Origin of the sequence: Mycobacterium sp. OAE908 (genome assembly GCF_017872775.1) — a bacterium.
In the GTDB taxonomy this organism is placed as follows: domain Bacteria; phylum Actinomycetota; class Actinomycetes; order Mycobacteriales; family Mycobacteriaceae; genus Mycobacterium.
This window is the reverse complement of record NZ_JAGGJL010000001.1, coordinates 1,195,898-1,308,507: the sequence shown is the minus strand read 5'-3', so window position 1 is coordinate 1,308,507 and position 112,610 is coordinate 1,195,898. Positions and strand designations below refer to the sequence as shown.

At 65.3% G+C, this 112,610-nt stretch carries 114 protein-coding genes (2 of these 114 running past the window's edge); 50 read left to right on the top strand and 64 right to left on the bottom strand.

What is annotated here, in order from left to right; all coding sequences use genetic code 11:
- Window positions 1-49 carry the final stretch of a carbonic anhydrase gene (locus J3E61_RS06330; RefSeq protein ID WP_192724413.1) on the top strand. It extends 572 nt beyond the left edge of the window, so the window shows 49 of its 621 coding nt (coding positions 573-621); its start codon lies beyond the left edge, outside the window; it ends in the stop codon at window positions 47-49.
- A 59-nt stretch (window positions 50-108) separates the two neighbouring features.
- Complete coding sequence (locus tag J3E61_RS06325; protein WP_210082979.1) at window positions 109-885, top strand: hypothetical protein; 777 nt, start codon at window positions 109-111, stop codon at window positions 883-885.
- Here J3E61_RS06325 and J3E61_RS06320 read toward each other — a convergent pair.
- Complete coding sequence (locus J3E61_RS06320) at window positions 882-1,460, bottom strand: XRE family transcriptional regulator (RefSeq protein WP_192724411.1); 579 nt, start codon at window positions 1,458-1,460, stop codon at window positions 882-884. The two genes, J3E61_RS06325 and J3E61_RS06320, sit on opposite strands and share 4 nt — an antisense overlap.
- A 137-nt stretch (window positions 1,461-1,597) precedes the next feature.
- Here J3E61_RS06320 and J3E61_RS06315 point away from each other — a divergent pair, with 137 nt between their 5' ends.
- Window positions 1,598-2,509 (top strand): hypothetical protein, encoded by a 912-nt coding sequence (locus J3E61_RS06315; protein ID WP_192725210.1) that lies wholly within the window; start codon window positions 1,598-1,600, stop codon window positions 2,507-2,509.
- A gap of 2 nt (window positions 2,510-2,511) precedes the next feature.
- Here J3E61_RS06315 and disA read toward each other — a convergent pair whose 3' ends face one another.
- Genes disA through J3E61_RS06300 form a run of 3 tightly spaced genes read right to left on the bottom strand, consistent with a single transcriptional unit; the run spans window position 2,512 to window position 5,612 of the window.
- Window positions 2,512-3,594: a DNA integrity scanning diadenylate cyclase DisA gene (disA, locus tag J3E61_RS06310; protein ID WP_192725209.1), complete on the bottom strand. Its 1,083-nt coding sequence runs from the start codon at window positions 3,592-3,594 to the stop codon at window positions 2,512-2,514.
- A 44-nt stretch (window positions 3,595-3,638) separates the two neighbouring features.
- On the bottom strand, window positions 3,639-5,024 hold the full coding sequence (gene radA, locus J3E61_RS06305; RefSeq protein ID WP_210082978.1) for a DNA repair protein RadA: 1,386 nt from the start codon (window positions 5,022-5,024) through the stop codon (window positions 3,639-3,641).
- A gap of 33 nt (window positions 5,025-5,057) precedes the next feature.
- Window positions 5,058-5,612: a hypothetical protein gene (locus tag J3E61_RS06300; protein WP_210082977.1), complete on the bottom strand. Its 555-nt coding sequence runs from the start codon at window positions 5,610-5,612 to the stop codon at window positions 5,058-5,060.
- 295 nt (window positions 5,613-5,907) lie between these two features.
- Between J3E61_RS06300 and carD the strand changes: the two genes are divergently transcribed.
- From carD to rlmB, 4 genes are read left to right on the top strand one after another with little or no spacing between them, the layout of a single operon-like run.
- Window positions 5,908-6,396 carry an RNA polymerase-binding transcription factor CarD gene (gene carD / locus J3E61_RS06295; RefSeq protein WP_043400059.1) on the top strand — a complete coding sequence of 163 codons (489 nt, stop codon included), beginning with the start codon at window positions 5,908-5,910 and terminating at the stop codon, window positions 6,394-6,396.
- Between the two features lie 5 nt (window positions 6,397-6,401).
- Window positions 6,402-6,881: a 2-C-methyl-D-erythritol 2,4-cyclodiphosphate synthase gene (locus J3E61_RS06290; protein ID WP_210082976.1), complete on the top strand. Its 480-nt coding sequence runs from the start codon at window positions 6,402-6,404 to the stop codon at window positions 6,879-6,881.
- A 55-nt stretch (window positions 6,882-6,936) separates the two neighbouring features.
- Window positions 6,937-8,340, top strand: a complete 1,404-nt coding sequence (gene cysS / locus J3E61_RS06285; RefSeq protein ID WP_192725208.1) for a cysteine--tRNA ligase — start codon at window positions 6,937-6,939, stop codon at window positions 8,338-8,340.
- Entirely contained in the window at window positions 8,341-9,285 is a 945-nt protein-coding gene (rlmB, locus tag J3E61_RS06280) for a 23S rRNA (guanosine(2251)-2'-O)-methyltransferase RlmB (protein WP_210082975.1), read from the top strand. It begins immediately after the preceding gene.
- A 9-nt stretch (window positions 9,286-9,294) separates the two neighbouring features.
- On the opposite strand, the gene J3E61_RS06275 is transcribed toward rlmB, so the two are convergent.
- The 3 genes from J3E61_RS06275 to J3E61_RS06265 form a co-directional block, all read right to left on the bottom strand.
- Window positions 9,295-10,053, bottom strand: a complete 759-nt coding sequence (locus tag J3E61_RS06275) for an SGNH/GDSL hydrolase family protein (RefSeq protein WP_210082974.1) — start codon at window positions 10,051-10,053, stop codon at window positions 9,295-9,297.
- Between the two features lie 110 nt (window positions 10,054-10,163).
- The gene (locus J3E61_RS06270; protein WP_210082973.1) at window positions 10,164-11,399 is read right to left on the bottom strand and encodes an arsenic transporter; all 1,236 of its coding nucleotides are present in this window, start codon (window positions 11,397-11,399) and stop codon (window positions 10,164-10,166) included.
- Window positions 11,390-12,310 carry an MBL fold metallo-hydrolase gene (locus J3E61_RS06265; RefSeq protein ID WP_210082972.1) on the bottom strand — a complete coding sequence of 307 codons (921 nt, stop codon included), beginning with the start codon at window positions 12,308-12,310 and terminating at the stop codon, window positions 11,390-11,392. Before J3E61_RS06265 ends, J3E61_RS06270 begins: the two co-directional genes overlap by 10 nt.
- Window positions 12,311-12,412: 102 nt before the next feature.
- Here J3E61_RS06265 and J3E61_RS06260 point away from each other — a divergent pair, with 102 nt between their 5' ends.
- On the top strand, window positions 12,413-12,667 hold the full coding sequence (locus J3E61_RS06260; RefSeq protein WP_192724403.1) for a 30S ribosomal protein S18: 255 nt from the start codon (window positions 12,413-12,415) through the stop codon (window positions 12,665-12,667).
- Here J3E61_RS06260 and J3E61_RS06255 read toward each other — a convergent pair.
- The gene (locus J3E61_RS06255) at window positions 12,660-13,418 is read right to left on the bottom strand and encodes a LamB/YcsF family protein (protein WP_210082971.1); all 759 of its coding nucleotides are present in this window, start codon (window positions 13,416-13,418) and stop codon (window positions 12,660-12,662) included. The two genes, J3E61_RS06260 and J3E61_RS06255, sit on opposite strands and share 8 nt — an antisense overlap.
- Window positions 13,419-13,428: 10 nt before the next feature.
- On the bottom strand, window positions 13,429-14,100 hold the full coding sequence (gene bluB, locus J3E61_RS06250) for a 5,6-dimethylbenzimidazole synthase (protein ID WP_210082970.1): 672 nt from the start codon (window positions 14,098-14,100) through the stop codon (window positions 13,429-13,431).
- On the opposite strand from bluB, the gene J3E61_RS06245 reads away from it, so the two are divergent.
- Window positions 14,048-14,926 carry a sulfurtransferase gene (locus J3E61_RS06245; protein WP_210082969.1) on the top strand — a complete coding sequence of 293 codons (879 nt, stop codon included), beginning with the start codon at window positions 14,048-14,050 and terminating at the stop codon, window positions 14,924-14,926. The genes bluB and J3E61_RS06245 overlap by 53 nt on opposite strands.
- Here the strand turns inward: J3E61_RS06245 and J3E61_RS06240 are convergent.
- The 4 genes from J3E61_RS06240 to J3E61_RS06225 are packed head-to-tail and all read right to left on the bottom strand — an operon-like array spanning window position 14,923 to window position 19,171.
- Window positions 14,923-16,539 (bottom strand): AMP-binding protein, encoded by a 1,617-nt coding sequence (locus tag J3E61_RS06240; protein WP_210082968.1) that lies wholly within the window; start codon window positions 16,537-16,539, stop codon window positions 14,923-14,925. The two genes, J3E61_RS06245 and J3E61_RS06240, sit on opposite strands and share 4 nt — an antisense overlap.
- Before the next feature lie 32 nt (window positions 16,540-16,571).
- Window positions 16,572-17,438, bottom strand: a complete 867-nt coding sequence (locus J3E61_RS06235; protein WP_210082967.1) for a metal ABC transporter permease — start codon at window positions 17,436-17,438, stop codon at window positions 16,572-16,574.
- Window positions 17,431-18,246: a metal ABC transporter ATP-binding protein gene (locus J3E61_RS06230; RefSeq protein ID WP_210082966.1), complete on the bottom strand. Its 816-nt coding sequence runs from the start codon at window positions 18,244-18,246 to the stop codon at window positions 17,431-17,433. Before J3E61_RS06230 ends, J3E61_RS06235 begins: the two co-directional genes overlap by 8 nt.
- A 10-nt stretch (window positions 18,247-18,256) precedes the next feature.
- Complete coding sequence (locus tag J3E61_RS06225; RefSeq protein ID WP_210082965.1) at window positions 18,257-19,171, bottom strand: zinc ABC transporter substrate-binding protein; 915 nt, start codon at window positions 19,169-19,171, stop codon at window positions 18,257-18,259.
- A 91-nt stretch (window positions 19,172-19,262) separates the two neighbouring features.
- Here J3E61_RS06225 and J3E61_RS06220 point away from each other — a divergent pair, with 91 nt between their 5' ends.
- Window positions 19,263-20,363: a LacI family DNA-binding transcriptional regulator gene (locus tag J3E61_RS06220; RefSeq protein ID WP_210082964.1), complete on the top strand. Its 1,101-nt coding sequence runs from the start codon at window positions 19,263-19,265 to the stop codon at window positions 20,361-20,363.
- 71 nt (window positions 20,364-20,434) lie between these two features.
- Here the strand turns inward: J3E61_RS06220 and otsB are convergent, their stop codons facing one another.
- Together otsB and kstR are read right to left on the bottom strand one after the other, a co-directional pair.
- Window positions 20,435-22,954 (bottom strand): trehalose-phosphatase, encoded by a 2,520-nt coding sequence (gene otsB, locus J3E61_RS06215; RefSeq protein ID WP_210085455.1) that lies wholly within the window; start codon window positions 22,952-22,954, stop codon window positions 20,435-20,437.
- A 21-nt stretch (window positions 22,955-22,975) separates the two neighbouring features.
- Window positions 22,976-23,581, bottom strand: coding sequence for a cholesterol catabolism transcriptional regulator KstR (gene kstR, locus J3E61_RS06210; RefSeq protein ID WP_192724394.1), 606 nt, complete (start codon window positions 23,579-23,581; stop codon window positions 22,976-22,978).
- A 263-nt stretch (window positions 23,582-23,844) separates the two neighbouring features.
- On the opposite strand from kstR, the gene J3E61_RS06205 reads away from it, so the two are divergent.
- Complete coding sequence (locus J3E61_RS06205; RefSeq protein WP_210082963.1) at window positions 23,845-25,956, top strand: acyl-CoA dehydrogenase family protein; 2,112 nt, start codon at window positions 23,845-23,847, stop codon at window positions 25,954-25,956.
- Window positions 25,957-26,006: 50 nt separating this feature from the next.
- Here J3E61_RS06205 and J3E61_RS06200 read toward each other — a convergent pair whose 3' ends face one another.
- Window positions 26,007-26,507, bottom strand: a complete 501-nt coding sequence (locus J3E61_RS06200) for a hypothetical protein (RefSeq protein ID WP_192725206.1) — start codon at window positions 26,505-26,507, stop codon at window positions 26,007-26,009.
- Window positions 26,508-26,590: 83 nt separating this feature from the next.
- Window positions 26,591-27,649: a 2Fe-2S iron-sulfur cluster binding domain-containing protein gene (locus J3E61_RS06195; protein ID WP_192724391.1), complete on the bottom strand. Its 1,059-nt coding sequence runs from the start codon at window positions 27,647-27,649 to the stop codon at window positions 26,591-26,593.
- Window positions 27,650-27,805: 156 nt separating this feature from the next.
- On the opposite strand from J3E61_RS06195, the gene J3E61_RS06190 reads away from it, so the two are divergent.
- From J3E61_RS06190 to J3E61_RS06175, 4 genes are read left to right on the top strand one after another with little or no spacing between them, the layout of a single operon-like run.
- Window positions 27,806-28,990 carry an acyl-CoA dehydrogenase family protein gene (locus tag J3E61_RS06190; protein WP_192724390.1) on the top strand — a complete coding sequence of 395 codons (1,185 nt, stop codon included), beginning with the start codon at window positions 27,806-27,808 and terminating at the stop codon, window positions 28,988-28,990.
- Window positions 28,990-29,880 (top strand): alpha/beta fold hydrolase, encoded by an 891-nt coding sequence (locus tag J3E61_RS06185; protein ID WP_210082962.1) that lies wholly within the window; start codon window positions 28,990-28,992, stop codon window positions 29,878-29,880. Before J3E61_RS06190 ends, J3E61_RS06185 begins: the two co-directional genes overlap by 1 nt.
- Window positions 29,877-30,779 (top strand): VOC family protein, encoded by a 903-nt coding sequence (locus J3E61_RS06180; RefSeq protein ID WP_192724388.1) that lies wholly within the window; start codon window positions 29,877-29,879, stop codon window positions 30,777-30,779. The genes J3E61_RS06185 and J3E61_RS06180 overlap by 4 nt, the downstream gene beginning before the upstream one ends.
- Window positions 30,779-31,345, top strand: a complete 567-nt coding sequence (locus tag J3E61_RS06175; RefSeq protein ID WP_210082961.1) for a flavin reductase — start codon at window positions 30,779-30,781, stop codon at window positions 31,343-31,345. Before J3E61_RS06180 ends, J3E61_RS06175 begins: the two co-directional genes overlap by 1 nt.
- Here J3E61_RS06175 and J3E61_RS06170 read toward each other — a convergent pair.
- Together J3E61_RS06170 and J3E61_RS06165 are read right to left on the bottom strand one after the other, a co-directional pair.
- Window positions 31,342-31,590, bottom strand: a complete 249-nt coding sequence (locus tag J3E61_RS06170; RefSeq protein WP_210082960.1) for a fibronectin-binding protein — start codon at window positions 31,588-31,590, stop codon at window positions 31,342-31,344. The genes J3E61_RS06175 and J3E61_RS06170 overlap by 4 nt on opposite strands.
- A complete protein-coding gene (locus J3E61_RS06165; RefSeq protein ID WP_210082959.1) occupies window positions 31,584-32,069 on the bottom strand; it encodes a hypothetical protein in 486 nt (161 codons plus the stop codon). Before J3E61_RS06165 ends, J3E61_RS06170 begins: the two co-directional genes overlap by 7 nt.
- A 43-nt stretch (window positions 32,070-32,112) precedes the next feature.
- On the opposite strand from J3E61_RS06165, the gene J3E61_RS06160 reads away from it, so the two are divergent.
- Complete coding sequence (locus J3E61_RS06160) at window positions 32,113-32,382, top strand: hypothetical protein (RefSeq protein ID WP_210082958.1); 270 nt, start codon at window positions 32,113-32,115, stop codon at window positions 32,380-32,382.
- A 15-nt stretch (window positions 32,383-32,397) separates the two neighbouring features.
- On the opposite strand, the gene J3E61_RS06155 is transcribed toward J3E61_RS06160, so the two are convergent.
- From J3E61_RS06155 to J3E61_RS06125, 7 genes are all read right to left on the bottom strand, one after another.
- Window positions 32,398-32,832 (bottom strand): DUF350 domain-containing protein, encoded by a 435-nt coding sequence (locus tag J3E61_RS06155; protein ID WP_210085454.1) that lies wholly within the window; start codon window positions 32,830-32,832, stop codon window positions 32,398-32,400.
- A 23-nt stretch (window positions 32,833-32,855) separates the two neighbouring features.
- Entirely contained in the window at window positions 32,856-34,031 is a 1,176-nt protein-coding gene (locus tag J3E61_RS06150) for a glutathionylspermidine synthase family protein (RefSeq protein ID WP_192724382.1), read from the bottom strand.
- 10 nt (window positions 34,032-34,041) lie between these two features.
- A complete protein-coding gene (locus J3E61_RS06145) occupies window positions 34,042-34,539 on the bottom strand; it encodes a hypothetical protein (RefSeq protein WP_210085453.1) in 498 nt (165 codons plus the stop codon).
- 212 nt (window positions 34,540-34,751) lie between these two features.
- The gene (locus tag J3E61_RS06140) at window positions 34,752-35,531 is read right to left on the bottom strand and encodes an alpha/beta fold hydrolase (protein ID WP_210082957.1); all 780 of its coding nucleotides are present in this window, start codon (window positions 35,529-35,531) and stop codon (window positions 34,752-34,754) included.
- 69 nt (window positions 35,532-35,600) lie between these two features.
- Entirely contained in the window at window positions 35,601-36,035 is a 435-nt protein-coding gene (locus tag J3E61_RS06135) for a PIN domain-containing protein (protein ID WP_192724379.1), read from the bottom strand.
- On the bottom strand, window positions 36,022-36,270 hold the full coding sequence (locus tag J3E61_RS06130; RefSeq protein WP_192725281.1) for a type II toxin-antitoxin system VapB family antitoxin: 249 nt from the start codon (window positions 36,268-36,270) through the stop codon (window positions 36,022-36,024). The genes J3E61_RS06135 and J3E61_RS06130 overlap by 14 nt, the downstream gene beginning before the upstream one ends.
- A gap of 206 nt (window positions 36,271-36,476) precedes the next feature.
- Window positions 36,477-37,391 carry a LysR family transcriptional regulator gene (locus tag J3E61_RS06125; RefSeq protein WP_210082956.1) on the bottom strand — a complete coding sequence of 305 codons (915 nt, stop codon included), beginning with the start codon at window positions 37,389-37,391 and terminating at the stop codon, window positions 36,477-36,479.
- Between the two features lie 161 nt (window positions 37,392-37,552).
- On the opposite strand from J3E61_RS06125, the gene J3E61_RS06120 reads away from it, so the two are divergent.
- Genes J3E61_RS06120 through J3E61_RS06110 form a run of 3 tightly spaced genes read left to right on the top strand, consistent with a single transcriptional unit; the run spans window position 37,553 to window position 41,543 of the window.
- Window positions 37,553-38,881 (top strand): MHS family MFS transporter, encoded by a 1,329-nt coding sequence (locus tag J3E61_RS06120; protein ID WP_210085452.1) that lies wholly within the window; start codon window positions 37,553-37,555, stop codon window positions 38,879-38,881.
- Complete coding sequence (locus tag J3E61_RS06115) at window positions 38,878-39,624, top strand: 3-hydroxybutyrate dehydrogenase (RefSeq protein WP_210082955.1); 747 nt, start codon at window positions 38,878-38,880, stop codon at window positions 39,622-39,624. The genes J3E61_RS06120 and J3E61_RS06115 overlap by 4 nt, the downstream gene beginning before the upstream one ends.
- Complete coding sequence (locus J3E61_RS06110; RefSeq protein WP_210082954.1) at window positions 39,621-41,543, top strand: acetoacetate--CoA ligase; 1,923 nt, start codon at window positions 39,621-39,623, stop codon at window positions 41,541-41,543. The genes J3E61_RS06115 and J3E61_RS06110 overlap by 4 nt, the downstream gene beginning before the upstream one ends.
- Before the next feature lie 53 nt (window positions 41,544-41,596).
- Here J3E61_RS06110 and J3E61_RS06105 read toward each other — a convergent pair whose 3' ends face one another.
- Complete coding sequence (locus J3E61_RS06105) at window positions 41,597-42,748, bottom strand: pyridoxal phosphate-dependent aminotransferase (RefSeq protein ID WP_210082953.1); 1,152 nt, start codon at window positions 42,746-42,748, stop codon at window positions 41,597-41,599.
- A 41-nt stretch (window positions 42,749-42,789) separates the two neighbouring features.
- Here J3E61_RS06105 and J3E61_RS06100 point away from each other — a divergent pair, with 41 nt between their 5' ends.
- The gene (locus J3E61_RS06100) at window positions 42,790-43,608 is read left to right on the top strand and encodes a class I SAM-dependent methyltransferase (protein ID WP_210082952.1); all 819 of its coding nucleotides are present in this window, start codon (window positions 42,790-42,792) and stop codon (window positions 43,606-43,608) included.
- On the opposite strand, the gene J3E61_RS06095 is transcribed toward J3E61_RS06100, so the two are convergent.
- Genes J3E61_RS06095 through fadD3 form a run of 4 tightly spaced genes read right to left on the bottom strand, consistent with a single transcriptional unit; the run spans window position 43,605 to window position 48,143 of the window.
- Complete coding sequence (locus J3E61_RS06095) at window positions 43,605-44,546, bottom strand: acyl-CoA dehydrogenase family protein (protein WP_210082951.1); 942 nt, start codon at window positions 44,544-44,546, stop codon at window positions 43,605-43,607. The two genes, J3E61_RS06100 and J3E61_RS06095, sit on opposite strands and share 4 nt — an antisense overlap.
- Window positions 44,543-45,496: an acyl-CoA/acyl-ACP dehydrogenase gene (locus J3E61_RS06090; RefSeq protein ID WP_210082950.1), complete on the bottom strand. Its 954-nt coding sequence runs from the start codon at window positions 45,494-45,496 to the stop codon at window positions 44,543-44,545. The genes J3E61_RS06095 and J3E61_RS06090 overlap by 4 nt, the downstream gene beginning before the upstream one ends.
- A gap of 2 nt (window positions 45,497-45,498) precedes the next feature.
- A complete protein-coding gene (locus J3E61_RS06085) occupies window positions 45,499-46,623 on the bottom strand; it encodes an acyl-CoA dehydrogenase family protein (RefSeq protein WP_192724370.1) in 1,125 nt (374 codons plus the stop codon).
- A complete protein-coding gene (gene fadD3 / locus J3E61_RS06080) occupies window positions 46,623-48,143 on the bottom strand; it encodes a 3-((3aS,4S,7aS)-7a-methyl-1,5-dioxo-octahydro-1H-inden-4-yl)propanoate--CoA ligase FadD3 (protein WP_210082949.1) in 1,521 nt (506 codons plus the stop codon). The genes J3E61_RS06085 and fadD3 overlap by 1 nt, the downstream gene beginning before the upstream one ends.
- A 47-nt stretch (window positions 48,144-48,190) precedes the next feature.
- On the opposite strand from fadD3, the gene J3E61_RS06075 reads away from it, so the two are divergent.
- From J3E61_RS06075 to J3E61_RS06060, 4 genes are all read left to right on the top strand, one after another.
- A complete protein-coding gene (locus J3E61_RS06075) occupies window positions 48,191-49,339 on the top strand; it encodes an acyl-CoA dehydrogenase family protein (protein WP_210082948.1) in 1,149 nt (382 codons plus the stop codon).
- A complete protein-coding gene (locus J3E61_RS06070) occupies window positions 49,339-50,127 on the top strand; it encodes an SDR family oxidoreductase (protein WP_192724367.1) in 789 nt (262 codons plus the stop codon). The genes J3E61_RS06075 and J3E61_RS06070 overlap by 1 nt, the downstream gene beginning before the upstream one ends.
- A gap of 81 nt (window positions 50,128-50,208) precedes the next feature.
- Entirely contained in the window at window positions 50,209-50,811 is a 603-nt protein-coding gene (gene kstR2 / locus J3E61_RS06065) for a TetR family transcriptional regulator KstR2 (protein WP_210082947.1), read from the top strand.
- A complete protein-coding gene (locus J3E61_RS06060; RefSeq protein WP_210082946.1) occupies window positions 50,804-51,952 on the top strand; it encodes an acetyl-CoA C-acetyltransferase in 1,149 nt (382 codons plus the stop codon). Before kstR2 ends, J3E61_RS06060 begins: the two co-directional genes overlap by 8 nt.
- A gap of 86 nt (window positions 51,953-52,038) precedes the next feature.
- Here the strand turns inward: J3E61_RS06060 and J3E61_RS06055 are convergent, their stop codons facing one another.
- From J3E61_RS06055 to J3E61_RS06035, 5 genes are read right to left on the bottom strand one after another with little or no spacing between them, the layout of a single operon-like run.
- Window positions 52,039-53,154, bottom strand: a complete 1,116-nt coding sequence (locus tag J3E61_RS06055) for an NDMA-dependent alcohol dehydrogenase (protein WP_192724363.1) — start codon at window positions 53,152-53,154, stop codon at window positions 52,039-52,041.
- 36 nt (window positions 53,155-53,190) lie between these two features.
- Window positions 53,191-54,252 carry a nitronate monooxygenase gene (locus tag J3E61_RS06050; RefSeq protein ID WP_210082945.1) on the bottom strand — a complete coding sequence of 354 codons (1,062 nt, stop codon included), beginning with the start codon at window positions 54,250-54,252 and terminating at the stop codon, window positions 53,191-53,193.
- Window positions 54,249-54,992: a CoA-transferase gene (locus J3E61_RS06045; RefSeq protein ID WP_192724361.1), complete on the bottom strand. Its 744-nt coding sequence runs from the start codon at window positions 54,990-54,992 to the stop codon at window positions 54,249-54,251. Before J3E61_RS06045 ends, J3E61_RS06050 begins: the two co-directional genes overlap by 4 nt.
- On the bottom strand, window positions 54,992-55,867 hold the full coding sequence (locus J3E61_RS06040; RefSeq protein ID WP_210082944.1) for a CoA transferase subunit A: 876 nt from the start codon (window positions 55,865-55,867) through the stop codon (window positions 54,992-54,994). The genes J3E61_RS06045 and J3E61_RS06040 overlap by 1 nt, the downstream gene beginning before the upstream one ends.
- Window positions 55,864-56,622 (bottom strand): enoyl-CoA hydratase family protein, encoded by a 759-nt coding sequence (locus J3E61_RS06035; protein ID WP_192724359.1) that lies wholly within the window; start codon window positions 56,620-56,622, stop codon window positions 55,864-55,866. The genes J3E61_RS06040 and J3E61_RS06035 overlap by 4 nt, the downstream gene beginning before the upstream one ends.
- A gap of 54 nt (window positions 56,623-56,676) precedes the next feature.
- On the opposite strand from J3E61_RS06035, the gene J3E61_RS06030 reads away from it, so the two are divergent.
- Both J3E61_RS06030 and J3E61_RS06025 read left to right on the top strand, forming a co-directional pair.
- Window positions 56,677-57,447 (top strand): SDR family oxidoreductase, encoded by a 771-nt coding sequence (locus J3E61_RS06030; RefSeq protein ID WP_210082943.1) that lies wholly within the window; start codon window positions 56,677-56,679, stop codon window positions 57,445-57,447.
- A gap of 13 nt (window positions 57,448-57,460) precedes the next feature.
- A complete protein-coding gene (locus tag J3E61_RS06025; RefSeq protein WP_210082942.1) occupies window positions 57,461-58,366 on the top strand; it encodes an SDR family oxidoreductase in 906 nt (301 codons plus the stop codon).
- A gap of 152 nt (window positions 58,367-58,518) precedes the next feature.
- Here J3E61_RS06025 and J3E61_RS06020 read toward each other — a convergent pair whose 3' ends face one another.
- Genes J3E61_RS06020 through J3E61_RS06005 form a run of 4 tightly spaced genes read right to left on the bottom strand, consistent with a single transcriptional unit; the run spans window position 58,519 to window position 61,243 of the window.
- Window positions 58,519-59,247: a hypothetical protein gene (locus J3E61_RS06020; RefSeq protein WP_210082941.1), complete on the bottom strand. Its 729-nt coding sequence runs from the start codon at window positions 59,245-59,247 to the stop codon at window positions 58,519-58,521.
- The gene (locus tag J3E61_RS06015; protein WP_210082940.1) at window positions 59,244-59,696 is read right to left on the bottom strand and encodes a nitroreductase family deazaflavin-dependent oxidoreductase; all 453 of its coding nucleotides are present in this window, start codon (window positions 59,694-59,696) and stop codon (window positions 59,244-59,246) included. Before J3E61_RS06015 ends, J3E61_RS06020 begins: the two co-directional genes overlap by 4 nt.
- Before the next feature lie 9 nt (window positions 59,697-59,705).
- The gene (locus tag J3E61_RS06010) at window positions 59,706-60,080 is read right to left on the bottom strand and encodes a hypothetical protein (RefSeq protein ID WP_192724354.1); all 375 of its coding nucleotides are present in this window, start codon (window positions 60,078-60,080) and stop codon (window positions 59,706-59,708) included.
- Window positions 60,080-61,243: a steroid 3-ketoacyl-CoA thiolase gene (locus J3E61_RS06005; RefSeq protein WP_192724353.1), complete on the bottom strand. Its 1,164-nt coding sequence runs from the start codon at window positions 61,241-61,243 to the stop codon at window positions 60,080-60,082. The genes J3E61_RS06010 and J3E61_RS06005 overlap by 1 nt, the downstream gene beginning before the upstream one ends.
- A gap of 120 nt (window positions 61,244-61,363) precedes the next feature.
- On the opposite strand from J3E61_RS06005, the gene J3E61_RS06000 reads away from it, so the two are divergent.
- Genes J3E61_RS06000 through J3E61_RS05970 form a run of 7 tightly spaced genes read left to right on the top strand, consistent with a single transcriptional unit; the run spans window position 61,364 to window position 68,154 of the window.
- Window positions 61,364-62,611, top strand: coding sequence for a cytochrome P450 (locus J3E61_RS06000; protein ID WP_192724352.1), 1,248 nt, complete (start codon window positions 61,364-61,366; stop codon window positions 62,609-62,611).
- A gap of 27 nt (window positions 62,612-62,638) precedes the next feature.
- Window positions 62,639-63,637, top strand: a complete 999-nt coding sequence (locus J3E61_RS05995; RefSeq protein WP_210082939.1) for an acyl-CoA/acyl-ACP dehydrogenase — start codon at window positions 62,639-62,641, stop codon at window positions 63,635-63,637.
- Complete coding sequence (locus J3E61_RS05990) at window positions 63,637-64,800, top strand: acyl-CoA dehydrogenase family protein (RefSeq protein WP_210082938.1); 1,164 nt, start codon at window positions 63,637-63,639, stop codon at window positions 64,798-64,800. The genes J3E61_RS05995 and J3E61_RS05990 overlap by 1 nt, the downstream gene beginning before the upstream one ends.
- Window positions 64,797-65,765, top strand: coding sequence for an OB-fold domain-containing protein (locus J3E61_RS05985; protein WP_192724349.1), 969 nt, complete (start codon window positions 64,797-64,799; stop codon window positions 65,763-65,765). The genes J3E61_RS05990 and J3E61_RS05985 overlap by 4 nt, the downstream gene beginning before the upstream one ends.
- On the top strand, window positions 65,762-66,163 hold the full coding sequence (locus J3E61_RS05980) for a MaoC family dehydratase (RefSeq protein WP_192724348.1): 402 nt from the start codon (window positions 65,762-65,764) through the stop codon (window positions 66,161-66,163). Before J3E61_RS05985 ends, J3E61_RS05980 begins: the two co-directional genes overlap by 4 nt.
- On the top strand, window positions 66,163-67,329 hold the full coding sequence (locus J3E61_RS05975; protein ID WP_210082937.1) for a lipid-transfer protein: 1,167 nt from the start codon (window positions 66,163-66,165) through the stop codon (window positions 67,327-67,329). The genes J3E61_RS05980 and J3E61_RS05975 overlap by 1 nt, the downstream gene beginning before the upstream one ends.
- 54 nt (window positions 67,330-67,383) lie before the next feature.
- Window positions 67,384-68,154, top strand: a complete 771-nt coding sequence (locus tag J3E61_RS05970; protein WP_210082936.1) for a hypothetical protein — start codon at window positions 67,384-67,386, stop codon at window positions 68,152-68,154.
- A 781-nt stretch (window positions 68,155-68,935) separates the two neighbouring features.
- Here J3E61_RS05970 and J3E61_RS05965 read toward each other — a convergent pair.
- From J3E61_RS05965 to J3E61_RS05945, 5 genes are all read right to left on the bottom strand, one after another.
- On the bottom strand, window positions 68,936-69,766 hold the full coding sequence (locus tag J3E61_RS05965; RefSeq protein WP_210082935.1) for an MPT63 family protein: 831 nt from the start codon (window positions 69,764-69,766) through the stop codon (window positions 68,936-68,938).
- A 293-nt stretch (window positions 69,767-70,059) separates the two neighbouring features.
- On the bottom strand, window positions 70,060-71,820 hold the full coding sequence (locus J3E61_RS05960; RefSeq protein ID WP_210082934.1) for a DUF4012 domain-containing protein: 1,761 nt from the start codon (window positions 71,818-71,820) through the stop codon (window positions 70,060-70,062).
- Between the two features lie 266 nt (window positions 71,821-72,086).
- Window positions 72,087-72,485 carry a hypothetical protein gene (locus tag J3E61_RS05955; RefSeq protein WP_192724343.1) on the bottom strand — a complete coding sequence of 133 codons (399 nt, stop codon included), beginning with the start codon at window positions 72,483-72,485 and terminating at the stop codon, window positions 72,087-72,089.
- Window positions 72,486-72,804: 319 nt separating this feature from the next.
- On the bottom strand, window positions 72,805-73,665 hold the full coding sequence (locus J3E61_RS05950; RefSeq protein WP_192724342.1) for a MaoC family dehydratase N-terminal domain-containing protein: 861 nt from the start codon (window positions 73,663-73,665) through the stop codon (window positions 72,805-72,807).
- Window positions 73,665-75,347, bottom strand: coding sequence for a 3-oxosteroid 1-dehydrogenase (locus tag J3E61_RS05945; protein ID WP_192724341.1), 1,683 nt, complete (start codon window positions 75,345-75,347; stop codon window positions 73,665-73,667). Before J3E61_RS05945 ends, J3E61_RS05950 begins: the two co-directional genes overlap by 1 nt.
- 73 nt (window positions 75,348-75,420) lie before the next feature.
- Between J3E61_RS05945 and J3E61_RS05940 the strand changes: the two genes are divergently transcribed.
- The 8 genes from J3E61_RS05940 to J3E61_RS05905 all read left to right on the top strand — a co-directional run bounded on the left by J3E61_RS05940 (window position 75,421) and on the right by J3E61_RS05905 (window position 82,975).
- On the top strand, window positions 75,421-76,206 hold the full coding sequence (locus J3E61_RS05940; protein ID WP_210082933.1) for a 2-keto-4-pentenoate hydratase: 786 nt from the start codon (window positions 75,421-75,423) through the stop codon (window positions 76,204-76,206).
- 22 nt (window positions 76,207-76,228) lie between these two features.
- Window positions 76,229-77,146, top strand: coding sequence for an acetaldehyde dehydrogenase (acetylating) (locus tag J3E61_RS05935; RefSeq protein WP_192724339.1), 918 nt, complete (start codon window positions 76,229-76,231; stop codon window positions 77,144-77,146).
- Window positions 77,143-78,195 (top strand): 4-hydroxy-2-oxovalerate aldolase, encoded by a 1,053-nt coding sequence (gene dmpG / locus J3E61_RS05930; RefSeq protein WP_192724338.1) that lies wholly within the window; start codon window positions 77,143-77,145, stop codon window positions 78,193-78,195. Before J3E61_RS05935 ends, dmpG begins: the two co-directional genes overlap by 4 nt.
- A gap of 58 nt (window positions 78,196-78,253) precedes the next feature.
- A complete protein-coding gene (locus tag J3E61_RS05925; protein ID WP_210082932.1) occupies window positions 78,254-78,643 on the top strand; it encodes a heme-binding protein in 390 nt (129 codons plus the stop codon).
- A gap of 82 nt (window positions 78,644-78,725) precedes the next feature.
- Window positions 78,726-79,115 carry a hemophore-related protein gene (locus tag J3E61_RS05920; protein ID WP_192724336.1) on the top strand — a complete coding sequence of 130 codons (390 nt, stop codon included), beginning with the start codon at window positions 78,726-78,728 and terminating at the stop codon, window positions 79,113-79,115.
- A gap of 26 nt (window positions 79,116-79,141) precedes the next feature.
- Entirely contained in the window at window positions 79,142-80,128 is a 987-nt protein-coding gene (locus J3E61_RS05915) for a permease (RefSeq protein ID WP_210082931.1), read from the top strand.
- Entirely contained in the window at window positions 80,125-80,835 is a 711-nt protein-coding gene (locus J3E61_RS05910; RefSeq protein WP_210082930.1) for a TIGR03943 family protein, read from the top strand. The genes J3E61_RS05915 and J3E61_RS05910 overlap by 4 nt, the downstream gene beginning before the upstream one ends.
- Window positions 80,836-80,887: 52 nt before the next feature.
- The gene (locus J3E61_RS05905) at window positions 80,888-82,975 is read left to right on the top strand and encodes a RecQ family ATP-dependent DNA helicase (protein WP_210085451.1); all 2,088 of its coding nucleotides are present in this window, start codon (window positions 80,888-80,890) and stop codon (window positions 82,973-82,975) included.
- On the opposite strand, the gene J3E61_RS05900 is transcribed toward J3E61_RS05905, so the two are convergent.
- Complete coding sequence (locus J3E61_RS05900; protein WP_210082929.1) at window positions 82,972-83,892, bottom strand: helix-turn-helix domain-containing protein; 921 nt, start codon at window positions 83,890-83,892, stop codon at window positions 82,972-82,974. The genes J3E61_RS05905 and J3E61_RS05900 overlap by 4 nt on opposite strands.
- Window positions 83,893-83,963: 71 nt before the next feature.
- Here J3E61_RS05900 and J3E61_RS05895 point away from each other — a divergent pair, with 71 nt between their 5' ends.
- Genes J3E61_RS05895 through J3E61_RS05885 form a run of 3 tightly spaced genes read left to right on the top strand, consistent with a single transcriptional unit; the run spans window position 83,964 to window position 87,019 of the window.
- Window positions 83,964-85,091 (top strand): hypothetical protein, encoded by a 1,128-nt coding sequence (locus J3E61_RS05895; protein ID WP_210082928.1) that lies wholly within the window; start codon window positions 83,964-83,966, stop codon window positions 85,089-85,091.
- 3 nt (window positions 85,092-85,094) lie between these two features.
- Complete coding sequence (locus J3E61_RS05890) at window positions 85,095-85,877, top strand: SDR family oxidoreductase (protein ID WP_192724331.1); 783 nt, start codon at window positions 85,095-85,097, stop codon at window positions 85,875-85,877.
- Complete coding sequence (locus J3E61_RS05885) at window positions 85,874-87,019, top strand: sulfotransferase (RefSeq protein ID WP_210082927.1); 1,146 nt, start codon at window positions 85,874-85,876, stop codon at window positions 87,017-87,019. The genes J3E61_RS05890 and J3E61_RS05885 overlap by 4 nt, the downstream gene beginning before the upstream one ends.
- 153 nt (window positions 87,020-87,172) lie before the next feature.
- Here the strand turns inward: J3E61_RS05885 and J3E61_RS05880 are convergent, their stop codons facing one another.
- The 3 genes from J3E61_RS05880 to J3E61_RS05870 are packed head-to-tail and all read right to left on the bottom strand — an operon-like array spanning window position 87,173 to window position 89,415.
- Window positions 87,173-87,784: a sensor domain-containing protein gene (locus J3E61_RS05880; RefSeq protein WP_210085450.1), complete on the bottom strand. Its 612-nt coding sequence runs from the start codon at window positions 87,782-87,784 to the stop codon at window positions 87,173-87,175.
- Window positions 87,785-87,791: 7 nt separating this feature from the next.
- On the bottom strand, window positions 87,792-88,265 hold the full coding sequence (locus J3E61_RS05875) for a hypothetical protein (protein ID WP_210082926.1): 474 nt from the start codon (window positions 88,263-88,265) through the stop codon (window positions 87,792-87,794).
- A gap of 1 nt (window position 88,266) precedes the next feature.
- Window positions 88,267-89,415, bottom strand: coding sequence for a Rieske 2Fe-2S domain-containing protein (locus J3E61_RS05870; protein WP_192724327.1), 1,149 nt, complete (start codon window positions 89,413-89,415; stop codon window positions 88,267-88,269).
- A gap of 99 nt (window positions 89,416-89,514) precedes the next feature.
- On the opposite strand from J3E61_RS05870, the gene J3E61_RS05865 reads away from it, so the two are divergent.
- Both J3E61_RS05865 and J3E61_RS05860 read left to right on the top strand, forming a co-directional pair.
- Window positions 89,515-90,042 carry a gamma carbonic anhydrase family protein gene (locus tag J3E61_RS05865; protein ID WP_192724326.1) on the top strand — a complete coding sequence of 176 codons (528 nt, stop codon included), beginning with the start codon at window positions 89,515-89,517 and terminating at the stop codon, window positions 90,040-90,042.
- Window positions 90,043-90,064: 22 nt separating this feature from the next.
- Window positions 90,065-91,051, top strand: coding sequence for an MOSC domain-containing protein (locus J3E61_RS05860; protein WP_210082925.1), 987 nt, complete (start codon window positions 90,065-90,067; stop codon window positions 91,049-91,051).
- 244 nt (window positions 91,052-91,295) lie between these two features.
- Here the strand turns inward: J3E61_RS05860 and araA are convergent, their stop codons facing one another.
- The 8 genes from araA to J3E61_RS05820 all read right to left on the bottom strand — a co-directional run bounded on the left by araA (window position 91,296) and on the right by J3E61_RS05820 (window position 100,862).
- Window positions 91,296-92,792: an L-arabinose isomerase gene (gene araA / locus J3E61_RS05855; protein ID WP_210085449.1), complete on the bottom strand. Its 1,497-nt coding sequence runs from the start codon at window positions 92,790-92,792 to the stop codon at window positions 91,296-91,298.
- Between the two features lie 11 nt (window positions 92,793-92,803).
- Window positions 92,804-93,508 carry an L-ribulose-5-phosphate 4-epimerase gene (locus J3E61_RS05850; protein WP_210082924.1) on the bottom strand — a complete coding sequence of 235 codons (705 nt, stop codon included), beginning with the start codon at window positions 93,506-93,508 and terminating at the stop codon, window positions 92,804-92,806.
- Entirely contained in the window at window positions 93,505-95,172 is a 1,668-nt protein-coding gene (araB, locus tag J3E61_RS05845) for a ribulokinase (RefSeq protein ID WP_210082923.1), read from the bottom strand. The genes J3E61_RS05850 and araB overlap by 4 nt, the downstream gene beginning before the upstream one ends.
- 8 nt (window positions 95,173-95,180) lie before the next feature.
- A complete protein-coding gene (locus J3E61_RS05840) occupies window positions 95,181-96,197 on the bottom strand; it encodes a substrate-binding domain-containing protein (protein ID WP_192724322.1) in 1,017 nt (338 codons plus the stop codon).
- Entirely contained in the window at window positions 96,194-97,195 is a 1,002-nt protein-coding gene (locus tag J3E61_RS05835; RefSeq protein WP_210082922.1) for a sugar ABC transporter permease YjfF, read from the bottom strand. Before J3E61_RS05835 ends, J3E61_RS05840 begins: the two co-directional genes overlap by 4 nt.
- Window positions 97,192-98,265 carry an ABC transporter permease gene (locus tag J3E61_RS05830; protein ID WP_210082921.1) on the bottom strand — a complete coding sequence of 358 codons (1,074 nt, stop codon included), beginning with the start codon at window positions 98,263-98,265 and terminating at the stop codon, window positions 97,192-97,194. Before J3E61_RS05830 ends, J3E61_RS05835 begins: the two co-directional genes overlap by 4 nt.
- Window positions 98,262-99,752 (bottom strand): sugar ABC transporter ATP-binding protein, encoded by a 1,491-nt coding sequence (locus J3E61_RS05825; RefSeq protein ID WP_210085448.1) that lies wholly within the window; start codon window positions 99,750-99,752, stop codon window positions 98,262-98,264. The genes J3E61_RS05830 and J3E61_RS05825 overlap by 4 nt, the downstream gene beginning before the upstream one ends.
- A gap of 138 nt (window positions 99,753-99,890) precedes the next feature.
- Window positions 99,891-100,862 carry an ABC transporter substrate-binding protein gene (locus tag J3E61_RS05820; RefSeq protein WP_210082920.1) on the bottom strand — a complete coding sequence of 324 codons (972 nt, stop codon included), beginning with the start codon at window positions 100,860-100,862 and terminating at the stop codon, window positions 99,891-99,893.
- A 443-nt stretch (window positions 100,863-101,305) separates the two neighbouring features.
- On the opposite strand from J3E61_RS05820, the gene J3E61_RS05815 reads away from it, so the two are divergent.
- The 3 genes from J3E61_RS05815 (at window position 101,306) to J3E61_RS05805 (ending at window position 105,042) form a co-directional block, all read left to right on the top strand.
- Window positions 101,306-102,271 (top strand): substrate-binding domain-containing protein, encoded by a 966-nt coding sequence (locus tag J3E61_RS05815; protein WP_192725199.1) that lies wholly within the window; start codon window positions 101,306-101,308, stop codon window positions 102,269-102,271.
- Window positions 102,268-103,797, top strand: a complete 1,530-nt coding sequence (locus tag J3E61_RS05810) for an ATP-binding cassette domain-containing protein (RefSeq protein ID WP_210082919.1) — start codon at window positions 102,268-102,270, stop codon at window positions 103,795-103,797. The genes J3E61_RS05815 and J3E61_RS05810 overlap by 4 nt, the downstream gene beginning before the upstream one ends.
- A gap of 126 nt (window positions 103,798-103,923) precedes the next feature.
- Window positions 103,924-105,042, top strand: coding sequence for a sugar ABC transporter permease (locus J3E61_RS05805; protein WP_210085447.1), 1,119 nt, complete (start codon window positions 103,924-103,926; stop codon window positions 105,040-105,042).
- A gap of 4 nt (window positions 105,043-105,046) precedes the next feature.
- On the opposite strand, the gene J3E61_RS05800 is transcribed toward J3E61_RS05805, so the two are convergent.
- On the bottom strand, window positions 105,047-106,036 hold the full coding sequence (locus J3E61_RS05800; protein WP_192725197.1) for a substrate-binding domain-containing protein: 990 nt from the start codon (window positions 106,034-106,036) through the stop codon (window positions 105,047-105,049).
- A gap of 137 nt (window positions 106,037-106,173) precedes the next feature.
- Here J3E61_RS05800 and J3E61_RS05795 point away from each other — a divergent pair, with 137 nt between their 5' ends.
- Entirely contained in the window at window positions 106,174-107,154 is a 981-nt protein-coding gene (locus J3E61_RS05795; RefSeq protein ID WP_210085446.1) for a zinc-binding dehydrogenase, read from the top strand.
- On the opposite strand, the gene J3E61_RS05790 is transcribed toward J3E61_RS05795, so the two are convergent.
- The 6 genes in view from J3E61_RS05790 to J3E61_RS05765 are tightly spaced (at most 35 nt apart) and all read right to left on the bottom strand, a layout consistent with a single transcriptional unit that may run on beyond the window.
- Window positions 107,141-108,088: an aldose 1-epimerase family protein gene (locus J3E61_RS05790; protein ID WP_210082918.1), complete on the bottom strand. Its 948-nt coding sequence runs from the start codon at window positions 108,086-108,088 to the stop codon at window positions 107,141-107,143. The two genes, J3E61_RS05795 and J3E61_RS05790, sit on opposite strands and share 14 nt — an antisense overlap.
- 35 nt (window positions 108,089-108,123) lie before the next feature.
- On the bottom strand, window positions 108,124-108,525 hold the full coding sequence (locus J3E61_RS05785; protein WP_192724315.1) for a nuclear transport factor 2 family protein: 402 nt from the start codon (window positions 108,523-108,525) through the stop codon (window positions 108,124-108,126).
- Window positions 108,522-109,400, bottom strand: coding sequence for a TIGR03619 family F420-dependent LLM class oxidoreductase (locus J3E61_RS05780; protein WP_210082917.1), 879 nt, complete (start codon window positions 109,398-109,400; stop codon window positions 108,522-108,524). Before J3E61_RS05780 ends, J3E61_RS05785 begins: the two co-directional genes overlap by 4 nt.
- Window positions 109,397-110,566: a thiolase domain-containing protein gene (locus J3E61_RS05775; RefSeq protein WP_210082916.1), complete on the bottom strand. Its 1,170-nt coding sequence runs from the start codon at window positions 110,564-110,566 to the stop codon at window positions 109,397-109,399. The genes J3E61_RS05780 and J3E61_RS05775 overlap by 4 nt, the downstream gene beginning before the upstream one ends.
- Window positions 110,567-110,568: 2 nt before the next feature.
- Window positions 110,569-111,624, bottom strand: a complete 1,056-nt coding sequence (locus J3E61_RS05770; protein WP_210082915.1) for a thiolase domain-containing protein — start codon at window positions 111,622-111,624, stop codon at window positions 110,569-110,571.
- A gap of 12 nt (window positions 111,625-111,636) precedes the next feature.
- Window positions 111,637-112,610 carry the 3' portion of an OB-fold domain-containing protein gene (locus tag J3E61_RS05765; RefSeq protein WP_210082914.1) on the bottom strand. The gene runs 16 nt beyond the window's last position, so only the last 974 of its 990 coding nucleotides appear in the window; its start codon lies beyond the right edge, outside the window — the gene reads right to left on this strand; its stop codon occupies window positions 111,637-111,639.

Here is a 112,610-nt window from a genome sequence, read left to right as displayed (position 1 = left end):
CGGTCGGGTGGTGTTGCGGGATCATCTGGGCGACATCGGCGAAGGCTAACCGCCGACACGCCGAGTCACCTCGGACGGGGCGGCATGACCTGCCCTTACCGTGAAGATGTGCTGGATCTAGAACCGCATGGCCCGCTACCGAGGCAGATCTACTGGCGTCGGAGGGCACTCGCGCTCGGTATAGCGGTCCTCGTCATCGGCGTCATCGCCGCAGTGGTGGTGATGGTCGTCATGAACAGCACGAGCCGCCCTGCAGAGCCCGCCGAGAAGCCGGCGCCCACCCAGGCGGCCGCGCCGACCCCGCTTCCCGGGGAGAACCCCGAGGTCAAGACGCCGGTGATGCCGCCGGCACAGCAGGCCCCTGCGCCGACCCCAACGCCGACCGCTGCCGTCGTACCGCCGCCGGTGCTCAAGGAAGGTGACGACTGCCCGGACTCCACGCTCGCGGTCAAGGGCATCACCAACCAGCCGCAGTACGTCGTCGGCGATCAGCCGAAGTTCACCATGGTCGTCACCAACATCGGCCTGGTCGCGTGCCAGCGAGACGTTGGCGCCGCGGTGTTGGCCGCCTATGTGTACTCGCTGGACAACCAGCGGCTGTGGTCGAACCTCGACTGCGCGCCGTCGAACGAGACACTGGTCAAGACGTTCCAGCCCGGCGAGCAGGTGACGACCGAGGTGACCTGGACAGGTATGGGCTCAGCACCCCAGTGCCCGCTGCCGCGTCAGCCGATCGGGCCCGGCACGTACAACCTCGTCGTGCAGCTGGGCAATCTGAGATCGGCAACGGTGCCGTTCATCCTCGCGCCTGCTGCGGCAGCACCCCCACCGGGTGAGCAGCTTCCGCAGGCCGGGCCCGCGCCTGCGCCGCCGCAGGGTGGCTAACCGGCGTTCTCGACCAGTTCCCCGTCCCAGCCGTTGACGTGTGACTCCTCGGCCACTTCCGCGGCCGGCTCAGGCTCCGGTTCGGCAACGTGGGGCCGGAGGTGCTCGGTACCCGGGACCCCGCCGAGAGCCGCGATCGCTTCGGTGATCTTTTCGGCTTCCTCGGCGGTGGGGGTGGCGCCTGCTTCGAGCTCGTCGAGCAGACCGGTGCGAAGTCCCGCGCCGTTTTCCACTTCCGTCGCAGAGAGCTTGGCGTGGACGCGGGTGGCGTACATCTGCAGGCCAAGGCTGGACCCCGGCGCCGCCGCGGCGTGCTCTACCAGCGACTCGTAGCGGCGCCGAACATTGCTCAGCGCGACGATGACCGCGGACGACGGCCTGCTGGTGCTTGCTGCCTCCGTCAGCGCGGCGCGCAACTTTCGCAGACCTGACAGGACCACGTCCGCGCGAGCATGAAACTTTCGGTCCTCTTGGAACGGCAACGCGTCGATCGCCGCCGTGTACATGTGCATCGCCGCCTCGGAGAGGTCGACGATGATCCCCGAATCACCTTCCTGTGACGCGGATAGTGCCATGGGCCCTCAATTCTCTAGCGGGTCAATCCGATAGCGGTGATTACTGGTCGACCCTAGCGGTCTGAGGCAGACGGCTCGACTGGTGCGGCCTAGTCTGAACCAGCATGGCCGCAGGCTCGGGCGAAGGGGAGACCACGATGACCGGATTGGTGCAATCCACCAGGGCCACCGAGGATTCGGCGCTTTCAGAGGTGCACGCACCCCCAGCCCCCGCGGCACCAGTTAGCCCTGAACCCAGTCGGCAGGGCTGGCACCCGGTCGGATGGTTTGCTTGCGGCATCGCGGGCCTTCTCGCGATTGCGTGGTTCATCTTCTTCAGCCGCGGCGAGCTCGGGTCGAAGGCCGAGTGGTTCTTCGGTGCGGCCGTGTTCTGCGTTGTGCTGGTGACCATGTGGCAGACGCTGACCGTCCAGCGCCAGGCCAATCGGCACGCGGCGGCGGCCGCCGAACGGCTGCGCGTCGAGCTGGTGGCCGCCGAGGAACGCACCGCGCGCGAGATCGCGATGACACAGGCGTTGCACAGAGTCGAGATGGAAGCACGCGAGAAGGTGTTCCGCGCGGAGGTCGAGGCGCAGCGCGAGCTGGCTCGCATCGAGCGCATGCATCTGCTCAACCAGCTGCAAAAGCAAGCGATGGTCGAGGTGTCGCGCGCCGTCAACGGGCACACCCAGATGCTCGCCACGCTGTGGAACGAGGGTGCCCGCATCCTGCGCATCGAGGACCGCGATGAGCGCGAGCAGGCGATGAACCCCATCTTCGAGCAGATCAGCCGGGTGGTGAACGACTTTTCCGTCGAGATCAGCAACGCCAACGTGCTGATCGAAGACGATCGCCTGCACCGCTCGCTGAACCAGGTCAACGAGGCTGCCGTGATGGCGATCCGGGTGGCCGAGGATGTACACGACGCGGTCGTCGACGGCCGCACGCCGAAGGCGGATTCAATCAGAACCGTGCAGCGGATCATGCAGACCAGAGCCGCAGAAGCCCGCAGCCTGGCGTGGGAGTTGCTCCGCAACGGGCTCGACAACTCAAGTGCGGCAAGGGAATAGGCCTAGGCCAGTCGGTCGGCGATGGTCGACTCGGCCAATTGAGACAGGCCTTCCCGGATGTGGCGGGCCCACATCGAGCCGATGCCTTCCACCGACTGCAGGTCGTCGGACGTCGCGGCGAGCAGTCCCTGCAGTGAGCCGAATGACCGCACCAGCAAGTCGACGTGAGCGAATTGCAGGCGCGGAATGCCCGCCATCGCGCGGTAGCCACGCGAGCTCATCGCCGAATCCTGCGCTTCCGCAGTCGACGGATAGCCGAAAACCCTTGCCAGCGTGGTGAAGTCGAGAAGTTCGTTATCCGAAAGGGAGTCGAGCTCCTCGAGCGTGGCACTGACTTGAGCGGCGGTCGGCGGATCGGGGTTGGCGTGGTAGTCCCGCACGATCAGCTCGCGGGCAGTGTCGTTGTCGCCGACAAGCTCTTCCAGCTGCAGCTTGAGCTGGCGTCCGTCGGTGCCGAGTTCGACGACGTCGGAGTCGATTTCGAGGCTGATGCGGCGAACCATCTCCAACCGCTGCACGACGGTCATCACGTCCCGCAGCGTCACGAAGTCCTCGATCTCGGCGGTCGAGAGCTGACGGCTGACTTCGTCGAGGCGGGTCTTGTAGCGCTCCAGCGTGTCGATGGTCTGGTTGGCCCGCGACAGGATCGCGGCCGAATCCGGGATGACGTGGCGCTCGCCTGCGACATACACCGTGACGATGCTCATCGAGTGGCTCACCGAGATGACCGGATAACCCGTCTGGATCGCGGTGCGCTCGGCGGAACGGTGCCTGGTGCCTGATTCTTCGGTTGGAATCGACGGGTCGGGCACCAGCTGCACATTCGCCCGCACGATGCGGCCGCCGTCGGTGGAGAGGATGACCGCGCCGTCCATCTTCGACAACTCCCGCAACCGGGTCGGCGCGTAACGGACGTCGAGCTCGAAACCGCCGTCGCAGATGCCCTCGACGCTGTCGTCATAGCCGATCACGATCAGCGCGCCGGTGCGGCCGCGCAGGATGCGCTCCAGCCCGTCGCGCAGCGCGGTACCCGGCGCCAGTCGCGCGATCGTTTCCCGCAGGGTCGGGCGTGCCAACTGCACCACGTTGCGACTCGACCTGCCGCTCGCCTTGACGGCCATGCCTCCTCCTAGGGTCGGCCGGCGTCAGTCTGACTGATTTCCCGTAACACCCGCAACGCGGTCTGGATGTTGTCGGCGGGAAGAGCCCGCAAACCTGCAGGGGCCGCGGTGACACCGGCGGGCACGACGGCGCAGCCGAAGCCCAGCCGCGCCGCCTCCGAGAGCCTGCGGTCCATGCCACTGACCCGGCGCAGATCGCCTGCCAGGCCTACCTCGCCGATGGCCACCGCGTTGGCGGGCATCGGGAGGTCGGTGTAGGCGGAGGCGATCGCAAGCGCCACCGCGAGATCCGACGACGGGTCGGTCAGCCGCATGCCGCCGACCGTCGACAGGTAGATGTCGTTGGTGCCGACGGGCAACCTGGCGCGCTTCTCGAGCACGGCGGTGATCATCGCGGCGCGCGACGAGTCGATGCCGCTGACCGCTCGGCGCGGCGATCCGCTGGCGGGTGACCCGATGAGTGCCTGCACTTCACCGATCAGCGGCCGCTTACCGTCGAGCGTGACGGTCACCGCGGTGCCCGATACCGGTTTCGGCCGCTGGTCGAGGAACAGTCCCGACGGGTCGGCCACACATTCGATCCCGTTGTCGTGCAACAGGAAACAGCCAACCTCGTCGGCCGCGCCGAACCGGTTCTTCACGCCGCGCACCATCCGCAGCGCCGACGCCCGGTCGCCCTCGAAGTGCAGCACCACGTCGACGAGATGCTCGAGGGAACGCGGCCCGGCGATTGCGCCGTCCTTGGTGACGTGGCCGACCAGAAGCATTGCCACACCGGACGTCTTGGCGGTCATGGTCAACGCGGTCGTCACTGCCCGCACCTGGGTGACGCCGCCGGTGACGCCGTCGACTTCGGTAGTCGACATGGTCTGCACCGAGTCGACGACGACAAGGCTCGGCTTCACCTCGTCGATGTGGCCGAGCGCCATCTGCAGATCCGACTCGGCGGCCAGGTAGACCTCATCGTGGCTGCAGCCGGTGCGCTCGGCCCGCAGCCGGATCTGGCCGGCGGACTCCTCACCGGACAGATACAGCGCCCGCCTGCCCGTCTGCGCCCAGCGGTGGGCGACCTCGAGCAGCAGTGTCGACTTGCCGACGCCCGGGTCACCCGCGAGCAGGGTCACGGAGCCGGGGACCAGACCTCCGCCGAGCACGCGGTCCAATTCGCTTACGCCAGTGTGGAAGTGGCGGGTAGTGCCGGGGTCGATCGAGCTGATCGGCACAGCCGGCGAAGTCGGCGCGACGGCGCGGCGCGTGGCCGAACCATTGACCGCGGCCAGCACCGCGACTTCATCGACGGTGCCCCAGGTGCCGCAATCGGGACAGCGGCCGACCCATTTCGGGGTCACGTGGTGGCATTCCGAGCAGCGGTACTGCGAACGCGCTTTAGCCACGCCGTGACCGTAACCGGTCGGACCGACAGATCCTTACTGGTGACCGCCCGTGTCGCCTGCTTCCGCGGCGGCTTCACGCCGCGGTTGCTCACCGGCCGAGATCGGCACCTGCACCGAGGTCTCGCCCGCCTTTTCGAAGGTGAACGTGAGCTTGTAGGTCAGCCCATTGGTGATCGGCTTCGACAGCGCGACTGTTGCCTTGACGGCCTCGGCCTTTTCGGCGGCCTCCAGCGGCGCGATCTGGCCGTCGGGCTCGCCGACCACCAGCACGCCGTTGGCTGGCACCGAGGTGTCGCCGGACAGGCTGACCGTGCCGATGTCGGTGGTCACCGAGAGCAATTTGTCGTTGACGTCCGGCGAGTTGTTGGCGGCGACGAACAACAGCTCGGCGTCGCTGCCCGGCTGGACGTAATCGGTGCTCTGCGCGGCGCGCAGATGGATGTTGCGCAGCGCGATCGGCCCGACGGTGGCGAGCGTGCCGTTCACAGCGGGCTCCTGCGTCGCGGTCTGGGACACCTGGCCTGCGCCGCAACCGGAAAGGGCGACGGCGGCGGCAACCCCGCACGCGGCCAATATGAAGCGGTTCACGCGCAACCTCCTGCTCGGCCGACTACGCGACCGTGGCGCGGCCGCTCTCGATTCGACTATGCACAGTAGTAGGTGGCGGTTGGCGGCGGTAGCTGAGGGCGCGAGGGTGCTTCGCAGCTACCTCGACAGGGTCGCCGCGCCGCAAGAAATGCCGCGTCAACCAGCCCTGGTGTTGCACGGTTTCGTCACCCTGTCAACCCCTGGTCTTCACCTGCGGTGCCCCTGACCTGCATAGTTGATCGGCACCTGTCTGAGCCCCGTGTTAGCATTGAGGGGTGAAAGGGGCTCGAATCTGATGATTTTTAAGGTCGGAGACACCGTTGTCTATCCACACCACGGTGCTGCATTGATCGAGGCGATCGAAACCCGAACCATCAAAGGCGAACAAAAGGAATACCTCGTCTTGAAGGTTGCCCAGGGAGATCTCACCGTTCGAGTGCCCGCAGAGAATGCCGAGTATGTCGGGGTTCGCGATGTCGTCGGGCAGGAGGGCTTGGACAAGGTTTTCCAGGTGCTTCGTGCCCCGCACACCGAAGAGCCGACGAACTGGTCTAGGCGGTACAAGGCCAATCTCGAGAAGTTGGCCTCGGGCGACGTGAACAAGGTCGCCGAGGTGGTCCGTGACCTGTGGCGTCGTGATCAGGAGCGCGGGTTGTCTGCCGGCGAGAAGCGGATGCTGGCCAAGGCGCGTCAGATCCTGGTCGGCGAGCTCGCGCTTGCCGAGAACACGGATGACGCCAAGGCGTCGACCATCCTCGACGAGGTTCTGGCCGCCGCCTCCTGAAGGCCATGAGCGGCCTGCCCAGGATCGGGGTCGGCACCGACGTACACCCAATCGAAGCCGGTCGGCCGTGTTGGCTGCTGTGCCTGTTGTTCGACGACGCCGACGGTTGCGCCGGCCATTCCGACGGTGACGTCGCGTCGCACGCGTTATGCGATGCGTTGTTGTCCGCGGCGGGCCTGGGTGACCTCGGCGAAGTCTTCGGCACAGGGTGCCCGCAGTGGCGCAATGCCAGCGGCTCCGACATGCTCCGGCATGTCCGTGAGCTGTTGACCGCAGAGGGCTATCGGATCGGCAATGCCGCGGTTCAGGTGATCGGGAATCGGCCCAAAGTGGGGCCGCGACGCACCGAGGCGCAAAAAGTTCTTTCCGAACTGCTGGACGCCCCGGTATCGGTGGCTGCGACGACCACCGACGGCCTCGGGCTTACTGGCCGTGGCGAAGGTTTGGCTGCCATCGCGACCGCTCTGGTAATTCGCGCCGAATAGTGCCGGTAAGCTGGCCCGTCGTGAGCGGAGCGAACGGCAAGTCGGGGTGACCGAGTTGCGGCTTTACGACACCATGACCGGTGCCGTGCGCGATTTCGTGCCGCTACGGCCCGGCCACGCGTCGATCTATCTGTGTGGCGCCACTGTGCAGGGGTTGCCGCACATCGGACATGTCCGAAGCGGCGTCGCATTCGATGTGCTGCGCCGCTGGCTGATGGCCAAGGGCTACGACGTCGCTTTCATCCGCAACGTGACCGACATCGACGACAAGATCCTCAACAAGGCGGCCGACGCCGGTAGGCCGTGGTGGGAATGGGCAGCAACATACGAGCGGGCGTTTTCGGCCGCTTACGACGCGCTGGGGGTGCTTCCGCCCTCGGCTGAGCCCCGCGCCACCGGCCACATCACACAGATGGTCGAGTTGATCGAGCGGCTGATCGAGCGGGGACACGCCTACGCAGGCTCCGGTGACGGGGCAGGCGACGTCTACTTCGACGTGTTGAGCCTGCCCGACTACGGCAAGCTCTCCGGCCACAAGATCGACGACGTGCACCAAGGCGAGGGTCTGGCCAGGGGCAAACGCGACGAACGCGACTTCACGCTGTGGAAGGGCGCCAAGCCCGGTGAGCCGTCCTGGCCGACGCCGTGGGGCCCCGGCAGGCCGGGCTGGCACACCGAGTGTGTGGCGATGTGCGAGGCGTACCTCGGCCCAGAATTCGATATCCACGCCGGCGGCATGGATCTGGTGTTCCCCCACCACGAAAACGAGATCGCCCAGGCCGAGGCGGCCGGCGACCCGTTCGCCCGATTCTGGCTGCACAACGGCTGGGTCACCATGGGTGGCGAGAAGATGAGTAAGTCGCTTGGCAACGTGCTGGCGATTCCCGCTGTGCTGCAACGGGTTCGGGCCGCCGAGTTGCGCTACTACCTTGGCAGCGCGCATTACCGGTCGATGCTCGAGTTCTCCGAGAATGCGCTGCAGGATGCGGCCAAGGCCTACGCCGGGATCGAGGACTTCCTGCACCGTGTCCGCAACCGCGTCGGCGCGGTGGTGCCTTCAGAGTGGACGCCGAAGTTCGCGGCGGCTCTGGACGACGACCTGGCGGTGCCGATCGCACTGGCCGAGGTGCACGCCGCCCGCGCCGAGGGCAACCGCGCCTTGGACGCAGGCGATCACGACACGGCGCTGGCGCAAGCGATGTCGATCCGCGCGATGATGGGCATCCTCGGCGCCGACCCCCTCGACGAGCGCTGGGAATCCCACGACGAGACGTCCGCAGCGCTGGCCGCGGTCGACGTCCTGGTGCAGGCCGAGGTGCAGCGTCGCGAGGACGCCAGGGCGCGGCGGGACTGGGCCGAGGCCGACGCGATCCGCGACCGGCTCAAGGAAGCCGGCATCGAGGTCACCGACACCGCTGACGGGCCTCAGTGGGCGCTGCTCGACGGATACACGAAATAGATGGCCGGTAATTCACGGCGTCGGGGCGCGATTCGCAAACCCGGTACCAAGAAGGGGCCGACCGTCGGATCCGGTGGCGTGCGCCGTCGCGGGCTCGAGGGCCGCGGCGCCACCCCGCCCGCGCACATGCGGCCGGGCCACCCGGCGGCCAAACGAGCGTCGAAGGCACAGAAGCAACAGCAGGGACGGTCCGGTCGCAAGACCGACGACACCGAGATCGTGCTCGGCCGTAATCCGGTGCTCGAGTGCCTGCGGGCCGCAGTGCCCGCCACTGCGCTGTACGTCGCACTCGGCGCCGAGGCCGACGAACGACTCACCGAATCGGTGAAATTGGCTGCCGATTCCGGTATCTCGATTCTGGAGGTGCCGCGACACGACCTCGATCGCATCGCCGCCAACGGCCTGCATCAGGGAATCGCGCTGCAGGTGCCGCCGTACCAGTACGCGCACCCCGACGACCTCCTGACCGAAGCGACGAAGGACAGCGCTCCGGCGCTGATGGTGGCGCTGGACAACATCTCCGACCCGCGCAATCTCGGGGCGATCGTGCGTTCGGTTGCAGCGTTCGGCGGCCACGGCGTCGTGATCCCGCAGCGGCGTTCGGCGTCCGTAACCGCGGTGGCCTGGCGCACCAGCGCTGGTGCTGCCGCGAGGTTGCCGGTGGCCAGGGCAACGAATCTCAATCGGACACTGAAGGATTGGGCCGATGCCGGGCTGCAGGTGGTCGGCCTCGACGCGGGCGGCGACACCACGATCGACGAACTCGACTGCACCGGGCCGATGGTCGTGGTGGTCGGCTCCGAGGGCAAGGGCCTGTCGCGACTGGTGCGCGAGAACTGTGATGCCGTGGTGTCCATCCCGATGGCGGGGCCAACGGAGTCGCTCAACGCGTCGGTGGCCGCAGGCGTGGTGCTGGCCGAAATCGCCCGCCAGCGGCGGGGTTAGCTTCTCGGGCTAGAGAATCGGCGTCAGTGTCGGATACTTCGGCTCGACGCCTCTGCCCGGCGTCGCGCGGCGCAGCCGTTTGGCCACCCAAGGCGCAGCGAACGCCAATGTCCACTGCAGGTTGGCCCAGAAGCTGCGCACGGGAGGATCGGATGACAGCAACGCGGCCGAGCGTGTCGGCAGGGTGTGGGAAACAGTCAGTGCGTCAAGGACTTTCGCGGCCATCCGTTCGTGGCCGAGGGGTGAGAGGTGGATACGGTCGCCTGCCCACAGCCGCGGATCGCGGAACTCGGTGAATCGCCAGAAGTCGACCAACTGAAGGCCGAGATCGTCGGCGATGCCGCGCAATAGTTCGTTGTAGACGGCGGCACGTCCACGCAACCGCCGAAACAGCGGCACCGTGCCCAGATCACCGGCGGTGAATGCCAGCACATGGGCGCCGGTCTGCTGCAGCGTCTTCAGTGCGTCGGCGTATCTGGCCATCATCGCGTCGATGTCGTTGCGAACCAACAGCAGGTCGTTCATGCCCGCGTAGATGATGACTAGGTCGGGTTCGAGCATGACGGCGGTCTGGAGCTGATCTGCGAGGATCTCGTTCATTCTGCGGCCACGCACCGCGAGGTTCGCGTAGCGAAGCCCAGGGTTGACCTGGGCCAGCGCGACTGCGACATGATCCGCCCAGCCACGCAAGCCGTTGGGGCTATTGGGATGTGGGTCGCCGACACCCTCGGTGAACGAGTCGCCGAGCGCCACGTACCTGGTGAACACGACACCAATTTTCCCGATGCTACGGCGATTTGCTCGCCCGCAGCGCGGCAGGTCGGCGAATCGACGTCAGCTGGTCCTTCGTTGTTCGCGTCGTCGTAACCGTCGCTTCGTCAGACGCCGAAGATCCGAAGCCCCACCCACAGGCCGAACACCGCTACCACAAGCGTGACCGGCGTGGTGAGCACGCCGACCCGGGTGAACTCGACGAAACCGACCTTGATGTCGCGGCGTACCACACTGCGCCACAGCAGGTTCGCCAGTGACCCGACATAAGTCAGGTTCGGTCCGATGTTGACGCCGATCAGCACCGCCAGCACGGCGGCCGGGCCCGATACCAACGGCAGAAGTACGAGCACCGCGGGCAGGTTGTTGACGACGTTGGACAGCAGCGCTGCGATCGCGGCGATACCCAGCAGCGCAAGCAGCCCGTGCCCGGCGGGCAGCACGTCGCGCATCGCGTCGTCGAGACCGTTCAGCATGACCGCTGCCACGACGACGCCAAGGCACAACACGAACGCCAGGAACGGCACGTCGAGCGCGGCAACGATTCCGGAGACGGTGCTGCGGCGACGGGCCACACCATGCACGCCGAGCACGACGGCACCGGCAAGCGCGGCCCACGCTGGCGACCAACCGAACAGCGATGTCACCGCGAACCCGACGAGCGTCAACGCGACCACCACGAGTGCGAACACCGGTGTCTGCACCTCTTCGGGGACACCGTCGTGTGTCGGCGTCACCGCCAGATCGCGGCGGAAAAGCCAACGCAGCAGCACGAATTCGACGCCGATCGCCGCCAGCCACGGCAGCGTCATGACGGCGGTGAAGTGGACGAACGACAGGCCCGCCGCACCGAACGCCAGCAGGTTGGTCAGATTGGAAACGGGTAGCAGCAGTGAGGCACTGTTCGCCAGATGCGCCGTGGCGTAGGCATGTGGCCTCGCCGGCACACGGAGAGCACGGGCCGTCGCGAGCACCACGGGCGTGAGCAGGACCACGGTCGCGTCCAGGCTCAGGATCGCCGTCGTGGCCGCCGCTATCGCGAAAACCGTTGCCAGCAAGCCTCGTTGACTGCCTGAATTGGACCGCGCCATGGCCGCACCCGCGGCACGGAACAGCCCTTCGTCGTCGCAGAGCCTGGCCAGCACGAGCACCGCTGCGAGAAAGCCGACCACCGGCAGCAGCCTGCTCACCTCCGCCGCGGCGTCGTGCCAGGAGATCACCCCGAATCCGATCAGCAGGCCTGCGGCAGGCACCGCGACGACGGCCTCCGGCCACCGGTGCGGCCGGACCATCGCGAATCCGAGCACCACAGCCAGCGCCACCAGCGCCAGCGTCAACTCCACGGGTCGCTGCGCTGCCAGAGCGTCGGCAGGTGTAACGGGACGCCGTCCTCTTCGGCCAGCCGGGACAACACCCGCATCGACACGTCGAGGTCGTCGCCTGCGTACGGCAGCGCACGCAGCGGCTTGTGCAGTGGCCGGAAGAAGTCGTCCCAGTGGATCAGCACGACCCGACGGGCGCCGACGGTGCGGACGGTCTCGGTCCAGTAGTCGACGATGTACTCGTCAGGTTGCAGCCCGAGTTGCCCGACGCCGAGGTACACCACAGCGGCGTGCTGCCCGACGAGTGCGCCGCGCAGGAACCCTGCGCTGCCGACGATCAGCATCGTTTTCTCGGATGGGCGGTGATGTATCAGCGTCGACCAGGCTTCGCCGCACTTGTAGGCAGAGACCTTGACCGGCGGCACGACGGGTTCGCGGATGATTCCCGGAAACCGGTCGGGCGGGCAGTGTTCAGCCTCGATGAGCGTGACGTCATAGGCGCCCAGTGTCACCGTCTCGCCCGGTGTGACGGTTGTCAGGCGGTCGCCTGGCAGGCCTGCGCCGCGGCCGACCTGAACCGCCGACGCTCCGCCGACCACGCGTGCGCCCGTTTTCTCGGCGACGACCGCCGAATCCATCGCATGGTCGAAGTGCGTGTGCACCGGCAGCACCGCCTCCAACCGGTGTGCGCCCAGCCGGGCCAGGCAGCCGTCGATGCGCGGTGTCGACGGCTCGAGTCGCCTCAGCCCGACCTCGAGCAGGCTGGGCCTGGAGAAGAAGCCGTCCGTCATCAGCGCCGAGTCGCCGTCGTCGATCAACAACGTGGTGACGCCGGCCCACGTCACCGTCAATGGTGCGTTCGGCCCGGCAGCGGGCGCGTCGAACGCGCTGACGTAGTCCCGCAGGTCGGGGCGGCCGAGCTTGAGGCGCATACCGCCACCTTAGAGGCTGCCCGGCGTCGGATAATTGACGGATTCCTGCCGAAATCCGTCATATCCCACACTCTCGACGTCCAGATTGAGGACACTGCTCTGATGGCCAAGAAGTCCCGGATGCGCCGGCCGCCACTGCCAGAGCTCAAGCGGCAGAAGAAGAATCCGCTCAAGGCGCTCGGCGTCACGGCCATCGATTACAAGGACACCCACCTGCTGCGCACGTTCATTTCCGAGCGGGGCAAGATCCGGTCCCGGCGCGTGACAGGGCTGACTCCGCAGCAACAGCGTCAGGTCGCGATCGCGATCAAGAATGCCCGCGAGATGGCGTTGCTGCCGTTCGTCGAGATCAAGTAAACGCCTTCAACTCCACGCCCTCGGCGACGAGCCGATCCCGTACGGCGTTCGCGATTTGCACCGCGCCGGGCGAATCGCCGTGCACGCAAACGGATTCCACGGTGATCGGGATTGTCGAGCCATCTACGGCGGCCACGCGGCCTGCGGTGACCATTGACGTCACCCGCTCGGCGATCTCTGCAACGTTGTGCAGGACGGCATTGGCCAGCTTCCGCGAAACCAGTTGTCCATCAGAGCGATACGCGCGATCGGCGAACGCCTCGGGCACCGTTCGCAGCCCGAGTTCCTGGGCCTCGGCGAAGAACACCGATCCCGAAAGCCCGAGCACAGCGAGACCGGGGTCGACGGCGTGCACTGCCTGTGCGACGGCGCGGGCCTGCCCGTGGTTGTTGACGATCGCGTTGTACAGCGCGCCATGAGGTTTGACGTAGCTGACCGACGAGCCCGCGGTGTGGGCGAGCGCCTGCAGCGCACCGATCTGATAGATGACGTCGGCCGTGAGTTCCTCGGGTGACATGTCGATGAAGCGACGGCCGAACCCCGCCAGGTCGCGATAGCTGACCTGCGCGCCGATCCGCACGCCGCGTTCAGCGGCTGCCCGACAGGTCCGCGCGAGCGTCGCGGCGTCGCCTGCGTGAAACCCGCACGCCACGTTGGCGCTGGTGACCACGTCGAGCATCGCGTCGTCGTCGCCGAGCCGCCAAACCCCGAAGCTCTCGCCAAGATCCGCGTTGAGATCCACTGTCCCCACGGCCGCCAGCCTATGCCGGTGCCGGCGCGGTCCAGCCGTTCTCCGAAACGAATTCACGAAGCGGACGACCGAACCTCCAGTGGTCGATCTCCAGCTGTGGCCTCGGCGGAAAGTCGGGCACCGGTCCAAGGCACAGGATCGCCACCGGCTCCGCCCCATCGGGCATCCCCAGCAGCGCGCCGAGCCGGGCGGGATCGAAGATCGACACCCAGCCCATGCCGAGGCCTTCGGCGCGCGCGGCCAGCCAGAGATTCTGGATCGCGCACGACACGGACGCCAGGTCCATCTGCGGCAGGGTGCGCCTGCCGAACACATGAGCCGCTCGGTCATCGGCGAGCGCCACCACCAGCAGTTCGGCGCATTCGAGAATGCCTTCGACCTTCAGCGAGAGGAACTCGTCGCCCCGGGGGCCCAGCGCCTCGGCGGTGCGCAGCCGCTCCTCATCGACAAGGGCGTGGATTCGCGCGCGCAATCCCGCCTCGGTGATCCTGATGAACCGCCACGGCTGCATCAGCCCGACACTGGGCGCAGCGTGTGCGGCCTGCAGCAGTCGCGCGAGCACGTCCTCTGGCACCGCGGCATCCGGCACGAATCGGCGCATATCGCGTCGCTCGGCGATGGCGCGGTAGATGGCCCGGCGCTCCGTTGCGCTGAAGGCGTGGTCGGTCACGCGCCACAGCATAGGTGGCACCATCGATGCGGTGAGCCGCGACGACGTGTTGATCACCGCAACCGAATTGGCTCAGCGGATGGCCGCCGTTGAGCCGTTGACGATTCTGGATGTCCGCTGGCAGTTGACTGAGCCCGACGGCAGGCCCGCCTACGAGCGGGGCCACCTCCGAGGGGCGGTGTATGTGTCCCTCGAAGACGAGCTGAGCGATCACAGCGTGACCGGGCGCGGACGCCATCCGCTGCCTTCGGGGCGCAGCATCGAGGCCGCGGCCCGGCGGTGGGGCGTGCGCGACGGTGTTCCGGTCGTCGTCTACGACGATTGGAATCGGGCAGGCTCGGCGCGGGCCTGGTGGGTGTTGACCGCCGCGGGCATTGCCGGCGTCCGCATCCTCGACGGCGGCCTGAGCGCATGGACCGGCCCTCTCGAAAGCGGGGCCGTCACACCGGAACCTGGCGACGTGACGGTGGCGCACGACGACCTGTATGCCGGCGCACTGCCAACACTGACCGCGGAGCAGGCCGGCGCTGCCGACGTCTTGCTCGATGCGCGCGCACCCGAGCGATTCCGCGGTGAGGTCGAACCTGTCGATCCGGTCGCAGGCCACATTCCCGGAGCGAGGAACGTGCCGAGCACAGGGTTGTTGAAACCCGACGGCACCTTCGCCCTTGACCGGCTGCCTGTGGTCGATGGAGCAGTCGGAGCCTATTGCGGATCGGGGGTCACCGCATCGGTCGTGGTTGCCGCACTGACCGCCAACGGCACCACTGCGGCGCTCTACCCCGGGTCGTGGTCCGAATGGTGTTCAGACGCAACACATCCGATCGAAACGGGTTAGTCGCGAAGTTCCTGGCCCTCGTAGGCGCCCTTTTCCCATGCCTCGCGGATGGCGAACTTCTGGATCTTGCCGGAGCCGGTGAGCGGGAAGCCGTCGACGGCATACCACTTCGTCGGAGTCTTCTGCGGCGAGATGTGCGCCCGCATGTGCGAACGCAAGTCGGTGATCGTCGGTGCCCGATCATGTGGCCGGATGAATGCGCCGACGACCTCCCCCCAATGGTCGTCGGGAAGACCGACAACGGTCGCCTCCGCGACAGCGGGATGACGGTAGAGGACGTCTTCTATCTCGGCGGGGAAGAGATTCTCGCCGCCGCGAATGATCATGTCCTTGCACCGCCCGACGATTCGGCAGTAGCCGCGCTCGTCCATCACCGCCAGGTCGCCGGTGCGTACCCAGCCGTCAGAGGTCACGGTCTTGGCAGTTGCCTCGGGCATGTTGAAATAGCCGAGCATCGTGAAGTACCCGCGGGCCAAGAGTTCTCCAGGGGAGCCAATAGGCACCGTTTCCATCGATGTGGGGTCGGCAATGCGAATCTCGGTGTGAGGCAGAGGTTTTCCGACCGTCGTACCTTTGTCTTCGGTGCTGTCCGAGGGGAAGGTGTTGGTCAGCACCGGAGAGCACTCGGTCTGGCCGTAGATGATGGTGAAGTCGACACCCAACGCCTCTTCGACGCGGCGCACCAGGGCCTCGGGCACCTGCGTGCCGCCGGCCACCGCTGATTTCCACGACGACAGATCGCGGCGCGACACGCCGGGGTGCTCCATGGCTGCGATGAACATGGTCGGCACGCCGCCCGCGAACCAGGGCCGTTCCCGCTCGATCAGCTCCAGGTAAGTGCCGGGGTCGAACATCGGCATCGGCATGAATCTCGCGCCTCGATCGAGTGCTCCCAGCACGCCCATCACGCATCCAGCCGTGTGAAACAACGGCATTGGCATCAGCATGCCAACACCGTCGGGGATCCCGACCCGATCGACCCACAGCCGGGCGTTGTTGACGATGCTGCTGTGGCGCAGCATGACGCCCTTGGGAAAGCCGGTGGTACCGCTCGTGTACTGAATCTGGGCGGGGTCGTCCGCGCCGACGGTCGGCAGGGTTTTAACGGCCGCGTCGGCCGTTAGTACCTGTAGTTGGTCGAGCCGCAAGACATGGCGTAGCCGCGGCAGGTCGGGTCGGATCGCGTCCATGTGCGCGATCAGCGGATTGCCTCTCACTTCGGGCACCAGTAACACCCCGGCGGCCTTCGACTGGCCGAGTATGTATTTCACCTCCTCGGGCTGGAGGCTGGGATTCACGGTCACCAGAGTCAATCCGGCGAGCGCGGCGCCGTACTCGACGATCACCCACTCCGGCAGGTTGTGCGCCCACACCGCGACGTGCTCACCCGGTTCGAAGTGCTGCAGGAGCCAGTACGCACAGCGTTGCGCGTCGGCGAGCAACTCGGCGTATGTCCACTGCCGTCGATCAGGGGTCGGCAACCCCTCGACCAGGGCGACGCGATCGGGCACTTCGGCGGCGATCTCGCGGAGCCGGCCCCCGACAGTCGCGCCGTCCAACAACGGCAGGCCGCTGCCGTCGGGAATCCAATGCGAGGTGGTCAAAGCACTCATCTGTCGCCCCCCGGTGCCAGGTGAGCAACAGCTTAGCCGGACGCCGACGACCGACCACGACTTCCGATCGCCCAGCACACCAAGAAGATTGCAAACGAAATCGTCGTGACGAACACCGAAACCGGGACGCCGGGGGCAAGAGAGAGCACGATACCGCCGACGGCGGCGATCTCCGCGAAGACCACCGACGCGACGATCGTCGCGATAGGTGAAACGAACACCCGAACCGCAGCCGCGGCGGGCGTGATCAACAGAGACATCACCAGCAGCGCGCCGACGATCTGGACGCCCTGTGCCGCGGTCACTCCGACGAGCGCTGCGAACACAATGCCCAACGCCCGCACCGGAACTCCGCGCCCTGCGGCCACCTCGGGGTCGACGGTCGCGAACAACAACGGGCGGTAGGAGACCGCGAGCACCGCGACGACGAGCACCACGATGACGCTCAACAGTGCCAGGCCGGAGTATCCGACGCCGACGATCTGACCGGTCAGCAATGCGAAACTGGTGCCGGTGCGGCCCGGATACAGATGGATGAACAACACCGCAAGACCGAGTCCGAAGGCGAGCACGACACCGATCGCTGAATCCCGTTCGCGGGCGCGCTGTCCCAAAATTCCGAACAACACGGCAGCCAGCCCGCACCCGATCAGGGCGCCGAGCCCGACATTGAAGCCGGCCAGAAGCGCGAAAGATGCTCCGGTAAGCGATAATTCACTCGATCCATGCACCGCGAAGGACATCTGCCGCATCACGATGAACGGCCCGATCAAACCCGAAACCAATGCAAGCAGGGCTGCGGCCAGAATCGCCTGCTGGACGAAATCGCGGCCAAGCAGGTCTGCAGTGACGTCGAACGAGAACAGCTTCGACAACATGTCCGTGAGTCGTTCAGTCATGGGTGTGTCCGCTCGCATGACCAGAGTGGTCCTCCTGGCCGACCACCACGTAACGGCCGCCGACCTTGACCACCTGGATGTCGGCGCGGTACAGCTCCGACAGCGTGGCCGACGTCATCACCTCCTCGACTGCGCCGACGCGGAACCGGCCGTCGACCAGATACAGCACCCGATCCACATACGGCAGAACGGGATTCACCTCGTGCGTGACGAACAGCACCGCGGTGCCCGCCTCGCGGCGGCGCTGGTCGATCAAGGCGGACACCAACCGGGCGTTGGCCGGGTCGAGGTTGAGCAGCGGTTCGTCGCACAGCAGCAGCACCGGATCGCTCGCCAGCGCCTGCGCGATGCGGATCCGTTGTAGCTCACCGCCGGACATCACGCCGACCGGTACGCCCGCCAGATGCACGCCGTTGACCTGCTTGAGCGCACGCTGCACGGCGGCGTGTTTGGCGCTGCGGTCACCGGGCCGCATACTCGCGACGCCCCACCGGTGGCCGTCGTAACCCAGCCCCACGAGGTCCTGCCCGCGCATCGACAGCCCCCGCTCCACTGAGCGGTGCTGCGGGACGTATCCGATGCGTTCGCTGCCCGCACGCACCGGCTGCTGTTCGACGGTTACGGTGCCCGCGGTCAGCGACATTTGACCGAGCAACACCTTGAGCAGCGAGGTCTTGCCGGTTCCGTTGGGGCCGAGGACGGCGACGAACTCGCCGGCGGCCACGGTCAGGTCGAGATGGTCCCACAGCACGCGGTCGCCGAATGCCAGTCGGGCGCCGGTCAGTTCGGCGACGACGTCAGCAGACACAGACAGAAACCTATCGGCTCGCCTGCGGCGCCTTGTCGAGCTGGTTCGCCATCTGGTCCACCGTCTGCCGCTGCCAGGTCAGGTAGTCGACGCCCGCGGGCAGTGTCTCGGTCACCGAGATGACGGGCACCGATGCTTGATTGGCCGCGTTCTCGAGTTGCTTCGTGACGTCGGTCTGGGTCTGGGTGTTGTACACCAGCGCCGACACCTGGCGCGTCTTGATCAGATCCAGCACGGCGGCCAGGTCGGCGGGCGACGGGTCGCTGTCGCCTTCGATCGCCTTGGTGAACCCCTGCGGCGTCTTGTCGGTGATGCCGGAGTTGGTCAACAGATAGTGCGCGACGGGCTCGGTCGCGACCACGGTCGCTCCTGGATGCGCAGCGCCGATCGCGCGCTCGGCGGTGGCGATGGTGTCGGCCTGGTCGGCGAACTTGGCGGCGTTGGCCTTGTAGTCGTCGGCGTGGACCGCGTCGGCCTGCGAGAGCTTGTCGGCGATCTGATTGGCGACGGACTTGACGGTTTCCAGGTCATAGAACACGTGCTCGTTCGCCGGCTGCGGCCCGGCGGCAGGCAGCAGCGAGTAGGCGTCCACTGCCGCCACGCCCTGATGGCCGGCCAGCACATCGTCGACCCAATGGTCGTAGCCGCCGCCGTTGTAGACGACCAGCGTCGCGTCCGCGATGGCGGCGGCGTCCGACGGCGTGGCCTCGAAGGAGTGCGGATCCTGTGCTGGGTTGGAGATGATCGACTTGACCGATGCGTGATCACCGGCGATGGCGCTGGCCACGCTGCCCCAGACATTGGTCGAGGCCACCACCGACGCCGTGTGGTCGGAGGGGGCTTTGTTGTCCTGGCTGCAGCCGACCGCACCGGCGATCAGGCCGGTGCTCAACGCCAAACCGACCGCTGCCCTGATCGCGCGCATGCTTGCTCCTAATACAAATGAAAACCGTTTCCAATTACTCTACCGCACGGCAACCGAGGTTTATCAACTTGATCGGCTAACCTCGTGGAGCATGTCGAGGAGTTCCACGCCCAGACGGCGTGCGACCCTGGCTTCGTTGGCCGCCGAGCTCAAGGTTTCGCGGACCACCATCTCGAATGCGTACAACCGGCCGGACCAGTTGTCGGCCGACCTGCGCGAGCGCGTACTGGCCACCGCCAAGCGGTTGGGGTACCCGGGTCCCGATCCGGTAGCCCGGTCGCTGCGCACCCGTAAGGCCGGCGCGGTCGGCCTGATGATCACCGAGCCGCTGAACTATTCGTTCTCCGACCCTGCCGCGCTGGATTTCGTTGCCGGACTTGCTGAATCGTGCGAAGAGGCGGGACAAGGCCTGCTACTGGTGGCGGTCGGGCCGAACCGCAGTGTCAGCGAAGGCACCGCGGCCGTGCTCGCCGCGGGTGTCGACGGCTTTGTCGTGTACTCGGCCTCTGATGACGACCCGTATCTGTCCGTCGTGCAGCAGCGGCATCTGCCGGTGGTGGTCGTCGATCAGCCCAAGGACGTACCTGGCACCTCGCGGGTCAGCATCGACGATCGCGCAGCGATGCGAAAGTTGGCGGAATACGTTGTGGGACTGGGCCATCGGGAGATCGGTCTGCTCACCATGCGGCTCGGCCGCGACTGGCCGCACGGTGGGCCCCGACCCGCGGTGGCCGACCCCGAACGCATGCAGACGCCGCACTTTCACGTGCAGCGGGAGCGCATCCACGGCGTCTACGACGCGATGCGGGGAGCCGGGCTGGATCCCAAGTCGCTGACCGTGGTGGAGAGCTACGAACACCTTCCGACGTCGGGCGGGGCGGCGGCCGACGTGGCGCTCGACGCGAATCCGCGCATCACCGCGTTGATGTGTACGGCCGACGTGCTCGCCCTGTCGGCGATGGACCACTTGCGCGCACGCGGGATCTACGTGCCGGGCCAGATGACGGTCACCGGATTCGACGGCATCCCGGAGGCGGTGCGGCGCGGCCTGACGACGGTCGTGCAGTCCAGTATGGAGAAGGGCAGGCGCGCCGGACGGCTGCTGCACAACCCGCCGCGCGACGGCCTGCCGGTAATGGATGTGCTCCCAACAGAAGTGGTGCGCGGCCGCACTGCAGGCCCCCCCGCCTAACTACGCCGAGCGTGCGTGTCTGCACATCGACACGCCGCAAATCGCGTACATTTCGCGCACGCTCGCGGCGCTCAAGCGTCGAGTAACTGCGCGCAGCGCAGCAGCCCGATATGGCTGTAGGCCTGCGGGTGGTTGCCCAGTGCGCGCTCAGCGACCGGGTCGTACTCTTCGGACAACAAACCCGTCGGCCCCGCAGCCGCGACCAACCGGTCGAACAGCGCCTCAGCCTGCGAGCGCTGATCCGTCAGCAGATATGCCTCGAGCAGCCACGCCGCGCACAGATGGAAGCCGCCCTCGGTGCCCGGCAACCCGTCGTCGCGGTGGTATCGGTAAACGGTTGCACCGCTGCGCAATTCGGCTTCGGTGGCGACGACGGTCGCGGCGAACCGCTCGTCGGACGGGTCGATCAGCCCCGACAGCCCGATGTGCAGCGTGGCGGCGTCGAGGTCGGTGCCGTCATATGCGGCGGTGAACGAACGCACCTCGTCGTTCCAGCCACGTTCGCGCACCTGCGCTGAGATCGCATCGCGTAGCGTCGCCCAACCGGGTGGGGCTTCGCGACCGAACTCCTTGGCCAGCTTCAGCGCGCGGTCCACCGTCAACCAGCACATCACCTTCGAGTAGACGTGATGCCGCGGATTGCCGCGGATCTCCCAGATACCGTGATCTGGCTCCACCCAACGACTTTCGACAGCGAACACCATCTCGCTGACCAGATTCCAGTCGGCATCGGTCAGCGCCTCCGCCACTCCGTCGGCCACCCTCCGATGACTCAGATCGCAGATCAGCTGCACCACAGGGCCGAACACGTCGAGTTGCACCTGAACGTTGGCGGCGTTGCCGACCCGCACAGGCCGCGAACCCGCGTAGCCGGGCAGCGAGTCGATGACCGCCTCGGGGCCGAGGATCGCTCCGGACAACGCATACAGCGGATGCAGGCGCTCGGGGCCGTGCATCGTCTCGATCACCCCGTGCAGCCAGTTCAAGTAGCCCTCGGCCTCGACGATCGAGCCCAGCGACACCAGCGCCGAGGCGGTCATCGCCGCATCGCGGATCCAGCAGTAGCGGTAATCCCAGTTGCGAACGCCACCGATCTCCTCGGGCAGCGATGTGGTGGCCGCCGCCATGATCGCGCCGGTGTCGGCATGCACCAAGCCCCGAAGCGTCAGGGCTGAGCGCTTCATCAGCTCCGGTTTCAGCGACGGCAGCGAAAGCCCCGAAACCCAGTCGCTCCAATAGCTTTCCGCGCGTGCGCGCCGTGACGCGTCGTCGACCGGGCTTTCAGCCAAATCCTCAGTACCGCAGCGCAGTTCCAGCACAATCGGCCCCTGGGACGGGTCGATGACCGCCCGCGCGGTCTGGTGTATACCGTCGGGGACGATCTCCCACGCAACGCCCGGCGAGCGCAGCACCATCGGGTCGTTGGTCGCGAACACCCGCAGGCCGCCTTCGTCGACGCGCAGATGCACGGGCGCCTGGGCGAACTCGGGCCGCGGCGCGAACTCGACCACCGCCGCCGCCTGGCCGCTGATCACCCGGATCAGGTCGGTCCGGCCTGCACCGACGTCGTGTGACAGGTAGTCGGTGACAAGCAAGCTGGCCCAACGGGTTTCGACGGTCATTGTGCCGGTCACGTAGCGTTGCGACAGCGGAAGCGCCTCGCGTTGCGGGCCGATCGAGAAGTGCCCCGCGGTCGCATCGCCGAGCAGTCGGGAGAACACGGCGGCCGAATCGGCCTGCGGATGGCACATCCACACCACGTCGGCGTCGGGCGTCAGCAGGGCGACTGTGCGGGAGTTGGACAGCATCGTCAGCCGCTCGATCGGCGTGCTGTGCCCGCCGAGCAACCAGGTTCGACGCGCGTCGAGCAGGCATTCCAGCACGGTCGCAACATCTTCCGGCGATTCGATGCGATAGCCCGCCAAGGTGTCACCGTCGCCGACCTTGATGCCGACGTCGGGTCCGTGCAACCGGCGAAACGCTTTCTCGTCGGTGACGTCGTCGCCGACGAACACCGCGGCCGACGCGCCGTTCTGGTGCCGCAGGATGTCGAGCGCCTGGCCCTTGTCCGTCTGGATGACCGCGAACTCGGCAACGGCCTTGCCCTCGGTGATCTGCGCATCCCAATGCTTCGAGGCGGCGTGCGCCTTCTTCAGCGCCTCATCGGCGTCGGCGGAATCGGCATTGCGCACGTGCAGCGCGACACTGGCCGGCTTGATTTCGACAGCGACGCCCGGATACTCCGCCGCGATCGCGCTCAACGCGTCCTTGATCTTGCCCAGCAGCGCCTTGGCGGCATCGTCGATCGCGTGCACGAAGCCGGTGTCGAACTCAGATCCGTGCGAGCCGACGAGATGGACCTCGGCGGGCATCCGCGACAGTGTCGCCAGATCGCGCAGTGCACGACCGGAGATCAGTGCAGCCGTCGTCGACGGCAACGCCGCAAGCGAGCGCAGCGCCGCCGCTGATTCCATCAGGGGACGCGCATCGTCGGGGTTCGCGACGATCGGCGCCATGGTGCCGTCGTAGTCGCAGGCCACCAAGAGCCGCGGTACCCGGGCGGCTGTGGTGAGCGCGCGTTGCAGGTCGATTGGTAGCGGTGAAGCCACCCGCTAAATCTTAGGGTGCTCGCCGTCGCCGATGAGTAGTCGTACGGCAAGATCCAGCCGCTTGCTGACGTCGGTTGCCGATGCGCGCCGGGTCAGCCAGGCGAGCAGATTGGACAACCAGACGTCGGAGATCACGCGCGCAATGTGGTACTGGTCCTCGGTCGGCTCGCCGTCGCTCATCGCGCGGGCGAACATCGAGTCCATCAGCTTGCCGACGTGATCAACCTCACCGGCGGCCGACGCGTCGGCGAACACGAATGCCCGCGTCATGGCCTCGGTCAACAGCGGATTGCGCTGCATCGCGCGGTTGAGCTTGCCGACCATCAGGTTCAGCCGCTGATACGGCGTGCCGCCCGACAGCGCCGCGCGATCGGTCTTGGCGTCGATGCGCTCGAACTCCCTGCCCAGCGCTGACACCAGCAGGTGCACCTTGGAAGGGAAGTAGCGGTACAGCGTGCCGACCGCCACGTCGGCGCGTTCGGCGACAGCGCGCATCTGAACCGCCTCGTAGCCGCCCTTGGATGCGATGGCCAGGGTGGCGTCCAGGATGCGCTTGCGGCGCTCGCGTTGGGCTTCGGAACCGAGCTCGGACTCTGCCAATACCGCCACATTCATCACCTGGCGCGGCCGAGAATCCGACCCTGAACCCGAATTGGGCTGTGCTGGTGACGACATGTGGTCGGCTGCTCCTTCATCGTGCGTACTCGCCGAAAACGATACGCATGCGCGGCTCCATTTTCTCACCCCGGCGCCGCTGCGGCATCGACGTGTCCTGCTCTAATGGCGGTCGACTTGACGGTCGAACGCTGGCACTATTAGAACACGTTCTAGTGAGAAGCACGCTCTTCTCACCCAAACGCTAGGAGTTTACGGTGTCGGCCACGATCACTGATGAGCAGTTTGCCGCGCGCGAACTGATCCGTAGCTGGGCATCCAGCTCGGGCGCGGTTGCGGCCGCGCGCGCCGTCGAGCGCGGCGACGCCGGCGCCTGGCGTACCGCGTACCAGGGCGTGGCTGAACTGGGGCTTTTCGGCGTCGCGCTGCCCGAGGAGCATGGTGGCGCGGACGGCACCGCCGAGGATCTGTTGGCGATGGTCGACGAGGCGGCTGCCGCGATGGTGCCAGGTCCCGTTGCCACGACGGCCCTGGCCACGCTCGTCCTCGGCGGCTCACACGTCGAGTTACTCGAAGCCCTGGCATCGGGGGAGCGCACCGCCGGTGTCGCGCTGGCGGGCGACGTTCGATACGCCGACGGCAGGGCCAGCGGGACGGCCGACGGGGTCCTCGGGGCCGACCCGGGTGGCGTGCTGCTGCTGCCCGCCGGTGACACGTGGCTGCTCGTCGACGCGGCGGCCGACGGCGTGACGCTGGAGTCTTTGAAGGCCACCGACTTCTCACGCCCGCTGGCGCGGGTGGTGCTCGACTCCGCTCCCGCGGAAGCGTTGGACGTTTCCGCCCAGCGTGTCGAGGACCTGGCAGCGACGGTGTTGGCCGCCGAGGCGGCGGGCGTGGCCCGCTGGACACTGCAGACGGCCACCGAGTATGCGAAGGTGCGCGAGCAGTTCGGCAAGCCGATCGGCAGTTTCCAGGCCATCAAGCACATGTGCGCCGAGATGCTGCTGCGGTCTGAACAGATTTCGGTGGCGGCCAGCGACGCGGCCGTCGCTGTCGCCAATCCCGACGAGCGCCAACTCTCTGTCGCTGCAGCCGTAGCCGCGGCTACCGCCATCGAAGCCGCGAAGGCCAACGCCAAGGACTGCATCCAGGTGCTCGGCGGAATCGGCATCACCTTCGAACACGACGCGCATCTGTATCTGCGTCGCGCATACGGGATTTCGCAGTTCCTCGGCGGCCTGTCGCGGTGGCTGCGACGGGTCGCCGCGCTGACGGCTGACGGTGTCCGCCGCGAACTGCACATCGATCTGGACTCGGTGGCCGATCTACAGCCCGAAATCGCTTCTGCCGTGGCGCAAGTCGCTGCACAGCCAGTCGAGAAGCAGCGCGTTGCCCTGGCCGAGGCCGGACTGCTGGCGCCGCACTGGCCGCGACCGTACGGCCGGGAAGCGAGCCCGGCCGAACAACTGCTGATCGATCAGGAGATGGCCAAGGCAGGCGTGACCCGTCCCGATCTGGTGATCGGATGGTGGGCCGCGCCGACGATCCTCGAACACGGCAGCCCCGAGCAGATCGAGCGCTTCGTTCCGCCCACTCTGACGGGCGAGCTGTTCTGGTGCCAGCTGTTCAGCGAGCCGGGCGCGGGCTCCGACCTCGCGTCGCTGCGAATGAAAGCCGTTCGCGCCGAAGGCGGTTGGAAGCTCACAGGACAGAAAGTCTGGACGTCGCGGGCGGATTGGGCGCAGTTCGGGGTGTGCCTTGCGCGCACCGATCCCGATGCTCCGAAGCACAAGGGCATCACGTACTTCCTGATCGACATGAAGTCGCCGGGTATCGACATCAGGCCGCTGCGCGAGATCACCGGCGACAACCTCTTCAATGAGGTGTTCTTCGACGAGGTGTTCGTGCCCGACGAGATGGTCGTCGGTCAGGTCAACGATGGCTGGCGACTGGCCCGCACGACGCTGGCCAACGAACGCGTCGCGATGGCACACGGCACCGCGCTCGGTAACCCGATGGAGGAACTGCTCCGCACGGTTTCCGAACTCGACCTCGATCCCGCCGTCGCCGATCAGATGGGCGAGCTGATTCGGTCGGCGCAGGTCGGTTCGCTACTGGATCAAAAGATTGCGCAGTTGATCCTCGGCGGTCAGGACCCCGGCCCACAGGCAAGCGCGCGCAAGCTGATTGGCGTGCGGTACCGGCAGGCGCTCTCCGAGTTCCGGATGGAGCTCTCCGCAGGAGCAGGCATTGTGGAGAACACTGAAGTGCACGACTTCCTCAACACCCGCTGCCTGACCATCGCGGGCGGCACCGAGCAGATCCTGCTCACAATGGCCGGAGAGCGACTACTGGGACTGCCGCGCTAGCCCGACGTTCGAAACGGTCCGTCCTCCAAGAGGATTCGACGACCGTCGATCTAGCTGAACGTGGTCTGCGCGCACGCATCCGGCGAAGTGATGTTCACGCCGGCATAGACGACCTGGATATGGGCGCAGACGATCACGTCGGCGGTCAGCATCGGCTGGCCGGTGTGCCAGTCGGTGGGTTGGATCTGGCCGCTGATGAAGTACTTCTCAGGCGGGCCGCCGCCGAAGTAGATCGTGGTGACCTCGCGGGTGCCGCCTGCCTTGAAGACCCGGGTGTTCTCGGCGACGACCTGGGTCTCCAAATAGTTGTACTTGTTCATCGAGCGCATCGTGGTCGTCTGCCGTGCCCAGAGGTCCCCTGGAAACCCTTCGACCCCGTCGCCATCGCGGCGTTGCGCCTGCGTCGTGAAGTAGCACTGCTTGTCGGGCAGTGGACAGTTCAGCGTGGTGTGCATCTCCAAAGTGGTGCCGTCGGGCAGCGGGATGGAGGAGTCCCCATTGTTGGTCGCGGCCGACGAAACAGCCGGCATCCAAAGCGCGGCGGCCATCATCACACCCGCACACAACGGCCCGACAAGACTGCTCAACCGCTTCACGGTTCGCTCCCTTCGGTGCGGCGAATGGTAGCCCGCGCTCACTCGTCGTAGGTGACTTCGACGGAATCCGACCGCGGATGGGCCTGGCAGCCAAGGATCAGTCCCTCGTCGAGATCCTGTTGCTCGAGCACATCGTTGACCTCCATCTCGACGTCGCCGCTTTTCTTCAGCACCGCGCATGCGCCGCAGTGGCCTTCGCGGCAGGAGAACGGCGCGTCGAGACCTTTGTCGAGCAGGACGTCGAGCAGCTTCGCGTTGCGCGGCCACCGCACCTCGTGGCGTTGGCCGTCGAGCGTGACGATCGCTGTTGCCGGACCCTCGTCGCTGTCGTCTTCCTCGATGACGACCGCCGCGAACGGGTCGGACTCCAGCGACTTGAACACCTCGATGTGGATCTTGTCGGCGGGCGCACCGGAGTTCTTCAATGCCTCCTCGGCCGCCGCCATGAACGGCCCAGGCCCGCAGATGTAGGCGTCGCGGCCGATATACGGCGCGGCCAGGCCGGCCAGTGCCGCCGCATTCGGCAGCCCCTGCACACTCTCCAGCCAGTGCACCACGCTCAGACGGTCGGGATACTTCGCCGCCAGATCGCGCAGCACGCCACCGAAAATCACCGACTGCTCGTCGCGGTTGGCGTAGATCAACACCACCTTGCCGCTGCCCTCGGCGAGCGCGGACTTGCAGATCGCCATCATCGGGGTGATGCCGCTACCGGCCGCCAGCAGCAGGAAGTCTTGGTCCAGCGTCTTGGGTACGAACGTGCCCGACGGGGCGAGCACATGGATTTTCATGCCGGGGTGCGCGTGGTCGCACAACCAGTTCGACGCATACCCGTCCACCGTGCGTTTGACGGTGACGGTCATCGGGTCACCGGTGAACGGCGAACTGCATAGCGAGTAGCAGCGGGCCACCGAACCAGTGCGGTCGCTTGGCACCCGCAGCGTCAAGAACTGCCCAGGCGAGTACCGCAGCCGATCGGCGGGGATGTCGACACCGTCAGGCACGGCGAACACCAGCGACCGTGCATCGTCGGTCTCCTCGACGACATCGGCCACTTGCAGCTCGAGCACGTGGCTACCAAGCGGCTCGTCGGTCACTAGCGGCGCCCTTCCTAGTCAAAGATGCGGTGATAACTAGAACAGGTTACAGAAATGCATGTGTCCAGGTCCAGCCGCCGCAGATACACCCTGCTCGACACAAATCGTAACGTGTTCTAATCTTCTTTCAGGTCCGTTCTCTCGGGAGGCAAAGCAGTGACGTCCATTGAACAGGGTGACGTGCAGTCGGTCCTAGCCGGCATCGACGACCTGTTACCTCTGATCGCCAAGCGAGCCCAGGCGACCGAAGATCTGCGTCGGCTGCCCGACGAAACCGTCGCCGAGCTCGTTGAGGTCGGCTTCTTCAAGCTGCTCCAGCCCGAGCAGTGGGGCGGCCTGCAGTGCGACCCGACGGTGTTCTACGAAGCCGTGCGCCGCATCGCGACGGCATGCGGTTCCACCGGGTGGGTCAGCTCGATCATCGGTGTGCACAACTGGCACCTCGCGCTGTTCGACCAGCAGGCCCAGGAAGAGGTGTGGGGCGACGACCCGTCGGTGCGCATCTCCTCGTCCTACGCGCCGATGGGTGCGGGCACGGTCGTCGACGGCGGCTACTTGGTCAGCGGTTCGTGGAACTGGTCCTCGGGCTGCGATCACGCCACGTGGGCGTTCCTCGGCGGTCCCGTCATCAAGGATGGCCGACCGGTCGACTTCGGCAGCTTCTTGATCCCGCGCACCGAATACCGCATCGATGACGTCTGGCACGTGGTGGGTCTGCGCGGCACCGGCAGCAACACCGTCGTCGTCAAGGACGTCTTCGTGCCACGGCACCGCTTCCTGTCGTACAAGGCGATGAACGACCGCACCGCGGGCGGCCTGCAGACGAACACCGCGCCGGTTTACAAGATGCCTTGGGGCACAGTGCATCCGACGACCATCTCAGCGCCGATCGTTGGCATGGCGTATGGCGCCTATGACGCCCACGTCGAGCATCAGGGCAAGCGCGTGCGCGCCGCGTTCGCGGGCGAGAAGGCCAAGGATGACCCGTTCGCCAAGGTGCGTATCGCCGAGGCGGCCAGCGACATCGACGCCGCTTGGCGTCAGCTGATCGGCAACGTCGGCGACGAGTACGCACTGCTCAAGGCGGACAAGGAAATTCCGTTCGAACTGCGTGCCCGCGCCCGGCGTGATCAGGTGCGCGCCACCGGCCGCGCCATCTCGTCGATCGACCGGCTGTTCGAGGCGTCTGGTGCCACCGCGCTGAACAACGACGCTCCGGTGCAGCGGTTCTGGCGCGATGCGCACGCGGGTCGGGTGCACGCGGCCAACGACCCCGAACGCGCGTACCTGATCTTCGGCAACAACGAGTTTGGACTGCCGCCGCAGGACACGATGGTCTGATGACGTCCTTCGCCGCCGAAACCGCACAGCAGCAAGAGATCACGTTCGAATCGACCTCGCGCTACGCGCAGGTTCGCGACGACATGCGGCTGCACTACCACGAGGCCGGCGTCGGCAACGACAAGACGGTCGTGCTGCTGCACGGGGGTGGACCTGGTGCCTCGAGCTGGTCCAACTTCGGGCGCAACATCAGCGTGCTGGCACAGCATTTCCACGTGCTCGCCGTCGATCAGCCCGGCTACGGCCACTCCGACAAGCACACCGAGCACGAGCAGTACAACCGCTACAGCGCCACGGCCCTGCTGAACTTGTTCGATCACCTCGGCATCGAAAGTGCTGACCTGATTGGCAATTCACTCGGCGGCGGCACCGCGGTACGGTTCGCGTTGGACAACGGAAGACGTGCGGGCAGGCTGGTCTTGATGGGTCCTGGCGGACTGTCGGTGAACCTGTTCGCGCCAGACCCGACCGAGGGTGTCAAGCTGCTTGGCAAGTTCTCCGCCGAGCCCACCCGCGAGAACCTCGAGGCGTTCCTGCGAATCATGGTGTACGACCAGAAGCTGATCACGCCCGAGCTGGTCGACGAACGCTTTGCGATCGCCGGCACACCGGAATCGCTGGCGGCCACGCGCGCGATGGGAAAGTCGTTCGCCGGCCCCGACTTCGAACTCGGCATGATGTGGCGCGAGGTGTACAAGCTGCGCCAGCGGGTACTGCTGATCTGGGGTCGAGAGGACCGGGTGAATCCGCTCGACGGTGCGCTTGTTGCCCTCAAGCAGATCCCGAAGGTCCAGTTGCACGTCTTCGGGCAATGCGGGCACTGGGCGCAGCTGGAGAAGTTCGACGAGTTCAACAAGCTCACGGTTGACTTTCTGGGAGGCGGGTCATGAGCATCCGGTCACTTGGTTACCTGCGGATCGAGTCGACGGACGTGGCGGCGTGGCGCGAGTACGGCCTCAAGGTGCTCGGCATGGTCGAAGGCAAGGGGCAGACCGAAGGCGCGCTCTACTTGCGGATGGACGAGTTTCCGGCGCGGCTGGTGATCGTGCCTGGCGAGAGCGACCGCCTGCTGGAGTCCGGTTGGGAATGCGCCAATGCTGAAGGGCTGCAAGAGATCCGCAATCGCCTCGACGTGGAGGGCACGCCGTACAAGGAGGCCACCGCCGCAGAGCTTGCCGACCGTCGGGTCGACGAACTGATCCGCTTCCAAGACCCGTCCGGCAACTGCTTGGAGGTCTTTCACGGCGCCGCGCTGGAACACCGCCGGGTAGTGAGTCCCTACGGACACAAGTTCGTCACCGAGGAGCAAGGTCTGGGGCACGTCGTGCTCACCACGCGGGATGACATGGAGTCGTTGCACTTCTACCGCGACGTGTTGGGCTTCAGGCTGCGCGATTCGATGCGGCTGCCACCGCAGCTGGTCGGCAGGCCCGCAGACGGCCCGCCCGCGTGGCTGAGGTTCTTCGGAGTCAACCCGCGCCACCACAGCCTCGCGTTCATGCCGGGTGAGACACCAAGCGGCATTGTGCATTTGATGGTCGAGGTGGAGAACGCTGACGACGTCGGGCTGTGCCTGGATCGCGCGCTGCGACGCAAGGTGCCGATGTCGGCGACACTCGGCAGACACGTCAACGACAAGATGCTGTCGTTCTACATGAAGACTCCCGGCGGTTTCGACGTCGAATTCGGTTGCGAAGGGCTCGAAGTCGAGGACACCGATTGGGTGGCCCGCGAAAGCACGGCCGTCAGTCTGTGGGGCCACGACTTCAGCGTCGGCTTCAAGAGCTAGTGACCAAGGAACCGCTGGACCCGCGCACATTCCGAAATGTGCTGGGGCAGTTCTGCACCGGCATCACCGTGATCACCACCATGCACGACGGGGCGCCGGTTGGGTTCGCGTGTCAGTCGTTCGCGGCACTCTCGTTGGATCCGCCGCTGGTGTTGTTCTGCCCGACGAAAGTGTCGCGGTCGTGGCAGGCGATCGAGTCCAGCGGACAGTTCTGCGTGAACGTGTTGCACGAGAAGCAGAAGGACGTCTCGGCGCGGTTCGGCTCCAAGGAGCCTGACAAGTTCGCCGGGTTGGATTGGCATCCTTCCAAACTCGGGTCGCCGATCATCGACGGGACGCTGGCCCACATCGACTGCACAGTGCACTCCGTGCATGACGGCGGCGATCACTACGTCGTGTTCGGCGCGGTGCACTCGTTGTCAGATGTGCCGCACAAGAAGCCGCGGCCGCTGCTGTTCTACCGCGGCGAGTACACCGGAATCGAGCCCGACAAGAACAGCCCCGCGCAGTGGCGTGATGACCTCGAGGCGTTCCTCACTGCCACCACCGACGACACCTGGCTCTAGATACATCCCGTCGCGCACGGGTTGATCAATGGAAGTGACTCCGGTGGCGGCGCATTGGGGTCGACCGGCTGCTGTTGGGTGAGATCGAGGTCATGGTCGAGGTCGGGCGCGATCGGGACGAACTTGCAGAAGTAGCTGATCGCCAATTCGCAGGGGCCGTCGTTGGGGTCGGCATTCGCCGGGCTCGCCGCGAGTATCCCCGCAGCCAGCGCTGCGGCCGCCGCGACGGCTGTCCTCTTCAGCATCGGCTCACCTTACTCTGGATCGCTTCTACCCGGGCTGCGTCTATACCCCACGGTGCCTCGACACCGACCCGAGCATCCAGATCCCACAACACGCACGCTTCGCCGGGTTCGGCGACCAGCGACCACGCGACGACGGTCCTGCCAATTTGCGTGCCTGTCGGGTCTGCGTCGAGACCTGCGGGAGCGCCACCGTCGGGGTGGTGATGAAGGAACTCGCCGTATGCCTTCGTGCAGAACGCCGAATACCTTGCGGTGCAGAGGATCAGGCCGTGCCACGCCTCGTCGACCGCGCGCGACGGCATCCCGATCACTTGGTTGTCCCATAACGCGGGTGCGCAGCAGCGCAGCCACTGCCGCAAACCCGTTTCGATGAGCTCGCGTGGCTGCCACGGGCACGTCTTGAACACGGCTGGCGGTAAGTCGAGTTCGGCCACCGCTGTGGATACGCGGTCGAGCCGATTGACGCGCCTGAGCTTCACGTTTTCACTCTAAGCGGGGAGTTAGGCCCCGTAGCCTTTTGCCGTGGACACCGTCATGCTGATCATCATCGGCTCGTTTGTGGTGGAGGCGCTTGCCGTCGCATTTTTCGTGTGGTGGCGGCTTTTCCGCAGGCCCAAACGCCAGCAATTCGGCGCGTGGTCGGCCGGCGGATTCGTGATCGGTGACGGGGGAGGCGACCACGGCAGCGGGACCTCGCACCACGGGGGCTGTGGCGGCGGATCGGACCACGGAGGCAGTTGCGGAGGCGGGAGCAGTTGCGGAGGCGGCGGATGCGGCGGCGGGGGCGACTGACCTACCACCGACTTCTCAAAGAATGGCGACCGCGACGACCAGGCCGAGCGCGAACTGCGCGGCCGCAACCATCAGCGTGGGGTAACGGAACTCCTCGGACTCCAAACAGCCGGCCATGTTGACGCCCAGCACGATCGTCGCAACCCGCATCATGATCACCTGCGCCACGATGCCGACGAAACCGAATATCGCCGTCGAGGTCAGTCCCTCGGCCAACCTGCCACCGGATCCGTAGATCGCCAACACCACGATGAGCGCCATGCTGATGATGCCCGCCGCGGAGATGACGACAGCATTCGGCTTGCCCTGTTTGACCATTTGGCGCAGCGGGCCCGGCGTCGTCAGATCGATCGCATAGAACCCGATCACCATCAGCACCAGCCCCACAGCGGCATACAGCCACATGGCGCCGACGCCCCGGCCGATCGTGCTCCAGAATTCTGCATTCAGCGCCATCACGTTGGTCGTCATCATCAACTTTCTTCGGTCAACGGAATTCGGTGTGGGACAAAGGCTGCGCGATCATCGGTCACCAGTCCGCCTGCCTCGCGGATGCCCAGACCCGCGGACGAATCGCCGACCACCCACGCGCCCAGCGAGGGCCGCATGTCGTCGAAAAGCGGTAGGGGGTCGAAAAGCTGGTAGACGTAACCTTCTTCGCCATAGATCCCGCCGGTGGCCAACTCTATGCCGGGCCCGACGATGGTGATGTTTCCTCCCTCGCGCCCGAGCTTGGGTTTACGGACGTACTCGGTGAGTTCGTGCGGATCATCGAGATAGGCCGGGAGCAGGTTCGGGTGGCCGGGATACATTTCCCACAGGATCGCCAGTATCGCCTTGTTCGACAGCAGCGTCTTCCATAGCGGCTCGATCCACATGGTCTGTGGCAGGCTCGACACGACGCGCTGGCCGAACTCGTCGTCCAATACCCACTCCCAGGGGTAGAGCTTGAACATCGCGGCTATCGGCGCCTCTTCCAGATCGACGAAACGCTCCAGCGCGGTGTCCCATCCGACATCCTCGATTTCCAGCGCGATCGTCTCGAACCCGGCCTCGGCTGCAGTCTCCTGCATGTAGGTGGTCGTGATCTGATCTTCGCCGGTCTGCTCGGCACCCGACCAGGAGAAGTGAATATCATTGCTGGGCAACGACTCCCGCACGGCCTTCCAGCGATCGACGAGCTGCTCGTGCAGTGAGTTCCATTGGTCGAAACCCGGGAACATGTCTTGCAGCCAGTGCCACTGCAGAACCGACGACTCGAGCAACGTGGTCGGGGTATCGGCGTTGTACTCCAGCAACTTGGCGGGGGAGCCGCCGTCGTAGCGCAGGTCGAAGCGACCGTAGACATGCGGATCGGACCGGCGCCAGGACTGGGCGATTGGCTGCCAACTCCATTCCGGCAGACCGAAGTCCGCGTACCGCTCCAACGTCACGACCTGCTCGACGGCGTTCAGGCACATGGAGTGCAGCAGTTCGACGTCGGCCTCTAGAGCCAGCACTTCGTCCATCTCGAATTCGTAGTACACCGACTCGTCCCAGTACACGCGGTCGGCGCCCGACGCATCGACTGCCGGTGTGCCGAAGACCAGCCCCTGTGTTTCCACGATCGACTGCCAGTCCGGCCGTCGGTGTGTTCTGACGCGTTTCACGTGTCGCTGCTCAGCCGCCGCCGCTGCCCGAGAACCTGGTGCCCAGACCGCCGCGTTGAATGGTTGTACCCGACGACGTCTTGACGGTCGTGTCCTTCGGCATCACTGTGGTGCCGCCCGCCGGCCTCGCCCCAACAGTGCCGCTGCTGCCGTAGTAATAACGGTACTGGTGGCCGCTGTAGATGAAGAAACCGCCGGGGCCACTGCTGTGGCCGGTGCAGTAGGTGTCAGGCACGATGATCGGCCCACCCGTACCGTCCTCCTGGACGCACTGCGCGTTGACCGTTCTCGGCGACAACGCCCAATAACCCAGCGCCGCAACAACACCCACGACACCGACGACGGCGGCACCACCCTTGAGGCGCCGGTTGCGGTGATACCGCTTGACGTTCGCCTCGAAGCGCGCCCGCTCGGCCGCCTTGCGCTCGCGCTCGGCTTTCTCCCTGGCACGCGCCTCGCCAAGGGTTGGCGGGCGCGGACGCGTAGTCGCGGGGTCCTGGAACCGCATGCTGCCACGAGATGCGGTCTCTGGATCCTCAGGTCGGTTCCCGGGTTGCGAAGAGCCCTTTCCGGCGTTGTCGCCAGGATCACCATGGTCGTCCCCCGACGGACGGCTGCCCGGGGGCGGATCTTCCTGCGGCCCCACTCATCGCTCCTTGTCGTCACCGCGGTCTCGGACCTCGCAGGCAGTCTGGCACAGCAAACGCCAAGGTTCCACGACTATTCGGATAGACCCGCAAATTTTTCGATGAAGTCGATGATGGCCGCCGCAACCTCACGGTGCACGGTCTCGTTGAGAATGTCGTGGTGCGCGCCGGGAAACTCGTGCAGTTGCAGCGGCGCTATCTGTTCGGCGTACGCGCGCACCGGCTCGATGGGCGCGATCGGATCGTTGACGCCGTGCACCGCAAGGGTCGGGACCGCCAGCCTCGGCAGCTCGGCGCCAAACCGGTCCCAGGCCCTGTCGAGTTCACGCGCCAGTGGCTTGCCGTCTGCGTCGACGAATGCCAGCGGGTCATTCTCCAGCGAGTCGAGATAGAACGGGTCGCCCGATAACCAGCCGGGGTCCAAGTCGAAAGACGTGTCAGAGTCCAGCATTTCAGGGATGGGAACCAGCGGAGCCCCGGAGATCACGCCCGCGCGGTAGCGCTCGGGTTGATCGAGTAGCCGGAACAGAGTGACTACCGAACCGAACGAATGTCCCTGTGCGATCAGCGGCAGGCCGGGACTTTCACGTTCGGCCAGGTCGGTCAATGCGTCGCCCAGTGCGGAACTGTCCTCGATCGACCCGAAGTCGCCGCGGTTGCCTGGGCTGAGGCCATGGCCGAACTGATCGACGGCCCATAGGTCGATGCCTGCGGCGTTGAGCGTGAACCCGTAGCGGTGATATACGCCGGTGTGCTCGCCGAAGCCATGCAGGAAGACGACAGCGGCGCGCGGCTCTGCCGCCGCCCAGTGACGGTAATAGGCGCGACCCTGCGGGTGATCGATGAACGGCATGCCACGACTGCAGCAAGTCGCGCGTCGAACCGCAAGCGTTCGGATCACGCTGTGAGCGAAGCGGGCTCGTCAGGCCCGCCCCAAAGGCAGTTCCCAGCGCAGGCCAGGGAATCGTGCGAAAGATCTGTCGGTGGTGATCCACGTTGCGCCGTTTTCGATGGCGAGTGCCGCATGGTAGGCATCTGGAATCGTGTTGGCCCTCGCGCCGACCTCAGTGCAAAGCGATTCGAAGATCCCCCAGTGTCGTGGCCCGGGCCGTAACGGGACCGCGGCTGGCGCCGATCGAAGCGAATTGCATGCGTCGAGCGCCTCGCTGGTCGTGCTGGGTTCTCGAAAAACTCGGTGATTCGTCAGAAGCCGCATGACGCCCGAGAGCACGAGTTCGCTTATACCGATGGGCTCCTCGCCGGTGAGGACGCTGCCGACCCATCTCTGGTATGCCTCGTGATCGACGGTGTCCTCACGAATGGCGTATATGCAGACGTTTACATCAAGGAGCAGCATTGTCGCCAACTAGCTCGGCGAGGGCTTCCTTATCGTTCAGGTCAACGCCCGCTTGTAGGCCTCCGCTGCCGTGCGTCGCCAGACGGAATTCGCCGTGACCGCGTTCATCGGCATCGCGCCGGAGCATCGCACGTAACGCATCCTCAACCACCGAGCCCAGGGATCTAGAAGTTCGCGCTGCGAGGATCTTGGCTTCGGCCAGAAGGTGGTCGTCGATGTTGACGGTCGTCCGCATTGGAGCATCATAACATCACTACTAGTCATCATGATGCGATCATCTCGCACAGATATGTCAGGGCTGGTCGCTATTGTCGCAATACAGGAGAATTACCGGCGTGGCCTGCGCGCCGCCACGGGTTCGGCGCCCACACCGTCCACCCCGCGCGTGGCCCTCGGCTCGCCCCGCCGCCGACGACGAAAGGCGCGAAAACGGCGCCGGCGCTAGTTCCGGCCGAGCAGCACGTCGCGCTGCTCGCTCACGCGGTCGCGGATCGCGGCCACGACGGCGGCGACCTCGGGCCTGCGTAGCGTTTCGGCGCGGGTGACCAACCAGTACGTCAACTGGATGGCGACCTCGCGAGGCAGCACGCGAATCAGGTCGTCGTGGCGGTCGGCCATGAAGCACGGCAGCAGGCCGATGCCTGCGTCCGCGCGGGTCGCTTCGACGTGCACGAAAACGTTGGTGGACGTGACTGATTCGCGCATCGCGGGGGCGAAACTGGTCGCAATGTCGAGGTCATCGACCTGCAGCATCGAGTCGATGAAGTACACCAGCGGATACCGCGCGAGGTCCGCGATGCTCGTGGGCGTGCCGTGCTGCGCGAGGTAGGTGCGGGATCCGTAGAGCCCGAGGCAGTAGTCGCCAAGCCGAATCGCCTTGGCGCGATGGACCTTTGGTTCTCCGACGACGATCTCGACATCGAGTCCGGAGCGCTGCTGGGTGGCCCGCCGGGTCGCGGCCACGATCTCGACCGCCACCTTCGGGTGGCTGCGCTGCACCGCAGCTGCTGCCGGCGCGGCGATATACGCGCTGAACCCGTCGGTGGCCGAGATGCGCACCACGCCCTCCAAGGTGCGCACACCACCTGTGTCGACAGTCAGTGAGCGGACCGCAGATTCGACCGCCTCTGCGGCGGCCAATGCCTCGCGGCCGAGGTCCGTGAGCTCCCAGCCGCCACCGACGCGCGCGAGAACACGGCCGCCGATCGACTGTTCCAGTGCGGCGATGCGCCGCGAGATCGTGGTGTGGTTGAGACCCAACTCCTCGGCCGCCGTGTTGTAGCGCCCGGATCGGCCGACGGCCAGCAGCACCAGCAGGTCATCGGCGCTGGGCCGGCGGCCGGGCGACTCGGACATATCTGCATTTTTGCAGATATGTCCTGCAGATTTGACCATTGCACCGGCCGTTATCTGCATGAATACTCACCAGAGATCTGTGTCCGCCATCATATCTGAGGCAGGAGTGTGCGATGAGTGTCCGCGACGACACACCGCAAGTAAGCGACCAACCAGCCACGATCACGACGGGACTGAAGCGCGTGGTGGCGGCCTCGATGGCCGGCACCGTCGTCGAGTGGTACGAGTTTTTCCTCTACGGCACCGCCGCCACCCTGGTGTTCAGCAAGGTGTTCTTCGCCAAGGGCGACAGCGACCTCGATGCGATCCTCGCGGCGTTTCTCACCTATGCGGTCGGCTTCGCCGCGCGACCAATCGGTGGCGTGGTCTTCGGCCACTTCGGTGACAAGTACGGCCGCAAGAAACTCCTGCAGTTCAGCCTGCTGCTGGTCGGTGCCGTCACCTTCCTGATGGGCTGTCTGCCCACATACGGCCAGGTCGGCTACCTGGCGCCGGCGCTGCTCGTCGTGCTGCGATTCCTGCAGGGCTTCGCCGTCGGCGGCGAATGGGGCGGTGCGGTGCTGCTGGTGGCCGAACACAGCCCGAGCAAGAGCCGCGCGTTCTGGGCCAGCTGGCCGCAAGCCGCTGTGCCCGTTGGCAACATGCTGGCCACCGTCGTGCTGCTGGTGCTCACCACGACGCTCACCGATGACGCGTTCCTGTCCTGGGGCTGGCGCGTCGCGTTCTGGCTGTCGGCCGTCGTCGTACTGATCGGCTACTACATCCGCACCAAGGTCACCGATGCGCCGATCTTCGTCGCGGCCCAGCAGGAAGCTGAACGCGTCAAGGCCGTCTCGTACGGCGTCTTCGAGGTGCTGAAGCGTTACCCCCGTGGTGTTTTCACCGCGATGGGCCTGCGCTTCGCCGAGAACATCATGTACTACCTGGTGGTCACCTTCTCGATCACCTACCTCAAGGTTCAGGTTCACGCCGACACCAGCGACATCCTGTGGTGGCTGCTGGCCGCCCACGCGGTCCATTTCGCCGTAATTCCATTGGTGGGCAGGCTTTCTGATCGAATCGGCCGTCGCCCGGTGTACTTCGTCGGTGCGCTGGCCGCCGGGACGTGGGGCTTCTTCGCGTTTCCGATGATGAACAGCGCCAACTATCTCGTCATCATGAGTGCGATCATCATCGGGCTGATCATCCATGCGATCATGTACGCCCCACAGCCGGCGATCATGGCCGAGATGTTCCCCACCCGCATGCGGTATTCCGGTGTCTCCCTTGGCTATCAGGTCACGTCGATCGTCGCAGGCTCGCTAGCACCGATCATCGCGGTCAAACTGCTCGAGGTGTACGACTCGTCGTTGCCGATCGCGCTCTACCTGGCCGGTGCTGCAGCCATCACGCTCGTTGCGGTCTACTTCACCCGCGAAACCAACGGCATTGACCTAGCCGCGCTGGATCGCGCCGATCGTGAGGATCTCGCGAAAGCGGGTGTCGCATGACCGATCTCGACGGCCGCACCGCGTTGGTCACCGGGGGTGCGAGCGGGATCGGGGCGGCGTGCGCCAGGGAACTCGCCGCGCGCGGCGCTACGGTCACCGTCGCCGACGTCGACGAAGCCGGTGCCAGGGAACTGGCCAGCGACATCGGCGGACGAGCGTGGGCAGTCGACCTGCTCGACGTCTCATCGCTGGAGAAGCTTCAGCTGGAGACCGACATCCTGGTGAACAACGCCGGCGTGCAGAGCATCAACGCGATCGAAGAGTTTCCGCCCGACAAATTCCGGATGATGCTCGCTCTGATGGTAGAGGCACCATTTCTGTTGATCCGGGCAGCGCTTCCGCACATGTACCGGCAGAAGTTCGGCCGCGTCATTAACATCTCATCGGTGCACGGCATTCGCGCTTCTGAGTACAAGGTCGCCTACGTCACCGCCAAACACGCGCTCGAAGGACTGTCCAAGGTGACCGCACTCGAGGGCGGTCCGCACGACGTGACAAGCAACTGTGTGAACCCCGGATATGTCCGCACACCCCTAGTGACCAAGCAGATCGCCGACCAGGCTCGCACCCACAATATCCCCGAGGATCAAGTGGTGGCCGACATCCTGCTGAAGGAGAGCGCGATCAAGCGACTGGTCGAACCGGAAGAGGTTGCCGCCCTTGTCGGTTGGCTTGCCTCGCCGAGCGCAGGCATGGTGACCGGTGCGTCGTACACGATGGACGGTGGGTGGAGCGCCCGATGACACATGCTGTCGATATTCCGCAGTGGGAGCCGACGGAAAGCGATATCGCGAACGCGCGCGTCACCGACTTCGCCAAGTTCGTGCAAAACCGCATCGGTGCGACGCTGCCCGATTACCAGTCATTGTGGCAGTGGTCGGTTGACGACCCGGCCGCGTTTTGGGGCGCGCTGTGGGAGTACTTCGGCCTCGGCGATCCGCCCGATCGCATACTCGACAGCGCCGACATGCCGGGGGCCCGCTGGTTCCCCGGCGTTCGGCTCAACTATGTCGACCAGATCGTGCGCAATGCACGCACCGACCGGCCCGCCATCCTGCACGTCAGTGAGGACGGAGGGGTCCGCGAGCTGTCTTGGCGCGAATTGCTCGGGCGCGTAGCAGCATTCGCACGGACCTTGCGGTCACACGGAGTCCAGGCAGGCGATCGTGTTGTCGGCTATCTGCCCAACATCCCCGAGGCGATTATCGCGTTCCTCGCTACAGCGAGCCTCGGAGCCGTCTGGAGTGCCTGCGGCCAGGACTACTCCGCGAAAGCGGCGCTGGACCGGCTCGGCCAGCTGGAGCCCGTCGTCCTCGTCACCGCCGATGGGTATCGGTACGGTGGCAAGGACCACGACAAGCGCGACGACGTCGCCGCACTGCAGGCGGGACTGCCGACGCTGCGTGCCACCGTGCTGGCATCCGAGTTGACCGCTCAGACCCACACCGAACTGGAGACGGTTCCCGTCGATTTCGACCATCCGCTGTGGATCCTCTTCTCGTCGGGCACGACGGGCCTGCCGAAGGGAATCATGCACGGGCATGGCGGCGTGGTGCTCGAGCACCTGAAAGCCCTTGCACTGCAATCGGATATCGGGTCCAACGACACTTTCTTCTGGTACACCAGCCCTAGCTGGATGATGTGGAACTTCCAGGTTGCAGGGCTCCTGGTCGGTGCGACGATCGTCTGCTACGAAGGCAGTCCGAACCACCCGAAACCGGATGCATTGTGGAACATCGCCGCCCGCGTCGGTGCCACGGTGCTGGGCACCAGCCCCGGCTACGTATTGGGGTGCGCCAAGGCAGGAGCGTTGCCGCGCACCGAACACGACCTGTCGGCATTGCGGACAGTCGGAATCACCGGGTCTTCGCTACCGCCGTCGTCGTCGCTGTGGCTCCGTGACAACGTCGGTGACCGAGTGCAGGTGGCCTCGATCAGCGGCGGCACCGACGTCGTGTCGGCGTTCATCGGCGGTGTGCGCACTGTTCCTGTGTGGCCTGGCGAGTTGTCTGCCCCGTACCTAGGCGTGGCGCTCGACGCGTGGGATGAATCGGGCAAGCCCGTGCGCGGCGAGGTCGGTGAACTCGTGATCACCAAGCCGATGCCGTCGATGCCGATTTCGTTCTGGAATGACCCGGACGGATCCCGTTATCGCAGTGCGTATTTCGAGATGTTCCCAGGAGTCTGGCGGCACGGCGACTGGATCACCATCACCGATCACGGCAGCATCATCGTGCACGGACGGTCCGACTCGACGCTGAATCGCCACGGCATCCGCATGGGAAGCGCAGATATCTACCAAGCCGTGGAGCGGCTACCGGAGATCGCCGAGGCGTTGGTCATCGGTGCCGAACAACCCGACGGCGGCTATTGGATGCCGTTGTTCGTGGTCCTCGTCGATGACGCCGAACTGACCGACGAGCTACGCGACCGCATCAAGGGCACCATCCGCGAAGAAGTGTCGCCGCGGCACGTGCCCGACGAAATCATCGTCGCCCCGGGCGTTCCGCACACGCGCACGGGCAAGAAGCTCGAGGTGCCGATCAAGAAATTGTTTCAGGGCGCCGACGCGTCGCGCGTCGTCGAGAAGAGCGCCGTCGACGACCCCGCCTTGCTCGACTGGTACGCCAGCTACCGCCGCTCGACGAGCTCAGACTTGTGACACGCTAGACGCCGGTTTTGTGTACCGGAACCTTATTTCGGCGTAATCGGGGACTAGAGCCAGGACCCGATGCGGCGCAGCGCTTCTTCGACGTCGGATGACGGACCCGCGAAGGACAACCTGACGAACGAACCACCGCGCACGGTGTCGAAATCGATGCCCGGCGCGATCGCAACGCCGGTGTCGTTCAACAGCTTCGAGCAGAACGACAGCGAGTCCGTAGTCAGGTGCGAGACGTCGGCGTAGACGTAGAAGGCACCATCGGTGGGAGCGAGCCGATCGATGCCGGTCGAGCGCAACCCGTTGAGCAGCAGTTGGCGATTGGCCGCGTAGTGATGCAGCAGCGCGTCGGCCTCGGCGATCGATTCGGGCGTGAACGCCGCGACGGCGGCGTACTGCGGTAGCACGGGGGGACAGATGGTGAAGTTTCCCGTCAGACAGTCCACCGCCCGCTGCAGTTCCTTCGGCACCAGCAGCCAGCCCAGCCGCCATCCCGTCATCGCGAAGTACTTCGAAAAACTGTTGACCACCACGGCATCTCGCGACGTCTGCCATGCGCAACTGGTGGCGGGTGCGCCCTCATAGACCAGCCCGTGGTAGACCTCATCGCTGATCAGACGAACACTCGACCGATCACACCACGACGCAATCGCCGCCAGTTCTTCGGGTGGGATGACGGTGCCGGTCGGATTGGCCGGGCTCGCCACGATCACCCCCTGCACCGGCGGGTCCAGCTCGGCAAGCATCTGCGCGGTCGGCTGGAACCGCGTCTCGGGTCCGCACGGTAGCTCGACGACCTCGCAGCCCAGCGCGGAGAGGATGTTGCGATAGCACGGGTAGCCGGGACTGGCGATGGCCACCCGATCGCCGACGTCGAAGCATGCGAGAAACGCCAGCAGGAAGCCACCGCTGGAACCAGTGGTGATCACGACATCGTCGGGGTCGACGTCGAGACCGTGCCGGTCCGTATACGAGCTCGCGATCGCGGTACGCAACTCGGGGATGCCCAAAGCGACCGAGTAACCCAGCGGGCCGCTGTCCAGCGCCTGCTTGGCGGTCTCCCGCACCGCCTTGGGCGCCCCCGCGCTGGGTTGGCCTGCCGACAAATTGACCAGGTCGCCATGGGTGCGTTGGCGCTCCGCGGCGGCCAACCACACGTCCATCACATAGAACGGCGGAATCCCTGCTCGCGACGCAACGCTCATCTGAGTCAGGTTAACAACGGCGGTATGGAAGGGTTTGGCGCATGGCGGACGACCACTACGCGATCAACCGAGCCTGGTGGGACGAACGCGCGCCAGCCCACGCCGGTTCGCCGGACTACGCCGTGCAAGCACTCATCGCCGACCCGACGCGCCTTTCCGACGTGGTCCGATTCGACGTGCCCCGCCTTGGTGACATCAAGGGGCAGCGGGGAATCCATCTGCAATGTCACATCGGGACCGACACCATCTCACTGCATCGCCTCGGTGCCGCGATGACAGGCCTTGACTTCTCGGGCGAATCGATCGCCATCGCCCGACGCATAGCCGCTGACGCCCGCGCCGATGTCACCTTCGTCGAAGCCGACGTCTACGACGCGCCCGCCGTCGTGGGCGGCGGTTTCGATTTCGTCTTCACCGGCATCGGTGCACTGTGCTGGCTACCCGATGTCGGGCGATGGGCAAGGACCGTCGCAGAACTACTGCGCCCCGGCGGCAGGCTGTTCTTGCGCGAGCTCCATCCGATGATGCTGGCCTTCGATGAACAGCGAACGGACGAATGGGTACTGCGCTACTCGTATTTCGAGCAGCCAGAACCGGGCCTCTTCGACGCCCCGGGAACATACGTCCACACCGAAGCCGAGTTCGGCCACAAGCAGGTCAGCGACTGGAGTCACGGGATCGGCGACGTCATCACCGCGATCCTTCAGGCGGACTTGGAGCTCACCATGTTCGTCGAGCACGACTCCGCGCCGAACGAGACGCTTCCGGGGCGCATGCATCGAGACGACGGCGAATGGCGCCTCATCGAGCACCCTGAGCGGCTACCGCTGAGCTACACGCTGCAAGCCGTCAAACGTTAGAACACTTCGGTTTCGAGCCGCCGCAGATGTTCGCGCGGCGGGCCGAGCAGCTGTGCGCTGCCGTGGGCGCGCTTGAAGTACAGCTGGATGTCGTGCTCCCAGGTGATCGCGATCCCGCCGTGCATCTGGACGGCTTCGGCGGCCACCTTGGTGAAGGCCTCACTGGCCGTCACTCGCGCCAGCGCGGCCGACGTGGCCGATGGCGCGGCGATCGCGTCGTTGACGACGGCCCGCGCGGACTGCACCGCCACGTACAGGTCGGCCATCCGGTGTTTGAGTGCCTGGAAGCTGCCGATCGGTCTGCCGAACTGAACGCGGTCCTTGGTGTATTCGACGGTCAGGTCCAGACACTTGGCGGCCGCGCCGACCTGCTCGGCGGCCAACAGGATCGCGGCGGTGTCGGCGAGCCCGGGGTCGGTGCCGATGTCGGCGGTGTCCGTGGGTTCGACACGGGCGAGTCGGCGCGTCTGATCCATGGCGTCGACGCGGTGCGCGGCGAAGGTCGTCCATCGGCTCAGCGTTGTCCCGTCCGCCGCGATCACGATGTCCGCGACATCGCCATTGATCACAAACTCGGGGTCGAAGACGACCGTGCCGATCGACGTGCCCTCGGCCAACCGTTCCAACGCGTCCGCATCGGGCGCGTCAGACGCCAACAGGGCGAGTTCGGCAAGCGTGGTCCCCAGCAACGGAGTCGGCACCAGCGCCTTGCCCAGTTCCTCGAGCACCACCGCGGCATCGGCGAGCTCGCCGCCGGCGCCGCCCAACTCCTCGGGCACCACGAGTGCGGCCGCTCCGACCTGCTCGCACAACAACTTCCACAGCGACTCGTCGTAACCGCGTTCGGACGCCATCGCCTCGCGCACCGCGGCCGGCGACGCGTGCCTGTCGACCAGCGTCGCGACGGTCTCGCGCAGCAGTTCCCGTTCTTCTGTCACAAAGCCTCCAAAAGTCGACGCCGATGCGCGGTCGGGTCGCCCCACGCCGAGCGCAGTGCCTGCACCCGCAGCAGCAACAGCGACATGTCGTGTTCCTGCGTGAAGCCGATGGCGCCGTGGGTCTGCAGCGCAGACCGTGCCGCAAGCAACGCGGCATCGGAAGCGGCGGCCTTGGCGGCGCTCACGTCGCGTGCGGTGTCTTCCGAGGTGTCCGCCAGCGACAGCGCCGCGCCGTACACCAACGGCCGCGCCAACTCGAGCGCGATGTGCACGTCGGCCAGCTTGTGCTTGATCGCCTGGTAGGTGCCGATCACTTTGCCGAACTGGCTGCGCTGCTTGGCGTATTCGACCGACGCGTCGAGCAGCGCCTGGCCCGCACCGACCAGCTGTGCAGCCGTCGTCAGTGCCCCGAAGTCGTAGGCCCGCGCCACATCGGCCGACTGCGGTTCACCGGAGGCGTTGACTTCGAACAGCTTTCGGCTCGGATCGACGGATTCGTGTTGCTCCCCGCGAGCGCCGTCACGCACCTGGCCATCGGCGGCCACCAAGACGATGCCTGCGACATCCGCATCAACGGCCCGCGGCACCTGCGGCGGCAGCGCGACGGTCGCGATCAGTTCACCGGACGCCAGCGCAGCCGACCGCTCGTCATCGGCGAGCAAAACCGGTGCCACCGCGATGGATTCAACTACCGGCCCCGGCACGCACCAGCGGCCCAAGCGCTCGACGGCGACCACGAGATCGACAGGGTGTGCCTCGATGCCGTCGTATTTCTCCGGCACAGCCAGTGCCGTCACACCGAGGTCGGCCAGCTGCGCCCACACTTTGCGGCCCGGCGCGGTGTCGCCTGCGGCCCAGGCGCGCACCGCGGCCGGCAGGTCGGCAGCGCCCAACGCAGCGTCGATGCTGGCGGCGAAGTCGCGCTGCTGTTCGTCAAGACTGAATTTCATGATTACTTCCGCGGTAGGCCCAGCAGGCGCTCGGCGATGATATTGCGCTGAATTTCGTTGGTACCCGCGTAGATCGGGCCGCCGAGCGCGAACAGCAGGCCATCGGTCCAGGAATCGACCAGCTCACCATCGGCGGCCTGCATGTCCAGCGCGGTCTGGTGCAGGGCAACATCGAGCTCGGACCAGAACACCTTGGTCACCGACGACTCGGCGCCGAGCTCGCCGCCCGCGGCCACACGCGTGACCGTCCCGAAGGTGTGTAGCCGGTACGCCTGCGCCTTGATCCACGCATCGGCGACACGGTCGGCGAACACCGGATCGGGATTGGCTTTCCATTGCTCGACAAGTCGTTCGGCCGGTGCAAGGAAGCGGGCCGGGCTGCGCAGCGACATGCCACGCTCATTGCTCGATGTGCTCATCGCCGCGCGCCAGCCGTCGTGCACGTCGCCGATCACGTCGTTGTCGGGCACGAACACGTCGTCGAGGAAGATCTCACCGAAGCCGGTGTCCCCGCCCAGCTGCGCAATCGGCCTGACGGTGATGCCGTCGGCCTTCAGGTCGAACATGAAATACGTCAGACCGCGGTGGCGCTCGGCAGCTGGATCCGAACGGAACAACCCGAATGCGCGCTCCCCGAACGGAGCCCGTGAACTCCAGATCTTCTGACCGTTCAGCAGCCAGCCGCCGTCGGTCTTTGTCGCGGTCGAACGCAGCGATGCCAGGTCGCTGCCCGACTCCGGCTCAGACCACGCCTGCGCCCAGATCTCCTCGCCGCTGGCCATTTTCGGCAGCACCCGATCGAGCTGTTCTTCGGTGCCGTGGGCGAATAGCGTCGGTGCGAGCATTGAGGTGCCGTTGGCGCTGGCCCGTCCCGGTGCGCCTGCGCGGAAGTACTCCTCTTCGTAGACCACCCATTGCAGAAGCGTGGCGTCACGACCGCCGTACTTCTCGGGCCACGTGATCACCGACAGTCCTGCATCGAAAAGCACCTTGTCCCAACGCCGATGCTGTTGAAAGCCCTCGGCGGTGTCGTACGACTTGGTGGGGAACGAGTCCCTGTTCGAGGCGAGGAATTCACGTACCTCGTTCTGGAACGCCAGTGTGGCGTCGTCAAAGTTCAGGTCCATCAGGCTCTTTCCCTTAACAGTGGTTTGACCACCTTGCCGCCCGGGTTCCTCGGCAGAACATCGAGGAATTCCACAGACTGCGGCGTCTTGAACTTCGCCAAATGCTCACGCGTGTAGGCGATTACCGTCTCTTCATCCAGCGATACACCCGGCTTGACCACGACGAACGCCTTACCAACCTCACCGAGGCGCTCATCCGGCACGCCGATGACCGCGGACTCGACGACGCCGTCCAACCTTGCCAGCACCTGCTCGACCTCGGCGGGGTACACGTTGAATCCACCGCTGATGTACATGTCCTTGAGGCGGTCGGTGATGCTGAGATTGCCTGCAGCGTCCAGCTTTCCGACGTCGCCGGTATGCAACCAGCCGTCGGCGTCGATCGCTGCGGCGGTCGCTTCGGGGTCGTCGAGGTAGCCCAACATGACGTTCGGGCCGCGCAGCAGCACCTCGTCGTGTTCGCCAATCCGGAGTTCGAAGTCCGCAATCGGTCGGCCGCACGTGGTGGCGACGGTGACGGGGTCGTCGCCGGCGCTGCACATGGTGCCGAACCCGTTGGCCTCGGTCAGCCCGTATGCAGTGAGCACGATGTCGAAGTCCAACTCCTTCTGCATGCGCTCGATCAGCACGACCGGCACCACCGCGGCGCCGGTGACCGCGAACCTCAGCGAGGACAGGTCGTAGTCGCCGCGCTTGGGATGGTCGAGAAGCACTTGGTAGATCGTCGGCGGCCCGGGCAGCACGGTGATCCGGTGTTCCTGCACCGACCGCATCGCGCCCTCGGGGTCGAATGTCAGCTGCGGAATCAGGGTGGCCCCGGTCTGCAGGCACGCGAGGATGCCGGCCTTGTATCCGAAGTTGTGGAAGAACGGGTTGATGCAGAGGTAGCGGTCATCGCTGGTGATCTGGCCGCACTGCGCCCACGCCGCCGAGCCGGCCAGCGATTGCCGGTGCGCACACAGCGCGCCCTTGCTGCGCCCGGTGGTGCCGGAGGTGAACAAGATGTCGGAGACGTCGTCGGGTGTCACGGCGGATGCCCTGGCATCGGCCGCCGGTAAGTCGGTGCCGCGGGCCATGAACTCATCCCAGGTCCCGTCGGCCTTCTCGACCGGGATTCGAACGATGTGGCGCAACGCGGGCAGCGCGGAGCGGTCCAGTGACGCGGCCTTGTCGGCGCCAAGGAACTCGCCGGACGCGAACAACAGCGGCGCCTCGGTTCGCGCCAGGATGTCGGTGGCCTCGCTGGCGGTGTAACGGGTGTTCAGCGGCACGAGGACTCCGCCGGCGTAGGTGGTGGCCAGGCATGCCACCACCCAATGCCAGGTGTTCGGCGACCAGATCGCGACCCGATCTCCGGCGCTGACGCCGAGGTCGACCATTGCCGCGGCGGCCCGGCGGACCTCGTCGCGCAGCTCGGCGTAGGTCAGCCGCCGATCTGGAGTGACCAGCGCGTCATGCTCGGAGAATTGGTCGGCAATCCGGTCCAGGACCTGCGGAATGGTCCTACGGTCGCTCCCCATGGATGCTCCTCTAACAAAGCAAGTGCTTGGTAGGTTAGCCTACAGGGGTGATAGAGGTCGAGGAGTTCAGGGCCGAGGTCCGTGACTGGCTCGCCGAGAACCTCGTCGGCGATTTCGCCGCGCTCAAGGGCCTAGGGGCGCCTGGCCGCGAGGACGAGGCGTTCGAGGAGCGACGCGCCTGGAACCAGCATCTGGCGGCCGCGGGCCTGACCTGCCTGGGCTGGCCGGTCGAGCACGGTGGCCGCGGCTTATCGGTCGCTCACCGCGTCGCTTTTTACGAGGAGTACGCCCGCGCGGACGCGCCCCACAAGGTCAATCACTTCGGTGAGGAACTGCTTGGCCCGACGCTGATCGCGTTCGGCACCGAGGAGCAGAAGAAGCGGTTCCTACCGAAGATCCTCGACGTCACCGAGCTGTGGTGCCAGGGCTACTCGGAACCCGGCGCGGGCAGTGACCTCGCCAACGTCTCGACGACAGCCGAGCTCGACGGCGATCAGTGGGTGATCAACGGCCAGAAGGTGTGGACGTCGATGGCGCACTTGTCGCAGTGGTGCTTCGTGGTGGCCAGAACCGAAAAGGGCTCGAAGCGACACGCCGGCTTGTCGTATCTGCTTGTGCCGCTTGATCAACCCGGTGTCGAGATCCGGCCGATCGTGCAGCTGACCGGCACCGCCGACTTCAACGAGGTGTTCTTCGACGACGCCCGCACCGACGCCGATCTGGTGGTCGGCGAGCCCGGCGACGGCTGGCGGGTCGCGATGGGGACGCTGACGTTCGAGCGTGGCGTGTCGACGCTTGGTCAGCAGATCCGTTATGCGCGTGAGCTTTCCAACTTGGTCGAGGAGGCCAAGCGCACCGGCGCCGATGAGGACCCGCTGATCCGGGAACGGCTGACACGATCGTGGGTGGGCCTGCAGACAATGCGGTCGTATGCGCTTGCGACCATGGATGTCGAGCAGCCGGGTCAAGACAACGTGTCGAAGCTGCTGTGGGCCAACTGGCATCGCGATCTCGGCGAGCTGGCGATGGACATCGTCGGCAAGGCCGGTCTGGTGGCCAAGGACGGCGAGTTCGACGTCTGGCAGCACCTGTACCTGTTCACCCGCGCGGACACCATCTACGGCGGGTCGAACGAGATCCAGCGCAACATCATCGCCGAGCGGGTGCTCGGCCTACCGCGTGAGGTGAAGGGCTAGTGACACTGGCGGAACCGCCGAAAGAGATTGAGGGACACGGACTTCTGACAGGCAAGGTGGTCGTCGTGACGGCCGCCGCAGGCACCGGCATCGGCTCGGCCGTCGCTCGCCGTGCACTGGCCGAAGGCGCCGACGTCGTCGTCTCCGACCACCACGAACGCCGGCTGGGGGATACGCGCGACCAGTTGACCGAGCTCGGGCTGGGCCGTGTTGAAAGCGTCGTCTGCGACGTGACATCAACGGCTCAGGTCGACGCATTGATCTCGTCGACCACCGCGCGAATGGGCCGCCTCGACGTCTTGGTCAACAACGCGGGCCTCGGCGGCACCACGCCCGTCGTCGACATGACCGACGAGGAATGGGACCGGGTGCTCAACGTGACCCTCACGTCGACGATGCGGGCCACCCGTGCGGCGCTGCGGTATTTCCGCGACGCCGATCACGGCGGCGTTATCGTCAACAACGCCAGCGTGCTCGGCTGGCGGGCGCAGCACTCGCAGTCGCACTATGCCGCGGCGAAGGCGGGTGTGATGGCGTTGACCCGATGCAGCGCAATCGAAGCCGTCGACTACGGCGTGCGCATCAACGCGGTATCGCCGAGCATCGCCAGGCATAAGTTCCTCGAGAAGACCAGCTCTGCAGATCTGCTCGACCGGCTCTCGGAGGGGGAGGCGTTCGGCCGCGCGGCGGAGCCGTGGGAGATCGCGGCCACCATCGCATTCCTGGCCAGCGATTACTCCAGTTATCTGACTGGCGAGGTCATCTCGGTGTCGAGTCAGCGGGCCTGACGCAGCGCTTTCTCCACGGGCATGCCGGGCTCAGGCTGCCCCGGTCTTACCTAGCAAGCGCTTGGTTGCTATCCTGTCGGAGTGGATAAGGCGCTTCCGAGCCGCCGCGACGAGCTCTTAGACCTCGCGGCGACGATGTTCGCCGAGCGGGGGTTGCGCGCGACCACCGTGCGCGACATCGCCGACTCGGCGGGCATCCTTTCCGGCAGCCTGTATCACCACTTCAAGTCCAAGGAGCAGATGGTTGAGGAGGTCCTGCGGGACTTTCTGGACTGGCTGTTCGACCGGTACGCCGAGATCGTCGCACGCGAAACCGATCCGCTGGAGCGCGTGAAGGGCCTCTTCATGACCTCGTTCGAGGCGATCGAACACCGGCATGCGCAGGTCGTCATCTATCAGGACGAGGCCAAACGACTGTCCTCGCTTCCGCAGTTCGAGTTTGTCGAGACCCGCAATCGCGAGCAGCGCAGGATGTGGGTGGATGTGCTCAAGCAGGGCGTCGCCGAGGGCCGCTTCCGGCCCGACATCGACGTCGACCTGGTCTATCGATTCATCCGCGACACGACGTGGGTTTCGGTCCGCTGGTATCAACCCGGCGGATCACTGACGGCCGAACAAGTCGGCCAGCAGTATCTGAGCATCGTGCTTGGCGGCATTACCAAAGAAGGAGCTCCAAATGGCTGAGGCGTACGTCATCGAAGCTGTGCGCACCGCGGTCGGCAAGCGCAATGGCTCGCTCGCCGGTGTGCATCCCGTCGACCTCGGCGCGGCCGGGTGGCGCGGACTCTTCGACCGGGTGGACGTCGATCCCGCCGCGGTCGACGACGTGATCGCCGGCTGCGTCGACGCGATCGGCGCGCAGGCGGGCAACATCGCGCGGCTGTCGTGGCTGGCGGCCGGGTACCCGGAGGAGGTGCCTGGCGTCACCGTGGACCGGCAATGTGGTTCCAGCCAGCAGGCAGTGTCCTTCGGTGCGCAGGCCATCATGTCGGGCACTGCCGACTTGATCGTCGCCGGCGGTATGCAGAACATGAGCCAGATCCCGATCAGCTCCGCGATGATCGTCGGCGAGCAGTTCGGATTCACTTCTCCCACAAACGAATCCAAGAGCTGGCTGCACCGCTACGGGGATCAGGAGATCTCGCAGTTTCGTGGTGCGGAGCTGATCGCCGAGAAGTGGGAGATCTCTCGCGAGGAGATGGAGGAGTTCTCGCTGGCCAGCCACCAGCGCGCGCAGGAGGCGATCCGGTCCGGCTACTTCGAGAACGAGATCATCCCGGTCGACGGTTTTGTCACTGACGAAGGCCCGCGCGACACCTCACTGGAGAAGATGGCGGGGCTGAAGACGTTGGTCGACGGCGGCCGCCTGACCGCCGCGATGGCCAGCCAGATTTCCGACGGCGCCAGCGCGGTGTTGCTCGCATCCGAGCAGGCCGTCAAGGACCACGGGTTGAAGCCACGCGCCCGCATCCACCACATCAGTGCCCGCGGCGCGGACCCCGTGTTCATGCTGACGGGGCCGATTCCCGCGACGCGCTACGCATTGGAGAAGACGGGCCTGTCGATGGACGACATCGACACCGTCGAGATCAACGAGGCGTTCGCCCCCGTCGTCATGGCGTGGATGAAGGAGCTCAAGGTCGACCACGCGAAGGTCAACCCCAGCGGCGGCGCCATCGCGCTCGGCCACCCGCTGGGTGCCACCGGCGCCAAGCTGTTCGCCACCATGCTGAATACGTTGGAGCGCACCGGCGGTCGCTACGGCTTGCAGACGATGTGCGAGGGCGGCGGCACCGCCAACGTCACCATCATCGAGCGGCTGTAGTCACTACGCCGAGCGACCGTGTCTGTGCACGACACGCCGCACTTTTGTGTACAAATGCGGTCGCTCGCGCGGAGTCGAGCACCCGCTCAGTGGTCGTGGAGGACCACGCCACGGATGTTGCGGCCGGCGAGCATGTCGTCATATCCGTCGTTGATGTCGGCGAGTTTGTACTCGGCCGTCACCGTCTCGTCCAGCAGTAGCTTGCCGTCCCGGTAGAGGTTGAGCAGCCGCGGGATATCGGCGCGCGGGTTGGCCTCGCCGTAGAGGCTGCCGAGCAGTCGCTTCTGGAACAGCGTCACGAACGTCATCGGCAACGTCGGCGTGACGTCGGCCATTGAGGCGATCGCCGTCATCACGACGGCACCGCCCTTGCGGATGATGTTGAACGCGTCGTTGAGCATCGCGCCCTCCAACACGCCCATGGTGAGCAGCGCTGAGTCCGCCATCACGCCGCGCGTCAGGTCGGTCACCAGTTCGGTCGCCTCGACGACAGAGGTGACGAAGTGTGTTGCGCCGAACTGAAAGGCCTTGTCCCGCTTGGTATCAACGATGTCGACCACCACGATGTGCTCGGCACCCGCGAGTCGAGCGCCCTGGATGGCGCCGCTGCCGATTCCGCCGCAACCAATCACCACGACGGTGTCGCCGGGACTGACCCCAGCACTGTTCACGGCAGACCCCCAGCCGGTCATCACGCCGCACCCCAACAAGCAGGCCCTGGCCAACGGCAGGTCGTCGTCGATCTTCACGACGGACGCCTCCGAGAGCGTGCCGTACTGCGAGAAGCTCCCGACGCCCGATAAAACTCCGACGTCCTGTCCCCGCACCTTGCGCCGGAATGTGCCGTCGGCCTGCACCCCGACCATGATCAGTGCGCCGAGGTCGCACAGGTTCTGGTGCCCGCTGGCGCACCAGCGACAGCGTCCGCATGCCGGCAGGAATGACGTCACCACGTGATCGCCCACCTTGAGGTCGCGCACGCCAGGGCCGACCTCCTGCACAATTCCTGCGCCCTCGTGTCCACCGATGATCGGCAGAGGGACGCCGGCGAAGTCGCCGGTGACCACGTGGTGATCTGAATGGCACAGGCCGGTCGCCTCGAATGAGATCAGGACTTCGCCCTCTTTCGGCCCATCAAGCTCGACCTCTTCGACGCTCCACTTCTCGTTGAGCCCCCACAACACAGCCGCGTTCGTCTTCATGGGCCGAGTGTAAGAAAAACCCAGACCCGATACGGGCTACTCGACGAAGGCGGCCGCGGCCTGTAGGTGTTTGACGGCGTCACTGACGATCGTGTCGACCAGTTCGGCACACGACGGCAGGTCGTCGAGAATGCCTGCGACCTGACCCGATGCCAGCACACCCGCGGTCGTATTGCCTTCGACAAGGCCGGCCTTCAGTAGCATCGGGGTGTTGGCCGCCATGACCACCTGCGCCCAGCTCAGTTCCTTGCCGTGGCGCATCTCCAGACCATCGCTGATCATCGACCGCCACGTCATGCCCGACATCTTCTTGAACTTCTGCGCGTTGCGCACCGCAGCCGTGAAACCCCTTACCCGCGAGCCACTCTCGAGCTTCTCGACCAGTCCGGTGCGAAGCACACGGTGCGGCATGCCGTCGACGCGCGTCGACACCACGGTGCCGTCCAGGCCTGCCTCGAGATACCGCTGCTTGACGGCGTCGGGCACGGTGGAGTCGGAGGTCAACAGGAAGCGCGTGCCCATCGCAACGCCCGCGGCGCCGTAGGACAGCGCCGCCGCCAAACCGCGGCCGTCGAAGAACCCGCCCGCCGCGACGACGGGAATGTCGACGGCGTCGAGCACCGACGGAAGTAGCAGCGTGGTCGCGATCGGACCGGTGTGCCCACCGCCCTCGCCGCCCTGGACGATGACCGCGTCGGCACCCCAGCCTGCGACCTTCTTCGCATGCTTGGCCAGGCCGACAGACGGAATCACCACCACGCCAGCCTCTTTGAGCTTCGCGATCAGGTCAGGCTTGGGCGCCAGCGCGAAAGACGCGACCTTCACGCCCTCGCGGATCAGCAGATCTATGCGATCACCCGCATCGCCCGCGTCGGCGCGGATGTTGATACCGAACGGCTTGTCCGTCGTGGCCTTGACCTTGGTGACCGCCGTCTGCAGTTCCTCGAGGGTCATCGTCGCCGAGGCGAGGATGCCGAGGCCGCCTGCATTGGACGTCGCCGACACCAACCGCGCACCCGCCACCCAGCCCATCCCGGTCTGCACCACCGGATGCTCGATGCCGATCAGCTCGGTCAGTGGCGTGCGCAGCTTGCTCATCGTACTTCCTTGTCCCGCACCGACTTCGGATCGATCACATCGCGGATCAGCTTCAGCTCATCAGCGGTGGGGAGTCTTGTCGCCTCGGCCTTGTCCAGGTCGTGTACCTCGAACGAGGTGTTCTCGGCGACCTGATCGGCTTCCACACCCGGATGCAGCGACACCGCTCGCATCTGGTGATCCGGCCCGTTGAAGTCGAACACGCCGAGGTTGGTCACCACCCGGTAGACGTTGACGAAGCGGTACGCCGGATTGTCCGGGTCCACCTTGTCCCAGCCGATGCCGGAGACCACGTCGACGGAGTCGCCGAACACCCGCTTGGAATGGTTGCCGACCCAATAGCTGGTCGCGTGGTTGATCGTGTTGCCCGGGGCGCCACGCACCCCGAACATCTGCCGGGTCGGGTGCTGCAGCGGGCCGAACGCTGACAGATTCTGGTTGCCGTAACGGTCAATCTGGTTGGCGCCCATGACAACATGGCGACGACCCCAGGCCAGCGTCTCGAATACGCGGCCGAACGGCATCCAGCCTTCGATCGCTCCGACCACACCAATCGCGGGCGTGTCGGCGAGCAGTCGGGCCTCACCGTCGGTGAGCAGGATGTCGGGGGAGAACGTCAGCCGGGCCAACCGGGCGCCGATCGACACCATGTTCGCCATCGGGCTGACCATGATCTCGCCGGCATCGCGGAACAGTTCGGCGCATGCGACGGCACAGACCTCGGCTCGGGTCGTCGACATCACTTCGTCTCTCCAAACTTCCGTACGGCCGCCTGGTAATCGGCCTCGCTGCCAGACAGATATGTCGCCACGAATTCTTGCCACGTCTCGTCGGACCCAGCCGCCTCGGCGTAGTGGCGCTGGAACTTCTCGTCACGCCGATAATCCGGTTCGGCGGTGGTGAAGTGGGCTCCGTTGGGCGCCTCGACTACGCAATCCACCATCATCCGGTTGATCAACAGCGCCTGCGGCGGTACGCCTTTGACCAATTCCTCGGTGGGCACCACCTTTTCCACCGACAGGTACCGCCGGTCGGCGGCCATCAGGTACAGGTCGTCGAAGTACGGGTCGATGCCGGTGTAGGCGGCGTTGCCTTGCGCGTCACCGAGATTCATGTGCACGAACGCGGCATCGAGCCGCAGCGCAGGCATCGCGACGAGCTCCTCGAAACCGCCATCGGTGGGGTATGGCGACTTGACCGTCTTCAGTTCGTCACCCCAGAAGGCGCGCACATCGCTGCCGAGGCCGGCGCGGATGGGCAGGAACGGCAACCGCTGCGCGGCGGCCTGCAGCCCGCACCGCAACATGCCCTCGTCCATCTCGCGCGACTCGATCGCACCGCTGGTACGGGCCTTGGAGAACCACGGGTCGTAGAACGGCGGTGAATCCAGCGATACAAAACCGTAGTAGACGCGCTTCACCTTGCCGGCCGAGCACAGCAGCCCGAGGTCGGGTCCGCCGTACGTGACAACGGTCAAGTCCTTCACTGAAGTACGCAGCAGCGCGCGTACGAACGCCATCGGCTTGCGACGTGAACCCCAGCCGCCGATGCCGATCGTCATACCGCTTTCGACCGAGGCGACGGCCTCGTCCAATGTGGTCCGCTTGTCGCTCACGCCTTCTTGCCCTTCGCCGTCCCTGCGAAGGCGTCGCGGTGTTCGTCCGCCACGCCAGCCAGATTCAATTCGAACGTAAAGCCTTGTTCCATGCGGTAACTGGAGTTGACCTTCTGCACATCGATCAGGTTCAGCGCTTCCTTGGCGGCGCGGATCACCCGGGTGTCCTTGGCCGCGATGTCGCGTGCGACCCGCAGGGCGGCCTCGTCCAACTCCGCGCGAGGCACCACTTCGTGCACCGATCCGAAGTGATGCAGCGTCGCTGCGTCGACGGTGGCTGCGGTGAAGAACAGCCTGCGCATCATGTGCTGGGGTACCAGGCGCGACAGGTGGGTGGCCGCGCCCAAAGCGCCCCGTTCCACCTCGGGCAGGCCGAACTTCGCGTCGTCGGAGGCGACGATCACGTCGGCGTTGCCGACAAGGCCGATGCCGCCGCCGACGCAGAAGCCGTTGACGGCGGCGACCACCGGAACCGCGCATTCATAGACCGCGCGGAACGCCGCATAGCATCCGCGGTTGGCGTCGATGAGCGCGGTGAAGCCCTCGGTGTTCTGCATTTCCTTGATGTCGACGCCGGCGTTGAAGCCCCGTCCCTCGGCGCGGAGGATCACGACGTGGGTCGTGGGGTCCGCCCCCGCCTTGGTGATGACGTCGCCGAGTTCGAACCAGCCCTGCGACGGGATCGCGTTGACCGGCGGGTAGTCGACGGTGACCGAGACGATGCCCGGCTCAGTGGTCGTGGAGGTGATTGGCATTGCACTTCCTGGGGGTCGGTACCTAAGCAAGCACTTGCTTGGTACGCTAGCACAGTGACCGACGCCGCTGACATCAACCTCGGGCTCAAGGACAGGGTGGTCCTGGTGACCGGAGGGGTCCGCGGCGTCGGCGCCGGCATCAGCGCCGTTTTCGCCGATCAGGGCGCCACGGTGGTGACCTGCGCACGCCGCGCGGTCGAGGGGCTGCCGTATGAGTTCCACTCCTGCGACGTGCGCGACGACGATGCCGTCGCCGCAATGATCGGCGCCATCGCCGAGCGCCACGGGCGACTCGACGTCGTCATCAACAACGCGGGCGGCTCGCCGTACGTGCTCACGGCGGACGCCAGTGCGAAGTTCAGCCGAAAGATCATCGAGCTCAACCTGCTGGGTCCGCTCTCGGTGTCACAGCACGCGAACGCTGTGATGCAGACGCAGGAGCGTGGCGGGTCGATCGTGAACGTCGCCAGCGTCAGCGGACGTCGGCCGACGCCAGGGACGGCGCCGTACGGTGCCGCCAAGGCCGGTGTCGAAAGCCTCACCAGCACACTGGCTGTCGAGTGGGCACCGAAGGTCAGGGTCAACTCCGTGGTCGTCGGCATGGTCGAGACCGAACAATCCGAATTGTTCTACGGCGACGAAGAGTCCATCGCGGCCATCTCGAAGAATGTGCCGCTCGGCAGGCTCGCCAAGCCTGCCGATGTCGGTTGGGCCGCAGCGTTTCTCGCGTCGGACGCCGCGTCTTACATCAGTGGTGCGAGCCTCGAGGTACACGGCGGCGGTGAGCCGCCGCCCTACCTGGCCACAACGAACGCAATCAGTTAAGGAGACATCGGATATGGGTTTGCTCGACGGCCGGGTGGTCATCGTGACAGGTGCCGGTGGCGGCATCGGGCGCGCGCACGCGCTGGCGTTCGCCGCGGAGGGCGCACGCGTTGTGGTCAACGACATCGGCGTTGGCTTGGACGGTTCACCCGCTGGCGGCGGCAGCGCTGCACAGGGTGTCGTCGACGAGATCACCGCCGCCGGAGGCGAAGCCGTCACCAGTGGGGCGAACGTCGCCGACTGGGCGCAAGCCGAAGGCCTGATCCAGACGGCGGTCGACAGCTTCGGTGGCCTGGACGTTCTGGTCAACAACGCCGGGATCGTTCGCGACAGAATGTTCGCGAACACCAGCGAGGAAGAATTCGACGCGGTCATCGCCGTACATCTCAAGGGCCACTTCGCGACCATGCGCCATGCCGCGGCCTATTGGCGTGCACAGTCGAAGGCGGGCAACGCCGTCGATGCACGCATCATCAACACCAGCTCCGGCGCGGGCCTGCAAGGCAGTGTGGGACAAGCGAATTACAGCGCGGCGAAGGCTGGCATCGCGGCGATGACGCTGGTGGCAGCCGCCGAGATGGGGCGCTACGGCGTCACCGTCAATGCGATCGCGCCGTCGGCGCGCACCCGCATGACCGAGACGGTGTTCGCCGAGATGATGTCGACGCAGGACAACGACTTCGATGCGATGGGGCCGGAAAACATTTCACCGCTTGTGGTTTGGCTGGGCAGCGTCGAGTCGAGGGACGTCACTGGCAGGATGTTCGAGGTCGAGGGTGGCATTGTCCGGGTCGCCGAGGGTTGGGCGCACGGACCACAGATCGACAAGGGCGCCCGGTGGGACCCCGCCGAACTCGGCCCGGTGGTCAAGGATCTGCTGGCCAAGGCTCGTCCGCCGGTTCCGGTCTACGGCGCCTAGGCCTCGAGATTGCAGTTCTCGCGTTGGCTTCTCGCACTCTCGCCCGACAACTGCGGTTTCGACGCGGACCGATACTAGGACCCATTGGTCCGCTGGTAGACCCAGATGTGAGCGCGCACGAAGTATTTCAGCAGCAGCTCTGCCATGTCGACCTACTTCTTGAGCCGACGGCTGCCGCCGTGCCAATCCTCTTGTTTCCCAACCGAATCGGTATCGACGCCGAAGCTCGCCAGCTGGGGCCGCTCACGCAGACTGCGCTTCATCTCGGCGAACCCGGGGAAGCTCGCCAGCGCGATGACATGGTCCCACAGTTCACCGGCGTCATCGGCCGACGGCAGCCTGCTGATCACCGGTCCGAAGAACGCCGTGCCGTCGGGAGGTTGGAAGTGCAGGATCGGGGTGCCGACATCGCGTCCCGTCAGTGCGAGCGCCTCGTCCGTCTCCGCGCGGATCTGCTCGTCCAGCGAGGTATCCTCAAGCGCGTCAACGAATTCGGCGGATAGGCCGACCTGCTGCAGCAACGGCTCCAGCATTTGGCGCGAACCTTGACCCGATGCCGACAACGGATCGACCTCGCGTGACGTGTCGAAGATCCTGGTGCCCATCGCCTCGTAGAGGGGCCCGACCGCGTCGCGTCCCTGCTCTGCACGCACGCGTGCGGCGACCCGCAACAGCCGCAATCCGGCGGTGTGTCCCTCCTCGTACTCAGGAGGGAAGTGCGTCGCATAGTCGATGTGTGCGTTGAGTATCCGCAATGAGATGAAGCGCCAATCCACCGTGTAGTCGCGCTGGGCGGCAACGGTGCGCACCCACTTGCTGGTCATCCAGGCAAACGGGCAGACCGGATCGAAGTAGAAGTGGAGGTCGTAACCTGTTGTCACGGTTCGCAAACCACGAGCGGAATTACCCGGTCGGTCCAGGACTTGTAATCCTCAATCGTCGGATATACCTGGGCCAGTTCCTGCCAATAGCGTTCGCGCTCTTGCTCGTTGGCGTCGCGGGCGGTCAGGTGAAACGTATCCTTCTTGATCTGAACCTGCACCTTCGGGTTGGCCTTCAGATTGAGGTACCACATCGGGTGTTTGTCGCTGCCGCCCCTTGACGCCGGCACGATGACCTTGTCCCCGTCGCGGATATACAGCAGCGGCGCTACCCGGGGCTGACCCGTCTTTCGGCCGATCGTTGTCAGCAGTGCGACGGGTGCCTTCTGAACGGTGCCGCCGAGCCTGCCGCCGGTCACCTTGTAGATCCACGTGTTACCGCGTGACATCCACTTGATGAACGAGTCGGCGAACGGTGAGTTCAGGTTACGTGGCGGCGGCTTTGGCATGGCTCGATCCTAGGACGTCAGGAAGGGCCGAACGACCGCCGTGATGTGATGGATTGCGCCGTCGGAGGCAGGTATGAGGAAGGTTTCGTCGATGTGTGCGCCGACCCGTCGGCCGGCGATTGACGGCTTGGTCACCAGATCGAATTTGGCGCGCACGACGTCGCCCTCGATCGTGAACTCGGGCACCGACGTGTCTCGAATGATTCGATACTGCGGTCCGCCGTTCAGGCTGCGGCGCAAGTGATCTCCCGAGAATCCGGTCTTGACGCCGAACTCGATGCGGGTGCATCCGGGCGCGAACGGAACCTTGTCGGCGTCGTGGCTGACCAGCGCGTCGATGTACGCCTGCGCCGCGGCGATCCGTTCGTCGTCGGAAGCCGGCATCAGATTCGCTCGATGATCGTTCCGGTGGACAGCGCGCCGCCGGCGCACATCGTGATCAGCGCCGTGGTCTTGTCGGTGCGCTCCAGCTCGTGCAGCGCGGTGGTGATCAGCCTGCTGCCGGTGCTGCCGACGGGGTGACCGAGCGCGATCGCGCCGCCGTTGACGTTCACCTTGTCCATGTCGGGGTTGTGGACGCGCGCCCACGACAGCACGACGGACGCGAACGCCTCGTTGATCTCCGTGATGTCGATGTCACCCATCTTCATCCCGGCCTTCTCCAGCACCTTCGCCGTCGACTGCACCGGACCGTCGAGGTGGTAGTAGGGCTCCGCTCCGACCAGCGCCTGGCTGATGATCCGGGCCCGCGGCCGCAGGCCGAGCGCCTTGGCCTTGTCCTCGTCCATCCACAGCACCGCAGCGGCGCCGTCGGAGATCTGCGACGACGTCCCCGCCGTATGGATGCCGTCCTCGATGACCGGCTTCAACGATGCCAAGCCCTCCAGCGTGGTGTCCCGCAGGCCCTGATCGCGCGTGACGACGTGGCGCTCCGAGGTCGGCTGCTTGTTCTCGTCGAGCACCGGGGCCTCGATGCCGCTGATCTCGCGGTCGAACCGGCCCTCGGCCCAAGCCTCCTTGGCCTTGCGCTGCGAGTCGAAACCGAACTGGTCGATGTCCTCGCGGGTGATGCCGCGGCGCTTGGCGATCCGCTCGGCGGCGGTGAACTGGTCGGGCAGGTCGATGTCCCACGAAGCCGGCCGCAGGATGCCACGGTCCGGACCCGCGTTGGCGCCGAGGCCGACGCGGCTCATCGCCTCGATGCCGCAGGCGATGCCGATGTCGATGGCGCCCGCAGCGATCAGCCCGGCGACCAAGCCGTTGGCCTGCTGGCCGCTGCCGCACTGGCAGTCCACCGTCATCGCACCCACGTGCTCCGGCAGCCCGGCGACCAGCCAGCTGACCCGGGTGATGTTGTTGGACTGCTCACCGAACTGCGTGACGCAGCCGCCGATGACCTGCTCCACGTCGCCGGCATCGATGCCGGCCTTCTCGACCAGTGCCCTCTGCGTGGCGCCCAGCAACTCGGTGGCGTGCAGGCCTGACAGCCATCCGTTCCGCTTGCCGATGGGGCTGCGGGTGGCTTCAACGATGACAGGGTTACCCATTCCGTCAGGCTAGAACACGTTTCATTACTCTGACAAGCGAGGATGGTGACCTGCCTTTTATCTGCGCAGAAGCCATGTTTTACTGGCACTAGAACACGTTGCAATTGAGGAGAGCTTTATATGCCCTGCCCCATCTCAGCCGACTTCGATTTCCTCGACGCCGAGCTCAATCGAGCGGGTCTGCCCGTCGCCGAACTCGCCGAGCTGCGCAAGTCCGAGCCGGTCCACTGGGTCGATGTTCCCGGTGGCACTGGTGGGTTCGGAGACAAAGGGTACTGGCTGGTTACCAAGCACGCCGACGTCAAGGAGGTCTCGAAACGCAACGAGATCTTCGGTAGCTCGCCCGATGGCGCCATCCCCGTCTGGCCCCAGGAGATGACGCGCGACGCCATCGACTTGCAGCGCAGCGTGCTGCTCAACATGGATGCACCGCAGCACACCCGGCTGCGCAAGATCATTTCCCGTGGCTTCACGCCCCGCGCTGTGGGGCGGCTGGAGGATGAGCTGCGGATCCGCGCTCAGAAGATCGCCGAGACGGCCGCCTCGCAAGAATCCGGCGACTTCGTCGAGCAGGTGTCGTGCGAGCTGCCGCTGCAGGCCATCGCCGGGCTGCTCGGCGTGCCGCAGGACGACCGCGACAAGCTGTTCCGCTGGTCGAATGAGATGACTGCCGGCGAGGACCCGGAGTACGCGCACATCGACCCGGCGATGTCGTCGATCGAGCTCATTCAGTACGCGATGCAGATGGCCGCGGAGCGCGCGAAGAATCCGACCGAGGACATCGTCACGCAACTGATCGAGGCCGACATCGAGGGCGAGAAGCTTTCCGACGACGAGTTCGGTTTCTTCGTGGTCATGCTGGCCGTGGCAGGCAACGAGACGACCCGCAACTCCATCACCCACGGCATGATCGGCTTCTCGCAAAACCCGGATCAGTGGGAGCTCTACAAGAAGGAGCGCCCGGAGACAGCGGCCGACGAGATCGTCCGGTGGGCCACCCCGGTTTCGGCGTTCCAGCGCACCGCGCTCGAGGACACCGAATTGGGTGGTGTGCAGATCAAGAAGGGGCAACGAGTGGTGATGTCCTACCGCTCGGCCAACTTCGACGAAGACGTGTTCGAGGAGCCGCACAAGTTCAACGTGCTGCGTAATCCCAATCCGCACGTCGGCTTCGGCGGCACGGGTGCGCACTACTGCATCGGCGCTAATCTCGCCAAGATGACCATCAACCTGATCTTCAATGCGATTGCAGATCACATGCCCGATCTCAAACCGATCGGTGAGCCCGAGCGGCTGAAATCAGGTTGGCTGAACGGCATCAAGCACTGGCAGGTGGATTACACCGGTAAGTGCCCGGTCTCTCACTAGAAACCACGCAACTCAAGGAGGAGTCGGGTGGATTTCACACCGAACCCGGAGCAGCAGGCTGTCGCCGACGTGGTGACGTCGGTGCTCGAACGCGACAACAGCTGGGATGCTCTGGTCGCAGGAGGCGTGACGGCGCTGGCCGTGCCGGAGCGGCTCGGCGGAGACGGCCTCGGTCTGTCGGAGGTCGCTACGGCCCTGACCGAGATCGGCAGGCACGGCACGACAGGCCCGGCGCTGGCGACCCTCGGCCTCGGTCTGGTGCCGTTGATCGACCTGGCTTCGCACGAGCAGCAGGATCGATACCTCGCAGGCGTCGCCAAGGGTGGTGTCGTCACGGCCGCGCTGAATGAGCCGGGTGCACCGCTGCCGGATCGGCCTGCGACGACGTTTTCGAACGGCAGACTCAACGGCACTAAAGTCGCGGTCGGCTATGCGGAGCAAGCGGATTGGATTCTGGTGACCGCCGACAACGCGGTGGTGGTGATCTCACCGAAGGCCGACGGCGTTGCGCTGGCGAAGTCGCCGACCTCCAACCACGGCGACGAGTACACCGTGACGTTCGCTGATGCCGAGGCCGACGGTGTGCTCGAGGGTGCGACCGTGCATCGCGTAAACCAGTTGGCGCTGGCGGCAATTGGTGCGTTCGCCTCCGGTGTGGTGGCGGGTGCGTTGCGGCTGACCGCCGACTATGTGGCCAACCGTCATCAGTTCGGCAAACCGCTGTCCACATTCCAGACTGTCGCCGCTCAGCTGGCCGAGGTGTACATCGCTTCGCGCACATTGACGTTGGCGGCGACGTCGGTCGTCTGGCGGCTGTCGGAAGGGCGCGACGCCGACGACGATCTGGACGTCCTCGGCTACTGGCTGGCCTCCCAGGCGCCGCCGGTGATGCAGATCTGTCATCACCTGCACGGCGGCATGGGCATGGACATCGACTACCCGATGGACCGCTACTACTCCACCATCAAGGACTTGACCAGGTTGGTTGGCGGCCCGTCGCATCGTCTCGATCTGGTGGGAGCGTAATGTTCATCGAACTGACGCCTGAGCAGCGGCAGCTGCAAGCCGAACTGCGGCAATACTTTTCGAACCTCATCTCCTCAGAGGAATACAAGGAGATGGAGGCCGACCGCCACGGCAAGGCCTATCGTGCCGTGATCAAGCGCATGGGTTCCGACGGCAAACTCGGTGTCGGCTGGCCCAAGGAGTTCGGCGGGTTGGGTTACGGACCGATCGAGCAGTCGATCTTCGTCAACGAAGCCCACCGCGCCGATGTGCCCCTGCCGGCCGTCACCCTGCAAACCGTGGGACCGACGCTGCAGGTGTTCGGCACCGAGGCGCAGAAGAAGAAGTTCCTGCCGGCCATCCTCTCCGGTGATGTGCACTTCGCGATCGGCTATACCGAGCCTGAGGCGGGCACCGACCTTGCGTCGTTGCGCACCAGCGCGGTTCGGCAAGGCGACGAGTACATCGTCAACGGGCAGAAGGTCTTCACCACCGGTGGGCATGACGCCGACTACATCTGGCTTGCGTGCCGCACAGATCCGGAAGCGGTCAAGCACAAGGGGATTTCGATTCTCATCGTGGACACGAAGGATCCCGGCTACTCGTGGACGCCGATGATCCTGTCCGACGGCGCGCACCACACCAATGCCACGTACTACAGCGACGTGCGGGTGCCCGCCGACATGCTCGTCGGTGAGGAGAACGGCGGCTGGCGGCTGATCACCACCCAGCTCAACAACGAACGCGTGATGCTGGGCCCCGCCGGCCGGTTCGCCGCGCTCTACGACCGAATCCATGCGTGGGCATCCAAGCCGGGCGGCAACGGCGACATCCCGCTCGACCACGACGACGTCAAACGCTCGCTGGGTGAACTAAAGGCCATGTGGCGGATCAACGAACTGCTCAACTGGCAGGTCGCTGCATCGGGCGAAACCATCGACATCGCCGATGCGGCAGCGACCAAAGTGTTTGGCACCGAACGCATCCAGTACGCGGGCCGGCTGGCCGAGGAGATCGTCGGAAAGTACGGCAACCCGGCAGAACCGGATACCGCCGAACTTCTGAAGTGGCTCGACAGCCAGACCAAGCGGAATCTGGTGATCACATTCGGCGGCGGAGTGAACGAGGTGATGCGCGAGATGATTGCGGCGTCGGGTCTGAAGGTACCGAGGGTTCCGAGATGAGTGCGGTCGAAGACATTCAGGCAGCCGCCGAAAAGGTCAAGGCGGAGGGCAAGAGCAAGCCGCGCGTCGGGCGCCATCCGGTCAACCAGCCGATGGTTGACCACTGGCTCGATGCGATGGGCGACAAGAACCCGATCTACGTCGACGACGATGCGGCCAGGGCCGCAGGCCATCCCGGCATCGTCGCGCCACCGGCGATGATCCAGGTGTGGACGATGGGTGGCCTCGGCGGCGGTCGTGCCGCCGATGACCCTCTGAGCAAGATCATGGATCTGTTCGACAACGCAGGTTACGTCGGCGTGGTCGCGACCAATTGCGAACAGACCTACCACCGCTATCTGCGGCCGGGCGAGGAAGTCAGCGTTTTGGCGGAGCTGACCGACGTGGTGGGCCCGAAGCGGACCGCACTTGGTGAAGGCTTCTTCATCACGCAGAAGATCACCTGGCAGGTCGGCGACGAGGACGTCGCCGAAATGATGTGGCGCATCATGAAATTCAGACCCGCCGAAAACGACTCGGCCGACAAGGCCGCAACTGTCCCCGATGACCTCGATGCCGCCTCGATGATGCGACCGGCATCATCGCGCGACACGAAGTTCTTCTGGGACGGCGTCAACGCCCACGAGTTGCGCATCCAAAAGAGGGCCGACGGCAGCCTGCAACACCCACCGGTACCTGCGATCTGGCAGGACAAGTCGGCTCCCATCGAATATCAGGTGGCCAGCGGCAAGGGCACGGTGTTCAGTTACGTCGTGCACCACGCCCCGAAGGTGCCCGGTCGCACGCTGCCCTTCGTCATCGCGCTCGTCGAACTCGAAGAAGGAGTGCGGATGCTCGGCGAGCTCCGCAACATAGACCCCGCGAAGGTGAAGATCGGATTGCCCGTTCGCGCAACATATATCGACTTCCCAGAGGGAGATGCGGGGCCCGCGTGGACGCTGTATGCATGGGAGCCCGACGCATGAGTTCACCAACAATCGAAGTCGGCACGAAGCTGCCCGAGCTGTCCCTCTACGGCGACCCGACGTTCATCGTGTCGACGGCGATCGCGACCCGCGATTACCAGGACGTGCACCACGACCGCGACAAGGCACAGGCCAAGGGGTCGAAGGACATCTTCGTCAACATCCTGACCGACACCGGGCTGGTGCAGCGTTACGTCACCGACTGGGCTGGGCCGAGTGCGGTCATCAAGTCGATATCGCTGCGACTCGGTGTGCCGTGGTACGCCTACGACACCGTGACCTTCAGGGGCGAGGTCACCGCGATCGACGGTGACCTGATAACGCTGAAAGTCGTTGGCAGCAACAGTCTCGGCGACCACGTGATCGCAACTTCGACACTGACGATTGGAGCTGCCTGATGCCGGGCCAGCTGTCCGGGAGGGCGGCGATCGTCGGCATCGGCGCCACCGACTTCTCGAAGAACTCCGGCCGCAGTGAGCTTCGGCTGGCGGCCGAGGCGGTGCTCGACGCATTGGACGACGCCGGGCTGACACCGTCTGACGTCGACGGCATGGTGACGTTCACGATGGACTCCAATACCGAGGTCGCCGTCTCGCGCGCGACAGGTATCGGGGAGCTGAAGTTCTTCTCCAAGATCCACCACGGTGGCGGCGCAGCCTGCGCGACGATTCAGCAGGCCGCGATCGCGGTGGCCACCGGCGTCGCGGATTGCGTTGTCGCATACCGTGCTTTCAACGAACGCTCGGGAACGCGGTTCGGTCAGGTGCAGATGCGGTTGGTGGAGAACGCCGACTCCACTGGCGTCGACAACTCGTTCTCGTATCCGCACGGCCTGTCCACCCCGGCGGCGCAGGTGGCGATGATCGCCCAGCGCTACATGCACCTGTCCGGCGCGACCAGCAGGGACTTCGGCGCGGTTTCGGTTGCCGACCGCAAACACGCGGCGAACAACCCGAAGGCCTACTTCTACGAGAAGCCGATCACCATTGAGGAACACCAGAATTCGCGGTGGATCGCCGAGCCGCTGCGCCTACTCGACTGCTGCCAGGAGACCGACGGTGCCGTCGCCATCGTCGTCACATCACCTGAGCGGGCGAAGGATCTCAAACACCGGCCGGTGATCATCGAGGCCGCGTCGCAGGGAGCGAGCCCCGACCAGTACTCGATGGTCAGCTACTACCGCCCGGAGCTAGGGCTGCCGGAAATGGGTCTCGTCGGCCGGCAGCTGTGGCAGCAGTCGGGCCTCAAGCCGACCGATATCCAGACCGCGATTCTCTATGACCACTTCACTCCGTTCACGCTGATTCAGTTGGAGGAGTTGGGATTCTGCGGTCAAGGTGAGGCCAAGGACTACATCGCCGACGGCGCGATCGAGATCGGCGGCAGGCTGCCGATCAACACTCACGGCGGCCAGTTGGGTGAGGCGTACATCCACGGGATGAACGGCATCGCCGAAGGGGTTCGCCAGCTTCGCGGTACATCCGTCAATCAGGTCGACGACGTCGAACACGTGTTGGTCACCGCGGGCACCGGCGTGCCGACCTCGGGGTTGATTCTGGGCTGATCCGGCGCCGCCGGTCTACTACCCTCAGTACCGCTGGACTCGCCGAAGCGATTCATGGGGGTTGTGCAAGTGCACCCGACAGAAGGCTCGTCGCCCGACGAACCCGACCCGGACGACGCGGACACCGGCCCACTGCAGGTGTCGAAGTCGGCGCAGGCCGACGACGACTGGAGGCCCACACCTGATACCTGGGCGGCCCGCTTCGACGCACCGTTGACGGTGAACCCACGGCAAGTGCAAGACAATCGCAAGCCGATTGTCTTCTTCAGCATCGTCGCGGTGGTGGTCATCGCCGTCGTGGGCGGTGTGATCTACTGGCTCGTGCGTCCCTCGTCTGACAATGCAGAGTCGTCGACCGCGAATCAGCAGACACCCAGCGCGCCCCCCTCAGACGAGCCAGACGCGCAAACGCAGGCGCTGATGCGGCTACTTCCGACCGGCTACCCGGCAGGCTCATGCACACCGGCCACCGCGCCCAAAAGTGTGCTCGCACAGGTGAAATGCGATACCAACTCCGACTTCGGCGGCCCGGCTACCGCGACCTACAGCCTGGTCAAGGACAGGGCCTCACTCGAGGCCACCTTCAACGACGTCATCCGAGCGTCGACCAGAGTCAACTGCCCCGGCAATATCCAGTCACCCGGGCCGTGGCGACGCAACGCGACCCCGGACAAAACCAGCGGGACCCTGTTCTGTGGTCTGGAAGGCGATCGTCCGACGATCGCGTGGACCGATGACGCTCGACTCGTGATGAGCTCGGTCCATGCGGGTCCCCGGGCCCCAACGTTCGACGAGTTGTACGCCTGGTGGTCTTCCCACTCCTGACTGCTCAGCGCGGCAGGCAATTGCACTAGCAATCAATCCATGTTGACGGCAGTGGGTAGCTCCAGCTTGAGTAACGTAGCCGTCAATCACGACGACATAGCCGAAATACCAGGTAATTGGTGGTTATTGCCCTGCTGGTGGTCAGCCGGATCGAGTCACCGCCGACACGGTTTCGCGTCGCTTGACCTCGTTTCTGGCAAACTATAGGGTGGTGTGATACACGCCACAAGCGGACACCAGGCCCGCGGGCGGAGGGAGCGACCGCAATGGCCGCTGGGCGATTGCAGTGCCAGTAGGCACTGGGGGGATTCAGTTGTGGGACGGTGAATTGACGTAATGGAGGATTCGGGGGGCGGCAAAGGCGTCGTCGTAGCTACGCAACCTAGGCATCGGGCTCAGGCGATGTGCTCGTGCGGATGGGTTGGCAGATCACGTCTGATGTTGTCGGCGGCGAAAGTGGACGCGTTCGTTCACGCATCGCGCCATGGGTGTGAACCGGGCATTCCGCTGGTTCAGTCGGAGGCCATCAATGTTGTCAAGCCGCCGGGCATTTTGACGGTCGAGTGCCCCGCGGGCTGCGGGGTCAGTTTGTCGGTCCCGGTAACGTTGGTCGACATTCCGTCGGTCAGCGACTCGGGGGACCTAGATGTTCGGTTCGTGGCCGAGGCACCAAAACTGCACGACTACATCTACACGCACTTGCAGACGTGCCCGGCGCCGCGGCCACGATCGGCCGACGTTGCGCTGCACAAGGCGGCGGGTTAGCCAGAGCGGCCGTCGCTCAGGCGGCGGGTGCCGGGGGAACCGTGGTCACCGGCGTTGCCGGCGCCGCCGGAGGGGTAGCCGGAGCGCTCTGGCTGCCGGCGGGCAGCGGCGTGCCTTGAGATCCGGCTGGTAGCGGTGTGCCCTGCGCGCCGGCAGGAAGCGGCGTGCCCTGGCTCCCCGCCGGAAGAGGTGCTCCTGGACTGGCTTCCGCCGATGCGGGCAGCGGAGTTCCGGGCGCAGCGGTCGGGGTGGGCGTGGTTCCCGGAGCGGCGGCCGGTGCGGGAGTCGCCGGTGTAGCGGCCGGGGCAGGCGAGGTCTGGCTACGAGCAGGTGGCGACCATTGGGTGCCGGTCTGGCGCGGCGCAGGCGGCGCTTGTACCCACGCCAGCAGGTCTTGCCCGCCGGCGCTGTAAACGACGGCGTCGGGTGAATCACCGGTCACATCGAAATACACTTTGCCCGTTGTCTTTTCACCTTGACCGAGGGTGGCCGGGTTGACGCCCTGCGGGGTCGCGACGCCGAACAGAACCCGGTACGTCTGGCCGCTGCGGGCGCGGGCGTTCAGATTCGACACGATCGGCGTCGCCGCACCCTGGATGGCTTCGTCGGTGGCGGTCGCCTCCCACAGCGTGCCGGCGACGGGATAAGGGATCACATCTGAACTCGGTCGCAGATCGGTGATGGTCAAGCCCTGCACGACATTGCCGTCGACGAGCTTGCCCTGAGTGCCGATAGAGGTCGTCGTCACGTCCTCGGCCGCTGAGATCGGCGCTGCGACGATGCCGAGTGCGCTCGCGGCGGTGGCCGCTGCCGCGGTCAATACGGTGGCAGGCGTGGTGATCTTCACTGTGGTGTGCTCCTGAGTCGTCCGACCGGCCCGTAACGGGCTCGTGCACTTGTTTGCAAAGGAAGTTATCAGGTTGTGTCGGGGTTGTGGGCCGCGCACGGCTCACCCTCTGACGCAACGCAATTCGACGGTCGGCGGATATCGCGAAGTCAGCACACGGCGAAGCAACGTCGCCACATTTTGCTCAACAGGAGTCCTACGCAAAGTTGCTGAAGTCTTCAGCCCCCACCGTCGCTAGGTCGCGATTGCCTAGCCCCCGGCAGCAAGGACCGAGCGACCTGGCGCGGCCAGGTTCACTTGGTGCACTCGGGAACCGATACCTTCGGAGCGACTTCGTCCCGCAACGGTTGTATCGGTACGCGAACTTCACCGGGCGCCGTCGGCTCGCTGAGTTCCCACCTGATCACGACGGGCTGTTCGCGCTGCAGACCCACCTGTACTTCGAAGGTGGGATGACCGCGCTCCATGCCACCGAATACCGACGGCACCTTCAGGCCGTTGACGAAGGCCCCCGTCAGCTTCGCCCCCTTGGTAGCGAGAAGCGTGACGGACGTCGGGTTGGTTCCCGGCGGCAAATCAACCTGCCTGCCGGTGAAACCACCGTATCCGGCGACGTACTCGGGTAACGGCGTGTCGGGAACATGGTTGATCAGCCGCACGGTGACTGCGGTCTTGCGCGTGTCGGAATCGCAAGCGCTGCCGTTGTATTCGATCTCTCGCGACAGGTAGTAATCCAGCTTGTTTCCGCCGATGTTGTTGATGATCACCGAGGCATACGGCGCTGCATCGTCTGGCACGATATGCGCCAGCTGGGTCTTCTCGAGTAGCTTTTGTTGTTCCGGCGAGCTACTCCACACCGCGATCCGGCCCTCGCCGACTGCCTTACCGAGCGCATCGAGAAGTTGGCGCGGCGAGTCCAGGTGCCCCGTCATCTTCCGCACGACCGCGGCGGCGACGTCCTGCAGATACGCCTTGCGCGCGGCGTTGTCGTCAGCGAACCGGATGTAGGCCGTCGATTCGGTCAGCTCGACCACATTATCGGCGGTGATCGTTTCCCCGTCCGCCATGTTGACTGGACCGACGGCGGCCAGGATGTAGCTCAGTGCGATGGGGTCGATCGAGATGGCACCGTCCACACTCTCTCCGGATTGCTGCTGCCACATGGATTTCCAGATCTGGGCGGCATACGGAAAATGGGGACTCCAGTTGCTGTTCCGCCAATCGGTGGAGGGGTTGTTGTACCCGTATTGCTTGGCGAAGTCTGGACCGAGATCGAGCGGCGAGAACTCCTTGTTCAGATCGGCGTTCTGTCCTAGCGTATCCACCCTTGCGGTGCCGTCGGTGAAGCGCAAAATGCCGAATCCGCCCATCAGACCGCCGGTGCCACGAGCCTCAGCGTTCGTCTGGAACCCCATGAAGTACGCGCGGGGACCCTCGGCACCCATCATTGGCGCCGCGAGACGCCCCGCCAGGGCGGTGTTCGCGAGCAGTCCGGCGAGTTCTGACGTCTGCGTCTGAAGCGCGGACCGCGCGTCTCCGATGGCAGACAGGTACGCGGGTTCGGTGATCGCTTTGGCTTGGGCGTCCAGTTTGGTGGCAGCAGCCGACAGCTCGTCCAGTTTCGGCGCGTTGCTGCTGAGCAGCTGGACATCGACCCGGCCCTCCCCGCTGAGCAAGTGATCCGGTGAGAGGGCTTGTGCGACGTCGACCGACGGTTTCAGCACCTGCGAAGCCAGATCGGCTACGACGTCGGATATCTGCTGGCCGCTCTTGAACGGGCTACCGAGCCACGGCACCGCAGCGACGATGTTCCACGGCAGTGAATGGGTCGCGTCGTGTGCCTGCTGGGCATGCCCTTGCGCGGCGTCAGCCCATTTCGTTGCTTCACTGACGTTCGCATTCGAGATCGCATCTCTGGCCTGTTGGGCGTCACTGCGCGCCTGCTCGAGATATGACTTCGCATGTGTCGCCTGGAAACCGAGCCAGCCGGCAAACGCCACGGCTAGAAGCAACAGCAGCCCAGGTACTACCGCCCGCCGCACGCCTCGAGGCATCGACTGCCATCGAGACCCCCGCTCTACTGGAGCGACGCCGCGCTCTTCCTGCGGGCCGTCCTCCGCTGGCGAATCTTGATCTTTATCCCCCGTGTTTGCCACTCGGACAGTATCCCCCGCACATTGCCGTCAATACGCAAATCAGACAACATTCTTCGAGAATCAACAAAGTTGCCAGCTCGACGAATGCGTTACGTCAGCAATGCAAAATCGACCGCCCGACGAGTGTCGAGCGGTCGATTCTGCTTACTTACAGTCGGAGGTGGCTAGCAGCCCAGGCCGACACGGATGCTGAACCCGCCGTACGCGCCGAACTGGATGCTGGCGCCGCCGAGGCAGAGTTCCTTACCGTTCAGGCCGAGCACGGCCCACAGCGGATCAAGGATCCGTGAGACCGGCCCGAGAAGCGGGAAGGCGGGGCTGAACAAGGTGACCCCTGGCGGCTGCGACGCGGGCGTCGGACCGAAGAAGAAGAAGCTGAATTCGGGGATGCTCGCGGCACCCACACCGACACTCGATGCCACCCGGTCGATCACCTGCGTGATCGGCGCTGTGGGCGCCGAGATCTCGGGTGCTGCTTGCGCCGCTACCGGAACTAAGGTCGCCGCCGCCGCTACCGCAATCGCCGCTGTCCCGACTTTGAGCCTTGTAGCAATCGTATTCATGGATCCCCCTGCCTTTCCTCCGTGGAAGTCTCTGCTAGCGTCTCAGACTCGCATGCAGCCTGTCAACCACTAGATTCGATGAAATAAGGGCTTTGCCAGCAACCGTTGTCGGCCATTCGGACTATTTAATTCAACGGTAGCGTCAGCGAACTTCGACGCCTGATTCGACGATTGCGACAGCGAACTTAACCGGAAGTGATGCATGTCACAGCGCTGCGACGGCCCGACGAGGTACGACGCGCTTATTTTCCTGCCGGTTGCAAGTTTGCTGCAATTTGATCTTGCAACTAAACGCCCTGGTGGTGCTTGGGCGACGCATTCAGGCCGGAATCAACTCCACGCCGGCCAACGCCACCGCATCGTCCCTTTCAGGCGCGGTGACGACGGCCTGGAAGCCATCGCCGTCCTTCCAAATGCTGGCCTTCAGCGTTTCACCGGGGAACACGACGCCCGCGAACCGGGCGCCGTAGCTGCCGACCCGTGCGGTGTCGCCGTCGAGCAGATGGTCGACCATGGCTTTGCATGTCATGCCGTAGGTGCAGAGCCCGTGCAGGATGGGGCGGGGGAACCCGGCCGCCGCGGCGAAATCGGGATCCGAGTGCAGCGGGTTGCGGTCTCCGCACATCCGGTACAGCAGCGCCTGCTGCGGCGACACCGGGATTGAGAGTTCGAAATCTGGCGCCCGCTCTGGCGGTTGCGATGAAGTCGAGGGGCCGCGCTCACCGCCGAAGCCGCCTTCGCCGCGGGCGAAGATGGAGCGCTTCTGAGTCCACAGCACCGTGCCGTCGGGAGCCTTCACCGTGGTCTCCGACCAGATGACAGCGGCCTTGCCCTTGTCCCAGATGTCGGTGAAGCGTGTCACCGCGATACCGGTCCCCGCCGGCGGAATGGGGCCAGGTGCCGACACCGCCTCGCTGGCGTGCAGCACCTTGCTCAATTCGATGTCGATGCCGGGAAACTGCACTGTCGGTGGCTTCGTCATATGGAAGCTCTGCGCGACGTTGCCGAACGTGGGCAGCACCTGCGGGGTCTCGTCGGTGAGGTAGCGCAGCTCGCGCTTGTCCATCGGGTCGCTGCCAGCCCCGAGGCCGAGGTGGTAAAGCTGAATATCGCTACTGGTCCAAGAGAATTCAGCGGGTTCGAGCTCCGCGCCCAGTGCGACGTCCAGATTGATCGGCATTAGCTCTTCCCCGCCAGGTGTAGCGCTGCAAGATATCCGAAAGTCATAGCAGGGCCGATCGTCCCGCCCGGTCCCGGGTACGTGTGGCCCATCACCGGCGCGCTGACGTTGCCGGCCGCGTACAGCCCGTCGATCACCGAACCGTCGTCGCGCAGCGCGCGGGCGTACACATCGGTGCGGATGCCGCCCTTGGTACCGAGGTCGCCAGGCACCATCTTGGCCGCGTAGAACGGCGCATGGGTGATCTCGCCGAGGTTGGGGTTCGGCTTGTTCGTCGGGTCACCGTAGTACCGGTCGTAGGCGCTCTCGCCGCGGTGAAAATCCTCGTCTGTGCCCGACCGGGCGAACCCGTTGAACCGCTCGACCGTCACCTTCAAATCCTCACCGGGCAGGCCTGCCTTGGCCGCCAGCTCCTCGAGAGTGTCGGCCTTGACGATGACGCCGGACTCCAGCCACTTGTTCGGAATGCGCTGTCCCGGTTGAAGTCCCGCGAAAATGTAGCGGTCGCGGTACTGCTGGTCGAACACCAGCCAAGCGGGGATGTTTTCGCCGGGCCCTGGCCCCTGGCCATACTGTCCGCCGTACATGTGGTGGCACGCCTCGACGTAGGGCATCGACTCGTTCATGAATCGCTTGCCCGACATGTTCACGATGATCGAGCCAGGGGAGTTACGTTCGGACAATGCGAACCACGGCGCACCCACCAGTGGCACCGTCGGACCCCACCAAGCGTCTTCCATGACATCCAGCGCGGCGCCCAGTTTCTCGGCGGCCAGAATGCCGTCGCCCGTGTTCGCCTTGGCGCCGACAGTCCACTCGGTGGTGATCGGCGCGCGCTGGTACTTCACCCGCATCTGCTCGTTGTGCTCAAAACCGCCGGCACCGAGGATCACCCCGCGCCGGGCCCGGATAAGTTCGGGCTCAGCCGATTCCGGAGCGCCTGCGTCGCGGACGTAGATTCCCCGGACGACGCCGTCCTCGACGTAGAGGTCGGTGAGCGCGGTGTTCAATCGCACTGGGACGCCGGCCTTTTGCAGGCCGATCCGAAGAGGGGCGATCAAAGCACGTCCCATGCCGACGAGGTTCTTACCTGTCGCCTTCGCCCACATCGTGCGCCCGCCGACCTTGAGGCTGCGCAGCACGCCACGCGGATGACGCTTCAGCTGGTTGAGCCGGACGTAATCCTGTTGCATCACAACGACATTGAGCGGCACCTTGCCGTAAGGCGGTTCCAGGCCGGACTCGTCTGCTCCGAGCTTGCGCGCGTTGAACGGCTTCGGCTCGATCGACCGGCCCGCGGGGCGACCGCCGGGCGTCTCCGGGTAGTAGTCCGAGTAGCCGGGCACCCAGCACATCTTCAGCGGTGAGTGCTTCAGAACGAAGGACAGCATCTCGGGACCGCGCTCGAGGTAGGTGTCGATACGCTCCGGTTCGACCACGTCGCCGATGATCGTGTGCAGATATGTACGCGCTGCCTCGGGGGTGTCCGTGACGCCTGCGCGCTTGAGGACCTCGTTGTTCGGAATCCACACGCCACCGCCTGACCGCGCAGTGGAACCGCCATAGTGTGGCGCCTTCTCGACGACTACTGTGGATAGTCCCTGGTGGGCCGCGGTGAGGGCGGCGACCATGCCGGCCGCGCCACTGCCCACCACGACGACGTCGTACTCCTGACCCGTCATGTAGAACACGTTATAGAATTGCCCGGCCGACCCACAACTGCGCCGGTGGAAGAGACGAGGGGAATTCGCGGACATGCTCAGTGTCGAGGTGCGTGAACAGCTGGCGGCCGACCTGGCCGAGGCCGAGCGCAGCCGCGTCCCGATTTCGCCGTTGACCGACGGAAACCCCGACATCGACGTGGTCGACGCCTATGAGATTCAGCTGATCAACATCCGGCAGCGGGTCGCAGAGGGTGCCCGCGTAGTGGGACACAAGGTTGGCCTGTCGTCCGAGGCCATGCAGAAGATGATGAACGTGGACGAACCGGATTACGGGCACCTGCTCGACGAGATGGCTGTGTTTGAAGACCGGCCGGTGAAGTCGGCGAAGTATCTGTATCCGCGCGTCGAGGTCGAGGTCGGTTTCGTGCTCGCCGACGACTTACCCGGCGCGGGCTGCACCGAGGACGACGTGCTGGCTGCGACGGCGGCATTCGCGCCCTCGATCGAGTTGATCGACACCCGCATCACCGACTGGAAGATCAAGCTGTGCGACACCATCGCCGACAACGCGTCGTCGGCCGGGTGGGTGCTCGGAGAGGCGCGGGTGTCGCCGAAGGACATCGACATCCGCAGCATCGACGCGGTGCTCACCAACAACGGTGAGGTGGTCGCCAAAGGCCGCAGCGATGCGGTGCTGGGAAACCCGGTGACCGCGGTGGCGTGGTTGGCGCGCAAGGTCGAGAGTTTTGGCGTCCGACTGAAGGCCGGAGACATCGTGTTGCCCGGCTCGTGCACGCGTGCGATAGATGCACCGCCGGGCAGCAATTTCGTTGCGGACTTCGCCGGGTTAGGTTCTGTACGACTGAGTTTCGAGTAGCTCCAATAGCAAGGAATTGCATATGCCTTCCAAAGCCTCGGTGGCGATTGTCGGTTCGGGCAACATCAGCACCGACCTGCTGTACAAGTTGTTGCGCTCGGAGTGGCTCGAGCCGCGCTGGATGATCGGCATCGACCCGCAGTCCGAAGGGCTGGCCCGCGCGCGCAAGCTCGGGTTGGAGACGTCGCACGAAGGTGTGGACTGGCTGCTCGCTCAAAGCGACAAGCCGGATCTGGTGTTCGAGGCGACAAGCGCCTACGTGCACCGTGACGCGGCGCCGAAGTACGCCGAGGCCGGCATCCGCGCTGTCGACCTGACCCCTGCCGCCGTCGGGCCTGGCGTGATTCCGCCGGCGAACCTGCGCGAGCATTTGGACGCGCCGAACGTCAACATGGTGACCTGCGGTGGGCAGGCCACCATCCCGATCGTCTACGCGGTCAGTCGTGTCGTCGACGTGCCCTACGGCGAGATCGTCGCGTCGGTGTCGTCGGCGTCGGCCGGACCGGGAACGCGGGCCAACATCGACGAGTTCACCAAGACCACCAGTGCGGGCGTGCAGAACATCGGTGGCGCCAAGCGCGGCAAGGCGATCATCATCCTGAACCCGGCCGAGCCGCCAATGATCATGCGCGACACCATCTTCTGCGCCATCCCCGAAGACGCCGACCACGACGCGATCACCCAGTCGATCAAAGATGTCGTCGCCGAGGTGCAGACCTATGTGCCCGGATATCGGCTGCTGAACGAGCCGCAGTTCGACGAGCCGTCGGTAGTCAACGGCGGCAACCATCTGGTCACGACGTTCATCGAGGTCGAGGGCGCAGGAGACTACTTGCCACCGTACGCGGGAAACCTGGACATCATGACCGCGGCGGCCACGAAGGTCGGCGAGGAAATCGCAAAGGAATCACTCTCTTTGGCGGGAGGTGCACAGGCATGAGCACCGACATCTTCTTCAACCCGGTGTGGGACATCCGCATCACCGATACGTCGCTTCGCGACGGCTCACACCACAAGCGACACCAGTTCACGAAAGACGAAGTGCACGCGATTGTTTCGGCGCTCGACGAAGCAGGTGTGCCGGTCATCGAGGTCACCCACGGCGACGGGCTCGGGGGGTCGAGCTTCAACTACGGCTTCTCGAAAACCCCTGAGCAGGAACTGATCAAGCTGGCCGCCGAGACAGCCAAAGAAGCCAAGATCGCGTTCCTGATGTTGCCCGGGGTCGGCACCAAGGAGGACATCAAAGAAGCGCAGAACAACGGCGGCTCGATCTGCCGCATCGCCACCCACTGTACCGAGGCCGATGTTTCCATTCAGCACTTCGGCTTGGCCCGCGAGCTCGGCCTGGAGACGGTGGGGTTCCTGATGATGAGCCACACGATCCCGCCGGAAAAGCTTGCCGCCCAGGCCCGGATCATGGCCGACGCCGGCTGCCAGTGCGTCTATGTCGTCGACTCGGCCGGGGCGCTGGTGCTCGAAGGCGTGCGTGATCGCGTCGCTGCCCTGGTTGCCGAACTGGGGCCCGATGTACAGGTCGGTTTTCACGGCCACGAGAACCTCGGCCTTGGTGTGGCCAACAGCGTTGAGGCCGTGCGGGCGGGCGCCAAGCAGATCGACGGCTCCTGCCGCCGGTTCGGTGCCGGAGCGGGCAACGCGCCGGTCGAAGCTTTGATCGGTGTGTTCGACAAGATCGGCGTGAAGACCGGCATCGACTTCTTCGACATCGCGGATGCCGCCGAAGAGGTCGTCGCACCCGCGATGCCCCAGGAGTGCCTGCTCGACCGCAACGCCCTGATCATGGGCTACTCCGGCGTGTACTCGAGCTTCCTCAAGCACGCCATCCGTCAGTCCGAGCGTTACGGTGTGCCCGCCCATCAACTGCTGCACCGGGCGGGTCAGCGCAAGCTGATCGGCGGTCAGGAAGACCAGCTCATCGACATCGCACTCGAGATCAAGCGGGAACAGGACGCGGCCGCCGCGAAGTAACGGTTCGCTGCGGCCGGCGACAAGCAGAGTGGAATTCGTCGACCCTAGGAGCTCGCCCGTGAAACTTCGCAACGTTGCGTTTGCCGCTTTCGGCGCCCTGGCCTGCGCGGCCCTGACTGTGCCGGTAGCCGGCGCCGACCCTGACCCCGCTCCTGCGCCCGCCCCTCCCAGCGACTGCAACGCCAGCACGCTGGCCAAAACGGTCAGTTCGGTCACCGCGTCGCTATCGGACTACTTCGCGGCCCATCCCGACGCGAACCAGGCGCTGATCGATATCACCAGGCAACCGGCATTTGTCGCGGTCGGGCAGTTCGACGGCTACTTCAACGATCACCCCCAGGAAGCCGATGACCTGCGTGCCATTCAGCAGCCCTTGGCCGACTACAAGAACCGCTGTGGCATGGAGGTGTCGCCGACCGACGCGCTGACGGTCCTCGCCGAGGTTTGACCTGCGGCTTGTTTAGCGTTCCCGGGTAACCGGTTAGGCCTTTGGTTGCGACTTTTCGTCGCAGACCACAAGGAGTGATTCGATGTATATGTCCGCAACGACCGTGCGACGCGGCCTGTACGGCATGTTCGCCGGCGGCGTGTTGGCCCTGGGTTCGGCGGCCATCGTGATGCCGGTCGCCAACGCCACGCCTGACGGTTGTACCCAAAGTGGGATCGCAACCACCGCAAGCTCGGTCTCAGCGAGCACCGCGGCCTACCTGGCTGCCCATCCGCAGACCAACCAGGAGCTGACTGATATCGCGAAGCAGCCCTCCGACCAGGCCGAGGCGGCCTACCAGGCGTACTTCGCGAGCAATCCGCAGATCGCCAACGAGTTGCAAGCGATCAACCAGCCCGCCGACGACCTGTTGGCCCAGTGCGGCGTGACTGTGACGCCGACACCGATCTCGGAGATTCTGCAGACGCTGTAAACAGCTGAGACGGGCAAGATGGGCCGGTGATCGTCGCCGCCTCCATTCAGCGCCGCAGGCGCATCGGGTCGATGGAAGTCTTGCTCGCCTCGCTCATCGCGCTGGCCTTAGCGGCCGGCGCGATGAGTGCTTTTGTGGCCGGTCATGCCGACGTGAGCGTGGCCGCCACGGTGTTCTGCGGCGTGTTCGTTCAGGCCTTGCCGTTCCTGGTGCTCGGTGTGGTGATCAGCGGGCTGATCGCCGCGTTCGTCTCGGCCGATCGGCTGGCGCGCTGGCTGCCCCGTCGGCCGGCGGCGGCCGTTGCGGTCGCCGGAGTGGGCGGCGCGGCGCTGCCGGGCTGCGAATGCGGCTCGGTGCCGGTGGCTCGACGACTGTTCGGTGACGGGGTGTCCGGAGCGGCCGCGCTGACATTCATGTTGTCGGCGCCCGCCATCAATCCCGTTGTGCTGGTGGCCACCGCGGTTGCCTTTCCCGGCCAGCCTGCGATGGTGCTCGCTCGCTGCGCCGCGTCGTTGCTCACCGCGGTCGCGATGGGATTGCTCTGGCAACGGTTTGGCCGCGCCGAATGGGTGACCCGGCGGCTGCCGACGCCGCACGCCACCGAGGCGTCTCGCTGGGCGGTGTTCACCGAGGCGGCGCGCCACGATTTCCTACAGGGAGCCTCCTATCTAGTGCTCGGAGCGGCCGCCGCGGCATTGTTGCGAGTTGCCTTGCCGCCCTGGGTATTTCAGCACCTCGCCGGCCATCTGGTCCTCGGGGTTCTGACCATGGCGGTGTTGGCCGTCGTGTTGGCATTGTGTTCGGAGGCCGATGCCTTCGTCGCCGCCAGCCTGACAATGCTGCCGTTGCTGCCTCGGCTGGTCTTTCTCGTCGTCGGCCCTGCCATCGACGTCAAGCTGTCGGCGATGCAGGCGGGAATGTTCGGGCGTCCCTTCGCAATTCGCTTCGGTCCCGCGACATTCGTCGTCGCCACTGTGGTCGCGACCAGCGTCGGCCTGGTGGTTCTCCGATGAGCCGGGGTACGCAGAACACTCTGGTCCTGCTCGTCGGTCTGAGTGCCCTGCTGATGGCGATCAAGGGCACCTACTTGCACTTCGTGAAGCCGTCGCTGTTGCCGTGGTTGATCGCCGCAGGGGTCGTCTTGGTTGTGCTCGCGGTGGCATCGATCGTTCGCGACCTCCGCGACGCCCCGGACGGCTCCGACGCCGACGAGCACGGGCATCGGCCGTGGCTCGTGTGGCTGTTGTTGGTGCCGATCGCGCTGACGACATTCGTGGTACCGCCCCCGCTGGGCGCACAGGGGGCCGCTCCCGAGGCCGTCGCGGCGACTGCACCGCCGAAGCGGGCGTTCCCGCCGCTGCCTGCCGGACGGGCGCCAGCGGTGTCGATTCCCGACGCGGTCATGCGGGCGGCCGCCGATTCCACCAACAGCCTGGACCGCAGGCTCATCACCCTGGCTGGATTCACGGTCAAGTATCCCGATGGCACCGATCTGGGTCGCGTCGTCATCGTCTGCTGCGCCGCCGATGCGCAACTGGCCCGAATCCATCTGTCCGGCGCCGCGGCGGCCGAGGCGGCCGGTTACCCCGAAGACACCTGGTTGCAGGTGGAGGGCACCGTGGTCCCGGGAACGTCGACGGCATCGACCAATTTCGTCCCGACATTCTCGGTGTCACGCGTCACGCGCATCGACAAACCCGCGAACACGTACGCCTACTAACCCTGTCGGAGCGGCAAGGCACGATGGTCTGATGACCGCCACCAGCTCGCCGATGATCACCCGAGACCGGGCCCAGGCGATCCTCGAACAGCTCGCTGGATCCGCGGCCAACCTGCGTGACGACCAGTGGACGGCGATCGAAGCCCTTGTGGTGCAGCGACGGCAGGCGCTGGTGGTGCAACGGACCGGCTGGGGTAAGTCTGCGGTGTATTTCATCGCCGCCAAGCTGCTGCGCGAGAGCGGCCGCGGGGCGACGGTGATCGTGTCCCCACTGCTGGCGCTGATGCGTAACCAGGTCGCGGCCGCCGAGCGCGCAGGCGTCCGTGCGGCCACGATCAATTCGGGCAACGTCACAGAATGGGATGCCATCCATTCCAGGGTCGCCGACGGTGAACTCGACGTGCTGCTGGTGAGCCCGGAACGGCTGAACAATCCCGACTTCCGCGACAATGTGTTGCCGTCGCTGGCGGCCGATGCGGGGCTGGTGGTGGTCGACGAGGCGCACTGCGTGTCCGACTGGGGCCATGACTTCCGGCCGGATTACCGGCGCATCCGCACACTGATCGCCGAGTTGGGAACGGACATACCGGTTTTGGCCACTACAGCCACCGCCAACGATCGGGTGGTCGACGACGTTGCCGCTCAACTCGGGGTCGGTGGCAGAGACACCCTGGTGCTCCGGGGCGGCCTGGACCGTGAGTCGTTGCGGCTTTCCGTGGTGAAGCTGACCACCCCTGCGCAACGAGCGGCTTGGATTGCCGCGCAATTGGATTCGATCGACGGCAGCGGCATCATCTATACCCTCACGGTCGCCAATGCCCATGACATCGCCACCTTGTTGAGGGACTGCGGCCACAAGGTCGCCGCGTATACCGGCGCGACCGACCCCGCCGAACGCGAGCAACTCGAAGCCGACCTACTCGACAACCGCGTCAAGGCGCTGGTTGCCACCTCGGCGCTCGGCATGGGATTCGACAAACCCGACCTCGGTTTCGTCATCCACCTCGGGGCCCCCTCCTCGCCCATCGCGTACTACCAGCAGGTCGGCCGTGCCGGCCGGGCCACCGCCAGCGCAGAGGTCATCCTGCTGCCCGGTCACGAGGACCAGGACATCTGGCGTTACTTCGCTTCGGTGGCGTTTCCGTCAGAACCCATGGTGCGCAGCGTGATCGACGCGCTCGAACCCGATCGCCCGCAGTCGACGCCGGCCCTGGAACCCCTCGTCGACCTTGGTCGGTCACGCCTGGAGATGGTGCTCAAGGTGCTCGATGTGGACGGTGCGGTGCGGCGGGTGAAGGGCGGCTGGGTCAGTACCGGCCAACCATGGACGTACGACGGACCGCGGTACCGCAAGCTCGACGAAGCCCGACGCCGCGAACAGCAGGCGATGCTGGACTATCAGGACACGTCGGGGTGCCGAATGGCTTTCCTGCGTGGACAATTGGACGATCCGGAGTTGACCGAAGGCGCCCGGTGCGGACGTTGTGACAACTGCGGGGGCCCACGCTACAGCGCTGAGGTGGATTCGACCGCGACTGATGCCGCCCGCGACCAACTCCGCCGACCGGGGGTCGAACTGACGCCCCGCAAGCAATGGCCGTCGGGCATGAACAAGCTGGGCGTCGAACTGAGCGGCCGGATCGACGACGGGCCGGCGGTTGGCCGAACGATCGGGCGGCTGACCGATCTCGGCTGGGGTGCACGGCTGAAGCGGTTGCTTGATGAACCGGACGGTCCCGTTCCCGACGAGGTGATTCGGGCCGCGGTCGCGGTGCTGGCCGCGTGGCCGTGGGAGACCCGGCCGAGCGCTGTCATGGGTCTGGATTCGGTTGCCCATCCCATGTTGATCGGCTCCGTCGTGGATGGGCTTTCCCGACTCGGCCGGCTGATCAACCTGGGCACCCTGCAATACGCCCCCGGCCGTCGACCTGTGACGGCGGCCAACTCCGCCTACCGCGTTGCCGCGCTGAACAATTCGTGGTGCGAGCCCGACCCGTCGATCATCGATGGGCTGGACGGCCCGGTGTTGTTGGTCGACGATGTCGCCGATACCGGATGGACCCTGACCATGGCCGCCAGGGTGCTGCGTCGTGCCGGGGCGCAGGAAGTACTGCCTTTCGCATTGGCCAGTGTCAGCTAGCGCCCGGGTTTCACTCCACCCAGTTGTTTGGTGACGGCGTCGGCCGTCGCCACAACCGCTCGGGCCCGGTCAGCGATCTCGTTGTCGGTCAACGCCTTTCCGATGTGCATGGACGCGACCATGACCTGGCGTTGGTAGTGGTCGTAGACAGGTGCGGAGATGACGCTGACGTCGTGACGGGTACGACCGCCCGCGCTCTCTTCGCGCAGGTACACCCGCTCACCGATGTCGGACACCAATTCGCCGAGCAGCGCGCGTAATTCGTCGGGCAGATTGCTCGACATACCCGCCATCAACGAATACAGCCGACGGCCGCCCGGCGTCAGGCGCTCGACCAGGTAGCCGTCGGCGCGGCAGGCGGCGATCACCCGGTTGAGCCGTTCGGTGTTGGTGCGCAGCGGGATTGTCGGCTCCTTGGCCAGCCAGTTGCGCTCGGCCTCGTCGTCCCACAGCACGAACATCAACCCGACGGGCGGGGCGAACGGGTAACTCTGGCCGACCTCTACGCCGGGGTGGGCGCCTGCGGGGGCCACCAAGTCCAGCAGCGTGATCCGATCGTCGATCACCCCCGAGAGGGCCGCCGTGACCTCGAAGCGCGCCGACAGCCTGCGCAACTCGTCGCGGGCCGCGGGGCTGACCCGCATCGACTCCTGCGCCTTGTGCCCAAGCGTGATCAGCGAAGGCCCCAGCCGGTAGGTCTTGTCGGCGGCATCACGGACCAGGTAGCCGGCGTCGGTCAGCGACGTGACGATGCCGAGGCAGGTGGGCTTGCTCAGCCCCACCCGCCGCGCCAGGTCGGACAGGCCGAAGCGGCTTTCCGGTCGGCCTGCGAGATAGTCCAGGATGCGGACCACGCGCTCGGTAGGCGGCGAGGCGCGGCCTGCGGACTCGGGGGTGGACACGCGAGCAGCGTACATCGTCGGTCCATATATGGAACAGAGCGGTCGATATGTTGACTATCAGTAGAACGCGTTCTAGTTTCAAGGGCGTGTACTCGCAGCCATTCATAGACGCGATCGCCGAGGCCGAGAAACTGGTCGCGGCGGCCCCGCACGTCGAATCCGAAGCCGATCTACTGGAGGGCCTGCAGTATTTGGCGGGCTGCATCGCGGCCTGTACGCATGTCGCGTTCGACTACGAGCGCGACCATCCGTTCCTGCACAGCGGCACCGGGCCGTTCACGAAGATGGGCCTGGACAATCCCGACACGATGTACTTCGGGACCCGTGTGCTGCCAGGGCACGACTACGTCGTGACCGGCAAGCGCGGCACCACCACCGACGTGAGCTTCCAACTACTCGGCGGTGAATACACCGACGAGGTGGTGCCGGACAGTGAGACCGCGTTCGACGATCGCAAGCTCGACATCGCGGCCGACGGCAGCTTCGAATGGCGGTTCCGCCCGGAGACCCCTTCGCAGTTGGTGATCAGGGAGGTCTACAACGACTGGTCGGCGCAGCGCGGGTCCTTCGCCATCAAACGACTGGACACGGCCGGCACAGCGCCGCCGCCGCTGACCCGCGAGCTCATCGAAAAGCGTTACGCGACAGCAGGTAAGCAGTTGGTGCAGCGGGTCAAGACCTGGCTGCAGTTTCCGCAGTGGTTCTATACGAACATTGGAGTGAATACCCTGGTGGCGCCGCGGCTCACCCCGGGCGGCCTGGCCACGCAGTACTCGTCCGTCGGGCAATTCGACCTGACACCGGATCAGGCGCTGGTGATCACCCTGCCGGTGAGCGACGCGCCGTATCTGGGCTTCCAGTTGGGCAGCCTGTGGTACATCTCGCTGGACTACATCAACCACCAGACGTCGCTGAACGGCACTCAGGCGCAAGCTGATCCGGACGGCAAGATCCGGATCGTGGTCGGCGACCGCAACCCGGGCGTCACGAACTGGGTGGAAACCCTGGGCCACGCCAAGGGCTATCTACAGTTCCGGTGGCAGCGGGTATCGCGTGAGCTCACCGAGGCGGATGGGCCGACCGCGGAGTTGGTCGACTTCGACAAGGTCGCCGCCGCGTTGCCGTACTACGAGCAGAACAAGATCTCCGAGGAAGACTGGCGCGCGCGAATTGCCCAGCGCCAGGAGCAAATTGGACACAGGATGGTGGGGTAGCAGATGGCCGGCTTGCTGGACAACAAGGTTGTCGTCATCAGTGGTGTGGGCCCCGCCCTCGGCACTACGCTCGCGCGGCGCTGCGCCGAGGCGGGCGCGGACCTGGTGTTGGCGGCGCGGACAGTCGAGCGCCTCGACGATGTGGCCAAGCAGATCACCGATCTGGGCAGGCGCGCGGTGTCGGTCGGCACCGACATCACCGATGAGGCGCAGGTGAACAACCTCGTCGAAGAGACGCTCAAGGCGTACGGCAAGGTCGACGTGCTGATCAACAACGCCTTCAAGGTGCCGTCCATGAAGCCGTTCGCGAACACCACCTTCGACCACATCCGCGACACCATGGAACTCACCGTGCTCGGCGCACTGCGGCTGATCCAGGGCTTCACCCCCGCACTGACCGAGGCCAAGGGCTCCATCGTCAACGTGAACTCGATGGTGGTCCGCCACTCCGATCCGAAGCAGGGCGCCTACAAGATGGCCAAATCGGCATTGCTTGCCATGTCGCAGTCGCTGGCCAGCGAGCTTGGCCCCCAGGGCGTTCGGGTGAATTCGGTGCTGCCCGGCTATATCTGGGGCGGCACCCTGCAGGGTTACTTCGAGCATCAGGCCGGCAAGTACGGCACCACCGTCGATGAGATCTACAAGGCGGCCGCGGTCAACAGTGACCTGAAGCGACTGCCCACCGAAGACGAGGTCGCGTCGGCCATCTTGTTCATGGCCAGCGACCTGTCGAGCGGCATCACCGGGCAGACCTTGGACGTCAACTGCGGGGAGTTCAAGGCGTGACACCACGTACCGATGTCGGGACCGTCGAGGATTTGCACGCCTCGGCGACGAAGGCGTGCGGGCTCGACGATTTCGGCGCCGACGACGACAACTATCGCGAAGCGCTGGCGATCTTGCTCGAGTCGTACGCGCGCGAGGCAAATCTCACCGAACTGGGCAGCAAGATGTCGCGGTTCTTCCTGCGCAACGCGCTCGTGGCGCGGCTGTTGAGTGAGGCGGCGTGGAAGCAGTACCCGCAGCATGCCGACGTGACGATCGAACGGCCGATTTTCGTCACCGGCCTGACCCGTACCGGCACCACCGCCCTGCACCGATTGCTATGCGCCGATCCGAGGCATCAGGGCCTGGAACTGTGGCTCGCCGAGTTCCCCCAGCCGCGGCCACCGCGCGAAACGTGGTCCGACAACCCGGTTTTCGTCGACCTTGACGCCCGGTTCAAGCAGGCGCACGATGAGAACCCGGATTACACAGGTCTGCACTATATGACCGCCGACGAGGTGGAGGAGTGCTGGCAGCTGCTGCGCCAGTCGCTGCATTCGGTGTCGTACGAGACGATGGCGCACATCCCGACATATGCGCACTGGCTGGCGAAGCAGGACTGGACCAAGCCGTATCAGCGGCACCGCAAGAATCTGCAACTCATCGGGCTCAACGACACCGAAAAGCGATGGGTGTTGAAGAACCCCAGCCACCTCTTCGCGCTTGACGCGTTGTTCGCGACGTATCCCGACGCGCTCGTCATTCAGTGCCACCGCCCGCCCGCGACCATCATGGCGTCGACGTGTTCCCTCGCTCAGCACACGACAGAAGGCTGGTCGAATACCTTTGTCGGCGCCACCCTCGGCCAGGACACCTTGGACACCTGGTCGCGCGGGCTGGAGCGGTTCAACGCCGAACGCGTAAAACATGATTCGGCCCAGTTCTACGACATGGACTACTTCGACTTCATCGCCGATCCGGTGCGCGAGGTCGAGAAGATCTACCGGCACTTCGGCATCGACTTCACCGAGGAGGCCCGCGCCGCCGTGGAGCATACCCATGCCGAGAGTAAGAAGGGCCCGCGCGCGCCGAAGCACACCTACGCGCTGGCCGACTACGGCCTGACCGACGAAGAGGTGGAGGAACGGTTCAAGGGGCTGTGACAGTCACGCCGACCCCCGCGGTCCACATGGTGGCGACGGGGGCGTGACGTGGCGCCGGCCGGTGCGCGCCTTCCAGATTGCAGTTATTGCGAAAGACTTCGAGACGCCGGCGCAGTAAGTGCAATCTCGCGGCCGCCACTCGACTAGGTGTGGTCAGGCAGTCGTATTGGCCAGCGTCTCAATCCGTTTCAGCGCGTCTCGAGCCAGCGACAGCACGTCGTAGCCATTGACCGTGGCGCACGTGGAAATACGGACCGCAGCGTTGTGCGCGGCGGTGAACGCGTTGTCGCACGCCCAGTCGGGAGCCGCAAACGAGTAGAGCACGATGTCGGGAGAGCCGGAATCCACTTGCGGCAGTAGCCGGAAATGGTATTCGCGGCCCCGCATGTCGGTGACGGTGAACGGAACGGATCGGCAGGAGTCGATGGTGCGCTTGGTTTCCGCGAGTGCATGCTCGGCATCGAAATCGGCGGGATAGACGCCTGCGGCCTCGTCGATGACGACATTGCGGCCGTCCTCGGTCACCCAGTGCCCGCCGTCGGTGGCCGCTGGATCGAGATCGAAGATCAGCGGTGGATCCACCTCGAGCGCCATGCCGCTGCATTGTTTCGGCTCAACGGTGATGAACAGGTTGCCGTCCCTGTCTTGGACCTTGTCGCTCAACAGGTCGCCGACCTGAAGTGCGGTGATGGGGGCTACCGGTTGCTGTGGTCGAGGTCGTGGCTTTTCGGCGCCACGCGTACAGCCCGCGAGAACGAGGAGCAGCGCAGCGCTAGCCGTCGCCCGGCGAAGGCGCGCTGGAGATTTCCTCCAGGCACCCTTCGGCGACCGCGTGTTTGATGCTGTCGGCGAGCTTCGGACACGCCTTGGCGCGCGCGGAATCACCGCCGGACTGCCGGATCTCACTGAAGTACGCACAACGCTGGGAAGCCTCCGTGTTCCACTGCACGGAAGTATGCCCCGGCCCGAGCTTCTTCACCTGCACTGCGACATGACAGAACCGGCAGTCGACAGACACCAACCCCGACGTCAGGTACCGCTCGCGGTCACGCAGGCTTGCCTCCCGGACCGCGGCGGCGCGGGCGGGGTCAGATGCGAAGTCCGGTGCCCCGGAAAAACTTCGAGCACGAACTTCCGGATCGCCGCCATGCTCGTCGTGGTCGTCGTGGTCGTCGTGTGCGCCATAGAGCCTCAGCATCGACCGGGCGAGCTGGTCGACGTCTGGGGCTTGATCGCGCGGCGTCATCTCAGGAGCCGGTCTTTTCCTTCTCGGCAGCCTGCTGCTTCAGGTTCTCCTCGACCTCGACATTCCACTTCTCGTTGGCCGCAGTGGTGTCGATCTCGATCTCGAAGCGGTCGGTCATGTCGGGCGTCACGTCGGCGGCGTTCACATAGAACTGCTGATACCAGCGGCGCATCTGATAGACCGCGCCGTCCTCCTCGACCAGCAGCGGATTGTCGATGCGGGTCTTGTGCTTCCAGATCTCGACGTCCTGCACGAAGCCCTTGCTCACCCCTTCGGTGAACACCGTGGCCAGCTTCTCGGTCGTCTGCTCGTCGAGCCCCTTGGGCTTTTCGACGATCACGCCCCACTGCAGCATGAACGAGTTCTGGGTGACCGGGTAGTGGCAGTTGATCAGGATCGACTCGGCCTTGAAGCCGCCGTAGCTGTTGTGCAGCCAGTTGATCATGAACGACGGGCCGAAGTAGGACGCCTCCGAATCCAGATGTGCCTCACCGTAAGTGGTGCCCATGTCGTTGATATCGGGACGCCCGACGTTGTGCAGGTACTGCGATGCGATGTGACCTTCGAACACGTTCTTGAAATAGGTCGGCAGACCGAAATGGATGTAGAAGAAGTGCGCCATGTCGGTGACGTTGTCGATGATGTCACGGCAGTTCGACCCCTCGATCAGGATCGAGTTCCACTTCCAGTCGGTCCACTCGTCGCTGGCGGCCTCGGGAATCTCGGGGATTCGAACTTCTGGTTGCGGTGGGTTGCCTTCGTGGTCGTGCCAGACGAAGAGCAGGCCACCGCGGACGTCGGTGGTCCACGACCGGGTGCGGGCCAGTCGCGGCGTGCGCTTGGCGTAGGGCACCAGCTTGCATTTGCCGTCGCCGCCCCAGCGCCAGTCGTGGAAGGGGCAGGCGACCTCGTCGCCCTTGATCGTGCCCTGAGCGAGGTTGCCGCCCATGTGCCTGCAGTAGCCGTCAAGCACCTTGACGTCGCCATTGGAGTCGGCGAAGACCACCAGCATGGTGCCGAAAATCTCGATGCCGTGTGGCTTGCCGTCCAGGTAGGTCTGCACCGGGCCAAGGCAGTGCCAGCCTCGCGCGTACCTGTCCGGCAGCGCTCCGGCGTCGATCTCGCGAATGGCTGCGGTTTCGGTGGTCACCTGGGGCCTCCCAATCTGTGCTCTCTAACTAGAACACGTTACAGTTTTTGCCCCCCGGGGCGCAATCTAAACGGGTTTTACCTGCGGTATATCTAGACGATGCCGTTGTACTCATTTGAGGGTCGTTCACCGACGATCGATGCAGGCGCATTCATCGCCCCCACCGCCACGCTCGTCGGCGACGTCCACGTCGAGGCGGGAGCGTCGGTGTGGTTCAACGCGGTCATCCGCGCAGACTTCGCCCCGATCATCGTCCGCGAGGGGGCCAACGTGCAGGACAACTGCGTGCTGCACGCCCCGCCCGGCATCCCCGTCGACGTCGGACCGGGTGCGACGGTCGCGCACGGTTGTGTGGTGCACGGGGTGCACATCGGCTCCCAGGCCGTGCTCGCCAACCACTGCACGGTGCTCGACGGTGCCGTCATCGGCGCCCGCAGCCTCATCGCCGCCCATTCACTGGTGGTCGGCGGCACCAAGATCCCCGACGAGGTGCTGGTGACCGGCTCGCCCGCGAAAGTGCGGGGTCCGATCGCGGGCACGGGGGCGGAGATGTGGGTGAACACCAACCCCGGTGCCTATCAGGATCTGGCCCGCCGCTACCTGACCGGAATGCAGCCCGTTACGTAGCGGTGCGCCGTACCGTGGCGCTATGAGCATCGGCCAGGTCGCCGAAGTATGGCGGTACCCCGTCAAGTCGCTGGGCGGCACGCAGATTGATCAGGCCGACGTGAGCACCAGGGGGGTGCTTGGCGACCGCTTGTGGGCGGTCCGCGACGTCGGGAAGGACGTCACCGCGTCGGCGAGGCAGCTGCCGGTGCTGCTGACCGTAACCGCTCGTTACCCCGCCGCGGTTCCGCCCGACGCAGGCCCCGGCAACGTTCCCGAGGTGGAGATCACGTTCCCCGACGGGACTGTGATGTCCAGTAGCGACGGCGAGGTGCATGCCAAGCTCTCCGAACTGACTGGGCGTGAAGTCGAGCTGACCGCACTGCCGCCTGCCGAGGACACCAGCTTGCACAAGCTGAGTCGAACAGAGCGCGCCGAAACCATGTCGGCCGGATGGCTGCGCGCCGCGTTCGGTCTCTCGGACGACGAGAAGTTGCCCGATCTGTCGATGGTCCGGGTGTCAGACATGGTCAACTTCACCCGCTACTCGACTCCGCCCGGCATGTTCGTCGACCTTGCTCCGATTCATGTGCTGACCAAGACCAGCCTGGCAACCATCGGCGCGGAGGTCGGCAGCGATCTCGATGTGCGCCGCTTCCGCCCCAATGTGCTACTGGCGCTGGACAATCCATCAGAAGAGTTACCGGAGTCGCACTGGACCGGGTCCCGCCTCACGGTCGGCGACGTCGACCTCAACGTTGCGATGCCGACGATTCGCTGCGTGATGCCCAGCCGCGCGCAGCCAGGTATCGAGGTCGACCGCCGCATCACCAAGGCCGTGGCGACTCGAGCGGACCGGTGCCTGGGCGTCTACTGCTGGGTCCACAGCGGCGGCAGCGTCCGCGTCGGGGACGACGTTGCGCTCCAACCCGTTTCAGCGGGCCGCAAAGCTGTCCTCAACGCCGCGCGACGTACCAAGCGGGTCACTTTCGGGTTGGTCAACGAGGCGATGGACCGTCTGTCGCGTTGACTCTGGCATCCCAGCAGCAGCCGGCAGGTGCGCAGCAGTAGCTCACGCTCGTCGTCGGCACAATCCATTGCGCGAGTGGTCGAAACGACGTCCATGCACCGCTTACGCACGCGCTCGGCGTTCATCCCGAACTCGACGAAGCACTCGCTGTCGGGTGGTCCGCCGTAGGGCGCCCAGCTGAGCACGAACGTAAGCAGGTCGCGGTCGAAGCGATCCAATTGCCGCTTGCGCGAACCGCTTGTAGTCACAGACCGGCTGCCGCGTGGTGGTACACGTCGTTCCATCTGAGCTCCCGGGTGAATCCGCGGACGGTGGTGTCGCCGTCGATCACCAGCAACTCGGTATCGGTCATCGCGGCGAAATCCTCGAGTAGCTCCGTGCCGACGGCGGTGGTGAGCACCGTGTGGTGCGGCGCACCCGCCATCAGCCAGGTTTCCGCGGCGACCGACCAGCTTGGGCGTGGCTCCCAGACCGCGCACGCCACCGGAAGGTTCGGCAACGGGGCCGTCGGCTCGACGACCCGAACCTCGTTGGCCACCAGTCGGAATCGCGATCCGATATCGCTGATTCCGAGGATCACCGCGTCGGCGGGGGCCGCGGTGAACCGCAGCCGGACGGGATCCTCGCGGCCGCCGATGGACAGTGGGTGCACCTCCAGCGACGGCACGTCGCCCGCGATCGACGGGCAGACCTCCAGCATGTGGGCACCCAGTACGCGTTCGTCGCCGGGTGTCAGGTCGTAGGTGTAGTCCTCCATGAACGACGTACCACCGGGCAGGCCCTCAGCCATCACCTTGACCGCCCGCAACATCACCGCCGTTTTCCAGTCACCCTCGGCGCCGAAGCCGTAACCGTCGGCCATCAGGCGCTGCACGGCGAGGCCAGGCAACTGGCGCAGCCCACCCAGGTCCTCGAAGTTCGTGGTGAAGGCGTGAAAACCGCCTGTCTCCAGAAACTTTCGCAGTCCGGCTTCGATCTGCGCACCATGCCGAAGCGAGGTGTGGCGATCACCGCCGGGCCGCAGCTCTGGCGCCAGCCGATAGGCGTGCTCGTACTCGCGGACCAGCTTGTCCACCTCGGACGCCGGGACACGTTCGACCATGTCGACAAGCTCGTTGACCGGATACGTGTTGATCGACGCCCCGAAGTGCGCTTCGGCTTCGACCTTGTCGCCCTCGGTGACGGCGACGTTTCGCATGTTGTCGCCGAATCGTGCCACCCGCAAGGTCGCGAGTTCGGCGGCGGCCAGCGCAGCCCGTGTCCACGCCCCGATCCGAGAGCGGGTGCGCTGGTCGTCGACGTGGCCTGCGATGGTCTTGCGTGAGGTCGACAGCCGTGACTGGATGTAACCGAACTCGCGGTCACCGTGGGCGGCCTGGTTGAGGTTCATGAAGTCCATGTCGATGCTGTCCCAAGGCAGTTCGACTCCGAACTGCGTGTGCAGGTGCAGCAGTGGCTTTTGGAGCGTCTTCAGTCCACGGATCCACATCTTCGCCGGGGAGAAGGTGTGCATCCACGCGATCACCCCGACGCATTGGGCGCTGTCGTTGGCTTGTCGGATCACCGACGCGATGCTGTCGGAGGTGACGACCGTTGGCTGCCAGACGATCTTGACGGGAATCTCGGCGCAGCCGTCGAGCTTTTCGGCCAGTTGGCGTGACTGGCTCGCCACTTGGTCGAGGGTCTCCTGGCCATACATCGATTGGCTGCCGGTGACGAACCATACTTCGCCATCGAGCATTCGGGAGTCGATCACGTTGCTGAGCCTTCCTGTGGAACGGCCGGCTGGCCGTAGACGTTCTGGTAGCGGTCGAAGAGGGCGGTGACGTGGCGATCGTCGATGCGGTCGACCGCTCCGAGCTGTTGACCGATGTGCACGGTGCGCGCGACGTCCTCGACCATCACGGCGGCCTTGACCGCCGAGCGGGCGTCGGGTCCCACGGTGAACGGTCCGTGGTTGCGCATGAGCACCGCAGGAGATCGGCTGCCGCGCAACGCCTCGACGATGCCGCGGCCGATCGAGTCGTCACCGATCAGGGCGAAGGGGCCGATGGGGATGTCACCGCCGAACTCGTCGGCGATCATCGTGAGCACACACGGAATGGGTTCGCCCCTGGCCGCCCACGCGGTGGCGTATGTCGAGTGGGTGTGCACCACTCCGCCGACCTCGGGCATGTGGCGGTAGACATAGGCATGCGCGGCTGTGTCCGACGAGGGGGCGAGACGGCCGTCGACGAGGTTTCCGTGCAGGTCGCATACCACGATGTCGTCGGGTGTCAGCGCGTCGTAGTCCACGCCCGACGGTTTGATCACCATCAGGTCATGGCCGGGCACGCGCGCCGACACGTTGCCCGCCGTCCAGATGACGAGCTGATACTTCGTCAACTGCGCGTGTAGCTCGCAGACCTCTCGCCGCAGTTGTGCGACAACGGAATTGATTTCAGATGTGACGGTCACTCGGTTGCTCCAGCTCGTGCGGTTGCCGATATCTCGCGAAGCGTGCGCATCATTGCGTTGCCGCGCCCGAACCAGTCGTGCAGCTTCACGTACTCCGCATACAGCGCGTCGTAGCGCAAAACGTTGTCGGGATTCGGGACGTACGCATTGCGGACGCGTCCGCCCATCTGCTTGGCAGCGGCAGCCACATCCTGGTACGCGCCCGCCGCCGCGGCGGCGTGAATGGCCGAGCCCAGCGCCGGCGCTTGGGCCGAGTTCACTGTCGAGAGAGGCAATCCCAAGACGTCGGCGTAGATCTGCATCAGCAGGCGGTTCTTGAGCAGGCCGCCTGCCACCACGAGTTCGGTCACGGGCACACCGCTGTTGATGAATGTCTCGACGATCATCCGGGTGCCGTAGGCCGTCGCCTCCAACAAGGCGCGATACATGTCGACGGACGTGGTGGCAAGGGTCTGCCCGACGATTGCACCCGACAGCTGGTGGTCGACGAGCACCGACCGATTGCCGCTGTGCCAATCGAGTGCGATCAGGCCATGCTCGCCGACGGCCTGGCCGGCGGCGGCCTCGGTGAGCAGCTCGTGCACCGTGATGTTGCGCGCCAGCGCCTTCTCGTGTGCTGCGGCGGGGACGCAATTGTCGACGAACCAGCCGAAGATGTCACCGACTCCTGACTGGCCTGCTTCATAGCCCCAATAGCCGGTGACGATGCCGCCGTCGACGACGCCGCACATGCCTGGGACTTCGCGCAGAACATTGGAATTCATCACGTGGCAGGTAGACGTGCCCATGATCGCCAGCATCTGGCCGGGTTCAAGGCAGTCGGCCGCTGCGGCCGTTACGTGTGCGTCGACATTTCCGACAGCAACCGGAACACCGGCAGGCAAGCCCGTCCAAGCCGCCGCGGTCTCGGTCAAGGTTCCTGCCGCGTCTCCGAGCGCGCCGATCGGATGGCGCAGTTTGGTGTCGACGAAATCCGCGAAGTCGGGAGCAAGCGCCGCAAGGAAGTCCGGGGTGGGGTAGTGACCGTCCTGGAGGATGCCCTTGTAGCCGGCACTGCACGCGTTGCGCACATAAGTTCCGCACAGCTGCCACACGATCCAATCGGCGGCCTCGACCCACCGGTCGATTGCGTGGTAGACCTCCGGGTCCTCCTCAAGGATTTGCAGGGCCTTGGCGAACTCCCATTCGCTCGAGATCAAGCCGCCGTAGCGCTTGAGCCATGGCTCTTTTCGGTCAGCGGCCAATGCGTTGATCCGGTCTGCTTGCGGTTGCGCAGAGTGATGTTTCCACAGTTTGGCATAGGCGTGCGGGCGCTCCGCGAACGCTGCCGTCTCGCACAGCGGCCTACCGTCGGCCTGGACCGGGATCATGGTGCAGGCCGTGAAATCCGTGCCGATTCCAATCACGTCATCCGGATTGATACCGGACCGGCGGATCGCTTCCGGGACAGCCCTTTTGAGCACCCGACGATAGTCCTCGGGGACCTGCAGAGCCCATTCGGCGGGCAGGCGCACGTCCCCGACCGGTAGCGAGCGGGTGAGCACACCGTGTTCGTAGTCGTGCACCGCGCTGGCCACTTCCTCGCCATCGTCGACGCGGACCACGACGGCGCGGCCCGACAGCGTGCCGAAATCGACTCCGATCGTGTACTTCTGGCGTTGCATGTCGTTCCTCACTTGGTCGGGTATGCCCGAGTGCTGTCCCGAACGATGAGTTCGGGAGCGAGCAGTGGTGTGGCGTGCGAGACCCCGTCGATGACGGCGGTCAGAAGTTCGATTGCGCGTTGGCCTACGGCGTGGAAGTCCTGTCGGACTGTGGTCAACGCGGGATTGAGGTAGGCGGCCTCGGGCACGTCGTCGAACCCGACCATGCTGACGTCGCCGGGCACCGAGATGCCGGCTTCCGCGAATGCGTGCAGGATGCCGATCGCCATCTGGTCGTTGGCGACGAAGACAGCCGAGAAGTCGTTGCGGTTGACCAGTTCCCGGCCTATGGCGTAGCCGCGGGCGGGAGTCCAGTCGCCTTCGAGGTCAGCTCGTACCGGTAGTCGGGCTGCATGCATGACCTCGACGTACCCGGCACGGCGGGCCCGGGCCTCGGTCCACGTCAGCGGGCCGCTGACGTGGATGATGTCGCGGTGACCGAGATCGACGAGGTGTTGGGTCGCCAGCCGTGCTCCTTCGGTCTGGTCGACACCGACGCTCAGCCCTCGCCCTGACAGCTCGCCTTCGACGACGATCAACGGGATCGACGTGGCCTCTGAGCGCACGACGGCGAGTGCGTCCTGTTGGGTGACGATCATGATGATCGCCTCGACCGACTGGCGGCTGAGATAGTCCAGCGCGCCGCGCAATTCGTCATGAGTCACCGCGGCGACGGTCACCAGACTGGTGAAGTAGCCAGCCGCACGGGCCGCGTCCTGAATGGAGAATTGGATGCTGGCAGGCCCGTGGAGGGCGGTGTTGCTGCCGATGATCCCGATGATCTTGGAGCGTCTGGTGACCAGTGCGCGGGCGGCCGTGTTGGGTCGATAGTCCAGGTGGGCGATCGCGCGCTCCACCCGTTCGCGCGTGCTGGGCCGGATGTTCGCCGAGCCGTTGATGACCCGCGAAACCGTCTGGTGGGACACGCCCGCGAGTTTCGCGACGTCGGCCATCACGGGTCTGCGCGGAGTGGGTTCGACGGTCATCGGGTGTCCCTGACCAGTACGCGTTGCACCAACACGAACACCAGCAGCAGAACCCCCGTCATGATGCGCGTCCAGTAGGAGTCGAGGTTCTCCGTGGTGACAAAGACCTGGATCGTGCCGAGCACGAGCACCCCGATCACGGCGCCGAGCACGAAACCGACCCCACCGGAGAGCAATACACCGCCGATCACCGCGGCGGCGATCGCGTCGAGTTCCAATCCGATGCCGTTGAGGCTGTACCCGGACAACTTCTGCACGCCCAGCAGCACGCCTGCCAACGCGGCACAGAAGCCGCTGATCACATACACACAGACCTGGGTACGGGCGGCGGCCAATCCCATCAGCTGGGCCGACTGCCTACTGCCGCCGATGGCGTAAACCGTGCGTCCGAACCGCGTTTCGTGCAATACATATATTGCCGCCACCACGACGATCAACGCGACGACGACGGTCCAGCGGATGAACTTGTCCTCGTAGAGATACAGATAGTTCAACCCGAGCTTGCGCAACAGCGGATCCTTGATCGGTAGCGTGCCGACACTGATGACGTAGCACAGTCCGCGGGCCAGGAACATGCCTGCCAGCGTGACGATGAACGGTTGCACGTCGAAGTACTCGATGACCGTGCCCATCAACAGACCCAGCACCGTGCCGGCCAGGAGTACGAACACGATGGCAACCGGTGCGGGCCAACCCGATTCCAGCGTCTTGGCGAGTATCACCGTGGACAATGCGACCACCGAGCCGACGCTCAAATCGATGCCGCCGGTGAGAATGACGAAGGTCATTCCGACGGCCAGCACGATCAGGTGAGCGTTGTCGACAAGCAGGTTCAAGAACACCTGCGAGGGGCTGCTGAACCCGTACCGCACGACGATGGTGGCGAACAACGCGACGAAAAGGACGAACGAGGCGACAGGGGACAGGTACCGGCCGCGGATTCGGTCGGTCACCGCGGGCAGGAAGCCATCACGGCGATGCATGGTCTGGGTGCTCATGACGCCGCCACCGTGTCCGTTCTCGGCGCAGATTCGGCGACGTCGTCATTGGGGATCGTGGGCTGCCCCGCTGTAGCGCGCCGCCGCCGAAGTAGCCTCCGGAATTTGGGTGCTTGCATCAGGCACACCGCGATGACCACCACCGCCTTGAACACCAGCGTCGTCTCCGGCGTGATACCCGCGGTGTACACCGTGGTGGTCAGCGTCTGAATGATCAAGGCGCCCAGAATGGTTCCGGTCAGGCTGAAGCGACCACCTAGCAGCGATGTACCGCCGATCACCACTGCCAGGATGGCATCCATCTCGATCCACAATCCCGCGTTGTTGGCGTCGGCGGCCGAAATGTTGGAGGCGATCATCAACCCTGCGATACCGGCGCACAACGCGCTGAACACGTAGACGGCGAACACGATCGTCCGGTACCGCACACCAGCCAGTCGGCTGGCCTCGGGATTGACGCCGATGGCTTCCAGCAGCATGCCCAGCGCGCTGCGACGGGTGATGATTGCGACGACGGCGAACACGGCCAGGCTCACCAGGATCGCCACCGGCAGCCCGAGCGCATAGCCGGCGCCGAGGACCTTGAACCGCTCACTGCTGACCGTGACAATCTGTCCGTTGGTGATCAGCAGCGCGATGCCACGACCAGCCGTCATCAACACCAGCGTGGCGATGATCGGCTGAATTCCGAAGCTGGACACCAGGATCCCGTTCCACAAGCCGAGCACCACCGCCGCACCGAGCGCGATCAGCATCGCCGTCGCAACTCCGGTCAGGCTGTTGCCTTCCGGCTGCGCCGCAATATGTGCGCACGCCAGCGCGCCGGAAATCGCGACCACCGCGCCGACGGACAGGTCGATGCCGCGCGACGCAATGACGAGCGTCATCCCGAGTGCGACGAGCATGGTCGGAGCACCGTTGCGGAGAATGTCGATCAAACTCCCGTACAGGTGGCCGTCCTCGACGCGGATCGCCAAAAAGGACGGCGTGAGTACGACATTGAGACCCAGCAGGGCGATCAACGCCAACGCCGGCCAAAGCAGTGGTGAGGCGATCGCGCGGCGAGTCATTGTTGGCTGCCGCTCGCGATGAGCCGGGTGAGCTCCGAAACCGGGCAGCCGCCGTCCAGTTGGGCGATGTTGTGGCCGTCACGCATCAACGCGATTCGGTCGCTGATGCGAACGACCTCATCGAGTTCGGTCGAGATGAACAGCACCGCCATGCCGTCGGCAGCCAGTTCGGTGACCAGCTTCTGGATCTCGGCTTTGGCGCCGACGTCGATGCCGCGCGTCGGCTCGTCGAGGATGAGCAGCGCGGGTTGGGTGATCAGCCAGCGGGCCAGCAGCACCTTCTGCTGGTTGCCGCCGCTGAGGTTCTTGATGAGCGTATTCGGATCTCGGGGCCGGATGTCGAGCGTCTCCATGTAGCGACTGACCAGCCTGTTTTTCGCCTTCGCCGACAGCGGCCGGGCGAAGCCGCGCCTGGCCTGCAGCGCCAGCACCAGGTTGTCGCGCACGCTGAGCTCGGCGACGATGCCGTGCGTCTTGCGGTCCTCGGAGGTGAACGCGAACCTGCGAGCGATCGCGGCCCGCGGCGAGCGCAACCGGGCCTGCTTGCCGTCGACGCTGAGGTGCCCGCTCGTCGGCCTGTCCGCACCGAACAGCAGGCGGGCGAATTCCGTTCGGCCAGAACCGAGTAGCCCCGCCAGGCCAACCACCTCGCCGGGGAAGATGTCGAGGGTGACAGGGTGCACCCGTGGCGGCCTGCCGATGTCTGAGGTACTGACGATCGGCGGCACCATGTCGTTGCGGTGTGTTTCCTGTGCCGTCTCCGCGATTTCGTCGAGTACCTCGAGTTCACGGCCCAGCATCGCGGTGACCAGCTGGTGGCGACCGAGGTCGGCGGTGAGGTATTCGCCGACCCGCCGTCCGTTGCGCAGCACCGTCATTCGGTCCGAAATCTCATACACCTGGTCGAGAAAGTGCGAGACGAAGAGCACGGCCGTGCCGTTGTCGCGCAGTTGCCGGATCACCCGGAACAGCTCGGCGACTTCCTCGGCATCCAGGCTGGACGTCGGTTCATCGAGAATGAGGACCCGCGCCGAAACCGCCGTGGCGCGGGCGATCGCGACGAGTTGCTGAATGGCGATCGGATGGGCACCGAGTGTCGAACGAGGGTCGATGTCGAGTTCCAGGTGCGAGAGCAGGTCGCGAGCGCGGCGATTCAGTGCACGGTGATCGATGCGTCCGAACCTTCGCGGTTCGCGGCCGAGCAGAATGTTCTCTGCGACAGTCAGATTGGTGCAGAGGTTGACTTCCTGGTAGACGGTGCTGATTCCGGCGTCCTGTGCCTGGCGTGGACCGGTGAAACGGCATGGCACACCGGCCACCGTGATGCTTCCGGCGTCGATGTCGTACACACCGGTAAGAGCTTTGATCAGAGTCGATTTGCCCGCGCCGTTCTCGCCCATCAGGGCGTGGACCTCACCGGGTAACAACCGGAAGTCGACGCCGTCGAGCGCCTTCACCCCGGGAAAGGTGATGCTGATGTCACGCATCTCGACCACGGGAGTCGGCGACTCTGCGGTGGACGTCGGTGCCATGGGGTCATCGCTTTCCGGTGTGGAACTTGGCGCCGCCCCAGGATGAGGGGTAGGGCCGACCGGGGCGGCGCCAAGAGTCTTCAAAAGGTGTTGTCAGTACTTGCGATCGGGCAGCGCGGCGATTGCTTGCTGCTGATCGAACGTCTTGTCGGGCACGACAACACGCGATGGCACTGCTTCACCGGCGACAACCTTCTTGGCCAGATCCATCAGTTGCGGGCCAAGCAAGGGATTGCATTCGACGAGGAAGTTGAACTTGCCGTCGGCCAACGCCTGCATGCCGTCGTGGGTGGCGTCGACCGCGACGATCTTGACGTCTTGTCCCGGCTTGAGACCGGCTGCCTCGATGGCCTCGATGGCTCCCAGACCCATGTCGTCGTTCTGGGCGAACACCACGTCGATCTTCGGATTGGCTTTCAGGAAGGCTTCCATCACCTGCTTGCCGCCCGAGCGCGTGAAATCTCCTGTCTGCGAGGCGATGATCTTCAGTTTCGGGTTGGCCGAGATGGCGTCGGCGAAGCCCTTGCTTCGGTCGATGGCAGGGTCCGCTCCGGTGGTGCCTTCGAGTTGGACGATGTTCACTTGTGCTGGCGCCGCTGCAAATTGCTTCACGACCCAGTCACCGGCGCTGCGGCCTTCGGCAACGAAGTCGGCGCCGACGAACGTCTTGTAGACGTCGGTCTCCTGGGTGTCGACCGCGCGGTCGGTCAGGATCACCGGGATGCCGGCGTTCTTTGCTTCGAGCAGCACCGCATCCCAACCGGTCCGCACGACGGGGCTGAACGCGATCACGTCGACGTGTTGCTGAATGAACGACCGGATCGCCGAGATCTGGTTCTCCTGTTTTCCGTTGGCGTCGGAGAACTTCAGGTCGATGCCGGCGGCCGTGGCGGCCTCTTGGATGTTCTTCGTGTTGGCCGTACGCCAGCCGCTCTCGGCACCCACCTGGGAGAAGCCCATGGTGATCTTGCCGTCCGCGGAGCCGCCGGGCGCCGGACCGCTTCCGCAGCCCACCACCGTTGCTGCGATCAGCGCACCCAGCGCCGCTGCCAGGGTTCTCTTCACCGCGACTCCTCACTTGTCGGTTGTCGAACTCGGTCGCTACGGGCCAGGTCGGCGCGGGTTCGCGCAGCACCTGCAGTGTGACCGGCGTTACACTGCCTGGATGTTAGCGCTAACAATCAAAGGGTGTCAACGCCTGAATCGAGATGCGAATCCAGGCGGAGAAGCCGCCGCGTTGTTGACGCGAAATTTGCCAACGCACCAGTTCAGTGCCCTGATTGACCGAAGTTGTTGACAAGCCAGTGAGTTGGCTCACATACTATCGCCTTGCATGTTAACGCTCACATTCTGACCGGCCTCTGTGCCGCGTTTACCAGGAGGATCTCGTGCGGAAGTTGATCTGGCTCGCCGTCGTGGCGCTGCTGACCACGCTGGCTCTCTCGGGCTGCGGCCGGTCCACGGACACGGCCAGCGGCAACGGGGAGAAGGGCACCGTCGGAATCGCGATGCCGACCAAGTCGTCGGAGCGCTGGGTCGCCGACGGCAAGAACATGGTCGATCAATTCCAGTCGCTGGGCTACACCACCGATCTGCAGTACGGCGATGACGTCGTGCAGAACCAGGTGTCCCAGATCGAGAACATGATCACCAAGGGCGTCAAGCTACTTGTCATCGCACCGATCGACGGCTCCTCACTGACCACCACTCTGCAACATGCGGCGGATGCCAAGATCCCAGTGATCAGCTATGACCGGTTGATCAAGGGCACGCCCAACGTCGATTACTACGCGACATTCGACAACTTCAAAGTCGGCGTGCTGCAAGGCAGTTACATCATCGACAAGCTCGGACTGGCCCAGGGCAAGGGTCCGTTCAACATCGAGCTGTTCGCCGGTTCACCCGACGACAACAACGCCACGTACTTCTTCGACGGCGCGATGAGCGTGCTCAAGCCCTACCTCGACAGCGGCAAGCTGGTCGTCAAGAGCGGCCAGACGTCCTTCGACCAGATCGCGACTCTGCGGTGGGATGCCGGTCTGGCCCAGTCGAGGATGGACAATCTGCTCAGCCAGGCCTACACCACGGCGCGAGTCGATGCTGTGCTGTCGCCCTACGACGGCATCTCCCGCGGTGTCCTGTCGGCGCTGAAGAGCGCCGGTTACGGCACCCCCGCCAAGCCGCTGCCGATCGTCACCGGACAGGACGCCGAATTGGCCTCGGTGAAATCCATCGTCGCCGGCGAGCAGACCCAGACCGTCTTCAAGGACACCCGCGAACTCGCGAAAGCCGCTGTGCAGGAGGGCAATGCCGTGCTCACCGGCGGCAAGCCTGAGGTCAACGACACCAAGACGTACAACAACGGCGTCAAGGTGGTCCCGTCGTATCTGCTCCAGCCGGTCAGCGTCGACAAGTCGAACTACAAGGCCGCGCTTGTCGACTCGGGCTACTACACCGAAGCGCAGGTGCAGTGACCTCGACGCTGCTGGAGATGCGGGGCATCACCAAGCGGTTCCCCGGCGTCACCGCGCTCTCCGATGTGGATCTGACGGTGAAAGCCGGTGCCATCCATGCCATCTGCGGTGAAAACGGCGCCGGTAAGTCCACGCTGATGAAGATCCTGAGCGGGGTCTATCCGCACGGGGACTACGACGGTGAGATCCGCTTCGACGATCAGGTATGCGAGTTCAAGGGCATTCGGTCCAGCGAGCGCGCCGGCATCGCGATCATCCACCAGGAACTCGCGCTGGTGCCCTACCTCTCGATAGCCGAGAACGTGTTCCTCGGCAACGAACGTAGCCGCCGCGGCGTAATCGGCTGGGACGAGACCCTTATCGAGGCGCAGGCGTTGCTCGACCGGGTCGGTCTGCGGGAGAGCCCACAAACCCGCGTCGCTGACATCGGCGTCGGTAAGCAACAACTGGTCGAGATCGCCAAGGCGCTTTCGAAAAAGGTTCGCCTGCTCATCCTGGATGAGCCGACCGCGGCGCTCAATGACTCCGACAGCCGTCACCTGCTCGACCTCATCGTCGACCTCCGCGAGCAAGGCATCACTTCGATCATCATCTCCCACAAGCTCAACGAGGTGATGCAGGTGGCGGACACCATCACCATTCTGCGTGACGGGCACACGATCGAGACGATGGCTGTCGACGATGAGCTCTCGGAGGACCGCATCGTGCGCGGCATGGTCGGCCGCGACCTCACGCACCGGTTTCCGCCTCGGCCGCAGCGCGACATCGGTGAAGTCGCGTTCGCGGTGTCCAACTGGACCGTTCTGCATCCAATCGACCAGCAGCGCAAGGTCGTCGACGATGTGTCGCTTCAAGTACGCGCAGGCGAGATCGTGGGCATCGCGGGACTGATGGGTGCAGGCCGGACAGAGCTGGCCCTCAGCGTGTTCGGCCGCTCGTACGGAAAGTACGTGAGCGGCAAGGTCTTCAAGGGTGAGAAGGAAATCAGTACCCGAACCGTCTCGGATGCGATCCGCAACGGCATCGCCTACGCGACCGAGGATCGAAAGCATCTCGGTCTTAACCTGATGGACAGCATCGCCGAAAGCATCACCCTGCCGTCGCTGCGCAAGATCAGCAAGCGGTGGGTGATCAACCAGCACGAGGAATCCGGTGTTGCCGAACGGTTTCGCGCCTCGATGCGTATCAAGACGTCGTCCGTGTCGGCGGTGACGGGCAAGCTCTCGGGCGGCAACCAGCAGAAGGTCGTGCTGAGTAAGTGGCTGTTCACCGACCCCGACGTGCTCATTCTCGATGAGCCGACGCGCGGCATCGACGTCGGCGCCAAGTACGAGATCTACACGATCATCAACGAGCTGGCCGCACGCGGAAAGGCGGTGCTGGTCATCTCGTCGGAACTGCCTGAGCTGATTGGCATCTGCGATCGCATCTATGCACTGAGCCAGGGCCAGCTCACCGGCGAGGTGGCGCAAGCTGACGCGACGCAAGAAACACTGATGCGTTACATGATGAAAGGACGTGCGTAGGTGACCACCACCGTCGAGCAGCCGTCGCAGACCCCAGAGGCGCAACCAGAATCGAACAAGCCGACGCCGCCGGGACTGCGCCAACGGGTGTCCTCATTTCTCGTGTCACACATTCGTCAGTCCGGCATGGTGGTGGCGCTGGCCGCGATCGTGTTGTTGTTCCAGGTGTGGACCGGCGGAATCCTGCTCAAGCCGCTGAACGTCACCAACATCATTCAGCAGAACGGGTACATACTGGTTCTCGCGATCGGCATGGTCATCGTGATCATCGCCGGCCACATCGACCTGTCCGTCGGATCCATCGCCGGATTCATCGGGGCGATGTCCGGAGTCTTGATGGTGCGCAACGACATGCCTTGGCTGCTTGGCGTCGCGGTGTGTATTGGGATAGGCGCACTCATCGGCGCCTGGCAGGGGTTCTGGATCGCCTACGTCGGGATCCCGTCGTTCATCGTCACCCTTGGCGGAATGCTGGTCTTCCGCGGCGCGACTCAATACCTACTCGAGGGCCAGTCCATCGCCCCGATGCCGCATGGGTTGGAGCAAGTCAGCAGTGGATTTCTGCCAGAGCTCGGAGCCAACGCCGTCTACCACTGGCCGACCGTCATTCTCGGAGCCGTCGTCACCGTTGCCGCCGTGGTGGTGCAAGTGCGTCGTCGGCGTTCACAACTCCGATACGGCCACGAGGTTTCGTCCACCGCGGTCTTCGTCGCGAAGTGCGCGGCCATCGTCGTAGCTCTGGCGGCATTCACTCTTCTGCTGGCCAGTTACCGGGGCGTACCGATCGTCGGCATCATTCTCGTCGTGCTGACCATCGTCTACGCATTCGTCATGCGCAACACCGTCCTCGGGCGCCAGGTATACGCCGTCGGCGGAAACTCCGCTGCAGCAAGGCTTTCGGGGGTCCGCAACCAACGCGTCACACTGCTGGTGTTCGTGAACATGGGCATCCTCGCCGCGGTCGCGGGCCTGTTGTTCGCGGCGCGACTGAACTCGGCGACACCTCAGGCGGGCATCAACTTCGAACTCGAGGCCATCGCTGCGGCGTTCATCGGCGGCGCCTCGTCCAGCGGCGGTGTCGGCACCGTGTTCGGGGCGATCGTCGGTGGACTGGTGCTTGGCGTGCTGAACAACGGCATGTCGATCCTCGGCATCGGCAGTGACGTGCAACAGGTGATCAAGGGCCTGGTGCTGCTCGCAGCAGTCGGTTTCGACGTCTACAACAGGCGAAAGGGCGGACGCTAGAACGTCAGCGTCGCCTGGTGCTCTGCCGAATGACGAGTTGAGCGGGTACCAGGATCGGTTGATCGTCGATCGGCCCGTCGTCGGTGTTTTCGATTCGCGCGACGAGCATTTCGACGCTTCGGCGGCCGACCGTTGCGAAATCCTGGCGGACCGTGGTGAGCGGCGGCGAATAGAACTCGGCTTCCGGCACATCGTCGAATCCGGCCACCAGGATGTCGTCCGGGACCGTGCGGCCTGCCTCGGCCAGTGCACGCAGCAGGCCGAGCGCCATCTGATCGTTGGCGACGAAGACGGCCTCGACGTCGGTGCGACGCGCGAGAGCGATGCCGGCCTGATAGCCCGAGGCGGCGGACCAGTTGCCTTGCAGCGGTTCGGGAATGACCCGCCCCGAGGCGGACAGCTCCTCGCGCCACCCGGCCAACCGGGCTTCGGTTTCCGTCCAGCCGTCGGCACCAGTCACGTGCCAGACGGTCGATGCGCCCTGCTCGAGCATGTGCCGCGTGACCTGTCGCGCCCCGTCGAACTGATCGACGCTGACCACCGGCAACCCCAATCCACCGGTGCCGTCGACGGCAACGACGGGCATGTCGCGCCGCAGCCCCGAAAGCGCCTCGCGGGTTTCGGACAGCGGCGCGATCACCACCACGCCTTCGACGGACTGCTCGGTCAGTCGGTTCATCGCGCCAGGCAACGTGGTGCGGTCGATGGTGGATTCACTGGCCACGCTGACGAAATACCCCGCGCTGCGGGATGCGTGCTCGATCGCGTACAGCATGCTCGCCGGGCCGTACAGCGTGCTGTCAAAGCAGATGACGCCCAACGTTTTTGACCGGTGAGTGGCAAGTGCCCGCGCTGCCAGGTTGCGGTGATAGCCCAGCTGGTCGATGGCGGCGTGCACGCGGCGCCGGGTGGATTCCTTCACCGCCGCGGAGTCGTTGAGCACCCGGGACACGGTCTGATGTGAGACGCCCGCGGCCTTGGCGACGTCGAACATGTTCACCGGTCGGCGCTCGACCCGTTCAGCCATCGAAAGCGACCTCCTTTGCTGTCGCATCGTAGTCGGAATATGAACGGTCACCGGGCTTTGACGGACTAGATGTGAGCGCTAACATTTCAGTTATGCCGGCCGAGATGACCGTCGCGCGACTCCACGGAGTGCGGGATATCAGGTGCCACAGCGAGGCCGTGCCAACCGCGGGTGCCGGTGAGGAACTGGTGCGTATTACCGCGGTCGGGCTGTGCGGATCCGACCTGCATTGGTTCACCGAGGCGGGCATCGGCGACGCGAAGCTGACGCGACCGGTGGTGCCGGGCCACGAATTCGCAGGCGTCATCGAGGGCGGACCGCGCCACGGCGTGGCCGTCGCCGTGGACCCGGCCTTGCCATGCCGTCAGTGCGAGATATGCCTCGGCGGTGATCTCAACCTCTGTCCGGATGTCGTGTTCGCCGGGCACGGCGGCCAGGACGGCGGACTGCAGCAGTACCTGGCCTGGCCGTCGTGGGCCCTTCATCCCTTGCCCGCCGGGATGAGCGCGATCGACGGCGCAGTTCTCGAGCCACTCGGCGTCGCACTGCACGCATTGGACTTGGGCCACTTACGAATTGGCTCGACGATCGCAGTCGTCGGCGCTGGCCCGATCGGCCTGCTGTTGGCGCAGGCCGCGAGGAGATCTGGGGCTACCCGCGTCGTGGTCGTCGAACCGCTTGCGCACCGACGAGACGCAGCCAAGCGATTGGGAGCCGACGTCGTGCTCGACGTTGATGAGGCGGGCGACGATATCGGCGCCGACACCGTTTTCGAAATGGCAGGCACCGACGCAGCGGTCGAGATGGCGCTGCGCGCCGCGCGACCGGGCGCCAGGGTGGTGCTCGGTGGCATTCCCGACGGTGACCGCACGTCGTTTCAAGCGTCCATCGCGCGCCGGAAGGGCCTGACGCTGGTATTGGTCAGGCGCATGAACGAGGCTTACCCGCGGGCGATTCGGCTCGTCGAGCAAGGGCTGGTCGACATCTCGTCGATCGTGACCCATCGATACCCGCTCGAGCATGCCGCCGAGGCGTTCGCCGTGGCCGCCGACAGGCAAGGGCTGAAGGTCGTCATCGAGCCCTAGCGTCGTGGTAGCGGATCGCCCACGACATCGACCAGCACTCGCCGGGCTCGAGCCACCGAAGTCCTTCCCCGCTGTTGAACGCATCGGCCGGTGCGGTCATCGGTTCGATCGCGACAGCAGTGGTCAATCCGCCCGCGCCCGGGAATTCGCGAGTGATGAAAACCTGCACATAGCCGAATTGTTCGTCGGCCCATAGGGATACGGTCCGCCCGTCCGGCGCGCTGAGCCAGTGGGTGCTGCCACCGCCGGCCGTCACCACTCCCGACCATGCGTCGTCGAGGTCAAGGGCGGCCACAAGCCGGCCCGCACGCAGGTCCCACTCTGTGCCGTCGACGGGCGTCACGCCAATCGGATTGAGCCGTTCGTCGACATCGATGTGCCTGCCGGCCGATACCGTCAAGGTGAGCGAATCCGTTGGGACGTCGCCGATTCTCAGGAACGGATGGGCTCCGACAGCGACTGGCGCGCAGGCTGTCCCGACGTTGCGGACGGTGTGCATCACCTCGAGGCCGTCGGAGACGACGGTGTAGCAGACCGTGGTGTCCAGCGTGAACGGGTAGCCGTTCTGCGGGAAGACGGGTGCCCGCAGGGTCACCGACCGTTCGGTGCGTTCGGCGAGTTGGTACGGCGTATTACGCAGCAGGCCATGCAGCGCGTTGCCGCGCGCTGGTTCTGTGATGTCGAGTTGCATCGTCTGGCCCGCGTACGTCCATCGCCCGTCGCGCACCCGATTGGGCCACGGCACCAGGACGATTCCGCTTCCGAACGGCGGCGGGGCGTCGGCGTCGTAGCCTGCGGTGAGTTGCACGCCGTCGATGGAGAGGTGCCGGATGGCGGCGGCGACCTCGGTGACGATCGCCCGCACGGACCGGCCGGCAGCGTCGAGAGATAGCTCGTATTGCTCACCGAGCGCGGGCCAAGGGGTAACCGTCACCCGGTAATGTTAGCGCTAACATTTCCTGAGCGCAGTTACAGCTTGCGCGCGCTCGCCGTGGCCTTGTCGAGTTCCCAATAGGCCCGCAGCGCGACGATCTTGCCGTCGTCGTTGACGCGGTACGTGAAGACGCCCTCGGCGGTGACTTCGTAGCCTGCGGACCTGATCACGATGTTGCCGACGTTGGCTTCCTCGTTGCCGCAGACGTAGGTTTTCTCGAAGTTGAACGTCAGCTCGCTCGGGGCGATCGCCATGTCGTAGAACTTCGCGATCGCCTCCTTACCGCGATGGCCCTTACCGTCCGGGTCGAAATGCGAAGGACCGATCGGATCCTCGACGATGGCGTCATCGGCGAACACGGCCAGCCACGCCTCTTTGTCGTGCGCCGTGGCGGCCTCGCGGGAACGCTTGCCCGCCAGATGAACCGGCGCCGTCACTGTTGCCAACCGGAGTGAATGAAGGTGTCGGCGTACCGCTTCAAAGAGTCCTTCTTCGTCTCGAGCGGAGCATCGAAGCCGTGCCCCTCGAGAACCCATGGGATGACGATGTTGTCGGTCACCCCGGCGTCGGCGAGTTCACGGTGCCCGTCGACGTCGAACTTGTCGATGCACACCGCCTGGAACTCGAACGGTACGTCAGCGCGGTCGTGCTCGGCGAGCAGAGCTTTCAGTTTGCCGATGATCTCGGCCAGTTGGTCGCAGGTCAGCATCGCGCTGGTCCACCCGTCGCCGATGCGCGCGGCGCGCTTGAGCGCAACGTCGGTGTGGCCGCCGACATAGAACGGCACCGGCTTGCTCGGCGCCGGGCTCATCTGCAGCTTGTCGAAATCGTAGAAGTCCCCGTGGAATTCGACCATACCGCCGGCAAGCACGAGCTTGATCACCTCGATCATCTCGTCGACGCGCTTGCCGCGCTTGGCGTACGGCACGCCGCACCACTCGAATTCCTCAGGTGCCCAACCGATCCCGACACCGAAGCCGAACCGGTTGTTGGTGAGGTTGGCTACCGAGCCCACCTGGCGCGCGAGCAGCAGCGGGTTGCGCGAGCCCAGCTTCATCACGTTGGTGTAGAAGCGCAGCGTCGACGTCACCGCACCCATGGCGCCCGCGACGATCAACGGATCGGCCCACGGGGTTTCCTCGTTCCACATCCGCGAACCGTCGGCGGTGTACGGATAGTCGGTCGACTGCTTCTCCATGTAGAAGATCGAGTCGGGCAGTGCGATCGAGTCGAAGCCGACTTCTTCCGCCGTCTTCGCGAGCTCGACGAGGTGCTCGATCGGGCTCATCGCCACGCTGACGGTGTACTTCACGGCTTGTCCGCCCCCACGACCCACATCGAGTAGTACTGTGCGCCACCGCCGTACGCGTGACCCAACGCCTTTCTGGCGCCGGGAACCTGATGGTTGCCGGCCTTGCCCATCACCTGGATCGCCGACTCAGCGAACCGGATCATGCCGGAGGCGCCGATCGGATTCGACGAGAGCACACCGCCGGAGGCGTTGAGCGGGATCTTTCCGGTGATCTCGGTCTCGCCCGCTTCGGTGAGTTTCCACCCTTCGCCTTCCGCGGCGAAGCCGAGGCTCTCCAACCACATCGGCTCGTACCAGGAGAACGGCACGTACACCTCGGCGGCGTCGATCTCGTCGATCGGGCTCTTGATTCCGGCGGCCTTCCACAACGCGGCGGCGGCGTCACGGCTGGCCTGCGGGTTGACCTGATCGCGGCCGGCGTAGGCGAGCGGCTCGGTGCGCAGCGCGGTCGCGTGGATCCATGCGACCGGATGACCGTCGGCGATATGCGCCTCTGCCGCTTCCTCATTGCCGATCACCATGGCCGCCGCGCCGTCCGACGACGGACACGTCTCGTCATAGCGGATCGGATCCCACAGCATCGGCGACTCCATCACCTTCTCGACGGTGATGTCGGGCTGGTGCAGATGTGCCAACGGGTTCTTGGCGCCGTTGCGGCGATCCTTCACAGCGACGATCGCGCCGATATGGTTGGGCGCACCCGAGCGGCGGATGTAGGCGCGGATATGAGGGGCGAAATAGCCACCCGCGCCCGCACCGACCGGTTTGGTGAACGGGACGGGAATGCTCAACGCCCACATGGCGTTTGACTCCGACTGCTTCTCCCACGCCATCGTCAGCACGCGCTTGTACTTGCCTGACTGCACGAGACTGGCTGCCACGATTGCGGTCGAACCGCCCACCGAGCCCGCGGTGTGCACGCGGATCAACGGCTTGTTCGTGGCGCCGGTTGCGTCGGCCATGAACAGTTCGGGCATCATCACGCCCTCGAAGAAGTCGGGCGCCTTGCCGACCACCACGGCGTCGATGTCGTCGAACGTCGAGCCAGAGTCTTCCAACGCCCTGTCGATGGCCTCGCGAACAAGGCCGTTCATCGACACGTCGTGGCGCTTGGCGACGTATTTCGTCTGCCCGGTGCCGAGCACCGCTGCGAGCTGCCCCGCCATTTCTATTTCCCTTCCAGGACGGCGACGAGATTCTGTTGCAGCGCAGGTCCGCTCGTGGCGTGCGCCAGCACGCGCTGGGCTGACCCGTCGAAGATGTGCTGCGCGGCGAAGCCGATGCGTTCGAGCCCCGCCGAGAACATCGGGTTGGCCGCCAGCGCGCCGCCCGAGGGGTTCACTTTGGTCGACGACGGCAGCCCGATCGCCTCCGTGAGGATCAACTGCTGATGGGTGAACGGCGCGTAGATCTCGGCTACCTCGATGGAGCCGGTGTCACCACCCGTGGCCGCCTTGGCCGACGCGGCCGTCGACGGCGAGGTGATCAGATCGCGTGCGCCGAGAATCGGGGTTTCGATGCGGTGCTCGAATCCGGTTATCCAGGCCGGATTTTCGCGGAGTTCTCGAGCCCGGTCGCCTGCGGCGAGCACGATCGCTGACGCGCCGTCGGTGATCGGGGCGATGTCATGGCGCCGCAACGGGTCGGCGAAGAACGGTCGAGACAGCAGTTCATCGATGGACTTGGCAGGTTTCTCCGAGTCGGTACGACCCGCCGCCGCAAAGGAATCCAGTGCGACCTGCGCCATGTCCTCGGCAGTCCACTTGCCTGCGTCGAGCCCCATCCGGGCCTGCAGACCGGCCATCGACACCGAATCCGGCCACAGCGGGGCGACCGTGTAGGGGTCGGTCTGCAGTGCCAGCACGCGTCGCAGCGTGCCCGCCGACGACTTACCGAATCCGTAGACCAGCGCGGTCTCGACCTGACCGGTCAGCAGCTTGATGTAGGCCTCGTACAGCGCCCATGCCGCATCCATCTCGACGTGCGACTCGTTGATGGGCGGCACCGCGCCGATGGAGTCGATCGCCGAGATGAACGAGAACGCCCGCCCGGCAAGGTAATCCGACGATCCCGAGCACCAGAAGCCGATATCGGTCTGCTGCAGGCCGAGTTCGTCGTAGAGCTGGTGGAAACACGGCATCAGCATCTCGACGCCGTTGGTGGTGCCGTCGGTGCGGCGAACATGCGGTGCGTGCGCGAAGCCCACCACTGCGATATCAGTCATATGAAAAGCCCTTTACAGGTGGTGCTTGTAGGTGTCGTACTCCGCGTCGGGCTCATCCGTCGGCCGGAAGTAGTCGATGTTGTCGATGCCGAGACCCCACTCCTCGCGGGGCTTCCACACGGCCTGAACCCGCATACCCATCCGGACATCGGCCGGGTCGATCTCGGTGACCAGATGCAGGAACGGGATGTCGGCGCCGTCGAGCAGCACATAGGCCGCGACGTAGGGCGGCTTGATCCGCTGACCCGAGAACGGGATGTTGATGATCGCGAACGTGGTGACCGTGCCCTTGTCGGGCAGCTCGACGAACTGGTCGAGTTCCAGGCCGGTGGCCGGGTCGGCCTCCTTGGGCGGGAAGTACACCTTCCCGTTGTCGCCGGTCCGCGCGCCAAGTAGCTTGCCCTCTTCCAGCGCCTTGAGGAACTTGGTCTCGGGCAGCGACGCGGTGTGCTGGATCTCGATGGACGATGGCGTCACCTGAATCTTGACCGGCTCCCGGTCGTCGGGCTGGCCCTCCGGCTCGGCATCTTCGCCTGGCAGGAAATACGCGATGTCGGTGATCGCGCCGACCGGCTCGTCAATCCAGTGCGCATGCACGCGGGCGCCGGTGCTGATGGCGTCGGAGGAGCCGGCATCGACGGCGTGCAGCAGGGGGGTGTCTGCGCCGTCCAGTTTTATCAGCGCCCATGCGAACGGACGGTCCAGCGGCTGGCCCTCCAGTGGGGTCGACTGCCAGGTCCACGACAGCACCGTGCCGACGCCGCTCACCGGTACGATCTCGGTCAATTGTTCGTACGTGACCGGGTCGTACTCTGCGGGCGGCACGTGCACGCGCCCGTCTGAACCGCGCACACCGACGATGCGCCGCTCCCGCAGGGCGGTGAAGAACTGAGACAGGAGTGGGCCGACTGAACGGGTGTAGTCGAATGAGAGCTTCAGCGGCGCGGAGAGCGGCCGCTCATGCTTGTCGATCTGCACCGGGCTGC

Bases quoted from the DNA above. Each gene is read 5' to 3' on its own strand.
- J3E61_RS06225 (WP_210082965.1), bottom strand. From the start codon at position 19,171: ATGCGCGCGATCAGGGCAGCGGTCGGTTTGGCGTTGAGCACCGGCCTG.
- J3E61_RS06200 (WP_192725206.1), bottom strand. From the start codon at position 26,507: ATGATGGCCGCCGCGCTTTGGATGCCGGCTGTTTCGTCGGCCGCGACC.
- J3E61_RS05945 (WP_192724341.1), bottom strand. From the start codon at position 75,347: ATGACGGGTCAGGAGTACGACGTCGTCGTGGTGGGCAGTGGCGCGGCC.
- J3E61_RS06005 (WP_192724353.1), bottom strand. From the start codon at position 61,243: ATGGGTAACCCTGTCATCGTTGAAGCCACCCGCAGCCCCATCGGCAAG.
- J3E61_RS05970 (WP_210082936.1), top strand. From the start codon at position 67,384: ATGGGGGTTGTGCAAGTGCACCCGACAGAAGGCTCGTCGCCCGACGAA.
- J3E61_RS05950 (WP_192724342.1), bottom strand. From the start codon at position 73,665: ATGCCGATCAATCTGGACGTCGCACTGGGCGCGGAGCTCGAACCCGCT.
- J3E61_RS05825 (WP_210085448.1), bottom strand. From the start codon at position 99,752: ATGCGTGACATCAGCATCACCTTTCCCGGGGTGAAGGCGCTCGACGGC.
- J3E61_RS05805 (WP_210085447.1), top strand. From the start codon at position 103,924: ATGGTGGTGGCGCTGGCCGCGATCGTGTTGTTGTTCCAGGTGTGGACC.
- J3E61_RS05905 (WP_210085451.1), top strand. From the start codon at position 80,888: ATGATCACCCGAGACCGGGCCCAGGCGATCCTCGAACAGCTCGCTGGA.
- J3E61_RS05980 (WP_192724348.1), top strand. From the start codon at position 65,762: ATGAGTTCACCAACAATCGAAGTCGGCACGAAGCTGCCCGAGCTGTCC.
- J3E61_RS06145 (WP_210085453.1), bottom strand. From the start codon at position 34,539: ATGCGGTTCCAGGACCCCGCGACTACGCGTCCGCGCCCGCCAACCCTT.
- J3E61_RS06015 (WP_210082940.1), bottom strand. From the start codon at position 59,696: ATGCCAAAGCCGCCGCCACGTAACCTGAACTCACCGTTCGCCGACTCG.
- J3E61_RS06135 (WP_192724379.1), bottom strand. From the start codon at position 36,035: ATGCTGCTCCTTGATGTAAACGTCTGCATATACGCCATTCGTGAGGAC.
- araB (WP_210082923.1), bottom strand. From the start codon at position 95,172: ATGCAACGCCAGAAGTACACGATCGGAGTCGATTTCGGCACGCTGTCG.
- J3E61_RS06245 (WP_210082969.1), top strand. From the start codon at position 14,048: ATGGCCCGGCGCTCCGTTGCGCTGAAGGCGTGGTCGGTCACGCGCCAC.
- J3E61_RS05985 (WP_192724349.1), top strand. From the start codon at position 64,797: ATGAGTGCGGTCGAAGACATTCAGGCAGCCGCCGAAAAGGTCAAGGCG.
- J3E61_RS06025 (WP_210082942.1), top strand. From the start codon at position 57,461: ATGGGTTTGCTCGACGGCCGGGTGGTCATCGTGACAGGTGCCGGTGGC.
- J3E61_RS06055 (WP_192724363.1), bottom strand. From the start codon at position 53,154: ATGAAGACGAACGCGGCTGTGTTGTGGGGGCTCAACGAGAAGTGGAGC.
- J3E61_RS06060 (WP_210082946.1), top strand. From the start codon at position 50,804: ATGGCTGAGGCGTACGTCATCGAAGCTGTGCGCACCGCGGTCGGCAAG.
- J3E61_RS05840 (WP_192724322.1), bottom strand. From the start codon at position 96,197: ATGACCGTCGAACCCACTCCGCGCAGACCCGTGATGGCCGACGTCGCG.
- J3E61_RS06115 (WP_210082955.1), top strand. From the start codon at position 38,878: ATGACCGATCTCGACGGCCGCACCGCGTTGGTCACCGGGGGTGCGAGC.
- J3E61_RS06180 (WP_192724388.1), top strand. From the start codon at position 29,877: ATGAGCATCCGGTCACTTGGTTACCTGCGGATCGAGTCGACGGACGTG.
- J3E61_RS06220 (WP_210082964.1), top strand. From the start codon at position 19,263: ATGTCGAGGAGTTCCACGCCCAGACGGCGTGCGACCCTGGCTTCGTTG.
- fadD3 (WP_210082949.1), bottom strand. From the start codon at position 48,143: ATGGGGAGCGACCGTAGGACCATTCCGCAGGTCCTGGACCGGATTGCC.
- J3E61_RS06125 (WP_210082956.1), bottom strand. From the start codon at position 37,391: ATGTCCGAGTCGCCCGGCCGCCGGCCCAGCGCCGATGACCTGCTGGTG.
- J3E61_RS06035 (WP_192724359.1), bottom strand. From the start codon at position 56,622: ATGCCAATCACCTCCACGACCACTGAGCCGGGCATCGTCTCGGTCACC.
- J3E61_RS05890 (WP_192724331.1), top strand. From the start codon at position 85,095: ATGGCCGGCTTGCTGGACAACAAGGTTGTCGTCATCAGTGGTGTGGGC.
- J3E61_RS05940 (WP_210082933.1), top strand. From the start codon at position 75,421: ATGCTCAGTGTCGAGGTGCGTGAACAGCTGGCGGCCGACCTGGCCGAG.
- J3E61_RS05955 (WP_192724343.1), bottom strand. From the start codon at position 72,485: ATGAATACGATTGCTACAAGGCTCAAAGTCGGGACAGCGGCGATTGCG.
- J3E61_RS05865 (WP_192724326.1), top strand. From the start codon at position 89,515: ATGCCGTTGTACTCATTTGAGGGTCGTTCACCGACGATCGATGCAGGC.
- J3E61_RS06240 (WP_210082968.1), bottom strand. From the start codon at position 16,539: ATGAGTGCTTTGACCACCTCGCATTGGATTCCCGACGGCAGCGGCCTG.
- J3E61_RS05935 (WP_192724339.1), top strand. From the start codon at position 76,229: ATGCCTTCCAAAGCCTCGGTGGCGATTGTCGGTTCGGGCAACATCAGC.
- J3E61_RS05875 (WP_210082926.1), bottom strand. From the start codon at position 88,265: ATGACGCCGCGCGATCAAGCCCCAGACGTCGACCAGCTCGCCCGGTCG.
- J3E61_RS06185 (WP_210082962.1), top strand. From the start codon at position 28,990: ATGACGTCCTTCGCCGCCGAAACCGCACAGCAGCAAGAGATCACGTTC.
- J3E61_RS05815 (WP_192725199.1), top strand. From the start codon at position 101,306: ATGCCGACCAAGTCGTCGGAGCGCTGGGTCGCCGACGGCAAGAACATG.
- J3E61_RS06290 (WP_210082976.1), top strand. From the start codon at position 6,402: ATGAGCGGCCTGCCCAGGATCGGGGTCGGCACCGACGTACACCCAATC.
- J3E61_RS05775 (WP_210082916.1), bottom strand. From the start codon at position 110,566: ATGGCGGGGCAGCTCGCAGCGGTGCTCGGCACCGGGCAGACGAAATAC.
- J3E61_RS05795 (WP_210085446.1), top strand. From the start codon at position 106,174: ATGACCGTCGCGCGACTCCACGGAGTGCGGGATATCAGGTGCCACAGC.
- J3E61_RS05990 (WP_210082938.1), top strand. From the start codon at position 63,637: ATGTTCATCGAACTGACGCCTGAGCAGCGGCAGCTGCAAGCCGAACTG.
- J3E61_RS05900 (WP_210082929.1), bottom strand. From the start codon at position 83,892: ATGTACGCTGCTCGCGTGTCCACCCCCGAGTCCGCAGGCCGCGCCTCG.
- J3E61_RS05800 (WP_192725197.1), bottom strand. From the start codon at position 106,036: ATGTTCGACGTCGCCAAGGCCGCGGGCGTCTCACATCAGACCGTGTCC.
- J3E61_RS05920 (WP_192724336.1), top strand. From the start codon at position 78,726: ATGTATATGTCCGCAACGACCGTGCGACGCGGCCTGTACGGCATGTTC.
- J3E61_RS06260 (WP_192724403.1), top strand. From the start codon at position 12,413: ATGGCCAAGAAGTCCCGGATGCGCCGGCCGCCACTGCCAGAGCTCAAG.
- J3E61_RS06170 (WP_210082960.1), bottom strand. From the start codon at position 31,590: ATGCTGAAGAGGACAGCCGTCGCGGCGGCCGCAGCGCTGGCTGCGGGG.
- J3E61_RS06100 (WP_210082952.1), top strand. From the start codon at position 42,790: ATGGCGGACGACCACTACGCGATCAACCGAGCCTGGTGGGACGAACGC.
- bluB (WP_210082970.1), bottom strand. From the start codon at position 14,100: ATGCTGTGGCGCGTGACCGACCACGCCTTCAGCGCAACGGAGCGCCGG.
- J3E61_RS06105 (WP_210082953.1), bottom strand. From the start codon at position 42,748: ATGAGCGTTGCGTCGCGAGCAGGGATTCCGCCGTTCTATGTGATGGAC.
- J3E61_RS05960 (WP_210082934.1), bottom strand. From the start codon at position 71,820: ATGCCTCGAGGCGTGCGGCGGGCGGTAGTACCTGGGCTGCTGTTGCTT.
- J3E61_RS06140 (WP_210082957.1), bottom strand. From the start codon at position 35,531: ATGCCGTTCATCGATCACCCGCAGGGTCGCGCCTATTACCGTCACTGG.
- J3E61_RS06045 (WP_192724361.1), bottom strand. From the start codon at position 54,992: ATGTCGACGACCCGAGCCGAGGTCTGTGCCGTCGCATGCGCCGAACTG.
- J3E61_RS06130 (WP_192725281.1), bottom strand. From the start codon at position 36,270: ATGCGGACGACCGTCAACATCGACGACCACCTTCTGGCCGAAGCCAAG.
- J3E61_RS06085 (WP_192724370.1), bottom strand. From the start codon at position 46,623: ATGGACCTGAACTTTGACGACGCCACACTGGCGTTCCAGAACGAGGTA.
- J3E61_RS06315 (WP_192725210.1), top strand. From the start codon at position 1,598: ATGACCGGATTGGTGCAATCCACCAGGGCCACCGAGGATTCGGCGCTT.
- J3E61_RS05835 (WP_210082922.1), bottom strand. From the start codon at position 97,195: ATGAGCACCCAGACCATGCATCGCCGTGATGGCTTCCTGCCCGCGGTG.
- J3E61_RS05830 (WP_210082921.1), bottom strand. From the start codon at position 98,265: ATGACTCGCCGCGCGATCGCCTCACCACTGCTTTGGCCGGCGTTGGCG.
- carD (WP_043400059.1), top strand. From the start codon at position 5,908: ATGATTTTTAAGGTCGGAGACACCGTTGTCTATCCACACCACGGTGCT.
- J3E61_RS06110 (WP_210082954.1), top strand. From the start codon at position 39,621: ATGACACATGCTGTCGATATTCCGCAGTGGGAGCCGACGGAAAGCGAT.
- J3E61_RS06050 (WP_210082945.1), bottom strand. From the start codon at position 54,252: ATGAGCAAGCTGCGCACGCCACTGACCGAGCTGATCGGCATCGAGCAT.
- araA (WP_210085449.1), bottom strand. From the start codon at position 92,792: ATGCTCGATGGCGAAGTATGGTTCGTCACCGGCAGCCAATCGATGTAT.
- J3E61_RS06000 (WP_192724352.1), top strand. From the start codon at position 61,364: ATGCCCTGCCCCATCTCAGCCGACTTCGATTTCCTCGACGCCGAGCTC.
- dmpG (WP_192724338.1), top strand. From the start codon at position 77,143: ATGAGCACCGACATCTTCTTCAACCCGGTGTGGGACATCCGCATCACC.
- J3E61_RS05770 (WP_210082915.1), bottom strand. From the start codon at position 111,624: ATGACTGATATCGCAGTGGTGGGCTTCGCGCACGCACCGCATGTTCGC.
- J3E61_RS05975 (WP_210082937.1), top strand. From the start codon at position 66,163: ATGCCGGGCCAGCTGTCCGGGAGGGCGGCGATCGTCGGCATCGGCGCC.
- J3E61_RS06010 (WP_192724354.1), bottom strand. From the start codon at position 60,080: ATGCCGGCTTCCGACGACGAACGGATCGCCGCGGCGCAGGCGTACATC.
- J3E61_RS05860 (WP_210082925.1), top strand. From the start codon at position 90,065: ATGAGCATCGGCCAGGTCGCCGAAGTATGGCGGTACCCCGTCAAGTCG.
- rlmB (WP_210082975.1), top strand. From the start codon at position 8,341: ATGGCCGGTAATTCACGGCGTCGGGGCGCGATTCGCAAACCCGGTACC.
- J3E61_RS06320 (WP_192724411.1), bottom strand. From the start codon at position 1,460: ATGGCACTATCCGCGTCACAGGAAGGTGATTCGGGGATCATCGTCGAC.
- J3E61_RS06265 (WP_210082972.1), bottom strand. From the start codon at position 12,310: ATGCGCCTCAAGCTCGGCCGCCCCGACCTGCGGGACTACGTCAGCGCG.
- J3E61_RS06235 (WP_210082967.1), bottom strand. From the start codon at position 17,438: ATGACTGAACGACTCACGGACATGTTGTCGAAGCTGTTCTCGTTCGAC.
- J3E61_RS05910 (WP_210082930.1), top strand. From the start codon at position 80,125: ATGAGCCGGGGTACGCAGAACACTCTGGTCCTGCTCGTCGGTCTGAGT.
- J3E61_RS06090 (WP_210082950.1), bottom strand. From the start codon at position 45,496: ATGAAATTCAGTCTTGACGAACAGCAGCGCGACTTCGCCGCCAGCATC.